This window comes from Pseudomonas sp. RW3S2 (assembly GCF_014268955.1).
Classification (GTDB): Bacteria; Pseudomonadota; Gammaproteobacteria; order Pseudomonadales; family Pseudomonadaceae; genus Aquipseudomonas; species Aquipseudomonas wayambapalatensis.
This window is the reverse complement of record NZ_JABWRM010000007.1, coordinates 57,672-168,531: the sequence shown is the minus strand read 5'-3', so window position 1 is coordinate 168,531 and position 110,860 is coordinate 57,672. Positions and strand designations below refer to the sequence as shown.

The 110,860-nt window shown below is 61.7% G+C and carries 107 protein-coding genes and 5 pseudogenes (2 of these 112 only partly in view); 54 read left to right on the top strand and 58 right to left on the bottom strand.

Annotated elements, in window-relative coordinates; translation table 11 throughout:
* Nucleotides 1–153, bottom strand: the start of a protein-coding gene (locus HU748_RS12390) for a VOC family protein (protein ID WP_186664074.1). 201 nt of this gene lie to the left of the window's left edge; the window shows 153 of its 354 coding nt (coding positions 1–153); it begins with the start codon at nucleotides 151–153; its stop codon lies beyond the left edge, outside the window.
* 183 nt (nucleotides 154–336) lie between these two features.
* Here HU748_RS12390 and HU748_RS12385 point away from each other — a divergent pair, with 183 nt between their 5' ends.
* Nucleotides 337–816: an isochorismatase family cysteine hydrolase gene (locus HU748_RS12385; RefSeq protein WP_186664076.1), complete on the top strand. Its 480-nt coding sequence runs from the start codon at nucleotides 337–339 to the stop codon at nucleotides 814–816.
* A 26-nt stretch (nucleotides 817–842) separates the two neighbouring features.
* On the opposite strand, the gene HU748_RS12380 is transcribed toward HU748_RS12385, so the two are convergent.
* Nucleotides 843–1,310, bottom strand: coding sequence for a RidA family protein (locus HU748_RS12380; protein WP_186664078.1), 468 nt, complete (start codon nucleotides 1,308–1,310; stop codon nucleotides 843–845).
* Nucleotides 1,311–1,380: 70 nt separating this feature from the next.
* Nucleotides 1,381–2,531, bottom strand: a pseudogene (locus tag HU748_RS12375) (beta-ketoacyl-[acyl-carrier-protein] synthase II); the annotation flags it as partial.
* Nucleotide 2,532: 1 nt separating this feature from the next.
* Here HU748_RS12375 and HU748_RS26425 point away from each other — a divergent pair.
* Nucleotides 2,533–2,778: pseudogene (locus tag HU748_RS26425) on the top strand (helix-turn-helix domain-containing protein); the annotation flags it as partial.
* Nucleotides 2,779–2,899: 121 nt separating this feature from the next.
* On the opposite strand, the gene HU748_RS12365 reads toward HU748_RS26425, so the two are convergent.
* The 5 genes from HU748_RS12365 to HU748_RS12345 form a co-directional block, all read right to left on the bottom strand.
* The gene (locus tag HU748_RS12365; RefSeq protein ID WP_054891461.1) at nucleotides 2,900–3,151 is read right to left on the bottom strand and encodes a hypothetical protein; all 252 of its coding nucleotides are present in this window, start codon (nucleotides 3,149–3,151) and stop codon (nucleotides 2,900–2,902) included.
* A 117-nt stretch (nucleotides 3,152–3,268) separates the two neighbouring features.
* Nucleotides 3,269–4,012 (bottom strand): ABC transporter ATP-binding protein, encoded by a 744-nt coding sequence (locus HU748_RS12360; protein WP_186720552.1) that lies wholly within the window; start codon nucleotides 4,010–4,012, stop codon nucleotides 3,269–3,271.
* A 4-nt stretch (nucleotides 4,013–4,016) separates the two neighbouring features.
* Nucleotides 4,017–4,847, bottom strand: coding sequence for an ABC transporter permease (locus tag HU748_RS12355; RefSeq protein WP_186720550.1), 831 nt, complete (start codon nucleotides 4,845–4,847; stop codon nucleotides 4,017–4,019).
* Nucleotides 4,844–5,833, bottom strand: coding sequence for an aliphatic sulfonate ABC transporter substrate-binding protein (locus HU748_RS12350; RefSeq protein ID WP_186720548.1), 990 nt, complete (start codon nucleotides 5,831–5,833; stop codon nucleotides 4,844–4,846). The genes HU748_RS12355 and HU748_RS12350 overlap by 4 nt, the downstream gene beginning before the upstream one ends.
* A gap of 168 nt (nucleotides 5,834–6,001) precedes the next feature.
* Nucleotides 6,002–6,436: a GFA family protein gene (locus HU748_RS12345; RefSeq protein WP_186720546.1), complete on the bottom strand. Its 435-nt coding sequence runs from the start codon at nucleotides 6,434–6,436 to the stop codon at nucleotides 6,002–6,004.
* On the opposite strand from HU748_RS12345, the gene HU748_RS12340 reads away from it, so the two are divergent.
* Entirely contained in the window at nucleotides 6,435–6,608 is a 174-nt protein-coding gene (locus HU748_RS12340) for a hypothetical protein (protein WP_186720627.1), read from the top strand. The two genes, HU748_RS12345 and HU748_RS12340, sit on opposite strands and share 2 nt — an antisense overlap.
* Here HU748_RS12340 and HU748_RS12335 read toward each other — a convergent pair.
* A complete protein-coding gene (locus tag HU748_RS12335) occupies nucleotides 6,605–7,510 on the bottom strand; it encodes a LysR family transcriptional regulator (protein ID WP_186720544.1) in 906 nt (301 codons plus the stop codon). The two genes, HU748_RS12340 and HU748_RS12335, sit on opposite strands and share 4 nt — an antisense overlap.
* Before the next feature lie 85 nt (nucleotides 7,511–7,595).
* Between HU748_RS12335 and HU748_RS12330 the strand changes: the two genes are divergently transcribed.
* Nucleotides 7,596–8,378, top strand: coding sequence for an NAD(P)H-dependent oxidoreductase (locus tag HU748_RS12330; RefSeq protein ID WP_186720542.1), 783 nt, complete (start codon nucleotides 7,596–7,598; stop codon nucleotides 8,376–8,378).
* A 107-nt stretch (nucleotides 8,379–8,485) separates the two neighbouring features.
* Nucleotides 8,486–8,617, top strand: a complete 132-nt coding sequence (locus HU748_RS26600; RefSeq protein WP_272979736.1) for a hypothetical protein — start codon at nucleotides 8,486–8,488, stop codon at nucleotides 8,615–8,617.
* A gap of 123 nt (nucleotides 8,618–8,740) precedes the next feature.
* On the opposite strand, the gene HU748_RS12325 is transcribed toward HU748_RS26600, so the two are convergent.
* Nucleotides 8,741–9,529, bottom strand: coding sequence for a carbon-nitrogen hydrolase family protein (locus tag HU748_RS12325; RefSeq protein ID WP_186720541.1), 789 nt, complete (start codon nucleotides 9,527–9,529; stop codon nucleotides 8,741–8,743).
* A gap of 89 nt (nucleotides 9,530–9,618) precedes the next feature.
* On the bottom strand, nucleotides 9,619–10,482 hold the full coding sequence (locus tag HU748_RS12320) for a sensor domain-containing diguanylate cyclase (protein WP_186720626.1): 864 nt from the start codon (nucleotides 10,480–10,482) through the stop codon (nucleotides 9,619–9,621).
* Between the two features lie 314 nt (nucleotides 10,483–10,796).
* Here HU748_RS12320 and HU748_RS12315 point away from each other — a divergent pair, with 314 nt between their 5' ends.
* From HU748_RS12315 to HU748_RS12305, 3 genes are all read left to right on the top strand, one after another.
* The gene (locus HU748_RS12315; protein ID WP_186720539.1) at nucleotides 10,797–11,615 is read left to right on the top strand and encodes a transporter substrate-binding domain-containing protein; all 819 of its coding nucleotides are present in this window, start codon (nucleotides 10,797–10,799) and stop codon (nucleotides 11,613–11,615) included.
* Nucleotides 11,616–11,700: 85 nt separating this feature from the next.
* On the top strand, nucleotides 11,701–13,890 hold the full coding sequence (locus HU748_RS12310; RefSeq protein ID WP_186720537.1) for an OsmC domain/YcaO domain-containing protein: 2,190 nt from the start codon (nucleotides 11,701–11,703) through the stop codon (nucleotides 13,888–13,890).
* A 164-nt stretch (nucleotides 13,891–14,054) separates the two neighbouring features.
* Nucleotides 14,055–14,453 carry an NUDIX domain-containing protein gene (locus HU748_RS12305; protein ID WP_186664088.1) on the top strand — a complete coding sequence of 133 codons (399 nt, stop codon included), beginning with the start codon at nucleotides 14,055–14,057 and terminating at the stop codon, nucleotides 14,451–14,453.
* A 42-nt stretch (nucleotides 14,454–14,495) separates the two neighbouring features.
* Here HU748_RS12305 and HU748_RS12300 read toward each other — a convergent pair whose 3' ends face one another.
* Nucleotides 14,496–14,669, bottom strand: a complete 174-nt coding sequence (locus HU748_RS12300; RefSeq protein WP_186664090.1) for a DUF2986 domain-containing protein — start codon at nucleotides 14,667–14,669, stop codon at nucleotides 14,496–14,498.
* A gap of 149 nt (nucleotides 14,670–14,818) precedes the next feature.
* Between HU748_RS12300 and HU748_RS12295 the strand changes: the two genes are divergently transcribed.
* Nucleotides 14,819–15,253 carry a GNAT family N-acetyltransferase gene (locus HU748_RS12295; RefSeq protein ID WP_186720535.1) on the top strand — a complete coding sequence of 145 codons (435 nt, stop codon included), beginning with the start codon at nucleotides 14,819–14,821 and terminating at the stop codon, nucleotides 15,251–15,253.
* Between the two features lie 71 nt (nucleotides 15,254–15,324).
* Here the strand turns inward: HU748_RS12295 and HU748_RS12290 are convergent, their stop codons facing one another.
* From HU748_RS12290 to HU748_RS12255, 8 genes are all read right to left on the bottom strand, one after another.
* Nucleotides 15,325–16,536, bottom strand: coding sequence for an RES family NAD+ phosphorylase (locus tag HU748_RS12290; RefSeq protein ID WP_186720533.1), 1,212 nt, complete (start codon nucleotides 16,534–16,536; stop codon nucleotides 15,325–15,327).
* 43 nt (nucleotides 16,537–16,579) lie between these two features.
* Nucleotides 16,580–17,233: a hypothetical protein gene (locus HU748_RS12285; RefSeq protein WP_186720531.1), complete on the bottom strand. Its 654-nt coding sequence runs from the start codon at nucleotides 17,231–17,233 to the stop codon at nucleotides 16,580–16,582.
* Nucleotides 17,234–17,244: 11 nt separating this feature from the next.
* A complete protein-coding gene (locus HU748_RS12280) occupies nucleotides 17,245–18,243 on the bottom strand; it encodes an RES domain-containing protein (protein ID WP_186720528.1) in 999 nt (332 codons plus the stop codon).
* A gap of 43 nt (nucleotides 18,244–18,286) precedes the next feature.
* On the bottom strand, nucleotides 18,287–18,742 hold the full coding sequence (locus HU748_RS12275) for a GNAT family N-acetyltransferase (RefSeq protein ID WP_186720526.1): 456 nt from the start codon (nucleotides 18,740–18,742) through the stop codon (nucleotides 18,287–18,289).
* Nucleotides 18,743–18,811: 69 nt separating this feature from the next.
* Entirely contained in the window at nucleotides 18,812–20,086 is a 1,275-nt protein-coding gene (locus HU748_RS12270) for a PD-(D/E)XK nuclease family protein (protein ID WP_186707752.1), read from the bottom strand.
* A gap of 42 nt (nucleotides 20,087–20,128) precedes the next feature.
* Nucleotides 20,129–20,731 (bottom strand): hypothetical protein, encoded by a 603-nt coding sequence (locus HU748_RS12265; RefSeq protein ID WP_186707750.1) that lies wholly within the window; start codon nucleotides 20,729–20,731, stop codon nucleotides 20,129–20,131.
* 541 nt (nucleotides 20,732–21,272) lie between these two features.
* Nucleotides 21,273–22,250, bottom strand: a complete 978-nt coding sequence (locus HU748_RS12260) for a D-2-hydroxyacid dehydrogenase family protein (protein WP_186720524.1) — start codon at nucleotides 22,248–22,250, stop codon at nucleotides 21,273–21,275.
* Between the two features lie 71 nt (nucleotides 22,251–22,321).
* Entirely contained in the window at nucleotides 22,322–22,729 is a 408-nt protein-coding gene (locus HU748_RS12255) for an ACT domain-containing protein (RefSeq protein WP_186720522.1), read from the bottom strand.
* A gap of 180 nt (nucleotides 22,730–22,909) precedes the next feature.
* Here HU748_RS12255 and HU748_RS12250 point away from each other — a divergent pair, with 180 nt between their 5' ends.
* Entirely contained in the window at nucleotides 22,910–23,365 is a 456-nt protein-coding gene (locus tag HU748_RS12250; RefSeq protein ID WP_186707746.1) for a VOC family protein, read from the top strand.
* A 21-nt stretch (nucleotides 23,366–23,386) separates the two neighbouring features.
* Here HU748_RS12250 and HU748_RS12245 read toward each other — a convergent pair whose 3' ends face one another.
* A complete protein-coding gene (locus HU748_RS12245) occupies nucleotides 23,387–24,274 on the bottom strand; it encodes an NAD(P)/FAD-dependent oxidoreductase (protein WP_186664116.1) in 888 nt (295 codons plus the stop codon).
* Nucleotides 24,275–24,395: 121 nt separating this feature from the next.
* Between HU748_RS12245 and HU748_RS12240 the strand changes: the two genes are divergently transcribed.
* Complete coding sequence (locus HU748_RS12240) at nucleotides 24,396–24,842, top strand: Rrf2 family transcriptional regulator (RefSeq protein ID WP_186664118.1); 447 nt, start codon at nucleotides 24,396–24,398, stop codon at nucleotides 24,840–24,842.
* A 34-nt stretch (nucleotides 24,843–24,876) separates the two neighbouring features.
* On the opposite strand, the gene HU748_RS12235 is transcribed toward HU748_RS12240, so the two are convergent.
* The 4 genes from HU748_RS12235 to HU748_RS12220 all read right to left on the bottom strand — a co-directional run bounded on the left by HU748_RS12235 (nucleotide 24,877) and on the right by HU748_RS12220 (nucleotide 30,043).
* Complete coding sequence (locus tag HU748_RS12235) at nucleotides 24,877–26,130, bottom strand: OprD family porin (RefSeq protein ID WP_186707743.1); 1,254 nt, start codon at nucleotides 26,128–26,130, stop codon at nucleotides 24,877–24,879.
* 60 nt (nucleotides 26,131–26,190) lie between these two features.
* Entirely contained in the window at nucleotides 26,191–27,495 is a 1,305-nt protein-coding gene (locus HU748_RS12230; RefSeq protein WP_186664122.1) for a citrate:proton symporter, read from the bottom strand.
* Nucleotides 27,496–27,590: 95 nt separating this feature from the next.
* Entirely contained in the window at nucleotides 27,591–28,907 is a 1,317-nt protein-coding gene (gene dctA, locus HU748_RS12225) for a C4-dicarboxylate transporter DctA (protein WP_186720520.1), read from the bottom strand.
* 56 nt (nucleotides 28,908–28,963) lie between these two features.
* Nucleotides 28,964–30,043, bottom strand: a complete 1,080-nt coding sequence (locus tag HU748_RS12220; protein ID WP_186707739.1) for a 4-oxalomesaconate tautomerase — start codon at nucleotides 30,041–30,043, stop codon at nucleotides 28,964–28,966.
* A 147-nt stretch (nucleotides 30,044–30,190) separates the two neighbouring features.
* Between HU748_RS12220 and HU748_RS12215 the strand changes: the two genes are divergently transcribed.
* On the top strand, nucleotides 30,191–31,084 hold the full coding sequence (locus HU748_RS12215) for a LysR family transcriptional regulator (RefSeq protein ID WP_054891435.1): 894 nt from the start codon (nucleotides 30,191–30,193) through the stop codon (nucleotides 31,082–31,084).
* A gap of 36 nt (nucleotides 31,085–31,120) precedes the next feature.
* Here HU748_RS12215 and HU748_RS12210 read toward each other — a convergent pair whose 3' ends face one another.
* Both HU748_RS12210 and HU748_RS12205 read right to left on the bottom strand, forming a co-directional pair.
* A complete protein-coding gene (locus HU748_RS12210) occupies nucleotides 31,121–32,056 on the bottom strand; it encodes a cyclase family protein (RefSeq protein ID WP_186720518.1) in 936 nt (311 codons plus the stop codon).
* 217 nt (nucleotides 32,057–32,273) lie between these two features.
* On the bottom strand, nucleotides 32,274–33,185 hold the full coding sequence (locus HU748_RS12205; protein ID WP_054895604.1) for a LysR family transcriptional regulator: 912 nt from the start codon (nucleotides 33,183–33,185) through the stop codon (nucleotides 32,274–32,276).
* A gap of 213 nt (nucleotides 33,186–33,398) precedes the next feature.
* Between HU748_RS12205 and HU748_RS12200 the strand changes: the two genes are divergently transcribed.
* The 3 genes from HU748_RS12200 to HU748_RS12190 are packed head-to-tail and all read left to right on the top strand — an operon-like array spanning nucleotide 33,399 to nucleotide 36,994.
* Nucleotides 33,399–34,703: an MFS transporter gene (locus tag HU748_RS12200; protein WP_186707737.1), complete on the top strand. Its 1,305-nt coding sequence runs from the start codon at nucleotides 33,399–33,401 to the stop codon at nucleotides 34,701–34,703.
* A gap of 27 nt (nucleotides 34,704–34,730) precedes the next feature.
* The gene (locus tag HU748_RS12195; RefSeq protein WP_186720625.1) at nucleotides 34,731–35,972 is read left to right on the top strand and encodes a Zn-dependent hydrolase; all 1,242 of its coding nucleotides are present in this window, start codon (nucleotides 34,731–34,733) and stop codon (nucleotides 35,970–35,972) included.
* Nucleotides 35,972–36,994: a histone deacetylase family protein gene (locus HU748_RS12190; RefSeq protein ID WP_186664129.1), complete on the top strand. Its 1,023-nt coding sequence runs from the start codon at nucleotides 35,972–35,974 to the stop codon at nucleotides 36,992–36,994. Before HU748_RS12195 ends, HU748_RS12190 begins: the two co-directional genes overlap by 1 nt.
* Before the next feature lie 100 nt (nucleotides 36,995–37,094).
* On the opposite strand, the gene HU748_RS12185 is transcribed toward HU748_RS12190, so the two are convergent.
* From HU748_RS12185 to HU748_RS12160, 6 genes are all read right to left on the bottom strand, one after another.
* Nucleotides 37,095–38,750 (bottom strand): GMC family oxidoreductase N-terminal domain-containing protein, encoded by a 1,656-nt coding sequence (locus HU748_RS12185; RefSeq protein WP_186720516.1) that lies wholly within the window; start codon nucleotides 38,748–38,750, stop codon nucleotides 37,095–37,097.
* 54 nt (nucleotides 38,751–38,804) lie between these two features.
* Nucleotides 38,805–40,022 (bottom strand): mandelate racemase/muconate lactonizing enzyme family protein, encoded by a 1,218-nt coding sequence (locus HU748_RS12180; protein WP_186720515.1) that lies wholly within the window; start codon nucleotides 40,020–40,022, stop codon nucleotides 38,805–38,807.
* Entirely contained in the window at nucleotides 40,019–41,311 is a 1,293-nt protein-coding gene (locus HU748_RS12175) for an MFS transporter (protein ID WP_186720513.1), read from the bottom strand. The genes HU748_RS12180 and HU748_RS12175 overlap by 4 nt, the downstream gene beginning before the upstream one ends.
* Nucleotides 41,312–41,393: 82 nt before the next feature.
* Nucleotides 41,394–42,818: an aldehyde dehydrogenase gene (aldA, locus tag HU748_RS12170; protein ID WP_186720512.1), complete on the bottom strand. Its 1,425-nt coding sequence runs from the start codon at nucleotides 42,816–42,818 to the stop codon at nucleotides 41,394–41,396.
* A gap of 560 nt (nucleotides 42,819–43,378) precedes the next feature.
* The gene (locus tag HU748_RS12165; protein WP_186720511.1) at nucleotides 43,379–44,317 is read right to left on the bottom strand and encodes a LysR substrate-binding domain-containing protein; all 939 of its coding nucleotides are present in this window, start codon (nucleotides 44,315–44,317) and stop codon (nucleotides 43,379–43,381) included.
* 48 nt (nucleotides 44,318–44,365) lie between these two features.
* On the bottom strand, nucleotides 44,366–45,535 hold the full coding sequence (locus tag HU748_RS12160; protein ID WP_186720510.1) for a porin: 1,170 nt from the start codon (nucleotides 45,533–45,535) through the stop codon (nucleotides 44,366–44,368).
* A gap of 214 nt (nucleotides 45,536–45,749) precedes the next feature.
* On the opposite strand from HU748_RS12160, the gene HU748_RS12155 reads away from it, so the two are divergent.
* A complete protein-coding gene (locus tag HU748_RS12155) occupies nucleotides 45,750–46,625 on the top strand; it encodes a LysR substrate-binding domain-containing protein (protein ID WP_186664141.1) in 876 nt (291 codons plus the stop codon).
* A gap of 138 nt (nucleotides 46,626–46,763) precedes the next feature.
* Here HU748_RS12155 and HU748_RS12150 read toward each other — a convergent pair whose 3' ends face one another.
* The 7 genes from HU748_RS12150 to HU748_RS12120 form a co-directional block, all read right to left on the bottom strand.
* The gene (locus HU748_RS12150; RefSeq protein WP_186707725.1) at nucleotides 46,764–47,723 is read right to left on the bottom strand and encodes a lysylphosphatidylglycerol synthase domain-containing protein; all 960 of its coding nucleotides are present in this window, start codon (nucleotides 47,721–47,723) and stop codon (nucleotides 46,764–46,766) included.
* Nucleotides 47,723–48,925 carry a cardiolipin synthase ClsB gene (gene clsB / locus HU748_RS12145; RefSeq protein ID WP_186720509.1) on the bottom strand — a complete coding sequence of 401 codons (1,203 nt, stop codon included), beginning with the start codon at nucleotides 48,923–48,925 and terminating at the stop codon, nucleotides 47,723–47,725. The genes HU748_RS12150 and clsB overlap by 1 nt, the downstream gene beginning before the upstream one ends.
* Nucleotides 48,922–49,695 (bottom strand): endonuclease/exonuclease/phosphatase family protein, encoded by a 774-nt coding sequence (locus tag HU748_RS12140; protein WP_186720508.1) that lies wholly within the window; start codon nucleotides 49,693–49,695, stop codon nucleotides 48,922–48,924. Before HU748_RS12140 ends, clsB begins: the two co-directional genes overlap by 4 nt.
* Complete coding sequence (locus HU748_RS12135; RefSeq protein WP_189657653.1) at nucleotides 49,692–50,636, bottom strand: DUF72 domain-containing protein; 945 nt, start codon at nucleotides 50,634–50,636, stop codon at nucleotides 49,692–49,694. Before HU748_RS12135 ends, HU748_RS12140 begins: the two co-directional genes overlap by 4 nt.
* Nucleotides 50,637–50,710: 74 nt before the next feature.
* Complete coding sequence (locus tag HU748_RS12130; RefSeq protein ID WP_186720506.1) at nucleotides 50,711–50,854, bottom strand: hypothetical protein; 144 nt, start codon at nucleotides 50,852–50,854, stop codon at nucleotides 50,711–50,713.
* A gap of 223 nt (nucleotides 50,855–51,077) precedes the next feature.
* Nucleotides 51,078–55,205, bottom strand: a complete 4,128-nt coding sequence (locus tag HU748_RS12125; RefSeq protein ID WP_186720504.1) for a CheR family methyltransferase — start codon at nucleotides 55,203–55,205, stop codon at nucleotides 51,078–51,080.
* A 76-nt stretch (nucleotides 55,206–55,281) separates the two neighbouring features.
* On the bottom strand, nucleotides 55,282–55,509 hold the full coding sequence (locus HU748_RS12120; RefSeq protein ID WP_186664153.1) for a hypothetical protein: 228 nt from the start codon (nucleotides 55,507–55,509) through the stop codon (nucleotides 55,282–55,284).
* Nucleotides 55,510–55,735: 226 nt separating this feature from the next.
* On the opposite strand from HU748_RS12120, the gene HU748_RS12115 reads away from it, so the two are divergent.
* The 5 genes from HU748_RS12115 to HU748_RS12095 are packed head-to-tail and all read left to right on the top strand — an operon-like array spanning nucleotide 55,736 to nucleotide 58,827.
* Nucleotides 55,736–56,272 carry a chalcone isomerase family protein gene (locus tag HU748_RS12115; RefSeq protein WP_186720502.1) on the top strand — a complete coding sequence of 179 codons (537 nt, stop codon included), beginning with the start codon at nucleotides 55,736–55,738 and terminating at the stop codon, nucleotides 56,270–56,272.
* 2 nt (nucleotides 56,273–56,274) lie between these two features.
* On the top strand, nucleotides 56,275–56,811 hold the full coding sequence (locus tag HU748_RS12110) for a DUF3833 domain-containing protein (RefSeq protein ID WP_186664157.1): 537 nt from the start codon (nucleotides 56,275–56,277) through the stop codon (nucleotides 56,809–56,811).
* Nucleotides 56,808–57,113 (top strand): DUF6482 family protein, encoded by a 306-nt coding sequence (locus tag HU748_RS12105; RefSeq protein ID WP_186664159.1) that lies wholly within the window; start codon nucleotides 56,808–56,810, stop codon nucleotides 57,111–57,113. The genes HU748_RS12110 and HU748_RS12105 overlap by 4 nt, the downstream gene beginning before the upstream one ends.
* Before the next feature lie 8 nt (nucleotides 57,114–57,121).
* Nucleotides 57,122–58,648, top strand: coding sequence for a cryptochrome/photolyase family protein (locus HU748_RS12100; RefSeq protein WP_186720500.1), 1,527 nt, complete (start codon nucleotides 57,122–57,124; stop codon nucleotides 58,646–58,648).
* On the top strand, nucleotides 58,645–58,827 hold the full coding sequence (locus tag HU748_RS12095; protein WP_186664163.1) for a DUF2256 domain-containing protein: 183 nt from the start codon (nucleotides 58,645–58,647) through the stop codon (nucleotides 58,825–58,827). Before HU748_RS12100 ends, HU748_RS12095 begins: the two co-directional genes overlap by 4 nt.
* Here HU748_RS12095 and HU748_RS12090 read toward each other — a convergent pair.
* From HU748_RS12090 to HU748_RS12060, 7 genes are all read right to left on the bottom strand, one after another.
* The gene (locus tag HU748_RS12090) at nucleotides 58,765–59,253 is read right to left on the bottom strand and encodes a DUF2878 domain-containing protein (protein ID WP_186720499.1); all 489 of its coding nucleotides are present in this window, start codon (nucleotides 59,251–59,253) and stop codon (nucleotides 58,765–58,767) included. The two genes, HU748_RS12095 and HU748_RS12090, sit on opposite strands and share 63 nt — an antisense overlap.
* Nucleotides 59,253–60,515, bottom strand: coding sequence for a cyclopropane-fatty-acyl-phospholipid synthase family protein (locus HU748_RS12085; protein WP_186664167.1), 1,263 nt, complete (start codon nucleotides 60,513–60,515; stop codon nucleotides 59,253–59,255). Before HU748_RS12085 ends, HU748_RS12090 begins: the two co-directional genes overlap by 1 nt.
* The gene (locus HU748_RS12080) at nucleotides 60,490–61,299 is read right to left on the bottom strand and encodes a DUF1365 domain-containing protein (protein WP_186664169.1); all 810 of its coding nucleotides are present in this window, start codon (nucleotides 61,297–61,299) and stop codon (nucleotides 60,490–60,492) included. The genes HU748_RS12085 and HU748_RS12080 overlap by 26 nt, the downstream gene beginning before the upstream one ends.
* Nucleotides 61,296–62,543 carry an FAD-dependent oxidoreductase gene (locus HU748_RS12075; protein WP_186720498.1) on the bottom strand — a complete coding sequence of 416 codons (1,248 nt, stop codon included), beginning with the start codon at nucleotides 62,541–62,543 and terminating at the stop codon, nucleotides 61,296–61,298. The genes HU748_RS12080 and HU748_RS12075 overlap by 4 nt, the downstream gene beginning before the upstream one ends.
* Nucleotides 62,544–62,546: 3 nt before the next feature.
* Nucleotides 62,547–63,302, bottom strand: coding sequence for an SDR family NAD(P)-dependent oxidoreductase (locus tag HU748_RS12070; protein ID WP_186664173.1), 756 nt, complete (start codon nucleotides 63,300–63,302; stop codon nucleotides 62,547–62,549).
* The gene (locus HU748_RS12065) at nucleotides 63,299–63,721 is read right to left on the bottom strand and encodes a nuclear transport factor 2 family protein (RefSeq protein WP_186707704.1); all 423 of its coding nucleotides are present in this window, start codon (nucleotides 63,719–63,721) and stop codon (nucleotides 63,299–63,301) included. Before HU748_RS12065 ends, HU748_RS12070 begins: the two co-directional genes overlap by 4 nt.
* A 100-nt stretch (nucleotides 63,722–63,821) precedes the next feature.
* Entirely contained in the window at nucleotides 63,822–64,268 is a 447-nt protein-coding gene (locus HU748_RS12060) for a PAS domain-containing protein (protein ID WP_186720497.1), read from the bottom strand.
* Between the two features lie 153 nt (nucleotides 64,269–64,421).
* Here HU748_RS12060 and HU748_RS12055 point away from each other — a divergent pair, with 153 nt between their 5' ends.
* The 3 genes and pseudogenes from HU748_RS12055 (at nucleotide 64,422) to HU748_RS12045 (ending at nucleotide 66,285) form a co-directional block, all read left to right on the top strand.
* Nucleotides 64,422–65,309 carry a MerR family transcriptional regulator gene (locus tag HU748_RS12055; protein WP_186720496.1) on the top strand — a complete coding sequence of 296 codons (888 nt, stop codon included), beginning with the start codon at nucleotides 64,422–64,424 and terminating at the stop codon, nucleotides 65,307–65,309.
* A 118-nt stretch (nucleotides 65,310–65,427) separates the two neighbouring features.
* A complete protein-coding gene (locus HU748_RS12050) occupies nucleotides 65,428–65,589 on the top strand; it encodes a hypothetical protein (protein WP_186720494.1) in 162 nt (53 codons plus the stop codon).
* A gap of 171 nt (nucleotides 65,590–65,760) precedes the next feature.
* A pseudogene (locus tag HU748_RS12045) lies at nucleotides 65,761–66,285 on the top strand (hypothetical protein).
* Nucleotides 66,286–66,419: 134 nt separating this feature from the next.
* On the opposite strand, the pseudogene HU748_RS12040 reads toward HU748_RS12045, so the two are convergent.
* Nucleotides 66,420–66,539, bottom strand: a pseudogene (locus tag HU748_RS12040) (DJ-1/PfpI family protein); the annotation flags it as partial.
* A gap of 308 nt (nucleotides 66,540–66,847) precedes the next feature.
* Here HU748_RS12040 and HU748_RS12035 point away from each other — a divergent pair.
* Together HU748_RS12035 and xth are read left to right on the top strand one after the other, a co-directional pair.
* On the top strand, nucleotides 66,848–67,090 hold the full coding sequence (locus tag HU748_RS12035) for a hypothetical protein (protein ID WP_186720492.1): 243 nt from the start codon (nucleotides 66,848–66,850) through the stop codon (nucleotides 67,088–67,090).
* On the top strand, nucleotides 67,087–67,884 hold the full coding sequence (gene xth / locus HU748_RS12030; protein ID WP_186720490.1) for an exodeoxyribonuclease III: 798 nt from the start codon (nucleotides 67,087–67,089) through the stop codon (nucleotides 67,882–67,884). The genes HU748_RS12035 and xth overlap by 4 nt, the downstream gene beginning before the upstream one ends.
* Nucleotides 67,885–67,912: 28 nt before the next feature.
* On the opposite strand, the gene HU748_RS12025 is transcribed toward xth, so the two are convergent.
* A complete protein-coding gene (locus HU748_RS12025; protein WP_186720488.1) occupies nucleotides 67,913–68,404 on the bottom strand; it encodes a DUF1543 domain-containing protein in 492 nt (163 codons plus the stop codon).
* A gap of 1,211 nt (nucleotides 68,405–69,615) precedes the next feature.
* Here HU748_RS12025 and HU748_RS12020 point away from each other — a divergent pair.
* The 12 genes from HU748_RS12020 to HU748_RS11965 all read left to right on the top strand — a co-directional run bounded on the left by HU748_RS12020 (nucleotide 69,616) and on the right by HU748_RS11965 (nucleotide 82,404).
* Nucleotides 69,616–70,692 (top strand): YadA-like family protein, encoded by a 1,077-nt coding sequence (locus tag HU748_RS12020; RefSeq protein WP_186720486.1) that lies wholly within the window; start codon nucleotides 69,616–69,618, stop codon nucleotides 70,690–70,692.
* Between the two features lie 71 nt (nucleotides 70,693–70,763).
* Nucleotides 70,764–71,921: a cationic peptide resistance protein CprA gene (gene cprA / locus HU748_RS12015; RefSeq protein ID WP_186720484.1), complete on the top strand. Its 1,158-nt coding sequence runs from the start codon at nucleotides 70,764–70,766 to the stop codon at nucleotides 71,919–71,921.
* Nucleotides 71,922–72,060: 139 nt separating this feature from the next.
* Entirely contained in the window at nucleotides 72,061–72,753 is a 693-nt protein-coding gene (locus HU748_RS12010; RefSeq protein ID WP_186720482.1) for a response regulator transcription factor, read from the top strand.
* A 32-nt stretch (nucleotides 72,754–72,785) separates the two neighbouring features.
* On the top strand, nucleotides 72,786–75,110 hold the full coding sequence (locus HU748_RS12005; protein WP_186720480.1) for an ATP-binding protein: 2,325 nt from the start codon (nucleotides 72,786–72,788) through the stop codon (nucleotides 75,108–75,110).
* A 118-nt stretch (nucleotides 75,111–75,228) separates the two neighbouring features.
* Nucleotides 75,229–75,462 (top strand): hypothetical protein, encoded by a 234-nt coding sequence (locus tag HU748_RS12000; RefSeq protein WP_156343784.1) that lies wholly within the window; start codon nucleotides 75,229–75,231, stop codon nucleotides 75,460–75,462.
* Nucleotides 75,463–75,489: 27 nt separating this feature from the next.
* Nucleotides 75,490–76,680 carry a pepsin/retropepsin-like aspartic protease family protein gene (locus HU748_RS11995; RefSeq protein ID WP_186720478.1) on the top strand — a complete coding sequence of 397 codons (1,191 nt, stop codon included), beginning with the start codon at nucleotides 75,490–75,492 and terminating at the stop codon, nucleotides 76,678–76,680.
* 215 nt (nucleotides 76,681–76,895) lie between these two features.
* Nucleotides 76,896–77,855: a DNA-binding transcriptional regulator DsdC gene (dsdC, locus tag HU748_RS11990; protein WP_238343339.1), complete on the top strand. Its 960-nt coding sequence runs from the start codon at nucleotides 76,896–76,898 to the stop codon at nucleotides 77,853–77,855.
* A 49-nt stretch (nucleotides 77,856–77,904) separates the two neighbouring features.
* Entirely contained in the window at nucleotides 77,905–78,393 is a 489-nt protein-coding gene (locus HU748_RS11985) for an OmpA family protein (protein WP_186720477.1), read from the top strand.
* A 53-nt stretch (nucleotides 78,394–78,446) separates the two neighbouring features.
* On the top strand, nucleotides 78,447–78,848 hold the full coding sequence (locus HU748_RS11980; RefSeq protein WP_186720476.1) for a peptidoglycan-binding domain-containing protein: 402 nt from the start codon (nucleotides 78,447–78,449) through the stop codon (nucleotides 78,846–78,848).
* Between the two features lie 50 nt (nucleotides 78,849–78,898).
* Complete coding sequence (locus tag HU748_RS11975; RefSeq protein WP_346655467.1) at nucleotides 78,899–80,548, top strand: penicillin-binding protein 2; 1,650 nt, start codon at nucleotides 78,899–78,901, stop codon at nucleotides 80,546–80,548.
* A 33-nt stretch (nucleotides 80,549–80,581) separates the two neighbouring features.
* A complete protein-coding gene (locus HU748_RS11970) occupies nucleotides 80,582–81,535 on the top strand; it encodes a retropepsin-like aspartic protease (RefSeq protein WP_186720474.1) in 954 nt (317 codons plus the stop codon).
* A gap of 185 nt (nucleotides 81,536–81,720) precedes the next feature.
* Nucleotides 81,721–82,404 (top strand): hypothetical protein, encoded by a 684-nt coding sequence (locus HU748_RS11965; protein WP_186720473.1) that lies wholly within the window; start codon nucleotides 81,721–81,723, stop codon nucleotides 82,402–82,404.
* Nucleotides 82,405–82,459: 55 nt separating this feature from the next.
* Here HU748_RS11965 and HU748_RS11960 read toward each other — a convergent pair whose 3' ends face one another.
* A complete protein-coding gene (locus tag HU748_RS11960) occupies nucleotides 82,460–83,248 on the bottom strand; it encodes an OmpA family protein (RefSeq protein ID WP_186720472.1) in 789 nt (262 codons plus the stop codon).
* Nucleotides 83,249–83,287: 39 nt separating this feature from the next.
* Nucleotides 83,288–83,671, bottom strand: coding sequence for a DUF4398 domain-containing protein (locus tag HU748_RS11955; RefSeq protein ID WP_186720470.1), 384 nt, complete (start codon nucleotides 83,669–83,671; stop codon nucleotides 83,288–83,290).
* A 284-nt stretch (nucleotides 83,672–83,955) separates the two neighbouring features.
* Here HU748_RS11955 and HU748_RS11950 point away from each other — a divergent pair, with 284 nt between their 5' ends.
* The 6 genes and pseudogenes from HU748_RS11950 to HU748_RS11920 form a co-directional block, all read left to right on the top strand.
* On the top strand, nucleotides 83,956–85,149 hold the full coding sequence (locus HU748_RS11950; RefSeq protein ID WP_186720468.1) for a D-alanyl-D-alanine carboxypeptidase family protein: 1,194 nt from the start codon (nucleotides 83,956–83,958) through the stop codon (nucleotides 85,147–85,149).
* 246 nt (nucleotides 85,150–85,395) lie between these two features.
* On the top strand, nucleotides 85,396–86,052 hold the full coding sequence (locus HU748_RS11945) for a glycosyltransferase family 25 protein (RefSeq protein ID WP_186720467.1): 657 nt from the start codon (nucleotides 85,396–85,398) through the stop codon (nucleotides 86,050–86,052).
* A 166-nt stretch (nucleotides 86,053–86,218) separates the two neighbouring features.
* Entirely contained in the window at nucleotides 86,219–89,143 is a 2,925-nt protein-coding gene (locus HU748_RS11940; RefSeq protein WP_346655466.1) for a S8 family serine peptidase, read from the top strand.
* 638 nt (nucleotides 89,144–89,781) lie between these two features.
* Nucleotides 89,782–90,639 carry a LysR family transcriptional regulator gene (locus HU748_RS11930; RefSeq protein ID WP_186720465.1) on the top strand — a complete coding sequence of 286 codons (858 nt, stop codon included), beginning with the start codon at nucleotides 89,782–89,784 and terminating at the stop codon, nucleotides 90,637–90,639.
* Nucleotides 90,640–90,733: 94 nt separating this feature from the next.
* Nucleotides 90,734–91,942, top strand: coding sequence for an MFS transporter (locus HU748_RS11925; RefSeq protein ID WP_186720464.1), 1,209 nt, complete (start codon nucleotides 90,734–90,736; stop codon nucleotides 91,940–91,942).
* A 228-nt stretch (nucleotides 91,943–92,170) separates the two neighbouring features.
* Nucleotides 92,171–92,338 (top strand): annotated as a pseudogene (locus HU748_RS11920) (IS5/IS1182 family transposase); the annotation flags it as partial.
* A 241-nt stretch (nucleotides 92,339–92,579) separates the two neighbouring features.
* On the opposite strand, the gene HU748_RS11915 reads toward HU748_RS11920, so the two are convergent.
* From HU748_RS11915 to HU748_RS11895, 5 genes are all read right to left on the bottom strand, one after another.
* Nucleotides 92,580–93,317: a cytochrome b/b6 domain-containing protein gene (locus HU748_RS11915; RefSeq protein ID WP_186720462.1), complete on the bottom strand. Its 738-nt coding sequence runs from the start codon at nucleotides 93,315–93,317 to the stop codon at nucleotides 92,580–92,582.
* Nucleotides 93,318–93,398: 81 nt separating this feature from the next.
* Entirely contained in the window at nucleotides 93,399–94,613 is a 1,215-nt protein-coding gene (locus HU748_RS11910) for a HAMP domain-containing sensor histidine kinase (protein WP_186720460.1), read from the bottom strand.
* Nucleotides 94,597–95,274 (bottom strand): response regulator transcription factor, encoded by a 678-nt coding sequence (locus HU748_RS11905; RefSeq protein WP_186720458.1) that lies wholly within the window; start codon nucleotides 95,272–95,274, stop codon nucleotides 94,597–94,599. Before HU748_RS11905 ends, HU748_RS11910 begins: the two co-directional genes overlap by 17 nt.
* Nucleotides 95,275–95,826: 552 nt before the next feature.
* Nucleotides 95,827–97,251: an amino acid permease gene (locus HU748_RS11900; protein ID WP_186720456.1), complete on the bottom strand. Its 1,425-nt coding sequence runs from the start codon at nucleotides 97,249–97,251 to the stop codon at nucleotides 95,827–95,829.
* A 145-nt stretch (nucleotides 97,252–97,396) separates the two neighbouring features.
* Nucleotides 97,397–98,185, bottom strand: coding sequence for a gamma-glutamyl-gamma-aminobutyrate hydrolase family protein (locus tag HU748_RS11895; protein ID WP_238343338.1), 789 nt, complete (start codon nucleotides 98,183–98,185; stop codon nucleotides 97,397–97,399).
* A gap of 90 nt (nucleotides 98,186–98,275) precedes the next feature.
* On the opposite strand from HU748_RS11895, the gene HU748_RS11890 reads away from it, so the two are divergent.
* Nucleotides 98,276–98,983 carry an FCD domain-containing protein gene (locus tag HU748_RS11890; RefSeq protein WP_186720452.1) on the top strand — a complete coding sequence of 236 codons (708 nt, stop codon included), beginning with the start codon at nucleotides 98,276–98,278 and terminating at the stop codon, nucleotides 98,981–98,983.
* Between the two features lie 79 nt (nucleotides 98,984–99,062).
* Here the strand turns inward: HU748_RS11890 and HU748_RS26420 are convergent, their stop codons facing one another.
* On the bottom strand, nucleotides 99,063–99,674 hold the full coding sequence (locus HU748_RS26420) for a hypothetical protein (protein ID WP_238343337.1): 612 nt from the start codon (nucleotides 99,672–99,674) through the stop codon (nucleotides 99,063–99,065).
* Here HU748_RS26420 and HU748_RS11880 point away from each other — a divergent pair.
* The 7 genes from HU748_RS11880 to HU748_RS11850 all read left to right on the top strand — a co-directional run bounded on the left by HU748_RS11880 (nucleotide 99,673) and on the right by HU748_RS11850 (nucleotide 107,599).
* On the top strand, nucleotides 99,673–100,656 hold the full coding sequence (locus HU748_RS11880) for a glycosyltransferase family 2 protein (RefSeq protein WP_186720449.1): 984 nt from the start codon (nucleotides 99,673–99,675) through the stop codon (nucleotides 100,654–100,656). The genes HU748_RS26420 and HU748_RS11880 overlap by 2 nt on opposite strands.
* On the top strand, nucleotides 100,653–102,086 hold the full coding sequence (locus HU748_RS11875) for a phospholipid carrier-dependent glycosyltransferase (RefSeq protein WP_186720448.1): 1,434 nt from the start codon (nucleotides 100,653–100,655) through the stop codon (nucleotides 102,084–102,086). Before HU748_RS11880 ends, HU748_RS11875 begins: the two co-directional genes overlap by 4 nt.
* Complete coding sequence (locus HU748_RS11870; RefSeq protein ID WP_186720443.1) at nucleotides 102,083–102,994, top strand: SdiA-regulated domain-containing protein; 912 nt, start codon at nucleotides 102,083–102,085, stop codon at nucleotides 102,992–102,994. The genes HU748_RS11875 and HU748_RS11870 overlap by 4 nt, the downstream gene beginning before the upstream one ends.
* Nucleotides 102,995–103,608: 614 nt before the next feature.
* Entirely contained in the window at nucleotides 103,609–104,376 is a 768-nt protein-coding gene (locus HU748_RS11865) for a 2-dehydro-3,6-dideoxy-6-sulfogluconate aldolase (protein WP_346655308.1), read from the top strand.
* 106 nt (nucleotides 104,377–104,482) lie between these two features.
* A complete protein-coding gene (locus tag HU748_RS11860) occupies nucleotides 104,483–105,895 on the top strand; it encodes an MFS transporter (protein WP_189657659.1) in 1,413 nt (470 codons plus the stop codon).
* A complete protein-coding gene (locus tag HU748_RS11855) occupies nucleotides 105,888–106,847 on the top strand; it encodes a 2-hydroxyacid dehydrogenase (RefSeq protein ID WP_186720441.1) in 960 nt (319 codons plus the stop codon). Before HU748_RS11860 ends, HU748_RS11855 begins: the two co-directional genes overlap by 8 nt.
* A gap of 26 nt (nucleotides 106,848–106,873) precedes the next feature.
* Nucleotides 106,874–107,599 carry a TSUP family transporter gene (locus HU748_RS11850; RefSeq protein WP_186720439.1) on the top strand — a complete coding sequence of 242 codons (726 nt, stop codon included), beginning with the start codon at nucleotides 106,874–106,876 and terminating at the stop codon, nucleotides 107,597–107,599.
* 27 nt (nucleotides 107,600–107,626) lie between these two features.
* Here the strand turns inward: HU748_RS11850 and HU748_RS11845 are convergent, their stop codons facing one another.
* Nucleotides 107,627–108,688 (bottom strand): LacI family DNA-binding transcriptional regulator, encoded by a 1,062-nt coding sequence (locus HU748_RS11845; RefSeq protein WP_186664194.1) that lies wholly within the window; start codon nucleotides 108,686–108,688, stop codon nucleotides 107,627–107,629.
* 230 nt (nucleotides 108,689–108,918) lie between these two features.
* On the opposite strand from HU748_RS11845, the gene HU748_RS11840 reads away from it, so the two are divergent.
* Nucleotides 108,919–110,673: a solute:sodium symporter family transporter gene (locus HU748_RS11840; RefSeq protein WP_186664195.1), complete on the top strand. Its 1,755-nt coding sequence runs from the start codon at nucleotides 108,919–108,921 to the stop codon at nucleotides 110,671–110,673.
* Nucleotides 110,670–110,860 carry the 5' end (the start) of an alpha-glucosidase gene (locus HU748_RS11835; RefSeq protein WP_186711281.1) on the top strand. 1,849 nt of this gene lie beyond the right edge of the window, so the window shows 191 of its 2,040 coding nt (coding positions 1–191); the start codon lies at nucleotides 110,670–110,672; its stop codon lies beyond the right edge, outside the window. Before HU748_RS11840 ends, HU748_RS11835 begins: the two co-directional genes overlap by 4 nt.

The window sequence follows — 110,860 nt, the reverse complement described above, 5'->3', positions numbered from 1 at the left end:
GCTCAGGCGGCCGTCGGAGAACTCGGTATAGGTGGGGCCGTAGTCGGTGAAGGTCCAACCGAAAACGTCGCCGTAGAACGCCTTGCTGCGGCTGATGTCGGTGACGTTGAACTCGATGTTGTCGATCTGTCGATCCTGTCCGCGAATACCCATGTTGCCTCCTTGCGTAGTGGAGCGCGCAGTCTAGCGCATCAGCGCAAGCGCAGGGTCTTGGTCACGGTCTCCCCCTGCGTGCCGCCGGCCCACCTGCTCGTGGCTTACCCAAGCTCCAAGGCCTGCAACGATCGCCCACGGACGATATACTCCGCCGCCTCATGTCGTCCCCCGGAGAACCCCATGCGGCAGGCTTTGCTTATCGTCGATGTCCAGTCCACCTTCAGCCCTCCCGAGTGGCTGATCGACGGAATCCGCGCGTTGGCCGCGAAACTCCCCGCCATCGCGTCGGTCGAGTTGCACGACGAGCAGGTCACGCCGTTCCAGCAGCAACTCGGCTGGCACCCGGCGCGCGAGGACGAGAGCCTGGTCGAGGCGGACGAAGTGTTCGTCAAGCATGGCTACGGGCAGACCCCCGAGGCCATCGACTACCTCAAGAAACTGGGCGTGGAGCGCGTGCTGGTCTGCGGCCTGCAGACCGAAACCTGCGTACTGGCCGCCGGCTTCGCGCTGTTCGATGCCGGGCTGAACCCGACCCTGGTCACTGACCTGACAGTGGGCTCTTCACTGGACCGCTCGGGCAAGCTGGGTATCGAGCTGTGGACTCATCACTTTCGCCAGGTGACCACGGTGGCGCAGGTGGTCGAAGGGCTTCAAGGCTGAAGGGGCTGCACGCCAGCCCCTTGCACCTACACCACCGCGATCAGGTCAATCTCCACCGCGGCATTTTTCGGCAACTGGTACACCCCCACCGAGGTGCGGGTATGCTTGCCGGCGTCGCCCAGCACCTCATGCAGGATCGCCGAGGCGCCGTTGGCCACTTCGCTCTGCTGGGTGAAATCCGCCGCCGACTGCACGAACACGCTGATCCGCGCGATTCCCTTGACCTTGTCCAGCGAGCCCAGGCTTTCGCTCAGCAGCTTCAGGCAGCGCAGGGCGCTGACCTTGGCGGCAATCTGCGCGTCGGCGAGGCTGACGTCCTCGCCCACCCGCCCCGGGTGCACCACCGTGTCGTTGACCCGCGGGATCTGCCCGCTGATGTACACCTGGTCGCCCAGGTGCAGCACTGGCACATAGTCGCCGCCGATCTTCAGCGGGCCATCGAACGAATAACCCAGCGCCTGCAGAGCGGCTTCATAGCGGTCGTGTCTGGACATCGGTAGTGCTCCCTGGTGTGCTCGATGCGATGGCCAAGCCTAATCAAACGCCCGCGTGCCGACCAGTGGCTCAACCCTCCCAGCGCTTGAAAATCACGCAGGCATTGACGCCACCGAAACCGAAGCCGTTGGACAGCGCGTATTCGGTATCCAGCGGCCGTGGTTGGCCTGCGGCAATGTCCAGCCCGGCAGCTGCCGGGTCAGGGTCGACCAGGTTGAGCGTGGCCGGTGCCTGTTGGTCGCGCAGGGCAAGCACGGTGAAGATCGCCTCGATACCGCCGGCGGCGCCCAGCAAGTGGCCGGTAGCAGACTTGGTGGCACTGATCACCGGCGAAGGTACGTCGGCGAACACCGCCTTGATCGCTGCCAGTTCGCCCTTGTCGCCCACTGGTGTCGAGGTGGCGTGGGCATTGAGATGGCCCACCTGTGCGCCCTGGATACCGGCCTGGCGCAGGGCCAGGGTCATGGCGCGTCGCGCGCCGTCGCCGTCTTCCGGCCCCGAGGTGATGTGATAGGCGTCGGCGCTGGTGCCGTAGCCCACCAGTTCGGCCAGCGGCGTGGCGCCGCGTGCCAGTGCGTGCTGCAGTTCTTCGATCACCAGCAGGCCGGCGGCTTCGCCCATGACGAAGCCGTCGCGGGCCGTGTCGAACGGGCGCGAGGCCTGTTCCGGGTGCTCGTTGAAATCACTCGACAAGGCTCTCGCTGCCGCAAAGCCGGCCAGGCTGACACGATGAATCGCCGCCTCCGCGCCCCGCACAGCGCCACGTCCGCTTCACCGGCCAGGATCATCCGCGCGGCGTCGCCAATCGCCTGCACCCCGGCCGCGCACGCGGTGACAGGTGTACCCAGCGGGCCTTGGAGCCTGTGGGCGATCGACACCTGTCCGGCGACCAGGTTGCCGAGGAAGGAGGGAATGGTGAAGGGCGACAGCTTGCGCGGGCCTTTGCTGTCGGTGGTGCGCACGGCCTCGGCAATGGCCGGGAAGCCGCCCACGCCAGTACCGATGATGGTTGCCGTGCGTTCCTGCTGTTCGACGGTTTGCGGTTGCCAGCGGGCCTGTGCCAGGGCCTCCTGCGCGGCGCCCAGGGCGAACAGGATGAAACGATCGACCTTGCGCTGCTCCTTGGCCGGCAGTACGCGGTCCGGATCGAAGCCGGCCTCGCTGTCCTGTTGCAGGTCTGGCACCTGGCCGCCGATGCGCACCGCTAGGTCGCCGATCAGCGATTTCGCCAAAAGCCTGGAGATCGCGCCGAGCATGTTGACCCGCAGGCTCAACGCGCTGGTGGAGGCCGGCCTGCTCGAGCGCCATGCCTACAGCACCCGTCCCCTGCGCCACGAATACCTGCCCAGTGCACGAGGGCGCGACCTGCAGGCTGTGCTCTATGCGCTGATCGCCTGGGGCAATCGGCATTTCGCGCCTGAGGCCGTCAGTGTGCAGGTGGTGGAGAAGGGGACGGGCAAGGCCTTGGCCGATGATGGTCGAGGTCGAGTCCGGGCGTGTGGTGCCCTGGTCAGCGTGCGAGCTGGTGCAGGGGCCTGGCGCCAGCGAGGGGATGCGGGCGCGGCTGCAGCGCAGTCGCGAGGGCTGATCAGCCGCGCAGGGCAGGGGCCTGGCGCAGGCCGTCGCCGGCCACTTCGACCTGGTCGGCACGCAGGATCGCAGCGCGCTGGTGTTCGTATTCCTGTTGCGACAGGCCTCGGCGTTGCAGAGCCTCGAGCTGCAACTGGCGCGTTTCCTCGGCGGTATAGGGGCGCTGTTCGGGATGGCTGGCACAGCCGGCAAGTGCGGCGATACCAAGGGCGGCCAGGGCAGCGAGCAGCAGGCGGGCGGTGGCGTTCATCGGCGGGTTTCCTGTTTCGAAGATTCGTCTGGCGAGTCGTTGAACACAGGTTATCGAGCACGGCCGCCGGGCAGAAATCGTCGTGCTCGATAGTCACTATCGATGAGCGCGCCCGGCTCAGATCACCCGGGCACTGTGCAAGGCTTCCAGCGCCTGGCCGCGCAGGCGGGCCAGGCGCTCGTCCTGGCGCTCGCGCGGGTAGCCAAGGCCCACCCTCAGTTCGCGGCAGACGGTGCCCGGCCGGTTGCCGATCACCAGCACGCGGTCGCTCAGGTACAGCGCCTCGTCCACGTCATGGGTGACCACCAGCAGGGCAATGCGGTGGCGGCGCGCGAGGTCCAGCAACAGGTCCTGCAGTTTGAAGCGGGTGAAGGCATCCACGGCGCTGAACGGCTCGTCGAGCAACAGCAGTTGTGGCTGACCGTACAGCCCGCGGGCGATGGCCACGCGCTGGGCCATGCCGCCGGACAGCGCCTTGGGCAGCGCAACGGCGAAGCCGCCCAGGCCCACCTCGTCGATCAGGCCGTTGACCCGGGCGCGGTCGTAGCGCCGGTCTTCACTGAAGCCGATGTTGTCGGCCACGCTCAACCAGGGCATCAGGCGCGGCTCCTGGAACACGAAGCCGACCTGTTCCGGGCGTTGCCGCAGATGGCCGACGAAGTCGCGGTCCAGTTGCGCCACCAGGCGCAGCAGGGTGCTCTTGCCGCAGCCACTGGGGCCGAGCAGGCTGACGATCTCGCCGGGTTGCAGTTGCAGCTCGACTGCCCCCAGTACAGCCGTGGTGCCGAATGCCTTGTGCTCGACGCGCAGGTCGAGCAAGGGCGCAGGTGTCGGTGCGGCAACGCGCAAGGGTTGGTTCATGGATTCAGGCTCCCCGGTCCGTGCCGTCGAAGGTGTCGCGCCAGTTCAGCCAGCGCTGTTCCAGCCCGGCCAACAGGCCATCGCTGAGTTTGCCGAGCAGGGCCAGGACAATGATCGCCGCGAGTACGAGGTCTGGTCGCGAAGTCTCCCGGCCGTCGCTGAGCAGGTAGCCCAGGCCGCGGGTGGCGGCGATCAGCTCAGCGGCGACGAGAAACATCCAGCTCAGGCTCAGGGCGCTGCGCAGGCCGGTGAATACGCCGGGTATCGCGGCCGGCAGGAGGATGCGCCGGGCCAGGCGCAGGGGGCCGAAGCCGTACATGCGCCCGACCTCGACCAGCTTGCGGTCGATATTGCGAATCGCCGCCACGCCGTTCAGGTACACCGGGAAGAATGCGCCAATGGCGATCAGCGTCACCTTGGAGGTCTCGCCGATCCCCAGCCACAGCAGCAACAGCGGCACCCAGGCCAGGCTCGGGATCGCCCTCAGGCTGGCGAAGGTCGGCTCCAGCCAGGCCTCGGCCTCACGGCTCAGGCCCACCCAGGCGGCGAACAGCAGCCCCAGGGCGGCGCCGATGGCAAACCCGGCCAGCACCCGCGAGAGACTGGCGCCGATGTGTTTCCACAGTGCGCCGTCGGCCAGTTGTACCAGGGTCTGCGCCACTTCGCTGGGTGCGGGCATCTGGTAGGACGCGATCCAGCCCAGGCGCACGACGGCCTCCAGCAGCAGGATGATCGCCAGAGGCAGTGCCAGGCTCTTGAGCCGGCGTGGCCAGGGCGAGGTGGCAGCGGCGGGCACCGGCGCGCTCGCGCTGCGGGTGTGCGTGGAGAGACTCATCGCTCGATGCTGGCCTTGCCGAAGGACGGGTCGATCAACTGGTCGATTACGGCGTTGACGTCAGCGCCACGCTTGACCAGCTCCTCGGACACCAGGATCGGCGCCGCGGCCTTGGAGGCTGCCACGTCCTGCTCGGTCAGTTGTGGCGCCGACAGGTCGGTACGCGACAACTGCAGCTTGGCCACATCCAGCGGGAGCTTGGATTCATCGGCCAGCAGGCGGGCGAACTCGTCGGGGTGCGCGACGGCCCAGTGACGGGCCTGTTCGTAGGCCTTGATGACCGTGGCGATGGTCTGTGGATGCTGCTTGGCGAAGCTCTCGGTGACGCTGACCACGCCATAGCTGTTGAAGTCCTTGTTGCGGTACAGCAGGCGTGAGCCGGCTTGCAGTTCGCTGGCGGCCATGTGCGGGTCGAGGCCGGCCCAGGCATCGACATCGCCTTTCTCCAGTGCGGTGCGGCCATCGGGGTGCTGCAGGTGCAAGAGCTCGACGTCATCCTTTTTCAACCCGGCCTTTTCCAGGGCGCGCAAGGTGAACAGGTACGGGTCGGTGCCCTTGGTAGCGGCGATCTTCTTGCCCTTGAGGTCGTCGAGCGTCTTCAGGGGCGAGTCCTTGGCGACCACCAGTGCGGTCCATTCGGCACGGCTGTAGACGTACACCGACTTGATCGGGCTGCCGTTGGCGCGAGCCAGTACCGCCGAGAGACTGGCCGAGGAACCGAAGTCGGCACCGCCGCTTTTGAGGTATTCCAGCGAGCGGTTGCTGCCCTGGCTGAACACCCAGGTGACCTTCGATTCGGGCAGGGCTTTTTCCAGCCACCCGAAATGCTTGAGCACCAGGCTTACGGGGGAGTAGTAGGCGTAGTCCAGGCGCACTTCCTTGGGTGCGGTTTCGGCGTGGGCGGCGGGGTTGAAGGCCAGTGCTACGAGACCGGCAGTAGACAGCGACTTCAGGGCGCTGGGCAGGGCTTGGGCAAACAGACGCATGGGGCGATCCAGTCGAGAAGAGGGATCAGGACCGGTTGCAGGCAGCGTGCCATCTCGTCAGGCCCTTGTTCTGCGCAGGCGCAGGAGCAAATCAGGGCTGATAGCTGTGGTGAGGCGGGCAAAGTGTTGCCCTGCTGTTGCAGGGCGAACAGTTGAAGGGGCAGCAGGTCAGCGCTGCGCGAACCGTGCCATCAACGCCGGATAATCCTGTGGGTCGGGAAAGGCTTCGAAGCTGACGACTGCGCCGGTACAGGCCCATGGCAGCTTCTCCTGTGTCCAGGTTTCCATGAACGGTGCGTAGTGTTGCGGGTTTTCCAGCAGGCTGCTGCGCACGCCCACGACGGCGTCGTTACCGGCGGGCCGGGTGAACAGCCAGCTCAGGCAGTGGGGGCAGAACTCATGACGGGTTGCGCCCTGAAGACCTCCAGGCACCGGCGCCCCGCGCGTGACCCTGAAACCTTCGGCTGGGAACAGCGCCGTCAGCGAGAACGCACTGCCCGACATCTTCTGGCAGCCCGTGCAGTGACAGGCGCTGGTCATGATCGCAGGCTTGGCGGATTCGAACATCACCTGCCCGCAGCGGCACTCACCTTGAATCTTCATGCAACGGACCTCGTGTCGGCTGGTGAGGGTGTTGCCGCAGGCCGTGGCATTTTCGGTGGATGTCTGGGTGGCAATGCACGGCGATCTGCGTCGGGTTCGGCGCATTGGCCTGGTGTTCGAGGCGCTGGGGGCGGCGTTGTCGGGGTTTCTGGCCGACACGCGCGGCGACTAGCCCTGCTGCAGGGCATCGACAATCACCTGCCGCAACCAGCGATGCCCTGGGTCTCGGTGCACCCGCTCTGGCCACAGCATCAGCATCTCGAATCCCTGCACCGCCAGGGGCGCCTCCACCACCTTGAGCCGGGGATCGGTGACCACCAGCCGCTGCGGGAGCATGGCCACCAGGTCCGAGCCGGCCAGCACCGCCGCCAGCAGCATGAAGTGCGGCACCGACAGCACCACGTTGCGCGCGAGCCCTTGCGCGGCCAGTGCGGCGTCCGTCGGGCCATGGAAGCCGCCGCCGTCGGGTGAGACGATCACCTGCTCCAGTGCACAGAACTGCTTGAGCGTTGGCTTGCGTCTGAGCCCTGGATGGTCGATCCGGCCGACCAGCACGTAGCGCTCGACGAACAGGCTGCGCTGGCGCAGTTCTGCCGGCACCTGCTGGGCAATGTGAAAGGCCATGTCGATCTCGCCAAGCTCGGCCTGGCGGAGCAGGGCCGAAGGCTGCAGGTCGAGCACCGCCAGGCGCGTGGCCGGGGCGGCGCTGCGTATCCTGGCCAGGGCAGGCAGCAGGATGGTCGAGGCACCGTAGTCGGTGGCGGCCACGCGCCAGGTCTGGCGGGCGGCGGCCGGGTCGAAGGGTTGCGGCGCAGCGATGGCCAGCTGCAACGCCTCCAGCGCCTGGCGCAACGGTGCACGCAAGGCGTCGGCCCGCGCTGTCGGGCGCATGCCCCTCGGGCCGGGCAGCAGCAGGGGGTCTTCGAGCAACTCACGCAACCGTGCCAACTGCACGCTGACGGTCGGTTGTGCCAGGTGCAGGCGCTGCGCCGCGCGCGTCACATTGTGTTCGGTGAGCAGCGCATCGAGGGTCACCAGCAGATTGAGGTCGAGGCGACGCAGGGAATCGTGCATGGCAATACCTGAAATAGTGGATATTCATTTCAACTATACCTTGGCAGCGCCCATCATGGCTCGCATCCCTTTACGGAGTGCCATCATGAATGTGCTGATCGTCTACGCCCACCCCGAACCCCGCTCGCTCAACGGCTCGCTCAAGGACCATGCGGTTGCGCACCTGCAGCGCCAGGGCCACAACGTGCAGGTATCGGATCTCTACGCCATGGCCTTCAAGCCGCTGATCGATGCCAGCGACAATATCGCCGGCCAACCCGGTGTGCGTTTTCGGGTCTCGGAAGACTCACGCCAGGCTTTCGCCGATGGTACGCAGAGTGCCGACATCGCCCTGGAGCAGGAAAAGCTGCGCTGGGCCGATGCGGTGATCCTGCAGTTCCCGCTGTGGTGGTTCGGCCTGCCGGCAATCCTCAAGGGCTGGGTCGAGCGGGTTTATGCCTATGGCTTCGCCTACGGTGTGGGCGAGCACTCCGATCAGCATTGGGGTGACCGCTATGGTGAAGGCAGCATGGCCGGCAAACGCGCCATGCTGATGGTCACCACCGGTGGCTGGGCCTCGCATTACGCGCCACGGGGCATCAATGGCCCCCTGGAGGCGATCCTGTTCCCCATCCAGCACGGCATCCTCTTCTATCCGGGGTTCGAAGTGTTGCCGCCGTTCGTGCTCCATCGCACCAGCCGCATCGACGATGCAGCCTTCGCCGATGCCTGCGTGCAACTGGAGCGGCGACTCGATGGTTTGTGGGTCGATACACCGATCCCGTATCGGCGCCAGAATGGCGGCGACTACCTGATCCCCGAGTTGACCTTGCGGCCGGAGCTGGCGGCAGGGGAGGAGGGGTTGGGGGTTCACTTGCGTGGCGATTGAACGTGCAAGTATTTGATTGGCGTCTATGGTGTCAATGTGCCCATGTCTGATGCCTACACGGCCATGGGTCAAGGATCTTTTACAAAACCATTGAAGGAGCAAGTGACATGAGCATCAAACCTGGACCGAAACCGATCGCTGAATCAACTGGCAAAGAGGATCAGCGGCGTCGTGTTACTCCAGAGAACCAGCCGAAGCATCCAGATCTCAAAGAGCACAATCACAAGAAAGGTAAATGATTTTGAAGCCCCTCCTGGCAGGGAGGGGCTTTTACATCAATGTGGCGGGCAGACCAGTCGCACGTGCCATGCTTGTGATCACCAGCCTCGAATGATGTATCCCGTGTGTGGCGGCCCGCGATTTCAATCGACGTTCTGCAGATAACACGGGTACTCGTATTTCTGTCGTCGGGCCTGCTCCAGGTCAATCCGTACGACCTGCAAAAAGGCGTGGTCGTCAGCCTTGGCGGCGACGGCCAGAGGCTGGCCAGAGGGGGAGTACGCCATGCCGTGGCCGCCAAAGCGCTGACCCTGTGCAGCCTGCCCGGTGCGGTTGGCGCTGATCACGTAGGCGCCGGAAACAATGGCCGCCATCGCGGCGGCGCAATCCCAGTAGCGATAGTCGGTGCCGGAGGCGCGGGGGACGGCGATCAGGTCGGCGCCGTCACGGCCGTAGTGGCGGGCGCGCTCGTTGAACATCAACTCGGTACACAGCAGCACACCGAGCTTGAGTTTGCCCACCTCGATCACGTCGAACCCCGGCTTGGCGGTGGTGAACCAGGTCTGTTCATGAAAGCCCGGCTCTTCGGGGAAGAAGTGTTTCTGGTGGACGAAGCGGTAGCCTGTGGCATCCAGCACGAAGGCTTCGTTGACCAGGCGCCCGTTCGCGAGCAGCGGCCTGCTCGACAGCACGGCAGGGACGTCGAGCCTGGCCAGGGCGTCGAGGGCGGATTCATGCAGGGCCACGCTGTGCTGCGCGGCCTGGGGGTCGAAGGTGGCGTGCTCGGCCAGCCAGGGGCCGAAGGGCATTTCGTTGGTGATCAGCAGATCGGCCTCGGCGGCACGGACCTGCTCGGCGATCTGTTGCCACTGCGGGCTGTCGGGGGTCAGGCCTTCTGGCCATTGGGCGTAGGCCACGGTGATCAGGGACATCTGCAAACCTCGAGGGGCTGGGCGGGTGCGGCCAGTCTAGACAACGAGGAGAAGGGGCACTTGCAGATTCTTGCGCTTGAATCGGTGTCTCAGCTCGCTTGCGAGCGCCGCCGCTTGTTCCGGTACATCTCGCCATCGGCATGGCTCAACAGGGCATCGGCGTCGTGCCCGTCTGCTGGGTAGCAGGCGACGCCGATGCTGCACGCCGGCATCCCGAAACCGCCGAACTCCGCATCCAGCGGCTCGGCCATCACAGCGACGATCTGCGCGACCTTCTCGAACACGGCGCTGTGCGACGGCAGGTCGGTGAGCAACAGGGTGAACTCGTCGCCGCCGATTCGCGCCACGGTGGCATGCGCGCCGGCGCAGCGTTCCAGGCGCTGGGCCACCAGGCGCAGGACGCGGTCGCCAGCGCTGTGGCCGTGGGTGTCGTTGATCTCCTTGAAGTCGTCGATATCGACGAACAGCAGGGCCAGGCTGCCGCCGTGCTGCTGGGCTGCCTGCAGGGCGGCATCCAGGCGGCTGTTGAACAGGGCGCGATTGGCCAGCCGGGTCAGCGGGTCGTGGTGGGCGAGAAAGCGCAGCTCTTCTTCGGCCTGGGTGAGGGCGGTGACGTTGCGCGCCACGCCGATGCGTGCGCCCACTTCTTCGGACCAGAAGGCCGCCCAGAGGATATGGACGATGCCGCCGTCCTTGCGGATGTAGCGGTTGCGAAAGTCCAAATGCGCTTGGCCGGACATGACCCGGACGATCGAGGCGCGGGTGGCGGGCAGGTCGTCGGGGTGCATGTAATGCGTGATCGGCGTGCCGATGAGTTCCTCGGCGCGGTAGCCCAGCAGCGCTTCGCAGGCATCGCTGACGAATACGATCTGGTCGTCCTGGTCGACCACGAAGACGGTGTCGAGCATCAGGTGGATCAACTTGGGGTAGAGCGCTTGCAGGTCGACGGGCATGGGGCAGGTGTCCGGGTCGTGAGACTCGATCAGGGCCAGATCGCAGAAGGGCCGACGAGTCATCCTGCGCGCGCCCGGCACCCAGGCGGTACCGGCCGATCGTTCGCGGCCACTGCACAGCCTACAGGGTCTGGCCGTTATGGCCAGCAGGGTGGTGAAAAATAGTGGCAGGCGCAGCCGAACGCGGGCAGTGATGGCATCATGCGCCGACGAATGGCATCGTGCAGCGATCATTGCTGGCACCTGTCGGTTTCTGGTCCAGACTGTCTGAACCCTGTCGCTCTTCCTGCCGCCTACCGAGACGAGGGTCATCCATGATCGAGCCCCACTTCTGCCAGACCCTGCTGCTGTCGCTCACCTGGTGCTTGCTGTCTCAGGGCGCGCTGGCGGTGGAGGCGTGCGCGGGCCTGACCGCCACGGGCAACCCCGAGTATCCGCCTTACCTCTGGCGCGACCCGCAAGACCCCCAGCGGCTGATCGGCGCCAACGCCGACCTGCTCAAGCACGTGGCAGGCGAGCTTGGACTGGACGTGGAGTTGAAGTATGTCGGGCCCTGGGGGCGGGCCCAGGAAGAGGTGCGCACCGGGCGCGTCGACCTGCTGGCCGGCTACTTCCTGACCCGGGCGCGGCAGAACGAGGTGGACTTCATCGAACCGCCGTTCCTCTACACCCCCAGTGTCGTCTGGGTGCGCAGCGACAGCGCCTTCCCCTATAAGGGCTGGGACGATCTGCGCGGGCTCAAGGGTGGGGTGCTGGTCAACAACAGCCATGGCGAGCAGTTCGACGAGTTCGCCCGCACCAATCTCAACCTGGAGGCAGTGCCAGGCGCCAAGCAAGCCTTCGAGAAGCTGCTGCACAAACGCAGTGACTACGTGATCTTCGAGCAGTTTCCAGGCATGGCCCTGGCGCGTGTGCTGAACGTGGACCAGCAGGTGCAGGTGCTCGAACCGCCAGTGTCCAGCGAGGGGCTGTACCTGGCAATGTCCCATGACTCGCCGTGCAACCGGCCGCAGTTGCGTGAGCGACTGGCCGCGAAGATGAAGCAGATCGTGTCCAGCGATCTGCCGGAACGCCTGGTGGCACGAAACCTTGAGCTTTGGCGTCAGCAGCAGGAGGGCGCGGCGGCGCCTTGATCCGGGCCTTGCTGGCGCGGCAAGACTTCCCGGTGAAAAACCCGGATAATGGCGCCCATTTCGTTTTACGCGCTGGTGTGCCCGCATGGAAATCAAGGTCAATTTTCTCGACAATCTCCGACTTGAAGCCAAGTTCGACGACTTCACGGTGATCGCCGATCAGCCCATTCGCTACAAGGGTGATGGCTCGGCGCCAGGTCCTTTCGACTATTTCCTGGCCTCTTCGGCCCTGTGCGCGGCGTATTTCGTCAAGCTCTACTGCCAGACTCGCGACATTCCCACCGAAAACATCCGCCTGTCGCAGAACAACATCGTCGACCCGGAAAACCGCTACAACCAGATCTTCAAGATCCAGGTCGAGCTGCCTGAAGATATCAGCGAGAAGGACCGCCAGGGCATCCTGCGCTCCATCGACCGCTGCACCGTGAAGAAAGTGGTGCAGACCGGCCCCGAGTTCATCATCGAAGAGGTCGACAACCTCGACGCCGACGCCCAGGCGCTGCTGATGCCGGTGTCCGACACCACCACCTACATTCCTGGCAAGGACCTGCCGCTGGAGCAGACCATCGCCAACATGTCGGCGATCCTGGCCGATCTGGGGATGAAGATCGAGATCGCCTCCTGGCGCAACATCGTGGCCAACGTCTGGTCGCTGCACGTGCGCGACGCGCAGTCGCCGATGTGCTTCACCAACGGCAAGGGCGCGACCAAGGAAGCTGCGCTGGCTTCGGCACTGGGCGAGTTCATCGAGCGCTTGAACTGCAACTTCTTCTACAACGACCAGTTCTGGGGCGAGGACATCGCCAACGCACCGTTCGTGCACTATCCGAACGAGCAATGGTTCATGCCAGGCCCGAAGGACGCGCTGCCGCAGGAGATTCTCGACGAGTACTGCCTGGCGATCTTCAACCCCGATGGCGAGCTGCGTGGCTCGCACCTGTACGACACCAACTCGGGCAACAAGGCCCGTGGCATCTGCTCGCTGCCGTTCGTGCGCCAGTCCGACGGGCAGACGGTGTACTTTCCGTCCAACCTGATCGAAAACCTCTACCTGAGCAACGGCATGAGCGCTGGCAACACCCTGGCCGAAGCCCAGGTGCAGTGCCTGTCGGAAATCTTCGAGCGGGCGGTCAAGCGCGAAATCCTCGAAGGCGAACTGTGCCTGCCGGACGTGCCACAGGACGTGCTGGCCAAGTACCCAGGCATCGTCGCCGGTATCCAGGGGCTGGAGGAGCAGGGCTTCCCGGTGCTGGTCAAGGATGCCTCGCTGGGCGGTGAATTCCCGGTGATGTGCGTGACCCTGATGAACCCGCGCACCGGCGGTGTGTTCGCCTCGTTCGGCGCGCATCCAAGCTTTGAAGTGGCGCTGGAGCGCAGCCTCACCGAGTTGCTCCAGGGGCGCAGCTTCGAGGGCTTGAACGATCTGCCGCAACCAACCTTCGAAAGCCACGCGTTGACTGAGCCGAACAACTTCGTCGAGCATTTCATCGACTCCAGCGGCGTGGTGTCGTGGCGCTTCTTCAGTGCCAAGGCCGACTTCGAGTTCGTCGAGTGGGACTTCTCGGGCCAGGGTGAGGACTCCAACGAGCAGGAAGCGCAGACGCTGTTCGGCATCCTGGAAGGGCTGGGCAAGGAAGCGTACATGGCTGTGTACGACGACCTCGGTGCCACCGCCTGCCGCATCCTGGTGCCGGGTTACTCGGAAATCTACCCGGTCGAGGACCTGATCTGGGACAACACCAACCGTGCGCTGGGTTTCCGTGCCGACATCCTCAACCTGCACAGCCTCGACAGCCGCTCGCTGAAGTTGCTGTACAAGCGCCTGGAGCAGGTCGAGGTGGACGAATACACCACCATCACCACGCTGATCGGCGTCGAGTTCGACGACAACACGGTGTGGGGCCAGCTGACCATCCTTGAGCTCAAGCTGCTGATCCAGCTGGCGCTGCAGCGTTTCGAGGAGGCCAAGGAACTGGTGGAGATGTTCCTGCAGTTCAACGACAACACCGTCGAGCGCGGGCTGTTCTACCAGGCGCTGAACGTGGTGCTGGAAGTGGTGCTGGACGACGAGCTGGAGATGGACGACTACGTTTCCAACTTCCGGCGCATGTTCGGCAATGAGCGCATGGATGCGGCACTCGGCTCGGTGGACGGTAGCGTGCGCTTCTACGGGCTGACCCCAACCAGCCTGAAGCTCGAAGGCCTGGACCGCCACCTGCGTCTGGTCGAGAGCTACAAGAAACTGCATGCGGCGCGTGCCCGGGCAGCCGGCTGACGCGTTAGCTCTGCCCCGGGAGGTCTGTTCAGCGGGCCTCCCACCCTTCCTGACATCCCTCCCCGCAGCCATGTGTCTCCTGGGGTGAACTTGGCGTCATACTTGCCTGTCAATGATGTAACAAAACTGTCATATATGGCTGACACAGGTTCCCACCCGATCCGATGCCTCACGCAAACCTACCCGCCAAGCACAGAGCGACGATCATCTGCTTCCATGAGCGGCGGGTTTTGCTCGTGCGCAAGAAAGGCGGTAAATGGAATTTCCCGGGTGGCCTGATAGAGCAGGGCGAGCAGCCGCATGAAGCGGCCGCGCGCGAGTTGCATGAGGAAACCGGCCTGAGCGGCCATGGCCTGCTGCACTTGTGCACCCTGGAAGTGGCAGGGATTCTCCATCACATCTTCACCACCCACCTGCACCCCGGCGATCGGCCGTGCGCGCGCAGAGAAATTGCGGCATGCACATGGATAGAGCGCCGTGGGCTGGGGCGTGCGCCGCTGACCCCCGCGGCCGAGGCGTTGCTGGCCTGCCAGATTCCGGCGCTGTCGACCTGGGCGGCCTGAAAATACAAGCCTTGCCGATCGCGGTGGGCAAGGTTTGACGGCTCAGCCCTGCGCAGGCTGAGCCTGGGTTGGGGCATCCAGCACCGCCTCGGCCTCCAGCTTCAACCGGTCGGCCTTGCTGATGTACTTGGGCTTGTTGCTCCTGGGCGCCAGCTTGGCGTTGGCTTTCTTGGCGTGGGCCTTCAACAGCTGCTTGATCTTTTTCTGACGATTCATGTTCTCTACGCCCCTTGAGCGCATCCGCTAGCGAAACGCCGCGAGCTTAGCCTTGTGGGCATCGATGGACAAGGCAGATGCGCGCTGCTGGGTACGTTCATCTCTTTCTGCTAGCGTAGGCGGCCCTCTCAAATGGAGCGCTGGCCACCATGATCACCTACCGCCCGATGACCCTCGATGATTACGATGCCATCTTGGGGCTGATGCGCCAGACCCCTGGCGTTTCGGTACGTGAGGCCGACTCGTTCGAGGCTACACAACGCTACCTGCAGCGAAATCCACAGTTGAGCTTCGTCGCTGCGGCGGGATCGGTGTTGGTCGGTTGCGCGATGTCAGGGCACGATGGCCGCCGGGGTTACCTGCAACATGTGCTGGTGCTGCCGGAGTTTCGTCGTCAGGGCATCGCCAGGCAGCTCGTGGAGCTGTGTTTGCAGGGCCTGGCCGAGCAGGGTATTCGCAAGTGCCACCTGGATGTGCTCAAGACCAACCCGCAAGCGGCCGACTACTGGGCCCGGCATGGCTGGCAATTGCGCACGGACATCGAGCGTTTCTCCTTCACGCGGGCGGGCGACGAGAACGCCTGAGTCAGCACTTGGCCGCCTAGCGGTGTGTTGCAACCAGGGCAGGGCCGGACGTTCGTGCGGACTGGCCTGGATTATTTCCCACGTCTGGTAAGGCCATGCAGAAGTGTGGCGAAGGGTGTTTCCTCGTTTTTATCGTACTCATGCTCCAGGTGGTGCTTCTCCAGAATCGGCATCTTCTTGATCGTGTATTCGACGGCCGCAACTTCATGCACGTCCGCGCTGTCGTCCACCCGTTCGAACGCGCCCGGCGTGAAGCAGGTCAGGTTTTCCCCCTTGGACACAGTGCTTGGAAACAGAATGCCGTCGTACCCCTGTGTTCGGATGACGTCGGCAAAAAGCTGGGTCACGCTGTAGAGGTAGCGGTGCTCGGGTTGCACCGGCACGTTCAATACCGCGGCGATGGAGAGGATATCCCTGAGTCGCTCGAGCCGTTCGTCACTCAGAAAGTTTCTGATATCGAAGTTTGAGAAGTCGGCGACCTCCAGGGGACGCGTCGAGCGGAACTTCGAGGTCGAGATCAGGTGCCCCGGATGAGGGCGTATCTCCGCCACGGCAGTCAGTACATCGGAGGCCAGGTACAGGATGGAGACCCGGGCGCGGTTGAACCCGCCTTCGGTTGCAAGGTGCAGCGGGGGCGCGCCGATTTTCGCCTCAGCGTAGGGTTGGTAGACGAAGCCATTGTCGGTAGGTGAAAGGCTGGCCAGTTCCGTCAAGCGTGACTGGACACCTACCCGTGCGCGATAGAATTCACTCCCGCATGTCAGCTTGCGGCTGATGTCGCCGCGCAGGCTCTCCAGTAGCCTGGCGACATCCGACTCCACTTCAAAGTGATTGTTCTCCAGTGCGCGCTTGACCAGCAAGCGCACCCGATCGCTGTCGTAATCGCGTAGGCCCCACAGCACATTTCCATCGTAGTAACCGCCCCCCAGCGAGATGTCTTCGCCGGATTCGGGGTACCAGCCGTAATCTTCCACCGGGAGCCAGATTTCGTCGGGAATGTAATCGCTGTAGCGCTTGGAGAGATTGAAGATGGTGTCATCCCTGGCCATCAATGCTTGCAGGCTGTCGCCACCGATGTGGTGGTTGTAGTCCCACTCTGAATAGTTGAGGCGCACGAGTGCACGCAGGATGCGCGTGATCCTGTAGTCCTCGACGCTGAGCCCTTTGCCATTGCTGCTTTTGCACGTGGGGCAATGCCTCAGGCGCTTGCCGCGCTCCTGCAGTTCTGCACGAAGGCTCGGGTCGCTGACGCAGAATTCGCAGATGAAAGATCGGTATGGCATGTGCCTCTCCAGCAGCCCACCCATCCGTGGGCATGTCGGTGTTCTAGGCTTCGGTGGTCGCTTTGTGTTCGTTCTTTCGTGGTTCTGCGGGTGTCTGCTTGCGCAGATTGTGCAGGACGACTTCCTTGAACCGTGATGAGAGCCGGCTCAGTCGGTTATGCATGATGCTGGAGTACATGAAGGTGATCGCACAGACCAGGAAGATGACCAACTTGTGCTGCTGCGGGGCATAAAACAACGCAGTGAGCCCCCCGGTAAAGGCATTGAACGCCACCCCTCGGGCAATGCGATCCCTGCTGACGTAGGTTTCCATCGCCCTGACAGCGTCTGGGGCGGAGCGGGAAATGATCTCAGCGGTTTTTCCGTAGGGCTGCTGCTTGGGGCTACCCACGAGGCGTTGCCACAGCGACAGCACGCGGTCGCGCAGGCCCGAAAAGCGATTCAGCCGCGTATCGATCCACTCGTCCACCTGGGCGCCCCTTCTTATCAGGTACGAGGAGGTTGCATCGACGTAGATCCCCAGCACGTAGACGATCGGCAGGTAGATCAGAACGATGATCTCCTTGTAGTCCTTGAGCGTGCTCCAGGGAACCTCGGCAAAATAAGCGGGGTAATGTTCTCGGAGGATGGCGAGCATCCAGGCCGACGCGGCAATGCCGGAAATCAGGTATTCGATAAGCGCTACTGCGAACTGCATGGTGCCCTCGGTCAGGCTCGGGTGGGGGGGAGGGGTGGGGTGGCCGCGATGTGCAGGATTCTCCCGTCGGGATGATCCGGGTTTAGCCAACAGCCGTCATGCTGTAGCCATTTGCTGGGGGTGAGGTCGACATCCTCGTATTGATTGAGCTGGATGCGCTTTTGGGTTTGCTTGCGCAATTGACGGACGTGCTTCATGGCCTGAGCGTGTGCAGCGACGAAGCCGGACTCGTTACCGTGATATTTGACCACGACGAGCCGTTTTCTCCCATCGGCTGGTGCCGTGAACTGTCTGAAGTAGCGTGGACGGTAGCGTTCGTCGCACTGTGCAAGCCAACCGACCACAAGGCGAGCAGCAGGCATCGCGCTCTCTGAAACCACCAGATTGGTGATCGAGTCAATGTTGTCCCAGTCGTTATCGCTGGAGGCTTTCTTGACCTTCACCGAGTCGTAGGCAATGCCATGGTGGCTATCAAAGTCAAGATAACGCTTGGCCGTGTCGTTGATGACGGCATAAAAGCCCTTGTCATTGCTTTTGAACAGGTCACTGAGCAGCTTTGCAAAATGACCGCTGTCGGGGTCGGCGTAGACGAAGTGGGTATCGTTCTGCAGCGTGAAATAGCTGAACAGGAAGTAATCGCCTGGCTCGATTCCGCATTCCTTCAAGGCCACATAAGGATGGTCCGCCAGGTACAGCTTGCGCTCGCCCTGGTCATTGAAGCGACCCATGCGAGTCTTTGCGGCCGGCGGGAAGAATTCACCGATATCGACCGTCCCACTCATGAAGGTATGTACACGTGCAGCCTTGATCCTGCGCACCCTTGAAAATACCGAGCCCTTGCAGTAAGTGCGAGAATCAAGAGGTACAGCACCCAGGCTGTAGGCGAACGGGTTCGATTGAGGCAACAGGTATTGGCGGATAGCTTCGCGGTAGCCTTGTACCCCGAAGATGGGATTGTAAGTATCGAAGCTTACAGTCAGCGGCGGAATGAATCGAAGCTGGAAGTTCATGCGTAGGGCCTTGGGACGTCCTTGCAGATATTGACCGAGGCACTCAGCGCGTTAGGCCAAGTTTTTTCTCGAAGTACACTCGGTTGAAGCCGTCGTCGCTGCGCCGTGCGATCTCGACATAGCCGAGCCTGGGGTAGAGGCCGAGGTTCTCGGTCATTCGCTCGTTGGTATAGAGCTGCACTGCATTCAGCCCGAGCTGGCGTGCGTGGCTTTCGCACAGGGTGATCAGCGCCTTGCCGACACCCCGTCCGCTGGCACTGGGCAGCACGGCCACGTTTTCCAGCAGCATGTGGTTGTCGTGGGGGTAGAACACGATGAAGCCCTGCAGGCTGGCCTGCTCGTCCAGGGCCACGTGGACCCAGCCCGCCGCGATCTGGCTGGCGTAGTCGGCCAGTAATGGGGCGGGCTTACGGCCCATCAAAGGGACGTAGCGGGCATAAGCCTGTTCGGCGCAGGCCTGGATGGCGGGTTGGTCGGCGGGGGTGGCGGGCCGAATCATCGTGCGCTCTCCTGGGGGCGGATGCGGGCTGAACCCGCGGGCGCGATCAGACGCCCGCAGGCTTGCAACCTAGTGAAGATCCTTGAGCAAGGCAACCAGGCTGCGCATGTGCTCGACAGCTTCGGTTGCTGCCTTGGCCGGCGGCAGGCTTTCGCTGCGACGGATAGTGAAATAGCCGTCGTCCTGTGACGTTTTGCGAATGCCGCGCCGTGCCCGTTCGGCGTTGGCGATTTCGATCAGTGGCTCACGGTACTGCGCGTGCACGGAGTTGAGGTAGATGTAGGAGTTGATACGGAAGTGGTCGCCTTCCTGGCGGATCAGGAGCGCCGCCGCAAACAGTGTGCCCAGATCCGGGTCAAGGAAGCGTTCGAACTCTTCCAGGCTGAAGTAGGTGATGACCCGACGAGGATCGGTGGTGAGGCCGTCGAAAGCTTCGTTCAGCGCTCTGTGGAACCGAGCGAACTTGCGTTCCTTCAGGCACCTGTCCCACACCTGCGGTCTACGCGCATAGAGCTGGAACAAGCGCACATTGGCCTTTGCATCATTGCCCGTCGGCCCGTTGACCAGTGCTGCCAGATCCTTGGCGCGCGAACTCGGCGCATTGGGGGTGAGGATCTTGTGCAGGGCGTCGAGTGCCTCCTGATGCTTGCTTGCCACCGTGGTGACCAGCTTGCCCAGGCCGTCGCCTTCGGCGATCTCCTCTTCTTCCTGGATGGCCTTGCGAAACTGCGCCAGGGTGGATTTCACGTGAGGCGCGGTCCACTGCAGTTGTTCGATCTGGGTGAGGAACTCGGTCAGCCAGGTGTACCCAACCGGAATCCACTGGTCGTGCTCCGGGTCGTTCTCGTGGCCGTCGAGGAAGATATGGATGCCGCGATAGTTCGGGTAGAGACTGGTCAGAGCTTCGTAGTAGGTCTTGGTCTGGTCTTCCCCCTCGTGATGACCAAACTTGTTTTCGATGGCGATGTAAATCTTGGCCGCCGGGTCCAGCGCGAGTACGTCGATATAGCGCTTCTGGTTGCGCAGGCCCAGTTCGGCCTCCGTCATCACCATGAGCGAGGAGAAGGCCAGGGTCTGTACGTTCGAGGCGGCCAGGAAGCGGCGGTCATTGAGGCTCAGGTTTTCGATATGGCCGGATTGTCCTGCCCGGGTCAGCAGCGACTTGATCGCCTGGTCACCCAGCCCGTGCCCCTGGGTCGGATCGATCAGCCAGGCGAGGAAGCGGGATACGTTCACTTCCTTGGGGAAGCAGATCTGAAGAGCGTCGCTGTGGGTCGACAGCGCGAGCATCCGTTGCACATCCGGGTCGCCGTACAGGGCGTCCACCAGAGATTCCAAAGTCATACGAGTCCTGCAATGAAGGTGGGAGGTTGGGAGGGTTTACGATCAGCAGGCCTCGATCGGGCTGCGCTGTTGCTTGAGGAAGTCCAGGCAGTTCTTGCCTGCCTGCACGTCGATGTCACCGCGTTCGATATCAACGCACACGTGGTAGACGAACGGCTCATGTTTGGCGGCATAGCGCGCAGGGCGGGCGTCGGCATTGAACATCAGGATGCGATAGCGTGCGGGTGTCGACGCCTTGCGCAGTTTCTGCAGCGCAGTGGCTTTCTTGCCCTGGAAGAAGGATGGCGCCACATTGAAGGCCTCACCGATCAACGTCTCGGTCGGGGAACTGGCACGAATGTCATAGCCGTTCTTGTCCTCATTGCCAAATTCAACGGTGTATTCGGTGAACGGGAAAGTGGCTTCGCGCAGAAGGCCGGCGACGCCATTGAGAATGACCAGATCGGACATGATCCTGTTGGCCGCTTCGAACAGCGTGACGTCGGGGTAGGGGCCTGTACCGACCTTTACCCGCTTTATCGAAGTCAGCAACTGCACGCCGCTTTGGCCCTGTATCGAGGCGCCGATGCAAGCGAGGCTGTTTTCGAACTCCTGCTTGATCGCTTGGATGTTGGCGGCGTTGAGTGTTCTGACCGGTTGTTGCATCGGCGGGTCCTGTATCCGATTGTGGAGAGCTGAATCAGGTGGTAGAGGCATTGTGCCACTAATTCTGTGTGGCGTGCCATTTGGGCAGTTGCGCTGCCAGGACCTACAGCTGCATCGATGATTGCGTGATACGTATCGCGGTACGTTATCTGGCTCGTGGGAGCGCTGGTTTGCGGCTGCGACTTGCCCGCGAAGCAGACACCGCGGTGTACTTTTCGCGGGCGAGCCCGCTCCCACAAGGTGGCAGCTGTTCACGGGGTGGAAAGCCGGGTACACGGAAAACCCCGGTAGGTCCGAAGACCTCCCGCGCACAGCTGCCATAAAGGGCTGCCGCTTTCCAAGTATCCGGGTTTCCACACCCGGTCGCTGAACACCAGCGACCGGGGAAGCCTATTGGCCAGGCTTCCCCAGGACAATCAGACGGGAGTCGACAGGTTGCGTAGGGTATTTCTCTGTGGTCATGGCTCTCTGTCGGACGTGGAGTAGTCCGCTGTAGGAATTAGCTCTTTATCGCGGCGCTTGCGGCAAGTCCAGGCTGTGCTCAGCGACCACGCCCCAGCGCATCCGGATTGGCCACATTCATCGGCGCACCCTCGAAAAACGCCCGCACATTGTCGAAAGCATCACCGAAGTACAGCTCGTAGCCCGCCTTCTCCACATACCCCAGGTGCGGCGTGCACAGCACGCGCGGGTGCTGGAGCAAGGGGTGGGCAGGGTCGAGCAGCGGTTCGTTCTCGTACACATCCAGGGCAGCGAAGCCCGGGCGTCCATTGTCCAGCGCCGCGAGCAGGGCACCCGGGGCGATCAGCTCGGCGCGGCTGACGTTCACCAGCAAGGCGTCGGGCTTCATGCGTGCCAGGTCATCGCCGGTCACGAGGTGGCGAGTGCTGTCGGACAGGCGCAGGTTGAGGCTGACAATGTCGGCGTCGGCAAAGAACGCCTCGCGCGAGGCTGCAGCCCGGTGGCCATCGGCCTGGGCAGCCGCGCGGCTGCTCTCGCTGCCCCAAACCAGCACCGGCATGTCGAAGGCCTGGGCGTAGCGCGCCAGGCGTTGGCCGATCTTGCCGTATCCCCAGATCCCCAAGGTCTGCCCCGCCAGGGCCTGGCCCAGGTTGACCTGCCAGCGCCCTTGCCTGAAGGCATCGATCGCCGGCACCAATTGACGGCGAGCGTTGAGGACCAGCGTCCATGCCAGCTCCGCCGGCGCCACCGGCGAGCCGCGGCCTTCGGTCACGACAACGCCACGGGCGGTGCAGGCTGCAAGGTCCAGATGGCTGGATACCTTGCCGGTCTGGCTGATCAGCTTGAGCTTGGGCAACCGGTCGAGCAGCGCCGCGTCGATGCGCGTGCGCTCGCGGGTGAGCACCAGCGCGTCGGCATCGGCAAAGCGCTCAACGAGCTGGTCCTCGATGGCCGGTTGCAGTTGGTGGAGCACAGTGACCTGGTGGTTGCCCAGGCGGGCGAAGCAGTCGAGCGTGCGGATCACATTCTGGTAGTCGTCGGGGATGACAATGTGCATGTGCGGCGGTCCGAGCGGGTCTGGGGGAGGTCAGACGATAGCCGAATTCGCCAGCGGTGCACGAGCCCTCTTCAGTGTGTATCGCCACCGCGCGACAGCGCCTGGAGTACGGCCATCGCCCGTGCGGCTTCGCTGCTGGCGACAAAGATATGGTCGTGATAATAGGCGGCGATCACGTTGCAACTGATGCCCGCTTCTCCAAGTGCGCTGGCGAACGCGGCAGTGAGGCCGACGGCATCGAGCGCGGAGTGGATGGTCAGGGTGATCCAGGCCGCGACGAAGCTGTACTCCAGGCCCAGGGCATCGGCGCGTGAACGTTCGAGGATCGCGGTCAGACCCTCCTGCTCGCGGAAGCTGCCGAGCACTTCGCTGCCCTGCAAAGCTGCGCTGTCGGCCACGGTGCAGAATACGTATTCGCCGGGGTTGAGTTTGGGGCTCATGCCGCGCAGCAGCGCGGTGATGGATTTTTCGCCTGACATGGGGAGCTCTGCGTCTGAAAAGTTCGCCAGTGTGCCTTGCCGGTACTGATCAGTAGAGCGAATGTTGCTGATGGCCGATTAGCCTGGCTTATGTAAACAACGATGGACGCAGGCTTGAGGCCCGTGGAAGATTGATTCCCCTTTCCCGCCAGACTGTTCCCCCGCAAAGCGAGTGAAGCAATGGATCTGAAATTCAGTCATGTCGATGTACTGGTCAGCGACCTCGAGGGCGCGTGTGCGTATTACGCACGGGTACTCGGTGCGCGGATCTCGAAAACCCAGGTCTGGGAGCGCGGCGGTCTGCATGTGCGCTACGCCGTGGTGCTGATGGGGGCGGAGCGTTTCATGCTGGTCCAGCCGCTGGCAGGCAATCTCAAGACGCTGCTCGAGACCCAGGGGGAGGGCACCATCTACCGCCATTGCTACTCGACCCCGGACATCGAGGTGGTGTACGACCAGCTGATGGCGCAAGGTGTTCAGCCCGAGGACGAAAATGGCAACCCGCTGGCCCGGAATGACCTGCAAGCGCCGGGAGGCGGGCGGATCATCTGGCTGCCCAAGCAGTTCGGGCACTTTTCGATCGAGATCCTCGAGGCCGAGGGGCTGGAGCGCTTTATCGAAGAGGTGTTTGCCTGACCCGGCATCGACCTCGATCGGTCAACGGAAGATCAGCGACTGATGCGCTGCACCGCCAGTGCGGGCACCATCACCCACCGCAATTGCCACGTTCCCTGCGGCCACTGCCGCATCGCCGCAGGCGAACACACCTGACACGTTGGTTTCGCGCAAGGCATCGACCTTGATGAAGTCGCCGGTCGGCCCAGCCTCCAGGGCACAACCCAACTGCTGCGCCAGCGGGCTGGCGATACGCGTGCGTGGCTGAGTGAACAGGCCCGCCAGGGCTATCACCCGGCCGCTGGCCAAGGTCACCTCGGCGTGCTCGCCGCCCACCGATATCACCGCTTCGCGCTCGACCACCACGCCGCGCTTGTCGAGCATCGCCTGCTGCTCGGCATCGGGCTCGAAGATCTGATTGAGGAACAAGGTGGTCGGCCCCCAGTCGGGGACCAGCAATGCGTGGTGCATGGCCAAGGGTGAGGCGGCCAGAACGCCGATCGCCGCACCTCCCATTTCATACCCATGACAGTACGGGCAATGCACCACGCTGCGGCCCCAGCGCTCCTGCAGACCGGGGACATCCGGCAGTTCATCGACCACACCGGTGGCCAGTATCAACCGTGCGCCGGTGAAGGTCTGGCCATCGGCGCAGGTGACCGCGAAGCCTTGGTCAGCCTTGCTGGCCTCGACGGCTGCCTGTGCAAGCCACTCGACACTCGGGTAGGCAAGCAACTGCTCGCGTGCCTGACGAGCGATAAGGGCGGGGTCGGTGCCATCTTGAGCGAGGAAGCCGTGGGCGTTGCGGGCGAAGCGGTTGCGCCGCTGCCCGGCATCGATCACCAGCACCTTGCGCCGTGCCCGCGCCAGTTGCAGGCCGGCCGAGATACCGGCGTAGCTGCCGCCAACGATGATCACATCGAATTGCATGGGAGGTTCTCCGGGAAAGTCTCGATACAACGTAAGTTACGTAAATGAGCGCGTCAAGTGTCTCGTAACCTTTGTTGTGTCGGGCGATACTGCGCGCACCTTCCTCGACGATTGCCCTCCCATGAGAAACGACACCCGCCTGTCCCGCATGCTCCACGTGCTGATTCACATGGCGCGGCACGAACAGCCTGCAACGTCCGAAACCCTTGCGCAGATGCTTGGCACCAACCCGGTGGTGGTGCGGCGCACCATGGGGCTTTTGAAAAAGCAGGGCTATGTGCAGTCCGAAAAGGGCCACCGCGGCGGTTGGACATTGGCCCGCCCGCTGGAACAGATCACCCTGCTGGACATCCATCAAGCACTGGGGGCTTCGACGTTGTTCGCCATTGGCCTTGCGACCGATCACCCGCAATGCCTGGTCGAGCAGGCAGTGAACGCCGCGCTGACCGACGCCTTCAATGCAGCCCAGGTGCTGCTGCTCGAGCGCCTGGGGAGCGTGACCCTGGCGCAGTTGGCAGAAGATTTCGAACGGCGTTACCAGGGCTGTGTGCCCTCGGCCGAGGCGTGATTTGCCGGTATCGATCGATACCGGCACAGGTCGGTCACCAAAGCACGATATCGTAGGTCAGGTAGAGCCGATTGCTATCGCGGCCACGGGCGAAATCCGAGCGGTACACGTAGTTGCGCAGCTTGGCGCCCAAGCCCTTGAGCGGTCCGGATTGCACAACGTAGGCCAGTTCCGCGTCGCGTTCCCATTCGCGCAACCCGTCTTCGCCTGAGCGGTGGTTGTCGCCACTGAGGTAGCGGGTCATGAAGGTCAGTCCGGGAACCCCTGCGGCAGCGAAGTTGTAGGCATAGCTGGCCATCCAGGTCTTTTCGTCTTCCTCGATGAATTTTCCGATACCGACGTTGCTGAACGAATACACGGTCGCGCCGCTGATGTAGGGCAGGCCGGCGTCGCCGCGCAGCACCTGGTAGCCGGTGCCGAAGGCATGGCCGCTGTGGCTGTAGGTCAGTTGCCCGCTGAGCATGTGGTTGTCGATGCGTCCGGCCTGGGCCGCGCCGTCGTCGCGGCTCCTGAAATAGCGCAGGTCGCTGGCAAGCGTGCCCCCGCCCAGCGGCAGGTCATGTTGAATGCCGGCGAAGTCCTGGCGGTAGAAGTCGCTCAACTCGCCGTGGAAGTAACTCAGGCGCAATTGCTTGCTGACCGCGTAGTCGGCGCCGCCGTAGCTGAAATCGCCGGATTCGCGACCGCTGTAGCCGTCCAGAAACAGCCCGGTGCTGTTCGATGAGTCGCGTAGCTTGAAGCGATCCAGATGTCCGAATGTGAGGGTGAGGTTGTCGAGGTCGTTGCTGACCAGTTGGCTGCCCTGGTAGGTCTGCGGCAGCAGGCGGGCGTCGTTGTAGACCAGCACGGGGGTCTTGGGCAGCAGTGTTCCGTGCTTGACGACTGTCTTGCCCAGGCGTGCCTTGGCAGTGACGCCGGCGCTGGCGAATTCTTCGGCGGCGTGGCCGTCGTCGTGCACCGGCAGCAGGCCTGTGCCACTGCGTCCACGACCAGAGTCCAGGCGTACGCCAAGCAGGCCCGACGCATCGATGCCAAGCCCCAGGACACCCGGGGTATAGCCGGATTGATAATCGAGCAGAAAGCCTTGGGCCCATTCCACTCGTTCGCTCTTGGCGTTGGCGGCAGCACGGCTGCTCATGCCGTGTTCGTCACGGAAATTCTCGTTGAAATAGACGTTGCGCAGTTGCAGCTTCAGTGTGCTGTCATCGATGAAACCGGCAGCGCCAGCAACTGGCATGCAGCCGCAGAGCAGGGCACAGCCGGCCCCTCGCAGAACGATTCGAGACATGATCGGTACTCTAATGTGGGTCGCACAGAGGGCGGGCGCCAGTTGGCGCCGCGCAGTGGTTCAGACGAAGAAGGACAGGGCGCCGGTGAGCAGCGCCAACGCGGTGATCACCAGCGAGGTCAGCACCGCCCATTTCACCGTGGCCTTCTGGAAGTCACCGATGTCGCGGTCGACCATGCCCACAAGCAGCAGGGTCGAGGCCACCAGCGGGCTCATCAGGTGCACCGGTTGGCCGAGCACCGAAGCCCGGGCAATCTCCACAGGATCGATGCCGTAGGCTGCCGCAGCGTTGGCCAGGATCGGCACCACGCCGAAGTAGTAGGCATCGTTGGAGAGCACGAAGGTCAGCGGCATGCTGGTCAGCGCCACCACCAGCGGGAACCAGTGGCTCCAGGCCTCTGGGATCCAGTCCACCAGCGTCTGGGCCAGCGCATCGACCATCTTGGTGCCGGAGAAGATGCCGGCGAAGATGCCTGCTGCGAACACCAGCAGCACCACGGTCATGGCGTTGCCGGAATGGGCGAGGATGCGTTCTTTCTGCACCTCGAGCTGCGGGTAGTTGATCATCAGTGCCGCGACGAAGCCGATCATGAACAGGATCGCAGCGTGCATCAGGCCCATGACCAGGGCACTCATCACGATGATCACCAGCACCAGGTTGACGTAGGCCAGGCGTGGGCGTTTGTGCGGGTTATCGCCGAGGATCTCCTTGATGTAGCAGTTGCCGCCCCCGGACTCCAGCGCCACGTTGCCGATGCGTCGGCGTTCGGCACGACCGAGCAGGAACGCGGTGAACACCACCCAGGCGGCACCTCCGATCACCGTCGGCAGCATCGGGATGAAGTACTCGGTCGCATCCAGGCCAAGCGCGGCGATGGCGCGGGTCGCCGGGCCACCCCAAGGGCTCATGCCGCTCATGATGCTCAGCGACAGCATGGAAATCGTGGCCAGAATCATCGGGTTCATGCCGATGCGCTTGTACAGCGGCAGCATCGCCGCACAGGTGATCATGTAGGTGGTGGTACCGTCGCCGTCGAGGGCCACCAGCAGTGACAGCAGCGCGGTGCCGATGGCGATCTTGATCGGGTCGCCATTGACCCGCTTGAGGATCTTGCGAATCAGCGGGTCGAACAGGCCGGCATCGATCATCAGGCCGAAGAACAGGATGGCGAACAGCAGCAGGGCGGCTGAAGGCGCAACCATCTTCAGGCCGTCGAGCATCATCTTGCCCAGGTCCGGGGCGAAGCCGCCGATGAGGGCAAAGACGATCGGCACCACAGTGAGCGCGACGATCGGGGACAGGCGTTTGCTCATGATCAGGTAGGTGAAGGTCACCACCATGACCAGGCCTAGGAGTGCAAGCATGGGTCGTTTCTCTTGTTTTTATTGTCGTCATGGTCGCCTGGCGCGCAGGCGTCCGCCAGCCCCCGCCCGAGGCGGGGGATCAAGTGAGGTGAATGTCAGTGAGTACGATGGGGTGGGGTTGCAGTCTGGGTAGGCTGCCAGGCCTGCTCGGCCGGGGTGTCGGCTTTGCCGTTGGCCAGGGTGCGCATGAGCGTTTCACGGTCGCAGGCGTTCTCCGACAACGAAATGACCACGGTGGCTACCGCATTGCTCGCCAGACTGGTGAGGGCCCGCGCCTCGGACATGAAGCGGTCGATACCGATCAGCAATGCAAGGCCGGCCAGCGGGATGTCGTGGATGACCGTAAGGGTCGAAGCCAAGGCGACGAAGCCGCTGCCGGTCACACCTGCAGCCCCTTTGGACGACAGCAGCATGATCGCCAGCATGGTCAGGATCTGGCCGAGGCTCAGGTCGATGTTGCAGGCCTGGGCGATGAACACCGCGGCCAGCGACAGGTAGATCGCGGTGCCGTCGAGGTTGAACGAGTAGCCGGTCGGTAGCACCAGGCCCACCACGCCTTTCTTGCAGCCAAGAGCCTGGAGCTTTTCCAGCATGCGTGGCAGCACCGGCTCTGTGGACGATGTCCCCAACACCACCAGGAACTCTTCGCGCAGGTAGCGCAGCAGCTTCCACAGGCTGAAGCCATGTGCCCGGCAGATGCCGCCCAGCACCACTATCACGAAGAAGGCGCAGGCAATGTACAAGGTGCCGATCAGCTTGGCCAAGGCGCCGAGTGAGGTGATCCCGTACTGGCCCACGGTGAAGGCCAGCGCGCCAAAGGCACCGATCGGGGCGAAGCGCATCAGGTAACCGAAGATGCGGAACACCATCTGCGAGGCTGACTCCAGCACCTCCAGCACCGGCCTTGCGGATTCGCCCATGGCTGAGAGGGCAAAACCGCAGAGCACGGCGATGAACAGCACCGGCAGCACTTCGCCTTTGTCGAAGGCACCGATGAAGGTCTCGGGGATGATATGCATGAAGAAGTCCACCACGCCCAGTTTGGCGGCGGAGGTGGTGTATTGGCTCAGGCCTGCAGTGCTGAGGGTCGCTGGGTCGATGTTCATGCCCACGCCTGGACGGAACATGTACACCGCGACCAGGCCGATGATCAGGCTGACCACGGTCAACACCAGGAACAGCAACAAGGTCTTGCTCATCAGCCGACCCAGCGAACGGCGGTCGGTCATGCCGGCGATGCCGGTGACGATGGTGCAGAACACCACGGGTGCGATCATCATCTTGATCAGCTTGATGAAGGCATCGCCCAGGGGCTTGAGCGCAACGGCCTGTTGCCCCCAGAAGTGTCCGACCACCACGCCTAGCAGGACGGCGCAGAGGATCTGAAAGTACAGCGATTTCATGAGTTTCATAAGGCATCACCCATTATTGAAGTTGTGCGGATGCGCTGAATGGAGCTAAATCGGGCTTAGCCTGCGAGTCGCCGCGTGGACGGTGCGTAGACGAACCCCGAGAACAATCGGCGTGCGGTCCGTACCACCGAGGCTTGCAAGGTCTGGCCATCGGCACCGGAGCGCGACAGGGCGATGTCGATGACCCCGCTTGGATGCTCCAGACGTACCTCACGCAGGGCCTGGGCCTGTTCGCCGAGCAGGTCGCCGATCACTGTGCCCGGGCTGACACAGGCAGTGGCCAGGCCGATCGCGCCGGTGATCGCCAGCGCCCGGTGGCAGTTGTGCGGCATGAAGTAACGAACCTGCAGCGTGCCGTCGAAGCGTGGGGCAGACACGACCACCGGCTTTGGGATCACCATGTTGCTCACATCTCCCAGGCCCATGGCCCGGCCGGCTTTCAGCCGCAGGGCTTCGAGGCGTTTGAGCAGCTTTGCATCGGCGTCCAGTTGAGCCGGGCTCTCGCTGCCCTCAAGCCCCAGGTGCCGGGCGTCGACGATCATCATCGGCATGGCCATGTCGATGCAGGTGACTGGTACGCCATCGATCACCTGCTGGGACTGGCCAGTGGGGAACAGGCTGCCGGTCTTGCTGCCGACGGCATCGAGGAATGTCAGGTGCACGGGGGCGGCTGTACCTGGAACGCCGTCGATGGCGGTACGACCCTCGTAGCGCACGATGCCGCCAGGCGTCTGTACCAGCGAGTTGACGAATGTACCGGTATTGAGGTTGCGGATGCGCACCAGCGTCTGGCCGTCGTCACCTTTGACCAGCCCTTGTTCGATGGCGAAGGGCCCGACCGCGCACAGCATATTGCCGCAGTTGGGCGCAGTATCGACACGGCGCTCGGCGACCATCACCTGCACGAACAGATAATCGACATCGGCATCGGGGTGCAGTGAAGGGCTGATGATCGCAACTTTGCTCGTCTGTGGGCTGCCACCGCCAATGCCGTCGATTTCCAGTTCATGGCCAGAGCCCATCAGGGATATCAGCATCTCGTCGCGCTCGACGATATTGGACGGCAAGTCCCAGGCATGGAAGAAGGGGCCTTTGGAGGTCCCGCCGCGCATGAGCACACAAGGAATTCGTTGCATGAAATCTAACTCTTGTTGATCAATGGGCATCATTGATGTGTCTGGGACAAGAGTGACAGGGGTGGATAAATCAATCCAATGCAAATATCGTCGCTATTATTGCGTTTTATAAATAAATTGACGGCCAGTGTCTGAAAGAGAATCAGCATGGAATATGAACTTCAGGACATACGATCTTTCGTGAAAATCGCCGAACTGGGTAGTTTTCACGAGGCAGCGGAGGTTTTGCATTTATCGCAGCCCGCCTTGAGCCGACGCATCAAGAAGCTCGAGGATGGCCTTGGGACACCCTTGCTCGAACGCACCACGCGGCGGGTCGGGCTGACCAGTGTCGGGCGTGACTTTCTACCCAAGGCCCGGCGCCTGCTGGACGATTTCGAGGATTCGATCCTGAGCATTCGCGAGCTGGCCGAGCGCCAGACCGGGCAGGTGACTCTGGCCTGCATCCCCACGGCAGCGTTTTATTTCCTGCCCTCGGTGATTCGCCTCTACAACGAGCAGTACCCCAAGATTCGCATCCGCCTGCTCGACCTCAGTGCCAACGATGGGCTTGAGGCAGTGCTGCGTGGCGAGGCCGATTTCGGGATCAACATGATGAGCGGGCAGCATCCGGACATCGAGTTCGTCCCACTGGTGCAGGAGCAGTTCGTGCTGGCCTGTCGGCGTGACCATGTGCTGGCCGGGCGCGTGTCTGTGAGCTGGACGGAGCTGGCAGAGCACCGGCTGATCGGGGTAGGGCGGCTGAGCGGCAACCGCATGCTGCTCGACCACGCGCTGTCGGGATTGGGGCTGCGGCCCAAATGGTTCTACGAGGTGCAGCACCTGTCGACCTCGCTAGGTATGGTCGAGGCTGGGTTGGGGGTGTCGGCGATGCCGAGCCTGGCGATGCCGGCGGCCGATCACCCGACCCTGGTCAGCGTGCCGCTGATCGAGCCTGAGGTGACTCGCACGCTGGGCCTTGTGTATCGCCGCGGCGCCTCATTGTCGCCAGCGGCGGAGAAGTTCGTCTCGATCCTGCTGGAACAGTGGCCGAACGTGTGATCCGCCCTGTAGACAGGGCGGGCCGCAGCGCCTCGATCAGCGAATCGCCACCGGGTTGATGTTCACCTGGGTCGAGCCTTTGTAGAGCGGCTGGCCAAGCACGAACATGAACTCGAAGGCCTTGTCCTTGACCAGCGCCCGGGTATCGATCAGCTCGAGGTTGTAGATGCCGCGCTTGGCCAGCATGAACTGGTTGACCGGGAACTCTTCGCCCGTGGGGTTCGGATACACCTCCGAGGCCCAGGTGTCACCGCCGAAGGCGACGATGCCCTGGTCGGCCAGCCATTGCGCAGCCGGCAGGTCGATGCCGGGCTCGGTGGCGAGGAACTGCGCGTTATCCTTGCCGATCAACTCCAGCCAGCCGGTGTTGAACAGCACTACATCGCCTTTGCGCAGGGTAATGTGCTGCTTTTTCAGCACGGCCTGGATGTCGGCGACGGTAAACGCGGTGCCGCCGGGAACGATGGCCTTGCCGTAGTGTGCGGTCATGTCCAGCACCACGCCGCGCGTCACCATCGGCGGCACCTTTTCGATGCCCAGCCTGGTCACGCCTTCGACCGTGACGAAATCGGCAGCCTTGTTGCCGTTGTAGTAGACGTTGTCGATGCCGATATGGCCGATGCCGTTGAGCTGGGTACCGACGCCGGTCCAGCCGTTGACCAGTTCATCGTTGAAGGTGAACTTGTTGCGACCGAGGGTCTGGCCGGCCTGTTCGCCGGGCTGGATGTTGTAGAGGTGGAAGCTGCGGTGGCGGAAGGCCAGCAGGTCCTTGCTCACCGGCACGGCGAGGGGGTAGGTCTTGCCGGTCTTGATCAACTCGGCGGCCTGCTTGACCACCTCGGGGGTGAGCAGGTTGGCGGCGCCGATTTCATCCTGTGCGCCATAGGGCGAGGCTTGCCAGTCGGCGGCCAGTGCACTGTGCGCGGTTGCGGCCAGTGCGGTGGCCAGGAGCAGGGGTTTGAACGCTTTCATGGAATCTCCGAGGTGTGAAACGAAGTCGGGAGATTCTCGGCAGCAGGCGGCTTGGGAAAAAGTAGCGGTCGGGACAATCACTTTTGCCTGTGGGTCAACAGGGCTGCCCATCGCGGGACAAGCCCGCTCCCACAGGAATTGAGCTGGCTTTTAGATTGTTGGATGAGGCCGTTGCTCCTGCCATCACGGTGTCCAGCCACCTGAGAACACTCGACAATCACACCTCCAGGCACCGCTGCAACGCCTCGATAAACACCCCCTCTGCCCGACTCAAGCGTTGCTCGCGGTTCCACAGCAGGTGGATATCCACATCGGCAATGCCTTCATGCGGCGCCAGCTTCCAGAGCAACCCGGCCTGCACATCCGCTGCCACCACATGCTCGGGCAGGCAGCCTATACCGAACCCTGCGATCACCAGCCGACGCACCTCTTCAAGGCTCGGGGAGGACGCGACGATCCTGCCGGAGAATCCTTGCTGGTCGCGGAAGATGGTCAATGGCGAGAGCATGCCGCCAATCTGGTCGCTGGTGAAACTGACGAAATTCTCCCGTTGCAGGTCGCCTTCCTGGGCGCCGAACAGTGCGTGGTGCTTGCCGCAGAAGAAGGCATAGCGCTGGCGCAGGAACAGGCGCTGCTCCAGGCGCGGTTGCGCACGGCGGTTGAGGCTCAGGCCTGCGGTGGCGGTCTTTTCCTGCAGGGCCGCGACGATGTCGGAACTGCGCATCACGTCGATCTCCAACTCCACCCGTGGGTGCTGGCGATGAAAGTCGGCGAGAAAGTCGTCGAAGCGCTCGCTGACGATACGGCTGATCATCAGCAACCGCACCTTGCCCACCACTTCGTCAGCAGGTTGCTCCAGCAGCCCACCGATCTGCGACATCTGTCCATACACCTCGCCGGCGAGCTGGAACAGTTGCTCGCCCGTTTCGGTGAGCACGAAGCGTGGGCCGCGGCGGGCGATGAGCTGGCGGCCGAGTTGTTCTTCCAGGCGTTTGAGCGCCTGGCTCACGGCCGGTTGCGTAAGGTGCAGGCGAGCGGCGGCGCGGCTGATGGAGAGTTCCTGGCCGATCACCCGAAAGGTGCGCAGCAGGTTCCAGTCGAGGCGGTCGTTGAGCAGGCGGTCGGACATGATGGGCTCGAATGATAAGCATGGCTAATAGTTCGAATAATAAATAGAAAATTGACTAATCATAGCCCCGGGTAGATAAATCAAAGGCATGCAGAGGGCCAGTGGGAGCGGGCTTGCCCGCGAAAAGGCCACCCCTGCAGCAAGACCAAGCGCCAGAGAGCGCCACCGTGACCCTCAACTCCTGCCAGAACAACAAGCAAAGGAGCCAGCCCCATGCAGCCTTCCGCTTCGCCTCAGCCGCGCCGGGCCGCGGCCGCCGCGTTCATCGGCACCATGATCGAATGGTACGACTTCTACATCTACGCCACCGCCGCCGCCCTGGTGTTCGGTGCCTTGTTCTTTCCTTCCGACAACAGCCTGTTCAGCACCATGGCGGCCTTCGGCACCTTCGCCGTCGGCTTTTTCGCCCGGCCATTGGGCGGCATCGTGTTCGGTCATGTGGGTGACCGCATCGGGCGCAAGAAATCCCTGGTCATCACCCTGCTGATGATGGGGGTGGTCACCATCGGGATCGGCCTGCTGCCGACCTACGCACAGATCGGCGCCACCGCACCGGTGCTGTTGATCCTGCTGCGTATCGTCCAGGGCATCGCCGTGGGTGGCGAGTGGGGTGGGGCGGTGTTGATGGCGGGCGAGCATGCGCCCAAGGGCCGGCGTACCTTCTTCGCATCGTTCGCCCAACTGGGCAGCCCGGCGGGGCTGATCCTCTCGCTGCTGGCATTTGGCGCCGTCACCCGCCTGCCGGAAGAAGACCTGATGAGCTGGGGCTGGCGCCTGCCGTTCCTGGCCAGTGCGCTGTTGCTGCTGGTCGGCCTGGCGATTCGCCTGGGGGTCAACGAGTCGCCGGAGTTCATCGCCAGCCGCGAACAGGCGCTCAAGGCCCAGCGCAAGGAGCAGGCGCCGGTGCTGGAGGTGCTGCGTACCGCCTGGCGTCCGCTGTTGCTGTGCATCGGTGCCAATACGCTGGGCATCGCCGGCGTCTACTTCACCAACACCTTCATGATCAGCTACACCACCCAGCAGCTGCACCTGGAGCGCTCGCTGATCCTCGAATGCCTGTTCTTCGTGGCGATCATCCAGTTCTGTGTGCAGCCCATCGCGGCCTGGCTGTCGGAGAAGCTCGGCGCCACCCGCTTCCTTGCCCTGATGGCGCTGTTGGCGATGGCCTCGCCTTACCCGATGTTCGTGCTGGTCAGCTCCGGGCAGGGGCCGCTGATCGTGCTCGGTATCGCCCTGGCGGCTGCGTGCATGGCGTCGTTCTACGCGGTGATTGCTGGCTTCGTCAGCGGCATGTTCCAGACGCGCGTGCGCTACACCGCGATTTCCCTGGCCTACCAGGTGTGCGGCGCCATCGCCGGTGGCCTGACGCCGTTGATCGGCACCTGGCTTGCCCATCAGTTCAGCGGCCACTGGTGGCCGATGGCGCTGTTCTACACCTTGATCGCCAGCATCTCGCTGGTCTGTGTACTGGCCCTGGCGCGCCAGTATGCCCACAGCCAGCGCCTCGAGCTGGCCTGAAATCCCGATTCGACTGGAGTACCCATGATGTTGAAAAGCAATGGCGAACGCCTGTGGGCGAGCCTGATGGCCATGGCCGAGGTGGGCGCTACCGCCCGTGGCGGCAGTTGCCGCCTGGCCTTGAGCGAGGACGACAAGGCCGGCCGCGAGCTGTTCGTCGGTTGGTGCCGCGAGGCTGGCCTGAGCCTGTCGGTGGATGCCATCGGTAACCTGTTCGCCCGACGCCCCGGCCTCGAGCCACAGGCTGCGCCCGTGATGATGGGCAGCCACCTGGACACCCAGCCTGAAGGTGGACGCTTCGACGGCGTGTATGGAGTGCTGGCCGGCCTGGAAGTGGTGCGCTGCTTGAACGACCTCGGCATCCACACCCGCAAGCCGCTGGAAATCGCCGTGTGGACCAATGAAGAGGGCGCACGCTTCACCCCAGCGATGTTCGGCTCGGCGGTGTTCACTGGCGTGCTCGATCTGCAGCAGGCCCTGGCGATCCACGATGCCGATGGTATCAGCGTCGCCGAGGCGCTGGCCTCCACTGGCTATGCCGGTGAGCGGCCATTGGGCGGGCCGGTGGACGCCTATTTCGAGGCGCACATCGAGCAGGGGCCGATCCTGGAAGACAACGCCAAGAGCATTGGCGTGGTGACGGGCGGTCAGGCGATTCGCTGGCTCGACGTCACGGTCCAGGGCATGGCCGCCCACGCTGGCACCACGCCGATGGCGCTGCGCAAGGATGCGTTGTATGGCGCCGCGCGGATGATCCAGGCGGTGGAGCAACTGGCGGCCGACTTCGCCCCCGAAGGCCTGACCACGGTGGGCGAGCTGTCCATCGGCAAAGCGTCGCGCAATACCATCCCGGGCGTGGTGCGTTTTACCGTCGACCTGCGCCATCACCGCGACGAAGCCATCGAGGCCATGGAACGTCAACTGGGTGAGTTGCTGCAGGTTGTCGCCGCCCAGCGCGGCTTGCGTGTGAGCGTCGCGCGGCATTGGGTCAGCCCGGCCACCCCGTTCGATGCCGAGTGCGTGGCGGCGGTGCAGCACGCGGTCGATGCCCTCGGCCATACCCAGCAGCGGATCGTCAGTGGCGCCGGGCACGATGCGATTCTGCTGGCGCGCTACTGCCCGACAGCCATGATCTTCATCCCTTGCGTGGGCGGCCTGAGCCACAACGAAGCCGAAGACGTGCTGCCCGACGACGCCCGTAACGGCGCCGATGTATTGCTCAACGCCGTGCTGGCCCGTGCCGGCCGTGTCGAACCAGGAGAGGCCTGATGCGCTGCTATTTTCACCCCGAACAACTGCTGCACCATCCGCGCAGCTACTACTCCCGTGGTGCCATGCGCACCCCTCAGGAAGTCCCTGAGCGCGCTCAGCGCCTACTGCAAGCGGCCCGCGACCTGGACATGGACATCCGCCAACCGCAGGATGCCGGCCTCGCGCCGCTCGCCGCGGTGCACGGCGAGCCCTACCTGGCCTTCCTCCAGGAGGCGCACGCGCGCTGGAAAGAAGTGCCCGAGGATTGGGGCGACGAAGTGATGTCGAACATCTTCGTGCGCGAGCCCAACGCCTTGCGCGGCATCCTGGCCCAGGCGGCACGCTACCTGGCCGATGGCAGTTGCCCGGTGGGCGAGCAGACCTGGCGCTCGGCCTACTGGTCGGCGCAGAGTGCGGTCGCCGGGGCCCGGGCGATTCTCGACGGCGAGCGTGCAGCCTACGCCCTGTGCCGTCCGCCGGGGCACCATGCGCGCTTCGATGCCGCAGGCGGTTTCTGCTACCTCAACAATGCGGCCGTCGCTGCTCAAGTATTGCGCGAGCGCTACCACAAGGTCGCCGTGCTGGACACCGACATGCACCACGGCCAGGGCATCCAGGAGATCTTCTACACGCGCAGCGATGTGCTGTATGTCTCGGTGCACGGTGATCCCACCAACTTCTACCCGGGCGTGGCCGGCTTTGCCGATGAGCGTGGCGCAGGCGAGGGCGAGGGTTACAACCTGAACTTGCCGATGGCCCATGGCGCGAGCGAGGGGGACTTCCTGGCGCAACTGGACATTGCCCTGGATGCGCTGAAGGATTTCGATGCCGAGGTGCTGGTGCTGTCGCTCGGTTTCGATATCTACGAACTCGATCCGCAGAGCAAGGTGGCGGTCACGACCCAGGGCTTCGCCACGCTTGGCGAGCGGATTCGCGAGCTGGGGCTGCCATGCCTGATCGTGCAGGAGGGCGGCTATCACCTGCAGAGCCTGGAGGCGAATGCTCAGGCGTTCTTCGCTCAAATGGATGATTGGCGCTGAATTTAGTATGCAAATGGATTGTTTTATGGCGTGGAGTCGCGTTTTTACTCACTAAAACCGGGCAAGCTGCCGTGCAGCTCGCCCGATTCGCCTGTGCCGCTCAGGCCGAGCGTCGTTGAGTCTCGGCCAGGATCGGGGCACTCTGCTCGACCGATTCGAGAATCAGGTCTGCCCCTTTTTCTGCCACCATCATCACTGCTGCGTTGGTATTGCCTGAGGTCACATTGGGGAATACCGAGGCATCGACGATGCGCAGCCCGTCCAGCCCATGCACCGCCAACCGCGCGTCCACCACGCTGGTCGACGGGTCGTTGCCCATCGCGCAACTGCCGCACAGGTGATAGATCGACCCGCAGTTCTCGCGAAAGTACTGCAGCATGCTCGCGTCATCGTCCACTGCCGGGCCCGGCAGCACTTCCTCGACCGTGATCGCCCGCAACGCCGGGGCCTGCATGATCGAGCGCATCAGACGGCTGCCCTGGATGGCCTCGTCGATGTCTTTCTGCGTGCTCAGGTAGTTCGGATCGATCAGCGCAGGCTCACGCGGATCGCGTGAGGCGATGCGGACTTCGCCGCGGCTGGTCGGTCGGCACGGATTGAAGCACAGCAGGAAACCCGAGTAAGGCTCCGGCTGCAGACTGGCCTTGTTGTTCTTGGGAATCTGGTACGACAGCGGGTTGAAGTACAACTGCAGGTTCGGGTGCGCCTGTTGGGCATCGCTGCGGAAGAACCCACCGGACTGGTTGACGCTCAGCGCCAGCGGCCCCTTGCGGGTCAGCAGGTATTGCAGGCCGAGCCGCAGCTTGCCCAGCAGCGAGCCGAACACATCGTTCAAGGTCGGGATATTGGCCTTGTAGTAGTAGCTCACGCACAGGTGGTCTTGCAGGTTCTTGCCAACTGCCGGCAAGTGGTGACGGGTGTCGATGCCGTGCCGGTCGAGCAGGGCGCGGTCGCCGATGCCGGAAAGTTGCAGGATCTTTGGCGTGTCCACCGCACCGGCCGCCAGGATCACCTCGCGCCGGGCACGGAACTCGCGCGCCATGCCGTTCTGCGAAATGCGTACGCCGACCGCGCGCTTGCCCTCGAGCAGCACCTGTTCGACCAAGGCGTGATGCTCGATGTGCAGGTTCGGACGACCCAGCGCCGGGTGCAGGTAGGCGAAGCTGCTGGAGCTGCGTCGTCCATCACGCACGTTGACGTCATAGATGCCGGCCCCTTCGAAGTGCTTGCCGTTGAAGTCTTCGCTGCGCGGATAGCCCAGTTGCTCGCAACCCTCGAGAAACACATCGCAGATCGGATGGGCCTGGCCTTTCATCGGGGTGATGCCGATCGGCCCGTTGGCGCCGTGGTATTCACTGGCCCCGGCCGGGTGCGATTCGAGCTTGCGAAAATACGGCAGCACGTCCTTGAACGACCAGCCCTCGGCGCCATTGGCGGCCCAGTCATCGAAATCATGGGCCTGGCCGCGCACGTAGATCATCGCGTTGATCGAACCCGAGCCGCCTTGCACCTTGCCGCGCGGTGCATACAGGTTGCGCCCGGCCAGATGGGCCTGGGGCTGGGTGTAGTACATCCAGTTGAAGGTGGGGTTGTAGTAGAGCTTGGCGAAGCCCACCGGCAGCTTGAACCATGGCGAGCTGTCCTTGCCGCCGGCTTCGAGCAGCAGCACGCTGTGGCGCCCCGACTCGCTCAGGCGCGCGGCGAGGATGCAGCCGGCCGAGCCTGCGCCGGCGATGATGTAGTCAAAATCGTTCATGTATCGCTAACCCTGTGAATAGAGGGCCGCCCCGAGGCCGGGGCGGCTTGACGCTCAACCTTTGGCCGGCGAGGCGTCCTTGACGTCGACCGGATGCGGCGCCATCTGCAGGTGCAGGCGCTCGCCTTCGTAGCCTGAGTGACGGCGTACCACGTCCATGTCCAGCTCGACCCCGAGGCCCGGCTCGCGGGACGGGATGATGTAGCCGTCCTCCCATTGCAGGGGCTTGTTGAGGATTTCGGCGTGGAAGCCACCCCAGGTGCCGATGCTTTCCTGGATCAGGAAGTTCGGCGTGCAGGCCGCCAGCTGGAAACTCGCCGCCGCGCCGATCGGGCCGTTGTAGAGGTGCGGGGCGATCTGCGCGTAGTAGGCCTCGGCCATGCTGGCGATCTTCTTGCCCTCGAGCAGGCCGCCGCAGCGCCCGACGTTCATTTGCAGGATCGACGCTCCGCCCGCCTGCAGCAGCTTGAAGAACTCGTACTTGGTGGTCAGGCGCTCGCCGGTGGCAATCGGAATGCTGGTCTTGGCCGCGACCTGGGCCATGGCCTCTTCCTGGCCCGGTGGGATCGGCTCTTCGAACCACAGCGGATCGTATTTTTCCAGGCGCTTGGCCAGGCGGATCGCCGACGACGGCACCATCTGCCCGTGGGTGCCGAACAGCAGGTCGCAACGGTTACCCACCGCTTCGCGGATGCGCTTGCAGAAGGTTTCGCAGCGCTCCAGCACCTCCAGCGACAGCTGATGGCCGGAGAACGCGGTGTAGGGGCCGGCCGGGTCGAACTTCAGCGCGGTGAAGCCCAGTTGCATGTTCTGCACGGCACATTCAGCGGCCAGGTCCGGGTCGCTGTAGTCGTACTCGCCCTGGGCGTTGACCGGGTAGAGGTAGGTGTAGGAGCGCAGGCGCTCGTGCACCTGGCCGCCGAGCAGTTCGTAGACCGGCTTGTTCGCGGCCTTGCCGATGATGTCCCAGCAGGCCATTTCCAGGCCGCTGACCACGCCCATCATGGTCAGGTCCGGGCGCTGGGTGAAACCGCTGGAGTAGGCGCGGCGGAAGAAACGCTCGATATGGTGCGGGTCCTGGTCGAGCAGGTAGCGCGCGAACACGTCCTCGATGACCGGCACCATGGCGCGCGGGTGGAAGGTCGCGGCGTAGATCTCGCCGACGCCCTCGATGCCGCAGTCGGTCTTGAGGGTGACGAACAGCCAGTACATGCCGCCGACATGCGGCGGTGGCACGGCCACCACGTGGGTTTGCAGGGATACGATCTTCATGCTTTGCCCGCCTTGGACTTGATGCGTTTGTTCAGGTTGAGGGTGGCGACGACGCCGAGCAGGCCCATCACCACGACGTAGGAGAAGTAGATCTGGTAGCCGAGGAAGCCTGGGAAGTGATCGATGATCCAGCCGTTGAGCAGGGGCAGGAACACGTCCGGCGAGTAGCCGACCAGGGAGATGATGCCGATCGCCAGGCCCGTGACCCGCAGCGGCACCTGGCAGTCGTCGAGGATGGCCCAGTACAGGCCGCGGATGGCGTAGGTCATCAGGCCGATGAAGATCACCAGGAACACCAGCACGCCCAGCACCCGCAGGCTCGGCAGCACGATCAGGCCGATCATGCCGACGGCGGCGAGGACCATGGCCCAGGCCAGCACGCCGGTCTTGGAGAAACGGTCACCCAGCCAGCCGCCGCCGATGCCGCCCAGCGGGCGCATCCACAGCTTGATGGTGGTGATCAGGCCGGCGGCGGTGGCGCTGAGGCCGAAGCCGCCCTCTTGCAGGTAGGCCGAGAAGCTGTAGGTGGCCCAGAAGAAGTGGTAGCCGCAGAACACGATGGCGGTGACCAGCCACAGCTCGGGGATCGCCATCAAGGTGCGCAGGTCGTGCAGCAGGTTGGCCTTTTCGCGGGCCTTGATGGTGTCGGCCTTGACCTGCGGGTCGCGCACCAGCATCAGCGCCAGGCCCAGGATCACGCAGCAGGCGGCGTAGAAGTGGATGACCCGGGTCAGGCCCACGGCACTGCCGCCGGCACTGTCGGCGACCTGGGCGAACAGGGCGATGGCGATGGTCGCCAGCAGCGCCTCGACCAGGCCTCGGCCGCCATCGAGCACACCGAAGAAGCGGCCTTGTTCGCTTTCGCCCGCGATCATCTTGACCCGCTTGATCAGCGAGGCCCAGAAGGTCAGGCCGGTGGTGATGCCAAAGCCGCAGAAGATCGCCAGCAGCGCTTCGAAGCCTGGCAACTGGGCGTACCAGACGCCGAGCAGGCCGGTGCCGACCAGCGAGAAGCTGATCAGGAAGCGCGGTGAAATGCGGTCGGCGAGCCAGCCGCTGGGCAGGTAGCTGACCAGGAAGGCGGTGCCGAGGATCGAGTACAGGTAGCCCAGCTCGCTGTTGCTGATCGACAGCGCCTCGAGCATGGTGCTCTGGTACACCTGGCGCAGGTACAGCATCGGGTAGATGGCGCCGGCCGCCAGCACCAGCAGGGCCAGTTGCAGGTAGCGCGAGAAGTTGGCAGAAGTGCTGGGCACGCTGAGCGCCTCGGTATTTATTGTTTTTTTCATTGTTGTTCTCGTGGGCGGATCTGTCGTCGGGGTTGTCGCAGGACAGTGGAGCAGGGCACGCAGGCAGCGTGTCCTGCGCGGGTCAGTACTTGAGGACCACCAGGCGGGTCTGGGTGAATTCGAGCATGCCGTGCTTGCCGTCATCGCCGCCCAACCCCGAGCGTTTCCAGCCGGCGTGGTAGCCCTGGTAGGGGTCGGCAGGGGTGCGGTTGACGTACAGCTCGCCGGCTTCGATGGCGTTGGCCAGCTTCATGGCGCTGCGGTAGTTCTCGCTGTAAAGGACCGACGACAGCCCGAACTGGTGGTCGTTGGCCATGGCCAGGGCTTGGTCGAGGGTGTCGTAGGCCAGTACCGGCAGCACCGGGCCGAAGGTCTCTTCCTGGACGATCTCCATGTCCTGGCGGCAGCCGCTGAGCAGCGTGGCCGGGTAGAAGTTGCCCGGGCCCTCGGGCAGGTAGCCGCCGGCTTCGATGTGGGCCCCGGCCGCCACGGCGCGCTGCACCTTGGCGTGGATCTCCTCGCGCGAGCCTGCACTGATCAGCGGGCCCATGCAGGCGGCATCCTCGGCGCGGTTGCCGATGCGCACGGCGGCGAATTTGTCGCGCAGCAGGGTGAGGAAGCGCTGGTGCACGCTGGCCTGCACATAGACGCGCTCGATGGCGGTGCACAGTTGGCCGCAGTGGGTGGTCTTGGAGGCGACGATGGCGGCGGCAGCGGCCTCCAGGTCGGCATCGGGCTCGATGATGGCCGGGGTCTTGCCACCCAGTTCCAGCGACGGCTTGGCGATGTTGGCCTTGCAGTATTCGAGCACCGTGCGCCCGGCGCGTACGCTGCCGGTGAGGGTGATCATGCCGACCGCCGTCTGGGTGCAGAGGGTGGCGGCGACATCGTGCTGCATGGCCAGGATGTTGATCACCCCGTCGGGCAATTGCGCCTGCTGCACGGCGCGGGCGATGGCAAAGGCCGACAGTGGGGTGTTGTTGCTTGGGCGCACGACCACGGTGTTGCCGGCGATCAGCGCCGGGGCGACCTTGCGCAGCAGGGTGTAGACCGGGTAGTTGAACGGGATCAGGCAGGCGACCACGCCGATGGCTTCGCGCTTGAGCAGGATGGTTTCGTCGCGGGTGTCGCTGGGGATCACTTCGCCTTCGATGCGGCGTGCCCATTCGGCGTGGTAACGGGTGATCTCGGCGGCGTACAGCGCCTCGTTGCGGGCTTCGCCGGGGGCCTTGCCGGATTCGCAGGCCAGCGCTGCACCGATGTCGTCGGCGCAGGCTTCGAGGGCGTCGGCCAGGCGGCGCAGGTGCTGGGCACGCTCGATCGAGGGCAGGGCAGCCCAGCTGCGCTGGGCGCGGCTGGCGGCTTCGACGGCCTGGATGGCCTGGGCAGGGCTGGCAGCGCTGACGCTGCCGACCTGCTCGTCGGTGGCCGGGTCGAACACGCTCAGGGCGGGTTGCTCGGGGGCGACGACGAAGCGACCGTCGATGAAGTTGTGTTCTGTACGCATGAAGGTGTCCGCTTGCGGGGTGAACGGGCCCACAAGGGCTGGCGAGCGGGCACGGGGCGGCGCTGGCGCAGCGATTTTCTTGTGGGTTATGGCGAACAATTTGTCGCAGGGAGGGACGGGGAACAAACGATTAATGCGTGGGGGTAATGTGCTTAAAACGCATGTTACTTGAGGGGGGGTGGGGACTGCTTCGCGGGCAAGCGGGGCGCCGAACTGCCTGCAACAGCTTTGCAACTTCTGAATACTGCGGTGTTACATGGGAGCAACTGCATCGTTCAAAATCTAAAGACCAGCTCAGTCCTGTGGGGACAACTGCCTTGCTCAAAAATCTGAGGCCTGCCCAATGCCGGTGGGAGCGGGCTTATCCCGCGATCACCGGCTTAGCCGGTGCCATGCATCGCGGTGTTCTTTTCGCGGGTAAACCCGCTCCCACAGGGATTGGGCACGCCTTGGATTTGAGCAAGACAGTTGCTCAACAGGTAACTGGAGCGGTATTCAGGAGTTGCGGGGCTGTTGTAGGCGGTTCGGCGCCCCGACTTGCCCCGCGATGGCGGCTGCGCCTATTCGCAGACCGCCACTTCCGATGGCCCACCCAGGTTGCGCTCGGCCAGCCACACCTCCTGCATCAGCCACTCGCGAAACTGCTCCACATGCGCGGGCAATTGCTGGTCCGGTCGGGTCACGAACCAGTACGACTGGTGGCCGTCGACCTGCACGTCCAGCACCTGCACCAGTTGCCCGGCAGCCAGCTCCCTGGCGACCATCTGCCGGTCGGCGATGGTGATGCCGAGCCCGTCGATGGCGGCGCGGATGGCCATGTCCAGCAGGTCGAATTCATAGCCGCCACGCAAGTCAACGCCCTGGATCCTGGCAGCGTCCAGCCAGTGGCGCCAGGTCAGGAAGCGCTGGTCCTCGCGGGCCAGCACGTGCAGCAGGGGCATGTGATGCAGGTCGACCCGGCGCTCCTCCTGCTGGGCCAGCAGCGACGGCGAACACACCGCGATGTGCCGTTCGTGCATCAGCAGCGAACTGTCCAGGCCGTCCCATTCGCCATTGCCGAAACGGATCGCGCAGTCGAGCGTGGCGATTTCCGCGAGGTTGTCCTGCAGTTGGGTGGTGAGTGTCACTTCTAGCCCCGGACACGCCTCGCGCAGGCGCCCAAGACGCGGCAGCAGCCATCGGCTGGCGAAGGTTGGCGGGGCGTTGAGACGGATGCGCGTGGGGTGCTGGCGTTGCTGGATGCCGCGTACGGTCAGCTCGATACGGTCGAACGATTGCTGCAGGGCATTGAGCAGCGTACGCCCGGCGTCGGTGAGCTGCAGGTGATGGTGGCGGCGCTGCAACAGCGATTCGCCAAGCTGTTCCTCGAGCTGGCGCACCTGGCGGCTGACGGCGCTTTGGGTGACGTTGAGCAGTTCGGCGGCGCGGGTGAAGCTGCCGGTGCTGCCGGCCACCTCGAAGGCTTTGAGGGCGTTGAGTGCCGGGATCTTGCGTTTCACTCGCCGTGTCTCCTGGTGGGAGTGGGGCCGCACAGCGGCCCGGGGTTTTCAGAAGTAATAGCCGATGTTCATGTACAGCTGGTTCTCCCAATGGTCGGTGCCGCCCTGGGCGAGGCTTTCGGTGTAGCTGCTGCCGCCGATGTACGGATCGTTGCGCCCGTTCAGCCACTCCACCGCGATGTAGAAGCTGCGCACCGAGAACGAGGTGCCGAGGATGAAGCGTTCGGAACTGTCGAAGCCGGATGCAGACTTGTCGAAGCGGCTGTAGTTGCCATACAGCGTGACTCCGCTGATCCAGTCGCCGAGAAAGGTGCCGGGCACGCTGTAGCTGAGGTCGCCGACGTACAGGTTACCGCGACTGGCGACGTTGTAGGTGCCGTCGTAGCCACCGAAGGTCACTCGCTCGCTGTTGTCCGGGTTGCGTGGCGACATCTGCTGGCGCGCGGCAAGCATCTGCACGCCCCAGGGGCCGTTCTTGCCCAGATAGTGCACGCCGATCACGTTGCGTCGGCCGTCGTCGTGGGTGTCGCGGTTTTCCAGGCGCGAGGTCAGGCCCGAGATGCCGGCCTCCGATTGCCAGTCGCCGAGCTTGAACGAGCGCGCCAGGCGCGCCACGGCGATCTGCCGCTCCTGGTTGCGGCTGCCGTTGGCGACATAGTCGTCGGCCGAGGTCACCACGCTGGAGTAGGTGGTGCCGTTGCTGGTGCCGCGGCCAGGCCAGGCGGGGCGTCCGTAGAGACCCAGTTGCAGGTTCCAGTCGCCTTGCTGGTGGATGTACTTGGCGCCTACCGCCTCGACGTCCTCAAGCCCGATCACGTTGCCCAGGGTCTCGTAGAAGGTGCTGCCGAAATACGGCTGCAGGCCGAAGGGGATCTTGTTCAGGCCGACCTGGACCTGGCGGTTCTCGTCGAACTTATAGCCGACCCAGGCGTACTCGGCGAACTGGATATCGCCGACCTTGTCGGTGTACTGGTAGGGGTAGGCCTTGCCATAGAAGCGATAGCGCACTGCGCCGATCCAGCTCTCCGAGTCGTAGTTGGCGCGCAGCATGATGGTGTCCAGGCCGGCCTTGTCGATCTTGCGGTCCGGGTCGTGGTCAAAGCGTGCGCGGATCGCGCCGCCGACGTCGAGGTTCTCGGTGATCGGCACAGCCTGGGCTGCGGCGCTGAGGGTCAGCAGGACGGGAAGCAGGGTGTGACGCAACGGAAGTGCGGGCATGGGTGGGGGCACCTTTGGTGGTTTCTTGTCGTTATCGGGGCCGCTGTGCGGCCCAATCGCGGGACAAGCCCGCGATTGGGGCGACCCTATCCAACGCCCGTGCCCCGGCACAAACGAGCATTACGCAGCGGTAACCCGAGAAAAACGCATGTTTGCAGGCAGTCGCGCCCCTGTAGAATCGCCCTACAAAAACAACGATCAGCAGAGCCCCACCATGCGCACCCTGCCGCCTTTGAACATGCTCAAGGTCTTCGAGGAAGTTGCTCGCCACCGCAGCTTCAATCGCGCCGCCGATGCGCTGAACGTCACCCAGGGCGCCATCAGCCGACAGATCAAGCAGTTGGAGGATTACCTGGGCGTCGTGCTGTTCGTCCGCGGCCCGCGTGGCCTGACCCTGACCGAGGCAGGCAACGCCCTGGCCCCGCACCTGGGCGAGGCGTTCGATCGCATCGAGCGGGCGCTGGAGGCGGTGCGCGTGCCGAATCTGCGCCAGCGCCTGCGTATCCTTGCGCCACCGACCTGGGCCACCCGCTGGCTATCGCCACGCCTGCGCGGCTTCATGCAGCGCTACCCGGACATCAGCCTCAGCGTCACCAGCCAGCGTGATGACGAGCACCCCGGCGAACTCGACTGCCGCATCCTGTTCAGCCGTGAAGGCGAGGGCACGGGCAATCGCCGTTTGCTGGTGATGGAACGGCACATCGCCGTGGCCAGCCCCGAGCTGTTCCAGGATGGCCGTGAGCCTTGTCTGCGTGATCACCCGCTGCTGCACATCCTCCACGAAGGCCGCCGCCTGCGGGTGTGGGAGAACTGGCTGGCCGCCACAGGGCGCAGCGATGTCGATGCCGACTGCGGCATCGAGTTCGGCACCCTCGACCAGGTGATCCACACCGCCCTGGCCGGCGGCGGCCTGGCGGTGATCGACCGGCAGATGATCGAGCGTGAGCTGGCCAGCGGCAGCCTGCTGCCGATCACCCCGGTGGAGGTGATCGGGCCTTATGGCTACTGGATGGAGGTGCCGGGTGACAAGCGCGGGTTGTCGAAGGTGGAGCGCTTTGCCGATTGGCTGGCAGTGGTGAGCAATCCTTGAGATTGCGGCGTCTTTCTTCGCGGGCAGGCCTGCTCCCACAGGGATGGACTGCCCCCGAAAAGTTGGACAGTTCTCCTGTGCGTCAATGGGGCGGCCAGGCACCGTGGCTGTGTTCGCAATCGCTCCGCGCCTGGCCCATCAGCGCTTGTCGAGGGCTGGCCCGGCCTGTCGGCGCAAGGCCTTGGCGCGTTTTTCGAGGATCAGGTAGGTGACCACCGCCAACAGCAGCGGGATCAGGTAGTACAACGTTCGATAGCCCAGCAGTGCGGCCACCAGCGTGCCCTGGCCGAGCTGGCCGTGAAGCAGGGCGAGGAACACGGCCTCCAGCACGCCGAGCCCGGCGGGTATATGGGCGACCACGCCCGCCACGCAACTGATCAGCAACACACCCAGCACCGAGGGATAGAACAGCTCCGGTGGCAGCAGCAGATGGATCAACGCCGCCATCAGCGCCCAGTTGCTTGCGCCCAGGGCCACTTGGCACAACGCCAGGCGCAGGCTCGGCAGGGTGACTTCATGCCCGCGCAGGTCCCACGTGCGCCGCTTGGCGAAGGCGCAGGCGAACAGATAGGCCAACGCGACCACGATCATCAGGACGCCGATCAGGCGCAGGCCGCCAGCGCCTACCGTCCAGCTCTGCGGCAGCTTGACCAAGCCCAAGGCGAATACGATGCCGGCCAACAGCAGGTAGCCCATCCAGTTGGTCAGCAGCCCCAGGGTGAGGATGCGGGTGATGGTCGGGGTGTCCAGGCCCAGCCTGCCGTACAGGCGGTAACGCAGGGCTACGCCACCGACCCAGGTGGTGAAATTGAGGTTGAATGCATAGCAGACGAATGCTACCGGCAGTACCTGCCGGGCCGGCAGGCGGTGTCCGGTATAGGCGCGGGCGAGCAGGTCGTAGCTGGCGAACACCAGGTAGCTGCACAGAGCCAGCAGCAACCCCAGCACCAGGGTCGAGGGCCGGTAGGCCCGTAGCGACTGGCTGACTTCGTTCCAGTCCAGGTTGCGCGCCAGGGTGAACAGCAGTACCGGGATCAACACCAGGAACAGCACGGTCAGCAGGCGTTTGCCCCAGGTCTTCCAGCGTGCCGTGGCCATCAGGTCTTGCCCTCTTGGTAGTCGGCCGGAGCCTCGCTTTCGCTTTGCAGCGACTGCAGGCGTTGCCGGTGTGCCGGAAACCAGCCAGCGATGCGCGGGAAATAGCGGGTGATGTGGAAGCCCAGGAAGACCAACGGGGCGCGCCACCAGTAGCCACGCACCATGCGCTCCAGCGTCACGGCCTTGCACTGCTCGCGGGTCAGTGCGCTCAAGTGCTGGTAGAGCAGATCGTTGAACGCACGGTCGCGGATCAGCAGGTTGGCTTCGAGGTTGAACGACAGGCTCAGCGGGTCGAGGTTGCTCGACCCCACCGTGGACCAGTCGTCGTCCACCAACGCCACCTTGCCGTGCAGCGGGCGCTGGCAGTATTCGTGGATGCGCACATCGTCGCGCAACAGGTAGTTGTAGAGCAGCCGGGAGAGTGTGCGGACCCAGCGCATGTCTGGCTGCCCCTGGAGGATCAGGGTTACCTCGACCCCGCGCCGAGCGGCGTTGCGCAGCTCGCGCAGCAGGCGGTAGCCGGGGAAGAAGTAGGCGTTGGCCACGACGATACGCTGCCTGGCTTCACGGATGGCCTGCAGGTAGCAGACTTCGATATCGTTGCGATGGCGCCGGTTGTCGCGTTCCACCAGCACGGCACTGGCCGGGCCTGCAGCGATACCGCTCGGTTGGATTCGACTGGCGGCGTCCAGCACGGGGGCGAGCAATCGGCAGGAGGACGCGTGAAGCTGGCCCACCACAGGGCCGACGACCTCCACGGCATAGTCCTGCTTGGCCTGCGGGCCGAAATCGCCAAGGTGGTCGGCGCTGTAATTGAGACCGCCGATGAACGCGCGCTGTCCGTCGATCACCAGGATCTTGCGGTGCAGGCGACGGAACAGGTTGGTGCGCATGCCGGCCAGCCGTGGTTGCGGATCGAACGAATGGAAACGGACCCCGGCCGCAGTCATCGAGGCGATGAACTCGTCGGGCAGGTCGGCGGTGCCGTAACCGTCCACGGCCACCTCGACCCTTACCCCACGCCGTGCGGCGTCGATCAGGGCCTGGCGCAAGGGCTGGCCGACCTTGTCGTCGTAGATGATGAAGGTTTCCAGGAGAATCTCCTCGCGCGCCTGTGCCATGGCCTCGAACACGCGTGGATAGTACTGCTCGCCATTGATCAGCAACTGGACGTGGTTGCCGTCGCTCCAGGACAGCTTCATAGCGTCACCTGCGCTACCAGCGGGGCGTGGTCGGAGAGGTGCGTCCACGGGTATCTGGACAGCACCCGGGCTTCGCCGGCCTGTGCGTTGCGCAGGTAGATGCGATCCAGGCGCAGCAGCGGCAGGCGGGCGGGAAAGCTGCGCGCCGGCTTGCCGAAGGCTTCGACCAGATGCCTCGAGAGGCGCACATCTGCTTTCAGACGCCAGTCGTTGAAATCGCCAGCGACGATGACCGGCTCGCCCGACGGCAGGCTGTCGAGCAACGCCAGCAGCAGGCCGACTTGCCGCTGGCGGTGCTCTTCGCGCAGACCCAGGTGCACGCAGATCGCGTGCACCTGCTCATGGCCGGGCACTTCGAGCTGGCAATGCAGCAGGCCGCGTTCTTCGTTGCCGTGGATCGTGACGTCAAGGTTGTCGTGGGCGCGGATCGGAAACTTGGACAGCAGGGCGTTGCCATGGTCGCCATGGGGATAGAGCGCGTTGCGTCCGTAGGCGAACTGCGGCCACATGCTGTCGGCGAGGAATTCGTACTGAGGTGCCGTCGGCCAGGTCGGGTGGCGCTCGGCATGCTGCTGATGGCTGCCGTGTACCTCCTGCAGGAACACCAGGTCGGCCCCGGTAGCGCGTACCGCCTCACGCAGCTCCGGCAGGATGAAACGGCGGTTGAACAGGGTGAAACCCTTGTGCACGTTGAGGGTCAGCACCGTCAGGCGGTGCACGGCGGTCACCTTGTCGATGATGCAGCGGGGGGCGGGCAAAGTTCCGTTCATAGCGGCTCCTGCGGATCGACGCCGGGCTCTGTCACCAATTCGCCGTCAAGGCCGAGCTTGCCAAGCAGGCGACGGGCATCGTACGGGGCATGCACTTTCTGGTCATTGTCGAAGTAGCAGTACACGTCACGGGAAGCGCGCTTTGCCGGGGCGCGGCGCACGACGCGCTGGGCATCCTCCGGCTGGCCGCCCGCAGCCCAGGCCTGGATACGCATACGCCAGCGGCGCAGCGCGCTGGCGGTATAGCCGCTGCTGTAGAGCTCGACATCGCCATGCAGGCGCAGGTACATGAAATCGGCCGTGACTTCCTCGACATAGGGCCATTTGCCCGCGCTGTCGGCGACCACCAGGGCGACCTTGTGTTTGCGCAGCAGGTCGATGAAGGTATCGCAGAGGAAACTGGGGTGGCGGATTTCCACGGCGTGGCGCAGGCGTGAGTTGCCCTTGACGGTCGCCCCACCGTTGCCTTGCAGGCGCTCGGCGGCCTGGCGGGCAAGGCGGCGGGCGGCAGAGCGGTCATGCGGGAGCTTGGCCAGAAAGTCGCTGAAGCGCTGCACGTCGAATTTCAGGTTAGGGGGAAACTGCCAGAGGAAAGGCCCAAGTTTGTCACCCAGCAGCAGCGGGCCCGACGCGAAGAAGTTGGCCAGCGCTTCGTCGATCTCGCGAAGCCTGCGCACATGGGTGATATAGCGTGGGGCCTTGACCGAGAACACGAAATCCTCTGGCGTCTCGTCACGCCAGCGGTCGTAGCGTTCCGGAGTCTGCAGCGCATAGAACGAGCCATTGATCTCGATGCTGTTGACCGCCCGCGAGGCAAACGCCAGCTCGTCGTCCTGGCGCAGCCCCTTGGGGTAGAAGTCCTTGCGCCATGGGCCATAGCGCCAACCGGAAATACCAATGCGGATCTCGCTCACCACAGCCCCCTGTATTGATGTACTCATCAGTAGCGACCCGTGGCGGATCGAGAGGGTTCAGCAGGATTGACGAGTGGCGCTACCTGGAAAGCGCCGGGCCTTCAGCCGTGGGATTGCTCTTCTGGGGCGACCTGGCCTTCCGGCCATTCGGGTGCCTCTTGTTGGGGATTGGGCGCAGGTATCTTCTCGCCGGGATCGTGTGGGACTTCATCGACATAAGGATCTGGATGATTGGGGTCGCTCATGGTCGGTCTCCTGGGCAGGTAGGTCAGTCGCTTTTATCAACCATGACGGTGTACCTCTGGTCGAACACAGGAACGCCTGTGTTCAGTTGTGACTAGGGCGCGAGTCATCGCACTGCAAAGATTCTCGGATTTCCAGACCAGTTGCCTGAAGGACCGCCGGACAAACATTTAGCGGGTGAACAACAGCAGTGCAGGGAGTGGCCTTCAGCGGTGCTGAGCCCGTTCAATAGGGCACCGACCCGCACAGTGTCTCTATGGCCTCGACCAGGTCGTCATAGCCCACCGGTTTGTTCAGGTGGCGGTCGAAGCCCGACTGGCGTGAGCGGTACTGGTCGGCGCTGGCGCCGTAGCCGGTCAGGGCAATGGCCGGTGTGTAGCGCAGGTGTTCCAGGCCCCGTAGCGCCTTGATCAGGGCATGACCGTCCATTACCGGCATGCCGATATCGGACAGGATGATCTCGTAGCGTCCGTCGGCGGCGGCCTCGAGCGCTGCTTGCGGGTCGCTGTAGGCCTCGACGTTCGCACCTTCCATCTCCAGCAACTGCTGCATGACCTCGAGGATTTCCTTCGAGTCGTCTACCAGCAGCACCTTGATACCATCCAGGCGTCCGTCGCTGGCCTGCTCGGGAGCATCTGGCGTGGCCTGGCGCTCGGGCGCGCACAACGGTAGGGAGACGGTGAAGGTGGTACCGCAACCAAGCCCCGCAGAATACGCCGCGACCGTCCCGCCATGGGCCTCGACCAACTGGCGCACCAGCGACAGGCCGATACCCAGCCCTTCGCGGCTGTTGCCGGACAACTGCGGTGCGGCCTGGGTGAACAGCTCGAAAACGCTCTCGAGGCTATCCTCGGTCAGCCCCACGCCCTGGTCGATCACCTCTAGCTGGGCCTGGCTGTCTCGCCTGGCGAGCACCACGCGAATCTCGGTGCCTGCGGGGCTGAACTTCAAGGCGTTGTTCAGGAGGTTCCAGATGATCTGCTCGAGCCGCGTGCCATCGGCCTCGACGTGAACGGGCGCGCCATCGGCCGGCAACACCAGGCGCACGGTGCAAGGATGCTGCTCGTTGAGCACCACCGCATGGATCCCCTGCAGCACTGCGCACAGGTCGATCACCTCGGTCTTGAGCTTGAGCTTGCCGGTGCGGATGCGGGCGACATCGAGCAGGTCGTCGATGATTCGTGCCTGACTGGATACCGCATCACAGATGATCCCGACCGCCTTGCTGGCGGCACTGGCGGACTTCACCGAGGGCGAGCGCCGCAGGATCTCGGCGTTGAGCTGGATCAGGTTCAGCGGGTGCTTGAGTTCGTGGGACATGACGGCGAAGAACTCGTCCTTCATGTGGCTGCTGCTCTGCGACTCGGCCAGTTGCTTGCTCTGTTCGTCGTGCAGGCGCTTGTGGCCGGTGAGGTCGCGGGCGATCTTCACGTAGCCGCGCAGGCTGCTGCCCTTGAGGCGGGACACTTCGCCGCTGCAGTAGAAGCGGCTGCCATCCTTGCGCACGTGCCAGCGCTCGTCCTGGCCGCGGCCATGGAGGCGGGCGCTGCGCAGCTCGCGCTCTGGCACACCGCTGGCCTGGTCCTGCTCGGTGAAGATCAGTTGGTAGTGGTGGCCGAGGACTTCGTCCTTGCCATAGCCGAAAATCAGCGCGGCACCGGTATTCCAGTCAGTGATCAGGCCTTGTTCATCAAGCAGGATGATGGCGAAGTCATGGGTGCTTTCCGCTACCAGACGCATGCGTTCCTCGCCCTGGCGCAAGCGTTCCTCCGCGGCGCGGCTCTGGCTGATGTCGATGAAGGTCAGTACGGTGCCATCGACATTGCGCTCGCTCGCCCGGTAGGGCAGCAAGCGGGCCAGGTACCAGTGCTGGTTGTGGCCGACCACCTCGCGTTCGATAGTGGTCTCGCGCTCGACCACCGCACGGGCGTCGTCGGCCAGGCCAGGGTAGTCGAGACGATGGGTGATATCGAGTAGCGAGCGCCCGGTGTCCACCGGCAGCATGCTGAAGATGTCCGCGGCGCGGGGCGTGAACCAGCGGATGCACAGGTTGCGGTCGACGAAGACCGTGGCGATGTCGGTCGAGGCGATCAGGTTGCTGAGGTAGTCGTTGACCTTGTCGGTCTCCTCGACCTTGGTCTTGAGCTCGTAGTTGACCGTCAGCAATTCTTCGTTGATCGACTGCAGCTCTTCCTTGCTGGTTTCCAGTTCCTCGCTGGCCGAACGCAGCTCCTCGTTGATCGCTTGCATTTCCTCGTTGGAGGCAGTCAACTCCTGGCTGGAAAACTCCGATTGCTCAATGGTCTCCTGCAGTTGCAGCCGCGTGCGATGCAGTTCGCGCTCCAGGTTGCTCAACACCATGCCTTCGGTCTGCTCGACGGCGGCGCTGGTACTGGCGCTGCTGTCGACTTCGATCGCCTGGAACACCACCAGCAGGCAGTCGGTGCCACTGGGGTCGTCCTGGTGCGGCTGCACCAGGATTTGCACGGCCGTGGGATGTTCGTCGAGGCTGACCGAGACACTGCGCGAGGTCACCGCCTGGCCGCTGCCTTGCGCCTGCAGCAAGGTACTGCGCAAGGCCGGTCGCAACGGCGCGATGATCAGGCTGAGCAGGTTGTGGCTGAGCTCGCCACCGGCGTGGTGCAGGAAGCGCCCGACACCTTCACTCATGTGCAGGATATTGCCCTCGGTATCGATCACCAGGCTGGGCGGCGTGCAGCGGGCGAGGGCGCGGTGATGGATCTCGGCGTAGGACAAGCGGCGACTGCTGCGTGCGCGGGCCGGTGGTGCGAGCGCAGGCTCCGGGGCCTGCAGGCGCGGCGGATGGCTGGTGGTCTGCACTTCCCGGGCGCGGAAGATGCGGTTGCGTTTGTCCACGGCGACGAACAGGTCGGCCGCAAGGTCCGTCGACTCGGAGCTGCCAAGGAACAGATGGCCGCCCGGACGCAGGGCGAAATGGAACAGGCGCAGGATATCGCGCTGCACCTCGCGGTCCAGGTAGATCAGCAGGTTGCGGCAGACGATCAGGTCGAGCTGGGAGAATGGCGGATCGGACAGCAGGTTGTGACGGGCGAACAGGACCTTTTCCCTGATTTCCTTGCACACCCGCAAGTGCTGGTCCTCCTTGATGAAGAACTGGCGCAGGCGTGCCGCCGACACGTCGGTGGCGATGGCGTCCGGATACCGGCCGGCGCGACCGATGTTGATGGCGCGTTCGTCGAGGTCGGTGGCGAATACCTGTACTTGGGCGCTGCGCTGTTCCACCGCCAACTGCTCGGTCACCAGCATCGCCAGGCTATAGGCCTCCTCGCCGGTGGAGCAGCCTGCTGACCAGAGGCGTACCTCGTGCGCGGACTCTTCACTGGCATCCTTGTTGACCAGGCCCGGCATCACATGGCGCTGCAACGCCTCGAACGCCTCGCGATCGCGGAAGAAGTTGGTCACTCCGATCAGCATGTCGGCCAGCAGTGCCCGCGACTCCTCCGGGTGGTGCTGCAGGAAGTCGAGATAGCCGGCCAGCTCTGTCTGGCCGGTGACATGCAGGCGGCGTTCCAGGCGGCGCAGTACGGTGGCGCGCTTGTAGTGGCTGAAGTCGTGTCCGGTCTCGCCTTGCAGCGTCAGCAGGATCTCATCCAGCAGCGGGTCGCTCGCCGCCGGATCACCCTCGCGCTCTCCCAATGGCGGCGGCAGGCTGTCGTCTTCGATTTCCGGCAGTTTCACCTGCCGCGCCGTGCGCCACAACTCGACCAGGCGCGCAGGCATTTCAGCTACTGGCAGCAGCAGGTCAACCATGCCGGTGGCCAGCGCCGCACGGGGCATGTCGGGGTACTCGGCATCATCGGGTGCCTGCACCAGGGTCACGCCACCTTGTTCCTTGATGCGCGACAGGCCTACGGCGCCGTCGCTGCCGGTTCCCGAGAGCACCACGCAGAATGCATGGTCCTTGTGCACGTCGGCCAGGTCGCGAAAGAACAGGTCGATGGCCACATGATCGCCGCGGCCGCGCTTGGCTGGGCTGACCCGCAGGTAGCCGTCGTTGGTCGAGAGGCGATTGGCTGGCGAGATCACGTAGACATGGTTGCGTTCGATCGGCACCGGCTCGCTGACCTGGCGTACCGGCATGCGGGTGACCGCCTGGATGATCCGGTCAGCCTGGCTCTGGTGATGGGGGGAGAGGTGCAGGACGACAACGAACGCCATGCCGGAGTCGTCCGGGGCGTGCCGGAAGAACCGGCGGATCGCTTCCAGGCCGCCGGCCGAGGCGCCGATGCCGACCACGGGGAAATCCAGATGGCTGGGGCTGAGCGCCGGATTGTGCGGCGAGGCGAGGGACGGTTTGCTGGACGACTTCATGGCATCAGCCTTATACGGACCTGGAAATGGCCTGGGGCGAATCGCCGGGCACTGGGCGCAGATTATAGGCTGGCGCTCACTTTGGCGATGAGCGGTTGCCCTCAAGGAGGGCCAGATGCTCGATGGCCTCCTGATAACGCTCGGCTGCCTTGCGCCGCAGCTCCTGGTAATGGCCGAAGTCGAAGGCGTCGAGCCCGACGCCTTCGAGTAGGGCAAAGGCTGCGCGGTCGAGTTCATAGGCGCTGGCGAACAGCCGGCGATTCTGCTCCAGAGCGAGCTGTTGGCAGGCGCGGGTCATGGGCATGGGAGCTCCGGTAGGCGAAGTGGTATTCAGACCTACGACTACCGCGCAGGCAAATAAGTGCGAACGTTTTGACCGGATAGCTCGACCGGCAGCTCTTTTCGATTTCGGCTGCGACCAACGACTGTGCCCGTGGCTTGGAGGCGAATGGCAAAAAACTGTACATGCCAATAAAATATCTGTACATCATGCTATCTTTGTACAGTATTGGGCCGCGCTTGAGGTCAATATGGTTCACCGTGCTCGTTGGACGTGCCTTTGCCTGCTGATCGTTGCGTTTTCGGCGACGGCGGACTGGCGCTCGCAGTTGCCCGGTGCGCAGCGGTTGGGTGCGGGTGAGTTCACTTGGTTCGGCCTGCGTCTTTACACCGCCCAGCTATGGACGCTGGGGCCGGCGCTGGACTGGAACCAGCCGTTCGCCCTCGAGCTTCTCTATCACCGGTCGTTGTCCAAGGACACGCTGGTACAGGCCAGCCTCGAGGAAATGCATCGTCTCAACGCTGGCGGCATTGCGCCGCAGCAACGCCCGGCTTGGACCCAGGCGCTTGAAGCGGCATTCGTGGACGTGCGCCCCGGGATGCGAATTACAGGCTTGTACCTGCCGGGGCAGGGGTGCCGCTTTTACGTCGACGGTGAATTGAGCCGCGAAATCACTGACCCGGCCTTTGCCCGGGCGTTCTTTGCCATCTGGCTCGATCCACGTGCCAGGGATCCACAACTGCGTCAGCGCCTGCTCGGGCTGGCTGGCAGTGAACGAGGACGCTGAATATGTACAAAGCACTGTTGCTGGCGTTGTGTCTGCTTCTGGGCAGCTGTGGCAATGTCGGGGTCGAACGCTATGCCCAGGAGCAGCCGAAGCTCGACCTGGTGGCGTTCTTCTCGCGGCCGGTACAGGCCTGGGGGATGTTCCAGAAGCGCTCCGGTGAGGTAATCAAGCGCTTTCATGTGCGCATCGATAGCCGTCGTGAAGGTGAGCATCTGATCCTCGAAGAACATTTTCTGTACAGCGATGGCACCCGTCAGGAACGCACCTGGCGGTTGGTGCCCGACGGCCCTGGCCGCTGGCGCGGAACGGCGGGGGACGTCATTGGCGAGGCGAGGGGGGAAGTGGCGGGTAACGCGTTGCGCTGGCGTTATCAGCTTGACCTGCCTGTCGATGGGCGTAACTGGCAAGTGGACCTGGACGACTGGATGTACCTGATGGATGACGACACCCTGATCAATCGCTCGAGTATGAGCAAGCTGGGCGTGGAAATCGGCCAGATCACCCTATTCTTCCGCCGCCTCCCGGAGAGTACGCCGTGAACCTGGTCACGCTGTTTCAATGGGTCACGACCGGCGAAGCGAAGGCGCTGGAACTGCTGTCGCTGGAGGGCGGCTTCTACCTCCTGCGTGCCTTGACCGACGCTGGCCCCGTGACTCTCAACGATGCCCATGGGCAGCCCCTGCGCGTGCGCTCCACCACCGAGCTACGCCAGTTGCTGACGGGCCTGCCATCCGTGCCCTGCACGCTGGTGCAGCACGTGGTACATGATGAGATGTGCGGGCAACGTGACGGCCCCATCGAACCACTGCGCGTCCCGATAACGCTCGCCAGCCAGTGGTAGGCGAAACGATGCGCCTGGGCCTGGTGCTGGGTGACCAGCTGTCGTTCGACCTGGCGAGCCTGAGCGCTCTCGATCCTGCCCGTGACGCTATCTTGATGGCGGAGGTGGAGGGTGAGGCCCGGTACGTGCCGCACCATCCACTGAAGATCGTTCTGATTTTCAGCGCCATGCGGCACTTCGCTCGGTGCCTGCGCGAGCGGGGTTGGCAAGTGCACTATGTCGAGCTCGATGCTGCAGGCAACAGCGGCAGCATCGTTGGCGAGTTGTGTCGCTGGCAACAGGCCTTGGGCGCCACGCAGATCCACCTGACCGAGTGCGGCGAGTGGCGTCTGGAGCAGGCATTGCGTGATGCCGGGTTGCCGCTGGTGTGGCACCGTGACCGGCGTTTTCTGTGCTCGCGCGAAGCCTTTGGGCGCTGGGCCGCTGAGCGGCGCCAACTGCGCATGGAGCACTTCTACCGTGGCATGCGCAAGCGCACCGGCCTGCTGATGGAGCTCGATGGCAGCCCGGCAGGTGGAGCCTGGAATTTCGATGCCGACAATCGCAAGCCGTTGCCGCGTCAGCTACGTGGCCCATTCGCTGCGCATTTTGCGCAGGACGAGATCACAGCAGCGGTGCAGGCGCTGGTAGGTCAGCGCTTCAGCGACCACTACGGGGCCACCGACGGCTTCGACTATCCAGTAACCCATGCCCAGGCCCAGCAGCTCTGGCAACACTTTCTAGAGTTTGGCCTGGCGGCTTTCGGGGACTACCAGGATGCGATGGCCGAGGGCGAGCCGTATCTGTTTCATGCACGTATCAGTGCAGCGCTCAACATCGGGCTTCTGGATGTGCGTAGCCTGTGTGAAGACGTCGACAGGGCGTGGCGCGAGCGGCGAGTGCCGCTCAATGCAGCCGAAGGCTTCATCCGCCAACTGATAGGCTGGCGCGAGTATGTGCGCGGGATCTATTGGCTGCGCATGCCGGAGTACGCCGGGCTCAATCACCTGGGCAACGAGCGGGCGTTGCCGGAATTCTACTGGACCGGGCAAACCCGTATGCGCTGCATGGCGCAAGCCATCGGGCAGACCTTGCGGCTGGGTTACGCGCACCACATCCAGCGGCTGATGGTGACCGGAAACTTCGCCTTGCTGGCCGGTATCGTGCCGACGGCGATTTGTGAGTGGTATCTGGCGGTCTACATGGACGCTTTCGACTGGGTCGAGCTGCCCAACACGCTTGGCATGGTGATGCATGCCGACGGTGGCTACCTTGGGTCCAAGCCCTACTGTGCGAGTGGTCGTTACATCCAGCGCATGTCCGACCATTGCGCGTCTTGCAGTTACCGGGTTGGCCAGGTAACCGAGGAGGATGCTTGCCCGTTCAATGCCCTGTACTGGCATTTTCTCATTCGCCATCGCACCGTGCTTTCGGCTAACCCGCGGCTGGCGCTGGCCTATCTTGGGCTCGATGGCATGTCGGCCAGCCGTCGCGATGCCGTATGGCAACGCGGCCAGTCATTGTTGGCGCGACTGGATGCCGGGCAGCCGATATGAAAAAGAGCCTGTTGCCCAGCAAGATCTGTGTGGTCTGTGGCCTGCCGTTCAACTGGCGCAAGCGCTGGGCGCGCTGCTGGGAACAGGTGCGCTATTGCTCTGAGCGATGCCGCAGGTCAGCGCCACGCCGCCAGGCGCAAGAGCAGGGGCAAGGTGAAGGCCCAGATGGGCGCCAGTAGCAGGCCGGTTTCCAGCGTGCCCAAAGGTAATCCCACCCCGGCCAGCCTGGCGCCCGCCAAGTAAGCCAGTGGGCCGCTGATTGCGCCCAGCAGTGCACCGAGCCGCCAGTCCCTGGCGATCCATGCCAGGCTGTGGCGCATGCCGCTGGCCAGCACCAGCCACAGCAGCGCGAGCCACGGTGGCAGCGGCCAGGCATCGAACGCGAATACCCCCAGCGCTCCCAGCACCGTATCGAGCAGGGAGCCGGCCAAGGTAACGCGCCACAGCGCCTTGAACTCGCCGCTGACGTCTCGGCTCAGGCGCAGGTGCACGCCCAGGCCGAGGATCACCAGCAGCAAGAGCCAGGGCCGTTCTGCACCCAGTACGCAGGCCCACCAGCCGACCTGCAACCAAAGGGCATTGGCGACCAGCCTGCCGCCGTGCATCAGGCATGGCCTGGCAAGGGCGCACGACGTGCCTGGGGCGCGGCCAACAGCAGGTGGGCAACGCCGATGGCGCGCTCCTCGAAGCCGCCTTGGCAGTAGCACAAGTAGAATTCCCACAGGCGCTGGAACATGTCGTCGTAGCCCAGGTCGGCCAGCGCCGTGCGTGCCTGACGCAGGTTTTCCCGCCAATGCTGCAGGGTGAGGGCGTAGTCCTGGCCGAAATCCTCCATATGTACAAGGTTCAGCGCAGTGTGCCGGCTGGCAGTGTCGAGCATCACGCTCAGCGAAGGCAGGGCGCCTCCGGGGAAAATGTAGCGCTGGATGAAGTCCACCGAGCGGCGTGCCTGGTCGTAGCGCTGGTCGCGAATGGTGATGGCTTGCAGCAGCATCAGGCCATCGGGCTTGAGCAGCGCGGCACACTGGCGGAAGTACACCGGCAGATAACGATGGCCGACCGCTTCGATCATCTCGATCGATACCAGTTTGTCGAAACGGCCTTCCAGGTCGCGGTAGTCCTCGCGAAGTACCGTTATGCGCTGCTCCAGGCCCAGCGCCCGAACGCGGTCCAGGGTATGGCTGTACTGCGCTTCGGAGAGGGTGGTGGTGGTAACCCTGCAGCCGTATCGGGTGGCGGCGTGAATCGCCAGGGAGCCCCAACCGCAGCCAATTTCCAGCAGGTGATCGTCAGGGCATAGCTCAAGTTTCTGGCAGATGCGCTCCAGCTTGTTCACCTGAGCGTGTTCCAGTGTCTGCCCGGGATGCTCGAACTGGGCTGCCGAATACATCATGGTGGGGTCCAGCAGCCGCTCGAACAGGGCGTTGCCGAGGTCGTAGTGCGCCAGAATGTTGCGTCGGGCACCGCGCCTGCTATTGCGGTTGAGCCGGTGCAGCAGCCGCAGGGCAGGGCGGCCGAGGCGCGCCAGGCCGCCCTCGAGCGCGTCGAGCACTTCAAGGTTGGCGACGAACAGGCGCGTCACCCGCGCAAGGTCCGGGCTGCGCCAATAGCCGTGGATGTAGGCTTCGCCAGCACCGATCGAGCCATTGCCGGCGATCAGGCTCCAGGTGGCGTCATCGAGCACCTCCACCTCGGCCTGCAACGGGCTCTCGGTATCGCCAAAACTCCACTGCTGGCCGTGGCACAGCAGGCGCAAGTGACCGTGGCGCAGCTTGCCCATTTGGGCGAGCACGGCGCTTCGTGCCAGACCGCCGAGCAACGGCGCAAGGCCGGCGAACTTGCTAACGCTCAGGGTGTGATTCGACATCATTCGTGTCCTCGCAGGAGTGGCCGAGCGCCAAGTGATTCTGGCGGGCAGTGTGGTCATGGATGGGGGTGCGTTTGAACAGCAGGCGCAGTGCCTGCCAGTAGATAGCCGAGAGGGTGCGCAGGCTCATCCACGGGAAGGCCAGGATGTATCGATGCAGGCCGGCGCGGTCCAAAGGCTGGCGCTGCAAGGCGAGGTCTGCCTTGAACACCGTGCGCTCGTGTTGCCGGTTCTCCATATGGATACGTATATGTTGCGCATCCAGGGAGAAGCGAAAGCGATAGTCCATGTCCAGTGGCATGAACGGCGACACGTGGAAGGCCTTCGCCACCGTGAAGGGTGTGCCGAGGTTGTCGTGCACCGGCAGCACGTAGTGGAAGCGTTCACGCCAGGGGGTGTTTCGTACTTCCAGCAGGATCGCCACCAGGTTCGCGTCGCGGTCATGGCAGAAATAGAAACTCACCGGGTTGAACGACAGCCCCCAGCAGCGCAGTTGCGTGAGCAGGTGGACCGGGCCTTCGGGCATATCCCCCGTGGCCTGGCGGACGATCAAGCGCGCGGCCTGTGCCAGCGTCTGTCCCTGCTGGGTCAGCGCTGGCAGGTAGTCGGTCTGGCGAAAGCTGAGCGGTGCCAGGCGCCAGCGCCCTAGCCAGCGTGACAGGCTCATCAGCCAGGTTTGCTCGTCCAGATCCAGGTAGAACATGCCTGTTCGATAGCGGAACGCGTGGGCGCGCGGCGTCAAGCGACGGTGGCTGATCCAGCCCAGGCAGAGGCTGCTGTTCACAGCTGCACCCCGAAATGCGCGGCCACCTTCAGCGCACTGACCACACCGTCCTCGTGAAAACCATTTCCCCAGTAGGCACCACAGAAGTAGCTGTGCTGCTGGCCTTGCAGCTCTGACTGCCGAGCCTGCGCCGCGGACGCGGCGAGGCTGTACTGCGGATGGGCGTACTGAAAGCGGGCAATCACCTGCGCAGGGTCTATCAATGCGGTCTGGTTGAGGCTCACGCAGAAGGTGGTCGGTGCCTGGATACCTTGCAGGATATTCATGTTGTAGGTCAGCGCGGCGGGAGCCTGCTGTGGGCCTCCCAGGCGGTAGTTCCAGCTCGCCCAGGCGCGCTTGCGGCGCGGCAGCAGGCGGGTGTCGGTGTGCAGTACGACATCGTTGCTGGCGTAGCCGATGGCCCCGAGCACTGCACGTTCCTGTGTGCTGGGGCTTTCCAGCATGGCCAGGGCCTGGTCGCTATGGCAGGCGAACACCACGGTGTCGAAGCGTTCGGTGCCGGCTGCGCTCACGACGGTCACGCCACCTTCGTCGCGGCTGACCCGGTGAACCTTGCAGTCCAGGCGGATGCTGTCAGCGAAGGGGCGGCACAGTGGCGCGATGTAGCTGCTCGAACCACCTTTGATGACCCGCCACTGTGGACGGTGGTTGACCGACAGCAAGCCGTGGTTGCGACAGAAACGGACGAAGAACTCGAGGGGGAAGTGGAGCATGTCGGCGCGGGACATCGACCAGATGGCCGATCCCATCGGCACGATATAGTGGTCGATGAAGCGCTGCCCATAGCCCTGCGCCTGAAGGTAGCTACCCAGCGTGGTGTTGGCATCGATCCGCTGGCTGTCCAGGTCGGTCAGTGCCTGGCGGTTGAAGCGCAGAATATCCCGCAGCATTCCCCAGAAGCCTGGGGAGATCAGGTTGCGGCGTTGTGCGAACAGTGTGTTCAGGTCGTGGCCGTTGTACTCAAGGCCTGTGGCCGGGTCATGCACGGAAAAACTCATTTCGGTGGGCTGTGAGGTGACCTTGAGCTGGTCGAGCAGCCGAATGAAGTTGGGGTAGGTCCAGTCGTTGAACACGATGAAGCCGGTGTCTATTGCATGGCGCTGGCCCTTCCAGACCACATCGAGGGTGTGTGTGTGGCCACCGATCCAGCGCTCGGCTTCGAAAACCGTGACCTGGTGGTTGCGCGACAGCAGATGGGCGCAGGTCAGCCCGGCGATGCCGCTGCCGATGATTGCTATACGCATGAATCAACCTTCCTGTTCATGACGGGCGAGGCGTTGCCCCAGGGCCAGACGCAGACGCGCCGGTAGCGCACCGAGCAGGCGCAATACACAGGTGAAAAGACCGGGGAAGTTGATTTCCACGGGGCGGTGGGGCAAGCGTCTGGCGATGTGTCGGGCGGCGCGCTGCGCACTCCACAGCTGCGGCATGGGGAAGTCGTTGCGGCGTGTCAAAGGTGTGTCGACAAAGCCAGGGCTGACCAAGGTGACTGCGATACCCTCGCGGGCCAGGTCGATCCGCTGTGATTCCATCAAATAGCGCACCGCAGCCTTGGAGGCGCCATAGGCACCGGCGCGGGGCAAGGCCAGCCAGGTCACCGAGCTGCCCATCACCACCAGGTGAGGGCGCTGGCCCTTGCGAAGCAGGGGCAGTGCCGATGCCATGCAGTAGGCGACACTGAGCAGGTTGGTGCGCATCACGCGCTCGACCAGCGCCGGATCGAACTGCCCCGGCTCCAGGTATTCGCAGGTGCCGGCATTGAGAATGACCATGTCCAGGCCTCCCCAGGCCTGTTCGATCTGCGCGGTGATCGCGGCGATATCCTCTGGGTCGTCAAGATCGCCGATGGCCAGCAGTACCTGCCCAGGAAACTGTTCGGCCAGGGGTGCAAGGCGATTGGCCTGGCGTGCGCCCAGGGCCACTTGATGGCCTTGCTCCAGCAGGATGCGAGCGAGCTCGGCACCGATACCGCTGCTAGCGCCGGTCAACCAGCAGCGGCTCATGCCAGCCTGCCTTTGAGCCAGCGGATTGCGCCGCCCATGATCGGAAGGTGTTCGTAGATGAGGGCGCCGGCGTCGAAATAGTCCTGGTGAAAATGCACACGGTCGCGCCAGTGCAGGCAACTGCACCCTTGCAGCGTGATCTGCCGACCCCCGGCCAGGCGTGGGTGGCGGAACTGCAGGGTCCAGCGCAAGTAGCCCTGACCGGGGCTTACCTCGTCGGCGCTGATGAAGGCATAGCGGATATCGCTGGCGTTGGCGTACAACTGCTCGAAGTAGGCTCGCAGCGCCTGCAGGCCCTGTATGTGGTGCAGAGGGTCGCGAAAAGTAATGTCCTCGCTGTACAGGTTTTCCAGCCTGTCGAGGTTAGCCCCATCGAGACTGGCGAAGCGCTCGGCGAATTGCTGTAGGTATGCAGACATGCTGGGCTCCAGGTAATCCTGTACAAAATATATTTGTTGTACAGGTATAGCTGAAGCCCAAGGATTAATCTATACAGATTGAGGGTTGTGTATTGATTTTTTAGCGCTCGTCCTGCCCGAGCTGACGGCGCAGCAGGGCCAGTTCAGCCTCCAGCTCGCGCACCTTTTCCTCGGCGCAAACCTGTGCTGTCACATCGCGCTGGATGCCGATGTAGTACGTCAGCTGGTCTGCCTCGTTGTACACGGGGGTGATGGACAGCTCGTTCCAGAACAGGCTTCCGTCCTTGCGATAGTTGCGCAGTACCTGACGGCAGGGGCTGCCATCGCGGATCGCAGCGCGGATGCTAGCGAGGCCTTCCTGGTCATGATTCTCGCCCTGCAGGAAACGGCAATCCTGATAGAGGATGTCGTCGGCGGCATAGCCGGTCAGTCGCTCGAAGGCGGGGTTGACGTAGATGAGGATGCTGTCGTCGCCCTCCTGCTCGGCAACCACGATGCCATCGTTCGAATGCTCGACCATCAGTTGAAGGAGTTTCGCGGGGATCATAGGGCCCACCTACAGGCGTTTTATATGCGAGATGCGCAGGTTGCTTCTATGTGGAAGACCTCGGCGCCGTTGGTTGCATGATGGACCATGGAGGCTCGCCGCAGAAAGTCCATATGAGTTTAGAATGCTCGATCTACCGGATATTCTCTGATTATGACTGACACCACCCCACCCGATTTGCTACCCATGCGCGATGTGGTCTGCTTGACCGGCATCAATCCGGTCACGTTGCGCGCCTGGGAGCGGCGCCATGGGTTGATACACCCGCAGCGCACCGAGGGCGGCCATCGCTTGTACACCGCCCGGGATGTGCAACGCATACGCGACATCCTGCGCTGGACTGCCAACGGCCTGCCTATCAGCAAGGTCGGCGACAGGCTCGCCGGCCGGCCTGAGGCACCAGTGCAGCAGCCCTCGGCCTTCGACGAATGGCGAGACGCTGTGGTGCGTGCATCCGAGGCATTCGATGCACAGGCGTTGGAGGGGATTCATGGCCAGTTGTTCACTCTGTTTCCCAAGACCTCCGTGCTGCGTGAAGTGCTGATGCCGGTTTGGTATGAGTTGGCGTCAGGAGCGGCTCCAGGCCAGCGTAGCCAATGGCTGTTTCTCGATACGTTCCTGCGTGCCCGCTTGCTTGCGCGCCTGCACTTGAATCAGATCCCCGCACCGCGGGTGCTGCTGGCAAGCACCGAGGGGCAGGCCGAATTCGAGGTGCTGTGCGCTGGGCTGATGTTGAGCAGCGAGCAACAGCGCATCGACGTACTGGGCTGCGGGCAGTCGTTGGAAGACTTGCCGTTATTGTGTACGGCCATGCAGCCCGCGGCGCTGGTGATAAAAGTCCAGGCGCCGGTAAGCACCGCCTTGGCCAGGCGCTTGCGGACCTTGCAGATGGACATTGCCTGCCCGCTGGCCTTGGTTGGCGAGCGGTTGGCTGATTCGCTGCACGCGTTGAGTGGAATCCCGTTATGCCTGCTGGACGAGGGAGGCGTTGACGCTGCGCGCAGGCTGAGTGCGTTGCACCGTGGCGCGCTTGACCTTTGACCCAAACGCCTGATCCTGATCTGGATGTTGGCGCGTTAAGCCGGCCTAGGCTCCAAGCATGGAACTTTGCCCCACGGATTGGCTTCCCTTGTTCAAAGGCCAAGCTGAGGAGAGCAGCATGAAGAAAGAAACCCAGACTAAAAAGCCGGGGGCGCAGACCGGGACTCAGGGGGAGGAGGAGCGAGACAACGACGCCCTTCGTCCGGACGGATCTACCGGTACATCACATGACTCGACGGCGCAAAAAACGGCCCGTGATCATGGTCAGCACAAACGCTGAAACTGCCACCCGAAAGGGTTGAGGCTCGCCACGTTTGCGAGCCTCTGGGGCGGAGCAGGGAAATCGCAGGTGAGTCGTCAATTGCATGGAATTCTCGGTCCCATCGCCTGTTCTACCGGACTCAGCTCCTGGCTCATCTCGTAGCTCGGACCCCACTTTCCGGAGCAGCGAATGCCTCGAATAATTACCCCAGCGACCCCTGAACACGAGATCAGCGAGCACAACGCCAGGATGTTCGGCTCTCCCAAGTAGCGTCTTGACTTCTACCGTCGCGAGATCCAGTACGAAACCAGCATCCTGGCCAATCGCACGGATGCCTACCTGGCGGCGCAATCGTTCCTGGTCATCGCGTTCGTCTCTTCCATGGGCAACCTCAATCAAGGGTGGGGCGAAATGTTCACCCTGATCGTGCCGGCGTTCCTCGCCTTGCTCGGGGTATTGAGCTCGCTCAACGCCTGGCCTGGCATACGGGCTGCGTACAACATCATCGATCACTGGCAGCTCAAGCAAAGCCACCTGCTGCGCAGCGAGCCGTTGATGGGGCTGGCGTACGACGAGTCGCCGCTGTTCTGCGAGGCAGAGACCTCGCGTGCAGGGCATCGAAAATCGCTGCTGTTTTCGCTTCGCAAGCCGTGGATCTTTCTGGTTTTCTGGATGCTGCTGGGAAGCTACTCGGTCTACATCCAACTGGCCTGAACGCATCGATCCTGGAGGTTCGAGTATCCAGAGCCTGCCGCTGGCTGAACGGGCGAGATGCGCCGCAGCATCAAGCTCAGCACCTTCAGTCTTTGGATAGTCTGCATTCGGCCAGCGCCAGCGGTCAGGAGACGCTAGCCAGCAAGGGCCTTGATCAATAGTTCGTTGAATGCGGGTATATGGTCAGGCTTACGGCTGGTGATCAGGTTGCCGTCCACCACGATCTCTTCATCGACCCAACGGCCACCTGGATTTCACTGGTGAGAAGTTCCAATGCCATGCGTCAGCGGCCTGCTAGGGTCTGTATGAAAAGCCTTGAGACGAAGGTCAGGCAAGGCGAAAACAGCCGAGGAACGGCCGGGGTCGCGCTCGACTTTACGGGTTGTAAATGAGCATTCCGAGGCTGTTTTCAACGCAGCATCACCGAGTATCAAGGTTTTTCATACAGAGCCTAGGCAGACCAATGGACAATAAATAGACGGGCTGTCCGGGTAGACAACTGCGGTTGAACATTGCGCGCAGCTCAGGCTCTCACAAGCAGAGGTATAACGAGGCCGCCATCATGAGCATCGAACGCAGCATTCCCGAACTTGAAGCCTGGTACGCACAGTACGACGACGTCAGTTACCGGCGCGAGTCGCCGGATGCCTACCACCATGAACTGGTTCGCACCGCCGAGGCGCTGCGTGACGATGGTGCCATCGACTGGGATGACTGGCTGGCGCTGAAGGCATTGGCCGATCAGGCCCATGTCCGGGCACTGGAAGACGCCGTCCAGGCTCACTTGAACGACCCTGACACATGAAAGCGCTGAAGATTGCCACCTTCAATATCAATGGCATCCGCAGCCGCCTGCCCGCGTTGTTGGCCTGGCTGGCGCGGGAGCAACCGGACATCGTCTGCCTGCAGGAATTGAAGGCGGCCGATCAACAGTTTCCTCGCGAGGCGCTTGAAGCGGCGGGTTATGGCTGCCTTTACCAAGGGCAACCCTCTTGGAACGGCGTTGCAATCCTGGCGCGCGATAGCGAACCGCTGGAGGTCCGTCGTGGGCTGCCCGGCATGGAGGACGACGAGCAGAGCCGCTATCTCGAAGCTGCGGTGCATGGCGTGCTGGTGGGCTGTCTGTATCTGCCCAATGGCAACCCGCAACCCGGCCCGAAGTTCGAGTACAAATTGCGCTGGTTCGAGTGCCTGATCAAGCATGCCCAGGCACTGCATGGCAGCAGCCATCCCACGGTGCTGGCGGGCGATTTCAATGTCGTGCCGACTGATCTGGATATCTACAACCCACGCTCGTGGCTCAAGGACGCGCTGCTGCAACCTGAGTCACGGGCGTGCTTCGAACAGTTGCTGGCGCAGGGCTGGGTCGATGCTGTTCGCCACCTGTACCCAGAGCAGCGCATCTACACGTTCTGGGATTATTTTCGCAATCACTGGGCGCGCAATGCCGGACTGCGGATCGACCACTTGCTGCTCAATCCCGACCTCGCCCCCTTTCTGAAGCGGGCGGGTGTGGATGCCTGGGTACGCAACGAGGCCAAGGCCAGCGATCATGCGCCGGTCTGGATCGAACTGGGCAGGCGCCGCCAGCAACGTTAGCGGTCGGCGTTTCGGTCAATACCGTCGCTCAGATGACGATGTAGTCGCTGTGCTGTAGCGTGCCTCGATGTTCGCCCTCGACCAGGTGCACGTAACGGCCGTCGACCAGGTCCACCGGCAGGCAGTCGTCGACATCCACCACTGTGTCGGTATGCGGCTTCAGCCAACCGGCTGCCATGCGTTGCTTGCCAATCTGCTTGGCGGCGGCCTTGTCGGGAGCCGTTACCAGCAAGTAGCGGTGATCCTCGCCAAACACGCCAGGTGCGTAGCCTCCCAGGTTCAGCAAGAACAAGCGCATGGCGCCGGGCGGTGGTGCGGCGTGGCCGAGCTCGACGCGATAGCCATCCACACCGTGGACTTCCAGCCAGGAATCGATGTGCAAGCCTTTAGGGCTGCCGAACCAGGCGCTGCGCAGCTGCGGGTAGGTCTGGTCGAGCGAGTCGGCGTGGGCGAACACCACGTCGTGGACTTCGATGCTGGCTCGAGGATGCCTTCCTCCCAGCATGACAACGTAGAGCATGGTTGAGCCTGTGGAGCGGGTCAGGGGATCACATGTTGGCATAGCGCTTCGTTGATTGCTCGGCGGCGTAATGCTCAACATGCGCAGCAGGGTTTATCTGATGGTTGCATCGGCTTTTTCCTGATTTTTAAGAATCCTCCGATATTGCTCCTCGAGTATTTGCTGGAGGATAGAGCTCGTGTTCAGGGGTGGGTGCTTTCGGGTTCCATAAGTTGACACTGAGCGTGTGACGAAACTTATTGGAATGCCAAGGACTTGCGTCAGCTCGAAAGAGCCTGCTCTTTGAAGAAAGCGCCTGGTGGATGCGGGCGCTGGGTGCATTAAAGCCCAGGGATGGGCATCTTCTTTATGAGAGCCTTTAATTTCGCCCGCCTGTACACATTCACTGTTCGAGTTGCTCGCGCGGCTTGAAGGTATCTCGATGCATTCGTTTTTTCGGTCGCCGAGTTGCGGGTGATTCACCTGGGCGCTGATGTTGCATTTCGAACTTCCAGGCGATCGGTCGTCACTGGACTGGATGCCTGTGCGCGAAGAGCGGCTCCCTATCGCAAACGAGTCGAGGTGATTGCCTCGATTGATTATTGGATTGAAGGGGTTGGTGGTTCGTCATGAAGTCGAAAATGAATATCAAGTTTGCGCCGGGCAGGCAGCGGTGGGTGGGTGGTGTACTGGTCTCATGTGTATTGGGTATGGGAGGCTCGCCACTGGCATGGGCTGTACAAGTTGCCGATGTGAAGGGGCCGGACCCAACGGCTGCGGATGATGCACGTCTGAAGGCGAGCGTGGATGTATTGGCGAAGAAGTTGGAGCAGATCGTTGCTATCGTTGGGCCTCCAGCAGTGCCTGGTCTTGCGACACAGAGCCTAAAGGCGTTTGAAAATAAAGGCGATGGCACTTTCGTGACAACTCGCATGTTGGCCGAACTAGAGGTTGCAAATTTTTCGTCGGCAGTGGAAATAGTTGGGGGAGTTTCAGCGGTAAAGCAGTTTGCTGATGGCGTCAAAGTGGCGAAGGATATGCTCGAAAATACCGCGGTTGGGGTTGTGCGATTTGGAAAGCAGTTCGACGCTCGTGGCGACTACATCGCGGAATCACTGGGGGGAGGTGCGAGTGTTCATCAAGAGTTAGACGCGCCTGTGAATGCGCCGATTAACGATGTTCTGAAGTTGCCAACTTTCCAGACGGCACGCGTCGATGCAAATGGTAATGCCTTGGCGTCGCCAGCAACGAGCAATAACGTAGCCGATGCATTGGTGGCCGTCGGCGAAAGCGTCAAGAACACTGCCAATGCTGCCGTCAAATACGACGACGCCAGTAACAAGGCTCAACTGACCCTCAATCCCGGTGGCCAGGCCGCGCGCCTGTCCAACGTCCAGGCCGGCGCACTGACTGCCAGCAGTACCGATGCAGTCAACGGCAGCCAGTTGTCGTCCTCGAACGAACGTATCGGTCAGCTCGGCACCCAGCTTGGCGAACTGGCCACACGTACCGGCAATGACATCGCTGCGGCCAAGGCTTACACCGATGCCAACGTCGTCACGGTGCGTCAGTCCATCGAGGCGGTGCAGGGCGTTGCGACCCAGACCGCGCAATCGGTGAGCAAAGTCAGCGCTGAGGTGGCCAACTTGCAGAAAGGCGTGGGCGGCGCTTTCCAGACCAGCGCCCGCAGCAACCTGCGTCAGCCTCAGGCTACCGGTAAAGACGCCGTGGCCGGTGGCGGCGCTGCTCAGGCTGCGGGTGACAACAGCGTGGCGATGGGCGCCCGAGCACGTGCCGAAGGCAGTGGCACCACTGCGGTGGGGAGTGATGCCAAGGCCACTGCCAGCAACAGCGTTGCCCTGGGCGCCAACTCAGTTGCCGACCGCAGCAACACGGTCTCTGTGGGGCAAGCCGGTGCCGAGCGGCAGATTACCAACGTCGCTGCGGGCAGCCGCGGCACGGATGCCGCCAACATTGCCCAACTGACTCGCGCCACGGCCGCTGCCACCGAGCAGGCGAATGCCTACACCGACCAGCGTTACGCGCAACTGCACCGCGACCTCAAGCAGCAGGACAGCACGCTCAGTGCGGGTATCGCTGGCGCCATGGCCATGGCCAACCTGCCGCGGTCGATGGTCGCCGGCGGCAGCATGACCTCGGTGGCGGTGGGCAACTACCGTGGCGAGTCGGCGCTGGCGGTGGGTGTCTCGTATGTCTCGCCCAGCGGTCGCTGGTCGACCAACTTCAGCGGGTCCACCAACACCCGCAACGACGCTGGTGCGGCAGTGGGCGTCGGTTATCAGTGGTAATCCGTTTCGATTAACGTTGAACGGCGAGGTGGGCGGGCGTGATCGCCTGTCTCGCCGATGGTTAGGAGTGTATGAACATGCAGATCGATGCTATAGCGAAAACCCGGGCTGCCATCAGTGAGCGGTTGTTGATCACAGGGGCAACAGGCTTTCTCGGTGGTTCGGTCGCCGCTCAACTGATCGCATACGGCTACGTTAGCCAGCTGTGCTTCCTGGTTCGGGCCAGCAGCCCGGAGCAGGGGTTGGAGCGTGTGCGTACCAATCTGAGCCTGCACGGTGTAGGGGAAGTCGGGCGGATGTCGCTCAACGCCGATCAGGTGATTTGTGGCGACCTGCTGGATACCTCCTGGCTTAAGCCCGAGTCACCGAGGTTGATGACGATCGATCGGGTCATCAACTGCGCGGCCGTGGCATCTTTTTCGAAGAATCCAAACATCTGGCCGGTGAACGTGGAGGGCACCTTTGCCTTTGCCAAGGCGATGAGCCGCATGCCGCGCCTGAAGCGCTTCGTGCATGTCGGAACGGCAATGAGCTGCGGCCCTGATCGCGATTCGCTGGTCAGTGAATCCTGGCGCTTTCCGCAGGCCGACGCACAACTGGTGCCCTATACCGCTTCGAAGGCCGAAATCGAGCGACGCATGCGTCAGGAACTGCCTGATCTACCCCTGGTCGTGGCCAGGCCTTCGATCGTGGTCGGACACCGCACCCTGGGTTGCCAGCCGTCGGGCAGCATCTTCTGGATGTTCCGCATGGGGCTGGCCCTGGAAAGCTTCACCTGTGATCTGGAAGAGAAGATCGATGTGATACCGGTCGACTATTGCGCCGATGCGCTGATCAATCTTGCGCTCAAACGCCATCTGCGGCATGACCTCTATCATATCTCCGCAGGCCGAGAAGCTGCCTGTACGTTTTCCGATATCGACCAGGCCTTTGCTGCTGCCTGCGCGACGCAGCCGGTGGGCGAGCGTTATCAGAAAGTGGGTGTCGAGGATCTGCCGGTGCTGGCGGCCGACTTCGAGTCTCGCATCGGTCCAGGCAACCCACGTCTGATCATGCGCGCTTTGCGCCTGTACAGTGGTTTCGCCAATCTCAACTACGTATTCGACAACAGCCGTTTGCTGGATGAAGGCATTACGCCGCCGCCGCGTTTTACCGACTATCTTGAAGCCTGTGTTCGAACGTCCAGAGGCGTCGCGATCACGCAACAGATGCAGTGGGACTTCAAGTGAAGAGCTGCGCGGTGTTGGCGTATGGCTATTATTTCAGCCAGGATAGGCAGGCGATGGCTGAACGCTTGCCGTGCGTTCGTTCAGGCGTGAGGCCCTCGCATCGGAATGCAAAAAGGTGCTGATCATAGATGGAGCTGACATGAGCGCTTCTTCCGCCATCATACGTGTTGCCGTGCTCGATGATCATGCTGTGGTGCGCTGTGGGGTTGTCGCGCGCATCGGCGAGGAGCCGGATATCCAGGTCGTGGGCAGCTACGCCTCCAGCCTGGAGATGATTACCGGCTTGCGCACTGCGCCTGCGGATGTGTTGCTGGTCGATTACACCCTGAGCCCGAACGAGCTCGATGGCGTTTCGCTGATCCGCGCCCTGATGTCCAGGTTTCCCGCCAGCGCGGTACTGATCTTTTCTTCGCACTATGAGCCTGCGATCGTAAGCCTGGCCATGCGTGTGGGCGCCTGCGGGTTTGTCGGCAAAACCCAGGACATGGCTCATATGATCAGCGGCATCCGCACCGTGGCCAGAGGCAAGACCTACATTGACCCGGACATGGCCTACCGTTTGGTGGAGGTCAGCGTCAATTCGGCCCTCCAGCGAGCACCGACGCCCTCGGTGGAATGCAACGCGGTGCGAGTCGAGGGGGTGCGGCTGTCAGCCAAGGAAAGCGAGGTCATTCGTTGTTTTCTTGCAGGCCTTACGGTCAGTGAGATCGCCCGCAAGTTCCAACGCAGTGAAAAGACCATCAGCACCCAGAAGTGGTCGGCCTTCCGCAAGCTGGGGGTGACCTCGGATGCCGAGCTGTTCAACCTCAAGCATCAGTCGGGTGCCTTTTGAGGTGTCTGGCGCTGCTCAGCTTGGTGACTCTGGTGAGCTTGGCACCGCCAGTGGCCGCGCAGAAATTCAGGCTGAGTGAAGAGGAGCGGGCCTGGATTCAGGCCAACCCTGTAGTCCGGGTCGCAGCCGACCGCCACTGGATGCCGATCGAGTACATGGAAGACGGTGAAATCAAGGGGCTGGCCGGAGAGTTGCTCGCCTTCATCGAACAAAGCACGGGGCTGCGCTTCCTCCCGGTGCCTAGTGGTGACTGGTCCTCGGTGGCCGGCCTGCTCGAGCGGCGTGAGGTGGATATGGTGTCGTCGCTTGTGCGCGATTTTGCCCAGCCGGCGTTTGCCGCACTGGTCAGCGAAACCCGTACGTACTACATCGGCAATACTTTCATTGTCGCGCTCGAAGACAATTCGATGGTCTTCGATGTCAAGCAACTGGAAGGTCGAGTGGTCGCGGTCAAGGGCGGTGGAGAATACGAGGCAAGGGTCCGCGCGCTGTACCCCGGAATAATCATACTGGCGACCCGCACCCCCGAAGACTCCCTGATTGCAGTAATAGAAGGGCGGGCCGATGCGGCCATGGGCGTGGGGCAGACGCTGCTGCCTTACCTGCGCAGGAAGTACGGTGGATTGCTGCAGGTCTCAGGAGGCATCGCCAGCCTTCCGATAGAGCTGACGATGGGTGTGCGGCGCGACCTGGTGATTCTGCACGGGATCATCGACAAGGCGCTCGCTTCAGTCAGCGCCGAGCGCGCCTATGAAATGGAGGAGCGAAGCTTCGATTACGCCACTTACGGTGCGCCGACGCTCAGGGTGATGTTCAGCTATTACGGGCCGATTCTTGGAGTGCTTGTCGTCAGCCTTCTGCTGATCCTCTTCTTCGCCTTTCATGCCCGTAAGGAACGGCGCGAGGCGATCCGCAGTGAAAGTGAGAAAAAGATGTTCATTGCAGTACTGACGCATGAAATACGTACACCGATGAACGCCATCATTGCGTCCATCGAGTTGCTGGGGCGCGGCGAAGAGCTTTCAGCCGAATCGCGCCGTTTGCTGGACCTGGCCAGAAGCGGGTCGGAAAACCTCCTCTATCTGCTCAATGATGTGCTTGACGTTTCAAAGCTGGAAGCTGGGCGCCTGCAGCTTGACCCTGCGCCGGTGGACGTCATGCGCCTGATCGGTTCGGTGGTCGACTTGTTCGCTGTAAAGGCGCGTGAGCAAGGGCTGACGCTGGAGTTGGTACAGGCATCTGGCATCCAGCAGTGGCTGATGCTGGACAAGGTGCGCATGGAACAGATTCTGCAGAACCTGATCAGTAATGCGATCAAGTTCACGGCGGCGGGGGGCGTGAAGGTGACGGTCGGGCTGAATACCGAGGCTTCATCACCGGGGATGGGCGAGTTGCGGATCCAGGTCATCGATACGGGTATCGGCATCGATTCCCATAGTCTGGAAAAACTGTTCGAGCCCTACACACAAGCCTCGGGTTCCGCCAGCCACCGCTCTGGCGGTACCGGACTGGGTCTGTTGATCTGCCGCCAGCTGTGCGAGCTGATGGGCGGGTCGATCGGGCTGTCCAGCGAGCCTGGCAAGGGTACAGTGGCCACGGTGGTGATCCCCTGTGAGCTGCATGAGCCCTCAATGCATCACGCTGCACAAACAGTCCCCGAAGCAGGCGCATTCCAGGTGCGTCAAGTCGAGCAGGCTTTGCAAGTCCTGCTGGTGGAGGACACGCCCGCCAACCAGATCGTGTTGCAAGCACAGCTGGAGGTTCTGGGTTGTCACTCGATGCTTGCACAAACCGGGGGCGATGCGTTGCTGGCACTTGAGCAGAACCGCTTCGACATCGTGCTGCTCGATTGCCAACTGCCGGATATCACGGGCTATGAGGTAGCTCGTCGCTGGCGACAGGCAGAGGTGGTGAACGGCGCGGCGCCAACACCTATCGTCGCAGTGTCGGCGCAGAACGACGCGGCACATACCATCGCCTGTTTCGACGCGGGGATGAATGGCGTGCTGGGCAAGCCGATAAGGCTGGGCAAGCTCAGAGACACGCTTGCGTTATGGGCTGACATGCACGTCGCTGAAGTGTTCGAGGACGCTCTGTCGGTCGGTACTCTGCAGGCAGCAGCCGATTCGCTGCAGATCGACGTGGACGCACTGGAGGCGGCGATCGATGGCCACGACAAGGACGCAGCGCTTTATCGCGCTCATCGATTGCTCGGCGCCTGTGCGGTACTCGGTTACCCCAGGATGATTCTTTGCCTTAAAGATCTTCAGTCTCATGTGCAAGTAGAGCGTTTCGAGCATGCCGGTAACGACGTGATGCACCTTCGCAAAGTGCTGGCGGAAAAGACCGCCCGCTGACACTTTTAACAACAATACACCGTTCCAACCCATCGCTGATTTGACGCTGGCCATTATTGGCCGGGCGGGTGCGTGCGCGCGCAATTTGATTAACTGAGTGTACGAAAAGAGGTCATTGATGAAGATCACAGTTTCCAAGGGGATGGCGATTGCATTCGTCATATTGTGCAGCGGTTGTAAAACGATGGATCAACGATTGGATGAGTGTCAGGCGTACGGTGTAAGCCGGGACGTCTGTTATCAAGCCGAACGTGATGATATGCGCAGCGAACGTGAACATGCCGGTGAACGGTTTGACCGTGCGGTACGGGATGCAGAGAACGTCAAGAAACGCCGCAAGCATTCAAACTGAACCAGCCATTCGTCGAGGCACCGCAACGTGATCTGGGATAACAAACTCTTTCTTTGCATAAGTGCACTGATCTTCATGCTGCTCTGCACGGAGTGGTTGCACAGCTCGCACCTTGAGGAGGGTGCGCCATCTCAAAGTAAAAGTTACGAGCAGCCATTCGACACTGTGCCGCTGGTGAGCGTGCACATTGCCGGTAAGTATTACAACTTTCTCCTCGACAGTGGTGTCCCGGTGGTGCTCCTTGACAGGCAGTTGGCTCGTCAGGTCACAGTGCCCTTGGACACCCGCACCCTCGTCGACAAGACCGTGTACCAGGATCTCACCAAACTTCAGGGTACGCGTGGTGCGGTGGATCCTTCCCGGTTCGACCTTATCAAGCCCGTCGCTTTGAAACTTGGGCCATTCTCGCTTGTAGGCCAGGATGTCTGGGTGTCTACGGATCTATCTCCGCTGAGTGAGGCGATTGGCGTGCAGGTCAGCGGGATACTGGGTGTGGACACGTTCAGGCAGTTCAGTTGGGATGTGTCCAACGAAAAAAAGGTCATCCAGATTACTCAGCGTCCGCTTGAAGTGAGTGCGTTCGATGAGTGCATTGGTTACTCCGATAAATACGGTTCACAGCCGGAGCTCTTGTTGGCAATGGGTGAGCAGCAGGTGCTCATGCCCATTGATACCGGTGCGTCGAGGAGCTATATCGCCAAAGAGCTTGTCGATCACCTGAGCACGGAGAAGGGGGCTCTGCAGGTGAATCCGGGTATGGACGTTGTCGCCAACGCCAACGGAATCTCAGAGTTGTCGCGTTATGTGGTCAATGCCGTCACCCTTAACAATCAGCCACTGGGCATGATGGAAGTGCACGAAGTGCCTGATCGATATGGCGCGGGCATGGATGTGTTGAGTCGCTTCAGTCGCTATGCCTTCATTCCATCGAAGATGATGTTTTGCTACAGCGGACTCAAGCCAGTAGATCCCTTGCCGCTGGCCTATCGTGACATACGGATAAAAGTGCGAGATGGGCAAATCACGCTCGATTACAACACGGTTGACCAGTTGAGGGAGTCGAGTTTGCTCAATGGAGATGTGATCAAGCAGGTCAACGGTCAAGTGTATGTGCCACGTCAAATAGAGACGGTGAGAAATCTATTGAAGACGACCCCGCCTGGCAAACTCAATTTGCACATTATTCGCAATCATCAGGTTATGCAGGTCGATTTATAACGCTTGGGCGTGCGGGCGTTGGCAGGACAATTGAAACTGCGTTAACAGTCACCTGACCACGGATCATTTGCCGATGTATCGCGTGAGTGTTTACCGTTGCGCGTGTGCAATCCCGTTCCAGGTGACGCAGTGCGGTCCGAGGAGGCAGTAACCACAGGTGCGGCACTGATAAGAACATCGGTGAGTTATAACCAGCGCAGTTCGCGCAACAGTCAATGAGTCGTGAGCGGTTAATGAATTACCTGATTCGAAAAGATCCTGGTTTACCACGAGTACAGGGTGCACACCTGTCCAATCTGCATACCTTTCTGATTGCCGCACGGCACCTGAGTTTTTCCAAGGCTGCCGATGAATTGTTCCTGACCGCAAGCGCTGTAAGCCATCGCATTGCCCGGCTGGAGGAAGGGCTGAAGCTGAAGCTGTTTCACCGGCTGCCCCGCCAGGTAAGCCTGACGGCCGACGGCGAGCGGTTCTACCAGATCATGCAGAACACCATGGATGCGCTCGACCAGGCCATACAGTCACGCGCCGATGAACAGGTGCGTGGGCAACTGAGCCTGTATGTGCGTCCTTCCATCGTGCAGTGCTGGCTGATCCCAAGGCTCGCTGGCTTCGTAGAGCAATATCCTGATGTGCAGTTGGATATCCGCGTGGGTAATGAGCAGGTCGACTATCGCACCCGCAGCGTCGACCTCGTGCTGTGTTATTCCGACGGTGATTACCCCGGGCTTGTGAGCAGCCGAATCATGGCCGAGCGCATCGCGCCGGTCTGCAGCCCCGAATATGCCCGCCGCCATGGCCTTGATGGGCGGATGGACGAACTGCAGCGCTGCACCCTGATCCATGACTGCGCCGCCTGGCACAACTCGTCTTTCGACGCCGAGTGGCAACTGTGGCTCAGGGCGGTAGGCAGCGAGGCCCCGTTGAGCTCGCGGTTCCTGACTTTCGACCGTTCCGACCTGTGCATGCTCGCGGCGATCAATCACGCGGGTGTGGCGATAGGCCGCGAACAGTTGGTCAAGAACGCTTTGTCCCGCGGGGAACTGATAGCGCCCTGGGGCAGTTTCCAGCCGGCCAACGATTACGCCTATTACCTGGTGCATCCACCCTTGGATCCGCTGCCAAGGCGTATGCAAGTGCTGGTCGACTGGTTGAAGCAGCATGCCTTTGCGTGAGTGGCCAGCCGACCCTTTCCTCGAATTCGATTCAGACGGAGGTAGACCTGTGGCTTCAGAAAATATCCTGGCACTTGCGCTGGTCATGGCGGGCCTTTCGGTCATGACGGTGCAATCTGCGTCCAAGCCTTCCGCGCTTCAGGCAGGCGACAAGCCTCGTGCAGCTAGCGATGTGGTGGAAGGGGGAGACCACTATCTGTACTTCGAGTCCGACCAGGCCACCTTGAGCGAGGACGATCTATACGACCTGCAAGCCTTGGGTTGGCAACTGGCGCAAAACCCAGGTCAACGGGTGTGCATCAGAGGCCATGCCGATCAGTTCGAGCAGTACGAGCCCAGCGTGGCGCTATCGCGCGCCAGGGTGCAGATGGTCAGGTATGTCTTGCTCAAGCAGGGGGTGCAGGCTCGGCAGATCGTCACACGGGCGGTCGGTAATCGCTTGCCTATCGAAACCCGGCCAGACGAGCGTCACCAACAGGTAAACAGACGTGTGGGCGTGACGTGGTCCGAACCGGGCAGGGGAGTGGCTTGCCAATGAGGCCGGTTGTCGCAACGGCGTCGGTGTGCGCCGGACTGTTGGCCCTTGTGCTCATGTCTACCTTGGTTGTGTCGCTGCGTCAGGCCGTCATGCCACAGCAGGGCACTGTTGCTCCCGCGCTGAAAGAGCAGGCGCCTGCGTTGAGCGAGGTCTGCGAGAGCCTGGACGAACAAGCCTTTGCCGCGCTTGGCGCACGTATGACACGCGACCTGCAACGGATACTTGCCGAGCAAGGTTACTACCGAGAGCCGCTCGATGGGTGTATTGGCAGTGCAACGCAACAAGCGCTCTACCGCTATCAGCGTGACAACGGTCTGACCGCCACGGGTGCAATCAATGCACCTACCCTGACTCATCTGGGTATCCCGGTACCTGCGTGGTTGTTGCACCACAAGGACGCACCCGCCACGCCGGATAACGCTCAGTCGCCCAGCAGCAGCCCGACATCGCCATGAGACCTGCGCAAGCTTCGAGCCCCTGGCGGTTCCGTGTTGCGGTCGCGTTGGTGGTGGTGCTGTCGGCAGTCTTGTGCGTCAGGCTGTTCCAGTTACAGGTCTCAGGCAGCGCCTTCCTGATCCAGCAGGGCGACTCCAGAAGCCTGCGGCATCTGCAATTGCCGGCGTCCAGAGGCGTGATCACCGATCGCAGGGACCAACCGCTGGCGGTCAGCACGCAAGTGACCACGCTCTGGGCGGACCCGCGGATGCTGCAATCGCAGCGTGCACGCTGGCCGGAACTCGCCAGGCTGTTGGACATGGACCCGGCGAAGCTGAACCGGCAGTTGGACGACAATGCAAAAAAGGCGTTCGTCTACTTGCGCCGACGCCTGCCCCCTGATGAGGCCCAACGACGGCTCGACAGCCTGAGGAACGCGGGCATTCAGGGGGTTGCCGGGCTGGAAGAGTCCCAGCGCTTCTATCCGGCCGGTGCGACAGCCGCGCACATCACCGGCTTCACCGATGACAATGACCAGGGCATCGAAGGTGTCGAGCTGGCATTCGATAGCGCGCTTCAAGGCGTGCCAGGTATCCGCCAGGTGATCAAGGACCGCAAGGGCAATCTCAGTAGCGATCTTGGTACCGTGCGTCCCGCGCGGCCTGGCCAGACGCTGAAGCTGTCGATCGACATGCGTCTGCAGTATTGGGCCTTTCGCGAACTCAAGCGTGGAATCGAACAAGAGGCGGCAACGGCCGGCTCCGCTGTGGTAATGGACATCCGCTCCGGTGAGTTGCTGGCGCTGGTGAGCTTGCCGACCTACAACCCGAACAATCGCGCATCGTTGCCCCGCGAGGCCATGCGCAATCGTGCACTGACCGATGTCTTCGAGCCGGCGTCGTCGGTGAAGCCATTCGCCATGGCGGCAGCGCTCGAAAGTGGTCGCTGGAAGCCTACGGATACCGTGGACGTAGGTGACGGTACGCTCAAGATCGGCCGTTATACCGTGCGCGATGTATCAAGAAGCCAGGGCAGGGTCCTGGGCTTGAGTGATGTCTTGCTGCGCTCCAGCAACGTCGGCATGAGCAAGATCGCCTTCGATATCGGTGGAGAGCGGGTTCATTCCTTGCTGAGCAGGGTCGGCTTTGGCGTCGATACGCAATTAGGTTTTCCGGGTGAGCGGGCAGGAGTCCTGCCTGCGCATCGGGTCTGGAACCCTGCAGAAACCGCCACGCTGTCTTATGGCTATGGCCTGTCGGTCACCGCGGTCCAGCTGGCGAGGGCATACGCAACGCTGGCCAACGAAGGGCAGTTGGTGGAGCCGACGCTTGTGGCCCGGCAGCCATCACAGGGCAGTGAGCAGGTGTTACCTGCCGATGTGGCCAAAGCGATCACCCAGATGCTGACCCGTGTGGTGGAGGCCAATGGTGGCACCTTCCGCGCGCGAGTCCCTGGTTATCAGGTAGCCGGAAAGAGCGGCACCGCCCGGAAGACCGCAGCCGATGCTCGTGGCTATCGAGCCAATGCCTACCAAGGCATCTTCGCCGGATTCGCTCCGGCAAGTGCACCTCGCTTCGTGGTGGTCGTGGTCATCGACGAACCCAGCAAGCGTGGCTATTACGGCGGCCTGGTGGCAGCTCCCGTATTCAGCCGGATCATGGCCGCGGCGCTGCGATTGAACAATGTCCCTGGCGATGGCTTGCGGCCAGCGGTGCAGTAATGAAGCTCAATCATGTACTCAACGGAGGTAACCATGGCGAAGATCGCCCCTGACGGCAGCATCAAGACCATCTTCCTGCTTGCTCTGCTCGCATTCATGGCGACAGGCTGCGACCAGCCCGGCGACGCGCGTGGTCGGGTAGATCTGGCGCTCAAGCCTGTGTTGAAGGTCGAGGCCCGGAACGGACTGGTCGTGCCAGTGACCATCGGCGGCCGACGCTACAGATTCCTGCTGGCGACGGGTTCGAATTTCACCATCCTCGACCAGCGGCTTGCAGGCGACCTGGTCTTGGATATGGCCCCGAGCGAGATACCGGAAATCTACCGTGAGGGCGTAACGACCATCAGAACCACCCTCGGCGGCGACCGGCTTGGCGTCGCTCATCCCTTGCCATTGCAGATTGGTACGCAGACTGTCATGGGAAGTGATCCGTGGCTGACGTTGGATCTTTCCGCCTATGAGCAGCTCATGGGCGTGCGAATCGATGGTCTTCTGGGGATGGATACTTTCAGGCGTTTCAGCTGGATCGTCGACAACCTCGAGCAGACGCTGCTCATCGCTCAAGGCACGCCATCGCTCTCCGACTACGACCACTGCAGCGGCTACAGCGACAGTCACGGCAACTCCCCGACGCTCTGGTTCAACTATTCAGGACAACCCGTGCCGCTGCAATTGAACACGCTCCTCGAGGAAAACTCGCTGCCTGAGCAAGCGGTTGAGAAGCTCCGGAGCCTGGGTGGGCGGGTGACGGATCTAGCCATCGAAGGCGGGATGACCGTGCCTCTGAATGCCAAACTCTGGGCGGACTTTCGGGTGGACGGTCTAGAGATGGACGACTGGCCCGTGGGTGAGGTGCTCTTCGCCAGCGCCACCGATGACGAACAAGGGGTCGGCATGGACTTCCTGGCGCGGTTCGATCGCTATGCCTTGCTGCCGTCCGACATGCTGTTCTGCTTCAACGCACGCGCTACCGCTCGACGCTTGTAGATACCGATAGAACAGCCTATCCACGGTGCCTGCTCTGCGCGCATTGCGCCCTGATTATTCACGTTCTTTTCGGGGGCATCCTAAATACAGGATGCCTTGATATTTCAGAAAATCGACGAACCTATATTCGGCGTTCGCGCGTCGCCGTTTATTCATGATGTGCGCGATACCAGGAACTCATAGCTATGTTCAAAACTACGGCCCTCGGAAACTTGGAAGTCGATGGGGTTTTCTGTATCAGTATTCGGGAACGTTCAGATCGTCGGGCGCTCTTCAACAGCGAGTTTGCCTGTAGCCAATTACCTATCGAATTTCTGTTGGTAGAGCGTGACAATGAATGCCCGGAACGAGGCTGTTTTACTTCTCATGCAGCGTGCGCCCAGTTAGCGTTGAGGCGGGGTTACCAGCGAGTGCTTATTCTGGAAGACGATGCGACATTGGTGCCGTTCAAGTTGAATCAAGTGTCACAAATTAACGCGTTCCTGAACCGCCATGAGCCAGAACTTTTTTACTTGGGCGCCAACCTCGGCAAGGTCTGGCTTACCTGGTGTCGGGGAATCGCACGGGTCCGCGCCAAGGGGACGCATGCGTATATCTTGTCCCGCGCGGGCTGTGAGCGCCTGGTGAGTCATGCACCTTATGCGGGGGAAGCGATTGACCGGGTTTTCTCGAAGCGATTCAAGGCGTTCATGGCGTTTCCGATGTTAAGTCAGCAGCAGTCGGAAAATCTGGCCCCCAGCGACATCGTTACCTCCCGCTCACTGGATGGCACCTATCCCGACGAAATCTTTTGGAAAGCCAACTGGCGAAAGCAGTACTTCCAGGTGCTGAAGAATATCGGCAAGACGCTGCTTCATCGGGATATGTAGGCCAATGGCCCAGGCGCTGTCGACGACAGCGCCTGGGCCATTGGCGGGCGGGCTTTCAGAGGTTCGCAGGTGAAAGGCGGCGATCCGTGACTGGCTGGTCGTCATTGGAAATGGTGACTTCCACGCGACGGTTCTGCGCACGGCCAGTGCTATCGGCGTTGTCCGCCACCGGGAAATCCTCACCGTAACCCCTGACCACAATGCGCCGCGGGTCGACCCCAGCGCGCACCAAGGCGGCCTGGACGCTGGTGGCCCGGCGATCGGAGAGCTTCAGGTTGTAAGGCGCCGGGCCTTTGCTGTCGGTAAAACCTTCAACGATCACCTTGCGCTCGGGATTTTCATTCAGGTACTGCGCAAGACGCCCAATGTTGGCGTGGGCACTGGTCCTGAGCGAAGCCTTGTCGAAGTCGAACAGCACATCACCGAAGGTGACCACGGTGCCGCGTGGTGTCTGCTTGGCATTGAGACTTTCGCGCAGCTTTCGAATCTGCGCTTCGCGGGCTTCGAGTTTGGCCTGTGCCCGCAGGGCGCTGGCGTTCCTCAGGTCTGCTTCGGCAACACGCAGTGTCACTGTCTGCCTTGCAACCTCCACCCGCTGGTTGCCCAGGTAGGCCAGGTGACTGACTTTCTGTTCGTCTTCTCCATCGAGGTAGGCCAGGTCAGCCTGGTCCAGAGCCTGCTCGGCCTCTTTGGTCTCGACGGCGGCGACCTGGCTTGCCTGTGGATCGCTCTGCAGCGTGGCGAGGTTCACGCGTGCCTGCTCCAATTGAGCGTTTGGCGCGTGCGAGCAGCCAGCGATAGCGCCCAGTGTCAGCAGGGCGGGGATCAAGAGGGTCTTTTGCATGAATGCATTTCCTTTCAAACACAATGGGTAGGGCGCTGTTTACCGGGCGCTGCGCATGGCCTCGCCGAGGACGTCCTGGGCTCCGCGCTGGGCGTCGCTTGCCGCCTTCACAGCCTTGGCGGCCTGGGCTTTGCGCTCTGCAACCCTGGCGTCCCATTCCGCTTGCTCGGCAAGCCTGCGGGCCTCGCTGTTGTCAGCACCGTGCATGGCGACTGCGGCCTGCTTGAGCTTGTCCTGGGCCGCGCGCATCTCGATGGCGGCGAACTCGGTACCCCCAGCGCCGACGGCGGCGTCCACCTGGGACTGGGCTACAGCGTACTGGGCGCTCGGTGAGTCGCTGGCGCAACCTGTGAGCAGGGCGCAACACCCCAATGCCAATATCAATGTGCGCTGCCTGCCGATAAGTACATAGGGCTTTATCATGGCGAATTATTCCTTTACGAGAGTTCAATGTGTGCAGAGGAATCATGCGTGCCGTAAGTTGTAGTTGTTCGGGATTGCTGAAGTTCATCTTGCGCAAAAACTATAAGTACTGCGCGTTAGCGGGTAAATACGTGATATTTGCTCATGTTTGGCGTGATGGTGGTTAAGGCGTTATCGGATGCGCAGGCATCACGCTATCGATGATGAGCGATCATTTGGCAAATTACTGTCGTTTAGGTTTTTATCGGGTGCATCCATGCCCTGTTCGATAATCTGGAGACCTGATGAAGTCTTGCGTGACACCCACGGCGCGTTTTCGCAACCATCTGACTATTGCCGCCTGTAGCGCCACGCTGTTGATCTTGAGTCAGGCGGTACTTGCCGGCGGCGCTAATGTATCTGCAAAGGCTTATGTGTTGATTGACCCCGATACGAAACAAGTTCTCGCGCAAAAGGACGGGAATCGGCGATTCGAACCCGCCTCCACCACCAAATTGATGACGGCGTTGTTGGTGTTCAAGGCGTTGCGTGCCCAGCACATCGACCTGCAGCAAAAGGTGTCCATCAGTGGTTCTGCCTGGAAAAAATCGGGCACGACCATGTACCTTCACGCCGGCATGGAGGTCACCGTGGACGATCTGATCAAAGGCCTTCTGGTGCAATCAGGCAACGACGCGGCCTATGTATTGGCTGAGGTGGTGGGCGGTACGGTCGATCAGTTCGTGATCATGATGAATGCCGAGGCGCAACGCCTGGGTATGCTCGATACCCATTTCATGAACCCTGCTGGCCTGCCTGAAGAGGGCCACCTCAGCAGCGCCGTCGACCTGGGTGCCTTGGCGCTGAGGTTGGTGAACGGATTTCCTGACTACGCGCACTATTTCGCGATCAAGGAATATCACTATCCCGGAACGCCGACGGCCAATCGCAGGAATCGCAATTCATTGCTGTTCAGCGATCCGACCGTGACGGGCATGAAGACAGGCTACACAGCGGCAGCAGGCTACTGTCTGGTGGTGACTGCACAGCGGCGAGTCGATGCCACGCATGAGCGCGGCATGCTGCTGGTGCTGCTGGGCGCCGAGAATGAAAAGCGCAGGGCCGAAGAGGCGGCGGGCCTGATCAGTTGGGGCTACCGTGCCTTCGAGCAGGTTCAGGTAGACCAAGCCTTGGTATCTTTAGATTCCCTCAAGGTCTGGAAGGGTATGACCAGTCGCGTGGAAATTGGGTTTCAGGCCCCGGTCACGCTATCAGTGCCTACGGGGCAGCAGGCGGGCCTGACGGGCGAGGTCGAGTATTTCGAGCCGATTATCGCGCCGGTCGAGCAGGGCCAGCAGGTAGGTGTGGTGCGTTGGAGCCTGGCGGGTAGTTTGATCAAGGCCGAGCCGATCATCGCGCAGCATGCCGTACCTGAGGGCGGATGGCTGAGCCGGGCATGGGGGAGTCTGTGCCTTTGGTTGAGCGGCTTGTTGGAGTGAGGCTCGTGGAGTGTTGTTAATGCCGGGGACATGTGCGCGACGGGTCACCGAAGGCGAGGCGTGATCTGCCCCAATGCTGTCAGGCAACTCGTTGGTGTTTCGCAACTAATACTCATGTTTTCGACCTGGCAGCCTCGACTGTACGGACGGCGCTAGCTTCAGCGAGGGCAGATATAAGAATCCTCCTATATATTGGAGGGTGGATGCAGCTCCAATATTTCCAGCCAGTTGAGTCGGGTGGTTGGAATGCAGAGTAAAATTAAATTTGATGTTGACGCTGTTTATTGCATTTCGCTCGATGTGCGAAGCGACAGGCGAGCGTTATTCAGACGCGAGATCGGTGAGCGACTCGGCCAGCGAGTGATCTTCCACATCGCGCAAAAGGACAGCAACCCACAGCGCGGCTGCTATCTGTCTCATCAGAGACTTGCCCAACAAGCGCTCGATGAAGGTCTGGGCAGGATTCTCATCTTTGAGGATGACGCGAAACCCTACGACGTCAAGGTGGGTTGTGTCGCGTGGATAAATCGTTTCATGCGCACGCGACACTTCGAATCCTTGCACCTGGGTTACAGCATGGGGCGAACGTGGCTGACGTGGTGCCCCTTCATTGCGAGAGGGCGCGTAGTCGCTCTTCATGCCTATGTGCTTTCGCGAGCGGGCTGTGAGATTTTGGCAAAAACTCCCTATGACGGTATCCCAGTGGACGTGATGTTCAAAAAGCGGATTCGGCAACACTGCGTATTTCCGATGATGTTCCGACAGCATTCCGCTAGCGAGGCGAGCAGTGATATCGAGGGGGTGATCAAAAACGAAGATGAATGGTGGGAAAACAATTGGCGAAAGCACTGGCGTTCGCCCATAAAAAACTTCTGGCGCACACTATTGCGGCTTGACTTTTAAGTCGGGTGACGTTGTGTGGATGTCGACAAGCAGCGGTATTTCGGAAATCTCGCTGGCACCGTATTCAGCTTGGCAGGGTCAAGACTATCTAGCCAGGCGTGGGCGTTTTCGGAAGTCATGCTGGCGCCTACTCTTGACTTGATTTCCTATTGAATAAGAACGTACAGTGAAGCCGTCCTTGAACAAATGCACTCTCGACGCAAAATCATTAACACAGCTCGCCCTGGCACCCCTGCTGGCCGCATTATCGAGTCACGCAAATGCAGCGAATAACTCTAGTGGGTGGGAGCAGGATTATGTTGACGTACCTGCTGCTCGCGAACTAAAACTGTTCGGTCGCGGAGTCGACGTGGGTGTCATTGATCGCGGGTTTCTTCCGCAGCACCCTGCTTTTTTCGGGCTGGATATTCGACCACTGATCAACCGTACAATCATCAATGACATGGCGTTTGACTCGGATCTCTCAATTCCCAAGTTCGGTACAGACAAGAAAACCGGACTACCCACGATTGAAAGTCATGGGGCGAGTGTTAGTGGAATTATCGCATCGCGCACAGAAAGCCTTGGTGAGTTCACATTTGTAGGTGGCGTTGCGCCTGAGTCTCGACTATTTCAAACAGAGGTGGGAGAAGTGGATGAAGACGAGGATGAGGATGAGTCGGATGACAATGCAGTAGAACTCCCATCCTCCTTGCTGACGCCCGGAAAAGAGGAATACTTTTACGGCGCACTGTCCACGCTTCAGCAGAAAGCACCTTCGGTTAGAATAATCAGCAATAGTTATAATGATGACCCTATTGGCGAGACGCCCGAATCGGTCGATCTGGCGTACTCAAGAATTGACCCCGCCGCTAAGCACCCCTTCATTGACGAACTCGTAAGTGGCGTGAAAAGTGGGCGCTTATTCACATTCGCTGCAGGTAACGAAAGTAACGTTCAACCTGGGTTGCTCGCGACATTGCCTCGATATAGGCCAGAGCTGGAGAGTGGCTTTCTGAGCGTGGTTGCAGTTGGGGCAGACGGAAGGTTGACGGACTATTCAAATGAGTGCGGTGTTTCAAGAGACTGGTGCTTGGCGGCTCCAGGCGACCTGTATGTGGTGGACGCGAGCGTGAACGAAGATGGTAATATCGAGTATGTTTATAAGGAGAGTGGTGGAACCTCTTTTTCAACCCCGCTAGTGAGTTCAAGCGCAGCATTGATTGCTGAGCGGTTTCCTTATCTCAGTATTGCGCAGGTAAGAATGACGTTGCTGACGACGGCCTCGGATCTTGGCAATCCTGGTGTGGATACCGAATTCGGTTGGGGGCTTTTAAACCTAGGAAAAGCAATCAAAGGGCCCGCGATGCTCTTTGGCGATCAAACCTTGACGATGAACCCAACCGCGCTTCGCTGGAGTGGTCGTGACGTCTGGAATAACGATATAACGTCTGGTGGCACACTTACCAAAAGCGGTGCAGGTACTTTGACCCTTGCAGGCAACAACCGTTTTTCGGGTGTTACTGTAGACCAGGGCGAGTTGGCGCTTGACGGTACCAACCAGTTCTCTACAACTAGTCATGTTCGCAGTGGGCGGCTGGCCGTGAATGGCGCGTTGACGGGCCCAGGACTGACGGTCGCTGAAAGTGGTGAATTGCGCGGCAGGGGCCAGGTGAATGCACCTACCAGATTGGAGGGTACGCTCGTAGTCGACCGGGAGGTCAGCGCACTATCCTTCACTCGCTCGCTGGAACTGTCGACTACCAGTACCCTCAAGACCACAGACAGCCAACATGCGGCAATCCGCCTTGAAGGGCCAGCGGCATTCGCTAATCTCGGCGGTCGAATTCAGCTCACCGCTGGACCTACCCATAGCGTTGGAACCGTACAACCGCTCATCGTTGCGAGCCAAGGAGCAGGTTACGGCGGTGGCTTCGATAGCTTGCAACAAGCCCCGGGACTCGCCGAGCGAGGCATGCGATATGACCTGAGATTCCGCCAGCACTCTGTCGATTTGATCTTGGCATCGACAGAGCTGCCCGGCCAAAAAGACTTGAGAGGAAATACGGCGAGAACTGCAAGTGCGCTAAACGCGTTGCGAGATCGACCTATCGCACTGCGTGCGGGGGCTTATAACGAATGGCTTCAAAGCAATTTATCGAGAGGCTATCTCGACGATCTGCCTCGCAACGCGGGTGGTCAGGTCTATGCCGACAGTTTAGCGTACTTGAGTCGGCAACCTATCGCCGTAAACAATGCTATGTCTTCCGAACTTTCCAATGTCTCTCCTGGCCAGACGACTCGATTGTGGATGCAAGGCCTCACCTCTGGACAGCGCAATGAGGGCGGCTCGAGTGCCAGTAACAGCACAGAGCGAAGCGACGGCATAGCAATTGGCATCATCCAAAAAATCGATGAGCAAAATCAAGGTGGGGCTACGCTAGCCCAGACTAAAGGGCGCGTGAGCAGCGCCGGTGGAAAAGTTGAATTTGATATCACTCAGCTTTCTGTTGGTTTCATTCATGCTTTCGACAGCCTGCAGCAAGGCCCCTACCTGAGCGGTATCCTCGGGGCCGGTTATTTTGATGCTAAGAGTAAAAGGGATCTGACCGGGTTCACGAGTGCAAAAGGGGACAGCAATGGCCAGCTCTATCATGCGAGCATCAACGTTGGGTACCAGCAGTGGTATGCAGACTGGCGTATCGAGCCCAGGATCGGGTTGGTGGCAACACATACACAATGGAGCGATAGGCGAGAAAAGAACAGCGAGCTGGCGCTGGGCGTGAATAAAGCGAGTAAGGACGCTACCTTCGCTACTGTTGAACTGAGTATTGGGCGCGGCATACCGATGGGTAGTTGGTCAGTCGAGCCTGAGCTTAACCTTGGCTACCATCGTTCTTTGAGTTCACGAGGGGCAAGCAGCACCGCTACCCTTGAAGGCATTGAGGTGAAACAGAACTCGGCCGAACAGTCTCGCGATCTTTTAAGTGCAGGCTTGGCCGTGCGTGCGCGTCACGGAAGTGTACAGGCGAGTTTGGCGCTCAAAGAAACCCTCGGAGAAAAGATCGGAAACAGTGCTGGCGCTACGCTTAAATTAAGTTACGAGTTCTGACGGAAGATATATCGTTCTTGACGTGCTCTTCAACTGCTCGCGCGGCTTTTGGAGGGCATGATATACACATTGATGATGTTCTCTCGGTTTTTGGAGGCGCTGTAGTATGTGGCTAAAACAACTTCCTTTAGTGATCGGTGCGAGTATGGCCTGCTTGGCCCTGTCTGCCTGTAATGATAGTGGCAATGAACGAAAAGACGTTAGTGCGTCATTGGCGGCTCAAGATAAGGCCGCTTACATATGTGAAGGCACGGAGGTGGATGTAACCTTCATTGGAGAGGACGCTGCAAACGTTTTCGTCGGTGGCAAACTTTTCACTCTGGAGGAAGAGCGCACAGCTTCAGGGGCCAAATATTCCGACGGAAAAGGGAACAGTTTATGGGCGGAGGGCGAAGTTGAAGCGTTACTGACATTGAGTGGGCAAGGAGTTCGTAAATGCACTGCTGTACTTTAGGGGTTCTCCGATCAAGTCAGCACCTTTTCGGCATCCCTAAGCCATCCATTTCCGGCTGATGGGCAACGTGTTCGGAGTTTTCCTAGAAAATCGCCAGCCCTGTGCTTTGCAAGCCTTGACATTGCCCTAGTTGAGTGGGTGCTGATACATTCATGACTGTTGATCAACCATCTATTGAGTCGCTATGTTTGATTGGGAAAGCCTCCGATATTTTATTGCTTTCGTTCGAGAAGGATCATTGGCAGCAGCAGCTCGGTCTTTAGGTGTCGAGCATGCCACGGTTGCAAGAAGGATCTCTGCCCTCGAAACCGCATTGAACATGAAGCTTGTCGACCGGAGAGCGCGCATGTACGCACTCACCGAGGACGGCCTCCGAGTGGGCGAGTATGCAGCGCTGATGGAGTCGGCATCGTTCGCGCTGGAACGCTTTGTCGACGGCGAGGAGTGTCGAGTGGAAGGTGAGGTCGTTTTGTCAGCGCCTCCTGCCTACCTAGGCACTCTGGTAGCTCGCAGATTGGGGGAGCTACGTGAGCGTCATCCTCGACTTCAGATCAGGTTGGTGGGAGCAAAATCGACTGCGTCCTTGGCGAGAAAAGAAACGGATATCGCGATCACTTTCAATCGACCTGAAGAGCGAAGTGTTGTTGCCAAAAACCTGGGAACATTGTGCTTTTACCCTTGTGCAAGCGAGGCCTACTTGGCGAAGCGATCTCCTGAATACTTCGAGTTCATTGGCTATGACCAAAGCATGGTGGAGTCAACACAGCAGAGATGGCTTATGGATCATCTCGATGGTCGGGAGCTTTCGGTGACCAGCAACGACTTGCGGATCCAGGCACTCGCAGCAGTTGGGGGAGCGGGAGTGGTTTACCTGCCGGACTTCTTGGCTGCCGAGTATGGGCTTGTGAGAGCTGACAAGGATATCCCTGCCCTTGAGCTTCCAATCTGGCTCGCTTTTCACGAGGACTTGCGAAACTCAGCGAAGATCAGAGTGGTACTCGACTTCCTCATTGAAGGCTTGGCAAAAACCACATCAATGTGAATTTTTTCACACCCCGTTTGCGCCTCCAGCGAATGGGCGTCCATCAGTCCTCTGATTAATCTGGCCCGCACCAGTTATCAGAGAGACCTCGCTCATGAACAGCACAACACCCCAACAGGGGACACTCGCTGTGTATCGAACAGCATGGATCGTCACCGCGATTTTTATCCTCTCCAACGCCGCTACTCCGCTCTACAGCATCTGGCAGCAGACCTTAGGCTTTACGTCTGGAACCCTGGCCGTGATTTTCGCCTGCTACATCATCGGACTGTTGTTCACTCTGACGGTGGCAGGACAGCTGTCCGACCACTACGGACGCAAAGCTCTGCTGCTGCCCTGCATCGGCTTGGCAATCATCGGCGCTATCCTGTTCCACCAGGCCGAAAGCATTGGTGCCCTCATGGCGGCTCGCTTCCTCACCGGTGTATCTGTTGGATTGGTGGTATCCGGAGGTATGGCCAACGTCGTTGAGCACGCTCAACCGCACCGAAAGCACTTTGCTTCGTTGATGGCGTCTGTGGCGATGGTTGCCGGTGCAGGTGCAGGGCCGTTACTGGCTGGCATCGTCGCGCAGTATTTCGCCACTCCCATTCACACGGTCTTTGAGATTGAGATCGCTCTTCTTTGCCTGGCGTTTTTTGCCCTTTTAGGCCAAAAAAACCGCAAGCTGGGGGTTGGTTCGTTCAAGCCGCGCTTACCAACCGTTCCGAAAGAGAGCGTAGGTGTCGTGCTGCTGGGCATCGCTTTCTTTGGGCCCGGCCTCACATCTACTTCGTTCATCCTTTCCCTGGGCCCGAAGCTGATCGCCACGTTCATGGGAATGAGCAGCCCGTTGATTACCGGCTGCATGGCATTCTTCATGTTCATTGTCGCGGTAGGTGTCCAGTTCGTAGCCAAACGATTTGGCCATCGCACGATCTTCACCATTAGCGGAGCGGCCACGATTGCATCGATGAGTAGCGTCTGGGTCGCCATGGAAATGAACTCTGTGTCCTGGCTGATTGCTTCAGCCCTCTTCGCCGGAGCAGGACAAGGGCTGGGCCAGCTGGGTGGCCTCACACTTATCGCAGACAATGTCCGCAGCGAGCGGAGGGCTGAAGCCAATGCGATTTTCAATATGGGCGGGTACATTCCAGCTGGAACAATTCCAGTGGTCACCGGCTACTTGATCGACTTCTTTGGATTGTCCACGGGTATCAAGACATTGGCAGTCATCATCGGATCCCTGGGATGCTTGGCCCTTATCCATGTCCACTGGCGAAGGCACACTAGGCTCTGTATGAAAAACCTTGATACTCGGTGATGCTGCGTTGAAAACAGCCTGGTGCGCCAGCCCGGTCGGAATGCTCATTTACAACCCGTAAAGTCGAGCGCGACCCCGGCCGTTCCTCGGCTGTTTTCGCCTTGCCTGACCTTCGTCTCAAGGCTTTTCATACAGACCCTAGGGATTCTCCGATCAAGTCAGCACAGGCCGCCTGACCTGTGCTGAAATAGCCCTCCGTCCAACTGCCCTCTACAAGCCCGCCATCCCATGAGTCAGATGAGCTTTTCCGATTTCGAGTACGCCGTTAAGCGCAAGCAAACCCGCCGCGAGCGCTTCCTGGCCGAGATGGAGCAGGTGGTGCCGTGGGGCGGTTTGGTGGCATTGATCGAGCCGCATTACCCAAAGGCCGGCGGTGGTCGCAAGCCGTACCCACTGGAAACCATGCAGCGGTTTGCTCTGTCGATCTGTGGATGGTGCGCCGGCAATTATTGTCTGCTGCGGCAGAGGTGCGCCCGTGAGGGCAGATCACCAAGGCTTTGCCTTGGTTTGTAGTGGTCAACATTCCCGGACACAGAATTAGGTTTTTCTTCCGCAATCGCAGCGGTACAAAGCCGTTGCGGGGACAATACACCAGAATTCTTCAGTGAGACCGCAAGGGCGGCACCATGCTGCCATTTCATCGGAACGGCGTTGTTGTACGGTAGTCGCGCGGCTCCTCCAGCTCACCCAGGGTCACGAACCCTCGTATTGCAAATACTGCGACCAGCAGTACGATGCAGCAGGCGACGAATGTCAGCTTGCGTCTTGTCTGCGCAGGGTTCTTTCCGGCCTTGGCATACATCCGTGGCAACAGCTCGATTTTGTGTGAGCGGGCGTGCAGCCAGACCGCAGCGATATGCCCAGCACTCAGTGCCAGCAGTCCGTAGGCAAGCATGGCATGCAGGACATAGGCCCATGGCGTCGAAGCCCAACCCAGCACCTGCTCCCGGGTCGGGAAAAGCTGTGGTAGCTCAATACCGAAGTAGGCGTTGCCGTATTCATGCAAGTCTGCGATGGCGATGCCGGTCATGCACACGGCCACTACCATCAGATAAATCGCTGCATGGCCTGCGAGCGCGAGCCTCCTGTCGCGCAGTGGCATTGCCACTGGCGCTGCCGGAGCCGGCTGGGTGAGTTTTACCCCCAGCCGCAGCAACACCAACATCAGCAGGGTGTAGCCAACCGACTTGTGAAAGTCGCGGATCAGTCCCTGGCGATCTTCGTCGACGAAGAACGGTACACCTTCGACGTTGGTTACCAGTACGCCTGTCAGCCACATGAGGATGAACCCCCAGGCCATGATCCAATGCAAGGCCCTGAGCACGGGGTGGTAGTACAGTGGGGTGTCTGAACGGGGGAGGCTTGTTGTTTTCATGGGAGCTCCTGTCACGGTGGGTTGGATGACGCGCACACATCCGTGTAGCGCGGGCATGCGCTCATGATGTCGAGTGGGCAATCAGTGGTTGGAGAAGTGCACCCGGGCTACGAAGCACCCTGGCTCACGGTTCAGTTCCAGGCGCCAGCCGCAATGGCTGCTCAGACGCTGTGAAATATCCAGTCCGTAGCCGAACCCTGGGGTGCCGCTGTCGCCTGGGAACAGCGCATTGGCCAAGGTCAGGGTCGAGGCGTTCGCCTGGATCTGCAGGTAGCGTTCGCCATGCTGGACGGCATTTCCAATCAGGTTGGTGATCAGCACCTGCAAGACGTTGGGCGGCGCATCGATCATCGTGTCGGCCTCGACCTGCAGATCGATCCGCTGTTGCTTGCCGGCCAGGCGACCTTCGAACTTCTGCAAGCAGGTTTCAAGCATTGGCCGCAGCGCTACTGGCTCGGTAGGCATCTGCTCGCCTTCTCGGCCAAGGCACAGGAACAACTGCACCATCATTTCCATCTCGCCGCTGGCCTGCTCCAGGCGGTCGATGTTGCGTGCGCGCTTTTCCGCGCTGCATTGCGGCAGGCGGATCACTGCCAGCGCGTTGCGCATGACCGCCAAGGGCGTGCGCAGCTCATGGCTAGCGTGGCGAGTAAAGGCACGCTCACGGTCCAGTGTGCTGTGCAGGCGGTCTACCAATTGGGTCAGGGCACGGCTCAGGGTACCGATTTCATCATCGCGCTCATGCCCGGGCAGCTCTTTTCCCGGCAGGCAGCCATCCTTCACGGCCTCGGCCAGACGCGTTACCGGCAGGGCCAGGTGACGAGCGCCGACCACCGCCAGGCATGCCCCGGCAATCACTACCAGTCCGGCGACGGCCCACAAGATGCTGCACAACAGGCTGATGTGATTGCCAAGGGAACTGAGCTGGGATTCGTCGACTTCGACATACAGGTTCTGACTGGCTGCCGGTATATGGACGACCCGCACATGGGTGCGCTCGTCATCCAGTTCGTAGCTGCCAGGCATAAACGCACGGTATGCCTGGGGCAGGTCGGGGTCGTCGGCCCAGTAGCTGCGCATGTAGCTGGTCGTGGGCAGCATTGCTTCGCTACGATTGCTGGCGTAAATCTGTTCGAACCGCTGCACCTCCTGATCGATGTAGCCGTTGACCACGTAGTCTTCGGTCATGGTGATCGAAGTGAACACCAGCACGCTGTAGAGCAGCACCACGAAGGCGGTGAACGGTAACAGGATGCACAGTACCCGGGCGAAAAAGGAGCTAGTCGGGGATGGCAAGGCGGTACCCTCGGCCGTGTATGGTCTTTATCAGTTCGCGCTTGAAGGGGCGGTCCAGCACCTGGCGCAGTCGGTAGATATGCGTGCGCAGCGAATCGCTTTCAGGCGGTTCATCGGGCCACAGCGCGCTTTCGAGCTGTCGTCTGCTGACTGCATTCGGAGCCGCTTCGGCGAGCAATGCCAGCAGGCGGATGGGCACAGTCTGTAGATCGATGACCACGCCGTCGCGATGGACCTGGTTGCGCCGCAAGTCGATCACCAGTTCTGCGCAACGCAGCTGTTCTGCGTCTGCACCCAGCTTGCCGCGACGCAACAAGGCCTGTAGGCGACACACCAGCTCCTGGGGCTCGAAGGGCTTGACCAAGTAATCGTCGGCCCCTGCGTCGTAGCCGTCCAGCTTGTCGGAAAGGGTGTCGCGAGCGGTCAGGAACAGCACGGGCGTGTGATCCTGGCGTTTGCGCAGCGCCTTGCACGCATGCAGGCCGTTGAGCTTGGGCATGGTGATGTCCATCACGATCACGTCGTAGCGCTGAAGCAGGGTGCGTTCGAGGCAGGTCTGGCCATCGAAAGCGAAGTCGACTTCGAAGCCGACCTCGCTGAGGTAGTCGGCCAGCGAGCCGGCCAGAGCATGATCGTCTTCGACCAGCAGTATCTCTATCATCGTGGCAGAACCTTTGTTGACGACAACTGGCGGTGTGCTGCGCTCGAGCTGCAGAGACACCAGGCATCGACCGCAGCCTGGATGTCGGCATCGATGCCCGAGGGCACCTGATGGTCGGTTCGCAGCCATGCTCCATTCAGGCATAGCACAAGAATCGAAGCTGTTGAGGCAACCCACTTCATGCAGACACTCCAGCGTGTAGGTGTGGCTACCCTAACGAAGCGAATGTGACATGAATGTGATCTGCCGTGACATACGCTTCACAAGCGTGCTGCCGGGCAAGCAGTTGACCCACGCATCGCAGCCGGCCCTTGCCCTGCAGCAATTGGACCGGCTGTTACCGGACAGTCGAATGGAAGGAGAGCGCCTCGCTGGTTTTCCGCCTGCGAAATCTGCGACACCTGGAGTCGAGAACAAGCGCCCCCGTCAGTCCTTCAGGACAATGGGGGCAGTTGAAAGGGCGAAGCTTAAGGGGCACTGGCAGCGCCTCCTCTATACCCCGTGCATAGGCGGCGGACCCGCTGCCGTTACCGGATGTCCCTCAGCGCGGACTCAATTAGCCGTCGAAACGGAATGCGCAGGGGTGGCTGTCCTTCGCTTGCGAATTCGATAGCACACCGTCAGGAAAACGAACCAGACGGGCATGAAGTACAGCGCCATGCGAGTGTCGTCTTCCAACGCCAGCAGGCCCGTGACGAATACGATGAACACCAACGTCAAGACGGCGAGGGGAACGCCCCCTGGCATCTTGAAGTTAGAGCGATCGTGCAGCGCAGGTGACTTCTTACGGTAGGCAAGATAGGCCAAGAGAATCATCGACCACGTGTACAGGCCCACAATTGCAGCGATGGTCGACACGAGAGTGAATACGGTCATGACTGATGGAATGAACAGCAACAGCAGAAGACCTGCGCAGATCGCTACCCCGGTGAGAAGGATTGCATTGGTGGGCACCCCCCTGGCGGCAATGTAACCCAGCGCCGTGGGTGCTTGTCCTCCTCGCGACAGTCCGAACAGCAGACGCGCACTCGAATAGATACCACTGTTGGCAGACGACGCAGCCGATGTCAGCACGACGAAGTTGATGATGCCCGCTGCTGCCGGTAGGCCTGCAATCATGAACAGCTGTACGAACGGGCTCTGCGCGGCGGACACATTTGCCCACGATATGACACTGATGATGCCGATCAGAGACAGGATATAGAAGAACATAATGCGGATCGGGATGGTATTGATGGCTTTCTTGATCGTTCTTTCAGGGTCTTTGGCTTCAGCGGCCGTTGTGCCGATGAGTTCAGTACCATTAAAGGAAAAGATTGCAATCTGGAATCCTGCGAAGAATCCCATTATGCCATGTGGCAACATGGCGCCCGGCTGGACTAGATTAGACAACGACGCCGTGGTACCGGTCGGCGAGGTATACGAGGAGGCGACGAGAACGAAACAGGTGACCAACAGGGCAACGATAGCCACGATCTTGATGAGCCCCACCCAGAACTCAACTTCGCCATAGACTTTGACCGCAAGAAGGTTAAGGCTGATGAGGATACCAACGGTAATCAGCGCGGGTGCCCAGGAGGGGGCGTCGGGATACCAGTTCTGGAAGAATCCTGCAACCATCACCATGTCTGCAATGGCTGCAACGCACCAACCGAGCCAGTATGTCCAGCTCAACAGGTAGCCGGCCTGGTTCCCCAGGTAATCTGCAACCATATCTGAAAAAGAGTGATACTTCAGATTGGACAGCAGCATTTCGCCCATGGCGCGCATGACGCAATATATGAAGAAGCCGATAATGGCATAGACCAGGATAATCGAGGTGCCTGCCAGGGCGATGACTTTTCCCGCGCCCATGAACAGGCCTGTTCCAATTGCCCCACTGATGGCAATGAGCTGTATATGTCTGTTTTCCAGGCGCCGCTTGAGTTCGCGAGTCTGTGGATCATGGGTAACATCACATTTGATGTGTTCGTGCATTTCGCACCCTTTTAATTTTTTTTATCACTGGGCATTCCTGAAAGGAATGTGTTTGCATAACGAGTCTAAACCGGAGGCGCTGCCGTGTAGGACTTGTGCGCTCTGGTATCGTCGTGCATCAGATTTCAATGAACGTGGCGACGTGTCAGATACAGGTCTCGGAGGCCGATTGAGCGGTATCGGCCGAGTCCTTGCGCGAATTGAGAAACGTCGCGAGCAAGCGATCGAAATCTTCCTGTGAAGCCTGCGGATCTTCGGGGTGCCACTGGACACCCAAGACCCAAGCCGAACCTACCGACTCGATAGCTTCCACCGTGCCATCTTCGGCGTCCGCCGCGACCACCAGACCTTTACCCACCAAGGAGACGGATTGGTGATGGGCAGATCGGATGGTCAGCGTATTTTTTTGATAAATCCCGTGCAGCCTGGACCCCTCAAACAGGTTGACCTCATGGCTGACCATCTTGGAGTTGTCTTTATTTCCGTTGTGGAAACCCGAACCAATTTCTTGATGAAGGGTTCCACCAAAGGCGATGTTGATTAACTGCATCCCGCGGCAAATCCCGAGAACTGGAATATTGTTCGTAGCACTTTGGCGAATCAAACCCAGCTCGAAACGATCGGCTTCCAGATTGACGCCATAGATCGTCTCGACGATGGGCTTCTGGCCATAACACGCAGGGTCAGCATCGCCGCCACCTAATACCAAGAGTCCGTCGTAGCTATGGAGTAGTGCTTCCGGCAGGCACTGGGCGTCAGAGGCCTCGACAAATCTGAACTCAGCGCCGGCGCGCTCCAGCGCGAGGAAGACGCTGGTGGACAGTTCGCTGAGCTTTCCTTTCAACCAATCATCTGCATCCGGGGGTGTCAATGAGCCGACCACCAGAATGTGAGGGGGGCGTTTCGGGAGGTTTCGATTGGTAAAGGGGGTCATGTGAGGCATTATTCCTTATCGAAAGGGCGCATAGCTGCGTGGGACTGCAGCATTTCGCGCAAAACATAACACATAGAAGCTAGAGGTTAAATGAAATTTTTAGCACCGATTCCTTCTTCCGTCAGGTCGGCACCTGACCTGGTGGCACTCCGACTGCGCGAGGCAATTTTCACGGGAGAACTACGATCCGGAGAGCAGCTCCCACCGGAAACAGAACTGGCCAAGGGGTTCGGGATTGCGTTGATGACGGTCAGGGCGGCACTCAGTGGCCTGCGAGACGTGGGTCTGCTTGTCACAGTGCGCGGTCGTAATGGGGGAACTTTCGTTTCCGAAGAAGTGGGCGAACGCATTGCGGAGGCGGCGCGCCAGGCGCCGCTTTCGAAAGCGGATATTCGCGATCTGACGGATTGGCGTCGTGGGGTGGCGGGGGAGGCATGCTTTCTTGCTGCTCAGCGGGCAACAGAAGGGCAGTTGCAACGGATCAAACAGGCTGCCATCGAATTTGACAACCATGGCATAAAGTTTCCTGAGGTGCGGTTTGCTGATGCCAAGTACCACACGTTGATCGCTGAAATCTCAGGCTCGGCGAGCCTCCTTCGCCAAGAGGTGGAGATTCAGGGTTTACTCACCAAGCTTATCCTGGGCACGGAACACAAACCGCTGAGATCCAAGGATATAGCCGGGTACAGCCATGATGAGATCACCTCCGCCATCCTGGCTGGAAAGAGTGAGGCTGCCCGTCAAGCAATGATCGACCATGCTGAGTACACGTTCATCTGGACGACCATGCTGCTTTAGGTGGGCGTGTCATGGCCCTGGACAAAAACCTGGAGAATGCTGTCGGCGCCCCTTGGAGGCTGGCATTTTTGAGGGTTTTTCAACCGTGTCCAGAGGTCTGATCAGCCCAGATACGAGAGCGCACCCTCGTTGAGCGCATGCGTGGCTTGGTAAAGCTGCGCATGCAGTGTTTCACCGGCATGAGTAATGCCGTTTTTGCGACATCTTTTTCGTTCAGGGCCTGACGAAACGGATGTGACATGAATGTGATCTGGAGTGACGTCCGGTTCACAGGCGTGCTGCCTAGCATGGCGGCATGACCAATACCTCGATCCTTTCCCCTTCGACCATCGTGCCAGCCCTGAGACGCTACCTCGGTGCGAGCGTGCTGGCGACCCTCGTACACCAGCTTGTGTTCGTGCTTGCCCTGCAGCTGGGACAACCCCTGCTGGGCAGTGTCATTGGCGCGGCAATCGGCGCGCTGACCAGTTTCCTGCTTGCCCGCCGCAGCTGCTTTGCAAGGCACGACGGCAAGCGCCTGCAACCGCGAAAGTTCGTTTGTGTCGCCCTGATGCACAACCTGTGCAATGCGCTGGCGATGGCCCTGCTCCTTCACGCCACCTCCCTTGCGCCAGGCCTGGCCCAGGCCCTGACTACCGCCAGCCTGACCCTGGTCGTTTTCTTCATCCACCGTCATTGGACCCATAGCCATGCCGATCTCCCCCTTGTCTGTCGCGGACACTGAGCCGCGCCTGAGCATCATCGTGCCCTGCTATCAGGAAGAGCAGGTACTGCAGACATTCCACCAACGCGTTGCTGCGGTCGTCAACCGCCTGCCCGTGTCTTGCGAGTTGCTCTACATCGATGATGGCAGCACTGATGCAACCCCTCATCTACTGCGTCAGTTCAGAACCCATTCGTGGGTCCGCTGCCTGCGCTTGAGTCGTAATTTTGGCAAGGAGGCGGCGCTCAGGGCCGGGCTCGATCATGCACGCGGCCAAGCATTGGTATTCATCGATGCCGACCTGCAAGACCCCCCGGAGCTCATCGCCACGATGGTTGATCACTGGCTGCAGGGGTATGACGTGGTGAACATGCAGCGGACCCGGCGCGACGGGGATGGATGGCTGAAAAAACTCACTGCCACGCTGTATTACCGGACCATGCGTGTGCTGATGGCGCAAGGCAGCCTACCAGCCCAAGTCAGTGATTTCAGACTGATAGGGCCCGCAGCAGTGGCAGCTCTGCGGGCGATGCCCGAACAGGTTGGAGTATTCAAACTGCGGGTGGGGTGGGTCGGCTTTCGCAGCATCGAGCTGCCCTACGCACGCGTGGTCCGGGTTGCGGGTACGAGCAAGTGGAACTATCCGGCACTCCTGGACTTGGCGCTGGAAGGTGCGCTGGCCTTCTCACGCAAACCGCTGCGCTGGTACAGCATTGCCTGTGCGTCGACGTTTCTGATCTGCAATGGCGTGCTTCTGACGGCCATCTTGGCGGGTAGCGTCTCCCTGCTGCATATGCTGTTGAGCGTGACGGGGTTGCTCTGCCTTGGGGTGGCCATGCTTGGCGAATACCTGGGGGCAACCTTGTTGGAGGTCAAGCGTCGTCCGTCGTACCTGCTGCAGACCGAGCGCGAGCGGGGCACCGAGCATGAGGTTCGCAACGGGGTGGTGCGCCACGGGGGGCGCCCATGATTGCGCGATTGCGAATGCCGCTGCTCTGGGGCGTGCTGATCACGGTGTTAGCCCTGCGTTTGGTGGGCTTGGGCGCCTATCCCCTGATGGACACCTCCGAGGCGCGCTACGGCGAGATGGCGCGCAAGATGCTTGAGCTGGGGGACTGGATCACGCCGATGTTCACTTATGAGCTGCCGTTTTGGGGCAAGCCGCCCCTGTCGTTCTGGACCCAGGCGGCAAGCATGCAGTGGCTGGGTGTCAATGAGTTCGCGCTACGTTTGCCCGCCTGGGTGATCCAGGTGTTCAGTTGTCTGCTGATCATTCATGTCGCCCGGCGCGAGCGTAGCCTCGCCGTGGGCGTGCTCGCCTCGATCATCTACAGCTCCTGCTCCCTGGGCTTGGTCGCCAGCGGCGTGGTACTCACAGACCCGACCCTGGGTTTTGGCCTGCTGCTGGCCTATGTCGGCTTCTGGCGTGCCATGGCACGCAATGAAATCGGCGCGGCGCGTCTGGGATTCGCCGGGCTGGGTTTAGGGTTGCTGGCCAAAGGGCCTCTGGTGCTGGTGTTGTTCGCCGTACCGGCGCTGGCATGGGTCGCCTTCCAACAGCAATGGCGGCAGCTCGCTCGGCTGCCCTGGCTGAGCGGCCTGCTCATTTTGCTGGTGCTCGCGCTGCCCTGGTATGTGCTGGCTGAAATCAAGACTCCAGGATTTCTTGACTACTTCCTGGTGGGGGAGCACTGGAAACGCTACGTGATCAGCGAATGGAGCGGAGATCTGTACGGCAATGCCCATGCCAAGCCTTTGGGCACTATCTGGCTGTACCTGCTGGGCGCGTTGTTCCCCTGGAGCCTGTTGCTGCCGGTACTGTATCTGCGGCGCAGGAGTGCCCCCATCGATGCGTTCGGCCTGTTTCTCTGGTTCTGGGCGCTGACGACTCCGGTCTTCTTCAGCCTGGCCGGTAACATTCTCTGGACCTACGTGCTGCCGGCGCTGCCCGCGTGGGCGTTGTTGCTGGCCGATAGCCTGATCCGTGCCCGGGGAATCGCCGAGCGCCCTATCATCGCCACTGCACTGGCCTTGCCTGTGCTGGGCTTGTTTCTGATCGTGCTGGGCAGCCTGGACCAGCGCCCACAGAACCAGCGCGAGATCGTCCTGGCCTGGCAGCGGGCGAGCCTGATGCAACCTGCACCGCTGTTCTACCTCGGGCGGCGCTCCTATTCCGCCGAATTCTACAGCGCCGGCCAGGTGCACCATGCCAAGTCGGTGCTGCAGTTGCCGACTGACTCGGTGTTCTACCTGACGCGGCGACTGCGAGACCTCACGTCGCCGCTCCCCCCTTCGCTGGACTGCCACCCGGTCGCCCAAGCCAATGCCAGTGAACTGTTGCGCTGCCAGGCGGTACCGATGGCGGTGTCTTCCCATGCTCCGAGGAATGCCACGCAATGACCCCCACCCTCTCGAACCGACTCTATCCTTTGGGCTGCATGGCCGTTGTACTGGGGTGTGCGCTATGGCTTGTGACCCATTTGCAGCTAGGCGAACAACTGGGGCAGTTGTGGCAGCGATACACGGTAGCTGAACCCATACGCCAGCGCAGCATCTGGCTCGGGCAATACCAGTTCATCGAGCGCTTGCAGTTACCCGGCATTGAGGCGAATGCTTCGGATATCATCCATGTCCCTGAGCTGCAGCGCTACTTCGTGTTGGTGAACAAACCCGCCGGACTTTTCGAGTACAACGAAAGTTTCCAGCTAATGGCGCGCTACGACCTGCCGGGTTTTGAGGACCCGGAAGCCTTGAGCTACGATGGCAACGGCCATTTGCTGATCGCCGAGGAGCGACGCCAGACAGTGGTAAGGCTTGCAATCAAGCAGCTGTCCCAGCCAATCGTACGCGCTGCGTTGCCCGCGTTCGAACTCGGTGAGCGCGCTGACAATAACCGAGGTGTAGAGGGGATCGCTTTCGATTCGGACAGCGCAGTGCTGTTCGCCTCCCAGGAAAAACAGCCTATGCGGCTGTTCGAAGTCGTCAATGGCGTCCCGACCGCCGATACGTCGTCCAGGCGTCTACCCCGTACGCAGGTGTCGGCTTTGGTCTTGTGGCGTTTGCGCTTGAGCGATATCTCGGCGCTGCATTACGACCTTCAGACCCGGCACCTGCTTGTGCTCAGTGACGAGTCCAAGCGCCTGGTCGAGGTCGATAGCGGTTATGCGCCGTTGAGCTTTCTGGATTTGCAGCGTGGGTTGCATGGACTGGACGAGGGCGTCCCCCAAGCCGAAGGTGTCACTTTGGGACCACGGCGAGAGATCGTGATAGTAAGTGAGCCGAACCTGTTGTACAGGTACGGGCGCTGACGGCGGGTCGCTGCGCTGCGTCGGGGCCGGAGAGCCTCATGACTCCAGGTACTTGAAGTTTTGAGGCGCTTGGTGGAACTCAGTTACAAACTATCCGGATCCCCAAAAAACATTTGGACAGGGCTCTAGAGCGGTATTTCTGCTCTCAAGAAGCGGAAATATACCCCCAAAAATACCCGCGATACCCTCACGAGGATGCGCGATCGAGAATGGCGATCTCTGACAGCTTTCGGAGTGGTCGTCTACGGCTTTCAGTGTACGTCAGTTTTGGCTTGCTCGGCGTACGCTTGGATTATTGGTTGCGTAGGGCAGGGCGCCAGGCAGGGTCACAGCGCGTCCGTTTGCCCCGTTGGGTGCCAGCCCATGCGGGTGAACATTGACTGTCAAGGCGGGTGGCAGGTTCCAGCTGGCCCGTGCTCGCCTCTAGCCTGCAAATTTTGGGCGTCTGTCACGAGCTCTGGGGGAGCGTCCGGATAAAATCGTAGCGCTGCGATTAATAATCCAGTAGGCTTTCTGAAAAATCGTAGCGCTACGATTCTGCTTCGTAGCGCTGGTTGATCAACCCTCAGGAGGTCACCATGTCCACTGCTGTCACGCCCCCCGCCTTCACTCTTCTGCTGAAACGCCAATCTGCACTGCTCGGTACCTGGCTCATGTCCGCATCGGCCAGTACGGCAGAAGCACTGGGATACGCAGGCTTCGACTGGCTGCTGGTGGACATGGAGCACGTACCGATCGAGTTCCGCGATCTCTGGCACATTTTGCAGGCCATTCAGTGCACCGGTGCGCAGCCGATCGTGCGGGTGGCCGCCAATGACCCCGTGCTGCTCAAGCGCGCACTGGACCTGGGCTCGACCAATGTGATGGTGCCGTTCGTGGAGAATGCCGAGCAGGCCAGGGCAGCGGTCAGCGCGATCAAGTATCCACCCATGGGCACCCGCGGCTTCGCTGCCGTGCACCGCGCCAGCCGCTACGGCACCTGGAAGGGCTACGGTCAGCAGGCCAATGACTCGGTGTGCTGCATCCTGCAGATCGAGACCGCCACCGCGTTGGCCAACCTCGAGGAAATCGCGGCCGTGCCGGGTGTCGATGCGCTGTTCCTCGGCCCGGGCGACCTGTCGAGTGTCTGTGGCCATATCGGCAACCCGGCGCACCCTCATATCCAGGCCATGATCAGCGACGCGATCGTGCGCTGCAAAGCCATCGGCATGCCCATCGGCATCGTTGGCGGCACGCCGGAGCTGGTCGGCAGCTACCTGGAGCAGGGCTACGCCTTCGCCGCTGTGGCCTCGGACATGGCGATGATGATGAGCAAGGCCAATGAACTGCTGGTGGCCCTGAAAGGCCGCCAGGCGCCCGAAGCGGTAGCCACGGCCTACTGACTGCTACCGTTGCGCCCCGCGCAGGCTACCTCCGTGTTGCAGTAGCCGATTGAGCATCCCTACAAGAACAACAAACCGGCGCCATCGCGCACCGGAAGGACTCTCGATGAATCAGGCACCCATTTCCGGCCAGGTCGCGGCCAGCGCCGCGGCAACGGTGACGCCTTCACGGACGCGCTACTGGATCATCCTTATCCTGTTCCTCGTCTCGACGCTGAACTATGGCGACCGAGGTATCCTGTCTATTACGGGCTCCGCTATCCAGGGCGAGTTCGCACTCAGCCCGGTTCAAATGGGCTGGATGTTCTCGGCATTCGCCTGGGCCTACGTGCTGGGCCAGTTGCCAGGTGGCTGGTTGCTGGACCGCTACGGCTCCAAGCGTACCTATGCGGTCAGCATTTTCTGCTGGTCGCTGCTGACCCTGGTCCAGGCGTTCAACGGCGGCTCCAACGTCAGCCTTGTGGTCACGGCATTTTTCGCCTTGCGCTTTCTGGTCGGTCTGGCTGAGGCGCCGGCAGCCCCGGGCAACAGCCGGATGGTTGCCTCATGGTTCCCGGCAAGTGAGCGGGGCACGGCGTCCTCGATCTTCAACTCCGGGCAGTACTTCGCGATCGTGCTGTTCGCGCCCGTGCTGTTCGCGCCCGTCAGTGGCTGGCTGATCCATGCCTACGGTTGGCGCTCGGTTTACGTGATGATGGGCGTGTTGGGTTTCATCATGGCTTGGGTCTGGGTACGCAAGGTGCATTCACCGCTGGAGCACCAGCGCATCAATCAGGTGGAGCTGGACTACTTGCGTGAAGGCGGTGCGGTAGTCGACATGGATACCCATCTCGGCAAGCTGCGAAAAACCGACAACCCATTGACACTGCCGGTGATTCTCAAGGGTTTGCTGAGCAGTCGGATGATGGTGGGGATCTATATCGGCCACTACCGCTTTTCCACGATTACCTATTTTTTCACCACCTGGTTCCCGATCTACCTGGTGCAAGAGCGCGGCATGTCGATTCTACAGGCCGGCTTCCTGGCCTCGATCCCGGCAATCTGTGGTTTTGTCGGCAACCTGCTGGGCGGGCTCTGCTCCGACGGCATCATGCGCAAGACCGGCTCGCTGAGCCTGGCGCGCAAAGTGCCGATCATTGTCGGGTTGCTGGCCTCCACCAGCATGATCATCTGCAACTACGTGTCCTTGCCGTGGATGGTTATCGCGATCATGGCGTTCGCCTTCTTCGGCAAGGGCTTCGCATCACCGGGCTGGGCGGTCATGGCCGACGCTGCGCCACGAAAGGCGGGTGGGGTGACGGCTGGGTTGTTCAACACTTTCGGCAACATCGGTGGCATCACCACTCCCATCATCATTGGCTTCATCGTGCAGGCCACCGGTTCCTTCAATATGGCCCTGGTGTTCGTCGCCGCCAATGCGCTGCTAGCGATGTTCAGTTACCTGGTTGTAGTCGGCCCGCTGCTCCGCCTTGAGCTGAATCCGGCAATACCTGGCAAGAGAGAGATTCGTGATGTCTGATACCAAACCGCTGGTGCTGAGCGTCGGGCCTTTGCTGCCTGCCTTGCGGTCACAGCTTGAACAACACTATCAGCTGCTGGAGCTATGGCGCTGTGAATCGCCCGCGACGCTCCGGGCCGAACAGGGCGCGGACGTTCAGGCGTTGGTGACCACGGGTGTGCATGGGGCCAGTGCCCATCTGATCGAGCAGTTACCGGCCTTGCGTGCCATTGTCTGTTTTGGTGTGGGAACCGACGCCGTCGACCTGAAAGCAGCCCGCGCCCGGGGCATCCAGGTCAGCAACACGCCTGATGTGCTCAACGATTGCGTGGCCGACGCCGCCATGGCCCTGTTGCTGGCCGTCGCCCGGCAAGTGGTGGTGGCTGACCGCTTCGTCAGGGCCCGGCGTTGGGAGGCAGAACGCTTTGGTCTGACCACCGCGCTGGGCGGCAAGACCTGCGGCATCGTTGGCATGGGGCCGATCGGCCAGGCGATTGCCAGGCGCGCCAGTGCCTTCGGCATGCAGGTGAACTACTCGAGCCTTACGCCAAAGCCTCAGCTGGCGTACACCTACCATGACTCGTTGCTGACGTTGGCCGAGTGCAGTGATTTTCTGGTGTTGGCTGTGCCTGGTGGTAGCGCCACCGACGGGCTGGTCAGTCGGCAGGTGTTTGAGGCACTGGGCCCCACAGGGATGCTGGTCAACGTGGCGCGTGGCTCGGTGGTGGATCAGTACGCGCTGATCGATGCGCTGAGCAACGGCCGGATTGCCGGGGCGGCATTGGACGTGTTCGCGGATGAACCGCACGTGCCAGCAGCCTTGCGTGAACTGGATACGGTCGTGTTGTCGCCAAATGTGGCCAGTGGCACCAAAGAAACGCGTCAGGCCATGGCCGACCGGGTGCTAGCCAACCTGGCTGCGCTGTTTGCCACCGGCGTGGTGTTACACCCGATGCCCGAGGGCGCGCAGTGATGGAGTGGTGGCAGCACATTGGGTTCATGTCGTGTGTCGTCGTCGCCACTTTCGCCCAGAACGCCACCGGCTTTGCTTTCGGCCTGTTGCTATTGGGGCTGACCGGCATGCTGGACTTGGCGCCCATGGAAACCGTGGCGAACGTGAGCTCGATCCTGACGCTGGCCAACGCGGTAGTCATGGTGCGCAAGTGGCCGGGGCTGCCGCGCCGGCTCGTCCTGCTCGTGTTGGCCTGCAGCCTGGCTGGTGTCGTCGCTGGCGTGTGCTTGCTGGCAGTGCTAGGCGCCCATGAGCGGGACCTGCTGGAGATCATCCTTGGCATCACCATCATCGTCTGCAGCTTCATGCTGATCCTGCAGTCCCGAGGGCGACAGCAGATGTCGGGGCGGTTCGGTTTCGCCTTTTTCGCCAGTATTTCCGGCGTGATGGGCGGGTTGTTTTCAAGTGCCGGGCCGCCGTTGGTCTACCAGCTCTATCGCCAGCCACTGGCCGTGCAGGTCATCCGCGACACGCTGATCGTAGTGTTCGCAGTCAATGCTTTGATGCGCTTGAGCGTAGTAGTAGCTACGCACCGATTCGAGCTGCAGGCGGGCTACCTCTCGTTGGAGGCATTGCCGATCGTGTTCCTGCTGACCTGGTGGATGCGGCGTCACCCGCTGGCGATTTCACCGCAGGTGCTTCGTCTGGCAGTGTTCGGTCTGCTGTTGCTGGCGGGGGCGAGCCTTATCGGCAAGGTGCTCTTGGCTGCCTAGCCTGGCCGGCGGTGCTGCGTGAGCCTATCACTGGCGCACGCTGCTCTGGCGTACGACCAACTCGAAACCCAGGTCGACGACCTGAGGTTTATCGGGGAGGGTACCTGCCTCGATCCAAGCCAACAGCTGACTGGCCACGGTTCGTCCGATCTCGGCAGGATAAGGACGTACGGTGGTCAGACGCGGTGCACTGAGCTTGCTCAGTGGCAGGTCGCCAAAGCCTGCAATCGCCAACTGCTGCGGTACGGCAATGCCGCGGCGCTGCGCTTCGAACAAGGCTGCGATGGCCAGTATATCGTTCGAACAGCAGAGGCCTTGTGGCCCATCACCGTGACGGGCAATTTCATCGAATACCTCGCTCAGTTCGACCTGTGAGGTGTTTTGCTCCAGCGCGATCACCTGCGCGGTCAGCCCCTTGCCATTCAACCAGGAACTGAACCCTTCGGCGCGCTGGCGGGCGCGGTGGTCGAGGTGCATGCGGGTGCCGACATAGACGAAGCGTTCCAGGTCCTGCGCGTACAGGTGCTCGGCCAGGGCTGCGCCGACGGCTTGGTGGTCGAAACCGACCTGAAGGTGGAACGGGTCGTTGCCCAACTCCCACATCTGAGCCACGGGAATGCCCGTGGCTTCGAGCAGTGGACGGGCGGCGGCGTGGTCGCTGCCAGTGACGACCAGGGCTGCCGGTGACCATGACAGGTGGGCGCGCAGCAACTCCAGCTCTCGTTTCGGGTCGTAGTCGCTGTTACTGATCAACAACTGGTAGCCACGGCTTTCAAAGACTTCCTGCATAGCTTGCAGGGTTTCCGAGAAGAAGGCGTTGATCATCGACGGCACGATCACTGCGACTGCACGACTGTGGTTGCCTGCCAAGGCGCCGGCGAGGCGATTGATGGTATAGCCAGTGTCGGCGATGGCTTTGCGGATGCGTTCAGCGCGCTTGCTTGAGACCGCATCCGGGTCGCGTAGAAATAGCGATACCGTGCTTGGGGAGACCTTGGCCTGTTCAGCAACCATACCCATGGTTACCCGGTTGATCCGGGGGCGGCGTACTGCACCGTTGCTGACTTCGCTGTCTGATCTATCGCTCATCGCCACCTCGTTCTTCGAAGGCAAAAGGATGCGAGCCTGAGGATGGCAAGTCAATCGCAAAAGCGCTTGGCTGGCGGCATGGATGTTCGCTTTCGAAAATCAAACGTATCTTTTCGAATAAAATCGTAGCGCTGCGATTTAGCCTGAGATAAGCTCGCCTGGTAATTTTGCAGCGCTGCGATTTTGTTGTTGCATCGCATCCCAACCCGCGTTGGAGAACAAATATAAAAATGAGCACATCCCTTTTCACCTTCCTGAGCATGCTGTTCTTCACTGCACTGGTCGCAGTGATTTCCTACCGATTCACGCGCCAGGCCAAGGACGTTGGCGCCCATGGTTACTTCATGGCGAGCGGCGGCCTCAATGGCTGGTTCATTGCCGGATCGATGATGCTGACCAACCTGTCCATCGATCAGTTGGTCGGCCTCAACGGTGATTCATACGCCCACAACCTCAGCTCCATGGCCTGGGAGGCCACTGCGGCCGTTTCGACTATCGCTCTGGCCTTGTTTTTCCTGCCTCGTTACTTGCGCGGCGGCTTCTCGACCCTGCCGGAGTTCATCGAGAAACGCTATGACCGTGCTACGCGCCGAATAGTGAGTGCGCTGATGGTTGCCACCTACACCCTGGTGCTCAACCCGGCTTCGCTGTATCTGGGGGCTATCACCTTCAATCAGATTTTCGACCTGCAGGGCATTCTCGGCTGGTCCTACCCGGCCACGATCAGTCTGCTGATCGTGGCGACCGGAGTGATTGGCGCTGCCTATGCGGTACTGGGCGGGCTTCGGGCCGTGGCGGTATCGGACACCATCAACGGCATAGGCTTGCTGGTGGTGGTGGTCCTCATCCCGATCATCGGTCTGTGGACGCTGGGGCAGGGTGATGTACTGTCCGGTGCCCAAACCCTGCTGCACGACAACCCGCAGAAACTCAATGCCATTGGCGGCAGCGAAGACAAGGTGCCGTTTGGTGCGGTGTTCACCGGCATGATCTTCGCCAACCTGTTCTACTGGTGCACCAACCAGGCCATCGTGCAGAAAAGCATGGCTGCCAAGAACCTGGCCGAGGGCCAGAAGGGCGTGTTGCTGTCGGGTTGCCTGAAACTGCTGGTGCCGCTCGCCATGCTGATGCCTGGTGTGATCGCCTGGCACCTGTTCCGCGACCAGCCGCTGGCCAATTCCGACTTGGCCTATCCGGCGTTGGTTGCCGCGCTGATGCCATGGTGGATGAAGGGCTTCTTCGTGGCGGTGATCTTCGGCACGGTGATGAGCCACTTCAATGCGATCATCAATGGTACTGCCACGCTGCTGACCTATGACTTCTACAAGTCGATCCGGCCAATGGCTTCGGACGAGGCGCTGGTGCGCTTCGGCAAGCGAGTCAGCGTGATCGCCGCACTGGTGTCGCTGGTGGTCGCACCGATGCTGATGTACACCCCGGAAGGTATCTATGCGGTCCTGCGTCGCTTCACCGGCTTCTTCAACATGCCGATCATCGCCATCATGCTGTTCGGCTTCTTCAGTGCTCGAGGCGGCGCGACGCCCGCCAAGCTGGTGCTTGGCCTGCACGCGGTGTGCTATGCAGTGCTGGTGCTGGGACTGAAGATCGACACCCGCCTGGGAATCAGCTTCATCCACGTCATGGGCATCATGTTTGCTGTGGAAATGGTCTTGCTGGTGTTGCTACGCAAGCACTTCGACCGCGCCACTCCCTACGTATCGCCCACTCCGGCGCGCACCGTCGACCTGACCCCGTGGCGACACGCGGGCAGCTTCAGCGTGATGCTGTTCGCCGCGCTGGTATCCATCTATCTGACCTTCTCACCACTGGGTGTCGCCCGTGTCGGCGGACCTTCCGGGCTCTATCTGCCGCTGCTGGCATTGACCTGGTTGCTGGCCTTTGCTGGCGCCGCGCTGTGCCGCCGTCGTTTTCGACACCTGACCAATACCCATGCCCTGCCTGACTACGAGACCAACCCACAATGAATAGCGTATCTATCCCCCAGAACGTGAGCCTGCACCAGGCAGGCGAGCAGATCCGTCTGGAAGTGGACGGGCGCCTGTTGTGGTGCCACAGCCCGCTGCAGCCTGCTGTGTTCGCCGGTTACGGTGAAGCTGGCATTGAAATGCAGCGCGGTAACTTCCGTATTCGCGATTATGTTCAGGAAAGGGT

What these genes read in the sequence shown, in the direction of transcription:
- HU748_RS12385 (WP_186664076.1), top strand. Translation starts at nt 337, where the DNA reads ATGCGGCAGGCTTTGCTTATCGTCGATGTCCAGTCCACCTTCAGCCCT.
- HU748_RS12380 (WP_186664078.1), bottom strand. Translation starts at nt 1,310, where the DNA reads ATGTCCAGACACGACCGCTATGAAGCCGCTCTGCAGGCGCTGGGTTAT.
- HU748_RS12365 (WP_054891461.1), bottom strand. Translation starts at nt 3,151, where the DNA reads ATGAACGCCACCGCCCGCCTGCTGCTCGCTGCCCTGGCCGCCCTTGGT.
- HU748_RS12360 (WP_186720552.1), bottom strand. Translation starts at nt 4,012, where the DNA reads ATGAACCAACCCTTGCGCGTTGCCGCACCGACACCTGCGCCCTTGCTC.
- HU748_RS12355 (WP_186720550.1), bottom strand. Translation starts at nt 4,847, where the DNA reads ATGAGTCTCTCCACGCACACCCGCAGCGCGAGCGCGCCGGTGCCCGCC.
- HU748_RS12350 (WP_186720548.1), bottom strand. Translation starts at nt 5,833, where the DNA reads ATGCGTCTGTTTGCCCAAGCCCTGCCCAGCGCCCTGAAGTCGCTGTCT.
- HU748_RS12340 (WP_186720627.1), top strand. Translation starts at nt 6,435, where the DNA reads ATGCAACGGACCTCGTGTCGGCTGGTGAGGGTGTTGCCGCAGGCCGTG.
- HU748_RS12345 (WP_186720546.1), bottom strand. Translation starts at nt 6,436, where the DNA reads ATGAAGATTCAAGGTGAGTGCCGCTGCGGGCAGGTGATGTTCGAATCC.
- HU748_RS12335 (WP_186720544.1), bottom strand. Translation starts at nt 7,510, where the DNA reads ATGCACGATTCCCTGCGTCGCCTCGACCTCAATCTGCTGGTGACCCTC.
- HU748_RS12330 (WP_186720542.1), top strand. Translation starts at nt 7,596, where the DNA reads ATGAATGTGCTGATCGTCTACGCCCACCCCGAACCCCGCTCGCTCAAC.
- HU748_RS26600 (WP_272979736.1), top strand. Translation starts at nt 8,486, where the DNA reads ATGAGCATCAAACCTGGACCGAAACCGATCGCTGAATCAACTGGCAAA.
- HU748_RS12325 (WP_186720541.1), bottom strand. Translation starts at nt 9,529, where the DNA reads ATGTCCCTGATCACCGTGGCCTACGCCCAATGGCCAGAAGGCCTGACC.
- HU748_RS12320 (WP_186720626.1), bottom strand. Translation starts at nt 10,482, where the DNA reads ATGCCCGTCGACCTGCAAGCGCTCTACCCCAAGTTGATCCACCTGATG.
- HU748_RS12315 (WP_186720539.1), top strand. Translation starts at nt 10,797, where the DNA reads ATGATCGAGCCCCACTTCTGCCAGACCCTGCTGCTGTCGCTCACCTGG.
- HU748_RS12310 (WP_186720537.1), top strand. Translation starts at nt 11,701, where the DNA reads ATGGAAATCAAGGTCAATTTTCTCGACAATCTCCGACTTGAAGCCAAG.
- HU748_RS12305 (WP_186664088.1), top strand. Translation starts at nt 14,055, where the DNA reads ATGCCTCACGCAAACCTACCCGCCAAGCACAGAGCGACGATCATCTGC.
- HU748_RS12300 (WP_186664090.1), bottom strand. Translation starts at nt 14,669, where the DNA reads ATGAATCGTCAGAAAAAGATCAAGCAGCTGTTGAAGGCCCACGCCAAG.
- HU748_RS12295 (WP_186720535.1), top strand. Translation starts at nt 14,819, where the DNA reads ATGATCACCTACCGCCCGATGACCCTCGATGATTACGATGCCATCTTG.
- HU748_RS12290 (WP_186720533.1), bottom strand. Translation starts at nt 16,536, where the DNA reads ATGCCATACCGATCTTTCATCTGCGAATTCTGCGTCAGCGACCCGAGC.
- HU748_RS12285 (WP_186720531.1), bottom strand. Translation starts at nt 17,233, where the DNA reads ATGCAGTTCGCAGTAGCGCTTATCGAATACCTGATTTCCGGCATTGCC.
- HU748_RS12280 (WP_186720528.1), bottom strand. Translation starts at nt 18,243, where the DNA reads ATGAACTTCCAGCTTCGATTCATTCCGCCGCTGACTGTAAGCTTCGAT.
- HU748_RS12275 (WP_186720526.1), bottom strand. Translation starts at nt 18,742, where the DNA reads ATGATTCGGCCCGCCACCCCCGCCGACCAACCCGCCATCCAGGCCTGC.
- HU748_RS12270 (WP_186707752.1), bottom strand. Translation starts at nt 20,086, where the DNA reads ATGACTTTGGAATCTCTGGTGGACGCCCTGTACGGCGACCCGGATGTG.
- HU748_RS12265 (WP_186707750.1), bottom strand. Translation starts at nt 20,731, where the DNA reads ATGCAACAACCGGTCAGAACACTCAACGCCGCCAACATCCAAGCGATC.
- HU748_RS12260 (WP_186720524.1), bottom strand. Translation starts at nt 22,250, where the DNA reads ATGCACATTGTCATCCCCGACGACTACCAGAATGTGATCCGCACGCTC.
- HU748_RS12255 (WP_186720522.1), bottom strand. Translation starts at nt 22,729, where the DNA reads ATGTCAGGCGAAAAATCCATCACCGCGCTGCTGCGCGGCATGAGCCCC.
- HU748_RS12250 (WP_186707746.1), top strand. Translation starts at nt 22,910, where the DNA reads ATGGATCTGAAATTCAGTCATGTCGATGTACTGGTCAGCGACCTCGAG.
- HU748_RS12245 (WP_186664116.1), bottom strand. Translation starts at nt 24,274, where the DNA reads ATGCAATTCGATGTGATCATCGTTGGCGGCAGCTACGCCGGTATCTCG.
- HU748_RS12240 (WP_186664118.1), top strand. Translation starts at nt 24,396, where the DNA reads ATGAGAAACGACACCCGCCTGTCCCGCATGCTCCACGTGCTGATTCAC.
- HU748_RS12235 (WP_186707743.1), bottom strand. Translation starts at nt 26,130, where the DNA reads ATGTCTCGAATCGTTCTGCGAGGGGCCGGCTGTGCCCTGCTCTGCGGC.
- HU748_RS12230 (WP_186664122.1), bottom strand. Translation starts at nt 27,495, where the DNA reads ATGCTTGCACTCCTAGGCCTGGTCATGGTGGTGACCTTCACCTACCTG.
- dctA (WP_186720520.1), bottom strand. Translation starts at nt 28,907, where the DNA reads ATGAAACTCATGAAATCGCTGTACTTTCAGATCCTCTGCGCCGTCCTG.
- HU748_RS12220 (WP_186707739.1), bottom strand. Translation starts at nt 30,043, where the DNA reads ATGCAACGAATTCCTTGTGTGCTCATGCGCGGCGGGACCTCCAAAGGC.
- HU748_RS12215 (WP_054891435.1), top strand. Translation starts at nt 30,191, where the DNA reads ATGGAATATGAACTTCAGGACATACGATCTTTCGTGAAAATCGCCGAA.
- HU748_RS12210 (WP_186720518.1), bottom strand. Translation starts at nt 32,056, where the DNA reads ATGAAAGCGTTCAAACCCCTGCTCCTGGCCACCGCACTGGCCGCAACC.
- HU748_RS12205 (WP_054895604.1), bottom strand. Translation starts at nt 33,185, where the DNA reads ATGTCCGACCGCCTGCTCAACGACCGCCTCGACTGGAACCTGCTGCGC.
- HU748_RS12200 (WP_186707737.1), top strand. Translation starts at nt 33,399, where the DNA reads ATGCAGCCTTCCGCTTCGCCTCAGCCGCGCCGGGCCGCGGCCGCCGCG.
- HU748_RS12195 (WP_186720625.1), top strand. Translation starts at nt 34,731, where the DNA reads ATGTTGAAAAGCAATGGCGAACGCCTGTGGGCGAGCCTGATGGCCATG.
- HU748_RS12190 (WP_186664129.1), top strand. Translation starts at nt 35,972, where the DNA reads ATGCGCTGCTATTTTCACCCCGAACAACTGCTGCACCATCCGCGCAGC.
- HU748_RS12185 (WP_186720516.1), bottom strand. Translation starts at nt 38,750, where the DNA reads ATGAACGATTTTGACTACATCATCGCCGGCGCAGGCTCGGCCGGCTGC.
- HU748_RS12180 (WP_186720515.1), bottom strand. Translation starts at nt 40,022, where the DNA reads ATGAAGATCGTATCCCTGCAAACCCACGTGGTGGCCGTGCCACCGCCG.
- HU748_RS12175 (WP_186720513.1), bottom strand. Translation starts at nt 41,311, where the DNA reads ATGAAAAAAACAATAAATACCGAGGCGCTCAGCGTGCCCAGCACTTCT.
- aldA (WP_186720512.1), bottom strand. Translation starts at nt 42,818, where the DNA reads ATGCGTACAGAACACAACTTCATCGACGGTCGCTTCGTCGTCGCCCCC.
- HU748_RS12160 (WP_186720510.1), bottom strand. Translation starts at nt 45,535, where the DNA reads ATGCCCGCACTTCCGTTGCGTCACACCCTGCTTCCCGTCCTGCTGACC.
- HU748_RS12155 (WP_186664141.1), top strand. Translation starts at nt 45,750, where the DNA reads ATGCGCACCCTGCCGCCTTTGAACATGCTCAAGGTCTTCGAGGAAGTT.
- HU748_RS12150 (WP_186707725.1), bottom strand. Translation starts at nt 47,723, where the DNA reads ATGGCCACGGCACGCTGGAAGACCTGGGGCAAACGCCTGCTGACCGTG.
- clsB (WP_186720509.1), bottom strand. Translation starts at nt 48,925, where the DNA reads ATGAAGCTGTCCTGGAGCGACGGCAACCACGTCCAGTTGCTGATCAAT.
- HU748_RS12140 (WP_186720508.1), bottom strand. Translation starts at nt 49,695, where the DNA reads ATGAACGGAACTTTGCCCGCCCCCCGCTGCATCATCGACAAGGTGACC.
- HU748_RS12135 (WP_189657653.1), bottom strand. Translation starts at nt 50,636, where the DNA reads ATGAGTACATCAATACAGGGGGCTGTGGTGAGCGAGATCCGCATTGGT.
- HU748_RS12130 (WP_186720506.1), bottom strand. Translation starts at nt 50,854, where the DNA reads ATGAGCGACCCCAATCATCCAGATCCTTATGTCGATGAAGTCCCACAC.
- HU748_RS12125 (WP_186720504.1), bottom strand. Translation starts at nt 55,205, where the DNA reads ATGAAGTCGTCCAGCAAACCGTCCCTCGCCTCGCCGCACAATCCGGCG.
- HU748_RS12120 (WP_186664153.1), bottom strand. Translation starts at nt 55,509, where the DNA reads ATGCCCATGACCCGCGCCTGCCAACAGCTCGCTCTGGAGCAGAATCGC.
- HU748_RS12115 (WP_186720502.1), top strand. Translation starts at nt 55,736, where the DNA reads ATGGTTCACCGTGCTCGTTGGACGTGCCTTTGCCTGCTGATCGTTGCG.
- HU748_RS12110 (WP_186664157.1), top strand. Translation starts at nt 56,275, where the DNA reads ATGTACAAAGCACTGTTGCTGGCGTTGTGTCTGCTTCTGGGCAGCTGT.
- HU748_RS12100 (WP_186720500.1), top strand. Translation starts at nt 57,122, where the DNA reads ATGCGCCTGGGCCTGGTGCTGGGTGACCAGCTGTCGTTCGACCTGGCG.
- HU748_RS12095 (WP_186664163.1), top strand. Translation starts at nt 58,645, where the DNA reads ATGAAAAAGAGCCTGTTGCCCAGCAAGATCTGTGTGGTCTGTGGCCTG.
- HU748_RS12090 (WP_186720499.1), bottom strand. Translation starts at nt 59,253, where the DNA reads ATGCACGGCGGCAGGCTGGTCGCCAATGCCCTTTGGTTGCAGGTCGGC.
- HU748_RS12085 (WP_186664167.1), bottom strand. Translation starts at nt 60,515, where the DNA reads ATGTCGAATCACACCCTGAGCGTTAGCAAGTTCGCCGGCCTTGCGCCG.
- HU748_RS12075 (WP_186720498.1), bottom strand. Translation starts at nt 62,543, where the DNA reads ATGCGTATAGCAATCATCGGCAGCGGCATCGCCGGGCTGACCTGCGCC.
- HU748_RS12070 (WP_186664173.1), bottom strand. Translation starts at nt 63,302, where the DNA reads ATGAGCCGCTGCTGGTTGACCGGCGCTAGCAGCGGTATCGGTGCCGAG.
- HU748_RS12065 (WP_186707704.1), bottom strand. Translation starts at nt 63,721, where the DNA reads ATGTCTGCATACCTACAGCAATTCGCCGAGCGCTTCGCCAGTCTCGAT.
- HU748_RS12060 (WP_186720497.1), bottom strand. Translation starts at nt 64,268, where the DNA reads ATGATCCCCGCGAAACTCCTTCAACTGATGGTCGAGCATTCGAACGAT.
- HU748_RS12055 (WP_186720496.1), top strand. Translation starts at nt 64,422, where the DNA reads ATGACTGACACCACCCCACCCGATTTGCTACCCATGCGCGATGTGGTC.
- HU748_RS12050 (WP_186720494.1), top strand. Translation starts at nt 65,428, where the DNA reads ATGAAGAAAGAAACCCAGACTAAAAAGCCGGGGGCGCAGACCGGGACT.
- HU748_RS12035 (WP_186720492.1), top strand. Translation starts at nt 66,848, where the DNA reads ATGAGCATCGAACGCAGCATTCCCGAACTTGAAGCCTGGTACGCACAG.
- xth (WP_186720490.1), top strand. Translation starts at nt 67,087, where the DNA reads ATGAAAGCGCTGAAGATTGCCACCTTCAATATCAATGGCATCCGCAGC.
- HU748_RS12025 (WP_186720488.1), bottom strand. Translation starts at nt 68,404, where the DNA reads ATGCTCTACGTTGTCATGCTGGGAGGAAGGCATCCTCGAGCCAGCATC.
- cprA (WP_186720484.1), top strand. Translation starts at nt 70,764, where the DNA reads ATGAACATGCAGATCGATGCTATAGCGAAAACCCGGGCTGCCATCAGT.
- HU748_RS12010 (WP_186720482.1), top strand. Translation starts at nt 72,061, where the DNA reads ATGAGCGCTTCTTCCGCCATCATACGTGTTGCCGTGCTCGATGATCAT.
- HU748_RS12000 (WP_156343784.1), top strand. Translation starts at nt 75,229, where the DNA reads ATGAAGATCACAGTTTCCAAGGGGATGGCGATTGCATTCGTCATATTG.
- dsdC (WP_238343339.1), top strand. Translation starts at nt 76,896, where the DNA reads ATGAGTCGTGAGCGGTTAATGAATTACCTGATTCGAAAAGATCCTGGT.
- HU748_RS11980 (WP_186720476.1), top strand. Translation starts at nt 78,447, where the DNA reads ATGTCTACCTTGGTTGTGTCGCTGCGTCAGGCCGTCATGCCACAGCAG.
- HU748_RS11970 (WP_186720474.1), top strand. Translation starts at nt 80,582, where the DNA reads ATGGCGAAGATCGCCCCTGACGGCAGCATCAAGACCATCTTCCTGCTT.
- HU748_RS11965 (WP_186720473.1), top strand. Translation starts at nt 81,721, where the DNA reads ATGTTCAAAACTACGGCCCTCGGAAACTTGGAAGTCGATGGGGTTTTC.
- HU748_RS11960 (WP_186720472.1), bottom strand. Translation starts at nt 83,248, where the DNA reads ATGCAAAAGACCCTCTTGATCCCCGCCCTGCTGACACTGGGCGCTATC.
- HU748_RS11955 (WP_186720470.1), bottom strand. Translation starts at nt 83,671, where the DNA reads ATGATAAAGCCCTATGTACTTATCGGCAGGCAGCGCACATTGATATTG.
- HU748_RS11950 (WP_186720468.1), top strand. Translation starts at nt 83,956, where the DNA reads ATGAAGTCTTGCGTGACACCCACGGCGCGTTTTCGCAACCATCTGACT.
- HU748_RS11945 (WP_186720467.1), top strand. Translation starts at nt 85,396, where the DNA reads ATGCAGAGTAAAATTAAATTTGATGTTGACGCTGTTTATTGCATTTCG.
- HU748_RS11930 (WP_186720465.1), top strand. Translation starts at nt 89,782, where the DNA reads ATGTTTGATTGGGAAAGCCTCCGATATTTTATTGCTTTCGTTCGAGAA.
- HU748_RS11925 (WP_186720464.1), top strand. Translation starts at nt 90,734, where the DNA reads ATGAACAGCACAACACCCCAACAGGGGACACTCGCTGTGTATCGAACA.
- HU748_RS11915 (WP_186720462.1), bottom strand. Translation starts at nt 93,317, where the DNA reads ATGAAAACAACAAGCCTCCCCCGTTCAGACACCCCACTGTACTACCAC.
- HU748_RS11905 (WP_186720458.1), bottom strand. Translation starts at nt 95,274, where the DNA reads ATGATAGAGATACTGCTGGTCGAAGACGATCATGCTCTGGCCGGCTCG.
- HU748_RS11900 (WP_186720456.1), bottom strand. Translation starts at nt 97,251, where the DNA reads ATGCACGAACACATCAAATGTGATGTTACCCATGATCCACAGACTCGC.
- HU748_RS11895 (WP_238343338.1), bottom strand. Translation starts at nt 98,185, where the DNA reads ATGACCCCCTTTACCAATCGAAACCTCCCGAAACGCCCCCCTCACATT.
- HU748_RS11890 (WP_186720452.1), top strand. Translation starts at nt 98,276, where the DNA reads ATGAAATTTTTAGCACCGATTCCTTCTTCCGTCAGGTCGGCACCTGAC.
- HU748_RS11880 (WP_186720449.1), top strand. Translation starts at nt 99,673, where the DNA reads ATGCCGATCTCCCCCTTGTCTGTCGCGGACACTGAGCCGCGCCTGAGC.
- HU748_RS26420 (WP_238343337.1), bottom strand. Translation starts at nt 99,674, where the DNA reads ATGGCTATGGGTCCAATGACGGTGGATGAAGAAAACGACCAGGGTCAG.
- HU748_RS11875 (WP_186720448.1), top strand. Translation starts at nt 100,653, where the DNA reads ATGATTGCGCGATTGCGAATGCCGCTGCTCTGGGGCGTGCTGATCACG.
- HU748_RS11870 (WP_186720443.1), top strand. Translation starts at nt 102,083, where the DNA reads ATGACCCCCACCCTCTCGAACCGACTCTATCCTTTGGGCTGCATGGCC.
- HU748_RS11860 (WP_189657659.1), top strand. Translation starts at nt 104,483, where the DNA reads ATGAATCAGGCACCCATTTCCGGCCAGGTCGCGGCCAGCGCCGCGGCA.
- HU748_RS11855 (WP_186720441.1), top strand. Translation starts at nt 105,888, where the DNA reads ATGTCTGATACCAAACCGCTGGTGCTGAGCGTCGGGCCTTTGCTGCCT.
- HU748_RS11850 (WP_186720439.1), top strand. Translation starts at nt 106,874, where the DNA reads ATGTCGTGTGTCGTCGTCGCCACTTTCGCCCAGAACGCCACCGGCTTT.
- HU748_RS11845 (WP_186664194.1), bottom strand. Translation starts at nt 108,688, where the DNA reads ATGAGCGATAGATCAGACAGCGAAGTCAGCAACGGTGCAGTACGCCGC.
- HU748_RS11840 (WP_186664195.1), top strand. Translation starts at nt 108,919, where the DNA reads ATGAGCACATCCCTTTTCACCTTCCTGAGCATGCTGTTCTTCACTGCA.